At 70.8% G+C, this 111,819-nt stretch carries 101 protein-coding genes and 2 rRNA genes (2 of these 103 only partly in view); 51 read left to right on the plus strand and 52 right to left on the minus strand.

What is annotated here, in order from left to right; translation table 11 throughout:
* From NR792_RS27850 to NR792_RS27860, 3 genes are all read left to right on the plus strand, one after another.
* Window positions 1-2,581 (plus strand): 23S ribosomal RNA (locus NR792_RS27850) (it extends 386 nt beyond the left edge of the window).
* 185 nt (window positions 2,582-2,766) lie between these two features.
* A 5S ribosomal RNA gene (gene rrf / locus NR792_RS27855) occupies window positions 2,767-2,883 on the plus strand.
* Window positions 2,884-3,085: 202 nt separating this feature from the next.
* On the plus strand, window positions 3,086-3,532 hold the full coding sequence (locus NR792_RS27860; protein WP_375755731.1) for a hypothetical protein: 447 nt from the start codon (window positions 3,086-3,088) through the stop codon (window positions 3,530-3,532).
* 10 nt (window positions 3,533-3,542) lie between these two features.
* Here the strand turns inward: NR792_RS27860 and NR792_RS27865 are convergent, their stop codons facing one another.
* Window positions 3,543-3,743 (minus strand): SlyX family protein, encoded by a 201-nt coding sequence (locus NR792_RS27865; protein ID WP_120527568.1) that lies wholly within the window; start codon window positions 3,741-3,743, stop codon window positions 3,543-3,545.
* A gap of 31 nt (window positions 3,744-3,774) precedes the next feature.
* Between NR792_RS27865 and NR792_RS27870 the strand changes: the two genes are divergently transcribed.
* Window positions 3,775-4,074 carry a tetratricopeptide repeat protein gene (locus NR792_RS27870; RefSeq protein ID WP_120527567.1) on the plus strand — a complete coding sequence of 100 codons (300 nt, stop codon included), beginning with the start codon at window positions 3,775-3,777 and terminating at the stop codon, window positions 4,072-4,074.
* A gap of 14 nt (window positions 4,075-4,088) precedes the next feature.
* Here NR792_RS27870 and NR792_RS27875 read toward each other — a convergent pair whose 3' ends face one another.
* From NR792_RS27875 to NR792_RS27885, 3 genes are all read right to left on the minus strand, one after another.
* Window positions 4,089-5,057 (minus strand): tetratricopeptide repeat protein, encoded by a 969-nt coding sequence (locus NR792_RS27875; protein ID WP_375755732.1) that lies wholly within the window; start codon window positions 5,055-5,057, stop codon window positions 4,089-4,091.
* A 9-nt stretch (window positions 5,058-5,066) separates the two neighbouring features.
* Window positions 5,067-5,411, minus strand: a complete 345-nt coding sequence (locus NR792_RS27880; protein ID WP_375755733.1) for a hypothetical protein — start codon at window positions 5,409-5,411, stop codon at window positions 5,067-5,069.
* Between the two features lie 100 nt (window positions 5,412-5,511).
* Window positions 5,512-5,934 carry a hypothetical protein gene (locus NR792_RS27885; protein ID WP_375755734.1) on the minus strand — a complete coding sequence of 141 codons (423 nt, stop codon included), beginning with the start codon at window positions 5,932-5,934 and terminating at the stop codon, window positions 5,512-5,514.
* 216 nt (window positions 5,935-6,150) lie between these two features.
* Here NR792_RS27885 and NR792_RS27890 point away from each other — a divergent pair, with 216 nt between their 5' ends.
* Window positions 6,151-6,342, plus strand: a complete 192-nt coding sequence (locus tag NR792_RS27890; protein WP_375755735.1) for a hypothetical protein — start codon at window positions 6,151-6,153, stop codon at window positions 6,340-6,342.
* A 57-nt stretch (window positions 6,343-6,399) separates the two neighbouring features.
* Here the strand turns inward: NR792_RS27890 and NR792_RS27895 are convergent, their stop codons facing one another.
* From NR792_RS27895 to NR792_RS27910, 4 genes are all read right to left on the minus strand, one after another.
* Window positions 6,400-7,227 (minus strand): hypothetical protein, encoded by an 828-nt coding sequence (locus NR792_RS27895; RefSeq protein ID WP_375755736.1) that lies wholly within the window; start codon window positions 7,225-7,227, stop codon window positions 6,400-6,402.
* The gene (locus NR792_RS27900) at window positions 7,227-7,997 is read right to left on the minus strand and encodes a hypothetical protein (RefSeq protein WP_375755737.1); all 771 of its coding nucleotides are present in this window, start codon (window positions 7,995-7,997) and stop codon (window positions 7,227-7,229) included. The genes NR792_RS27895 and NR792_RS27900 overlap by 1 nt, the downstream gene beginning before the upstream one ends.
* On the minus strand, window positions 7,997-10,222 hold the full coding sequence (locus NR792_RS27905) for a TonB-dependent receptor (RefSeq protein ID WP_375761704.1): 2,226 nt from the start codon (window positions 10,220-10,222) through the stop codon (window positions 7,997-7,999). The genes NR792_RS27900 and NR792_RS27905 overlap by 1 nt, the downstream gene beginning before the upstream one ends.
* Before the next feature lie 194 nt (window positions 10,223-10,416).
* Window positions 10,417-10,833, minus strand: a complete 417-nt coding sequence (locus NR792_RS27910) for a hypothetical protein (RefSeq protein WP_375755738.1) — start codon at window positions 10,831-10,833, stop codon at window positions 10,417-10,419.
* A gap of 208 nt (window positions 10,834-11,041) precedes the next feature.
* Between NR792_RS27910 and glpD the strand changes: the two genes are divergently transcribed.
* From glpD to NR792_RS27930, 4 genes are all read left to right on the plus strand, one after another.
* The gene (gene glpD / locus NR792_RS27915) at window positions 11,042-12,739 is read left to right on the plus strand and encodes a glycerol-3-phosphate dehydrogenase (RefSeq protein ID WP_375755739.1); all 1,698 of its coding nucleotides are present in this window, start codon (window positions 11,042-11,044) and stop codon (window positions 12,737-12,739) included.
* Window positions 12,740-13,025: 286 nt separating this feature from the next.
* Window positions 13,026-14,840 carry a S8 family serine peptidase gene (locus tag NR792_RS27920; RefSeq protein WP_375755740.1) on the plus strand — a complete coding sequence of 605 codons (1,815 nt, stop codon included), beginning with the start codon at window positions 13,026-13,028 and terminating at the stop codon, window positions 14,838-14,840.
* A gap of 181 nt (window positions 14,841-15,021) precedes the next feature.
* A complete protein-coding gene (locus NR792_RS27925) occupies window positions 15,022-15,702 on the plus strand; it encodes a hypothetical protein (protein ID WP_375755741.1) in 681 nt (226 codons plus the stop codon).
* Window positions 15,703-15,762: 60 nt separating this feature from the next.
* Complete coding sequence (locus NR792_RS27930; RefSeq protein WP_375755742.1) at window positions 15,763-15,978, plus strand: hypothetical protein; 216 nt, start codon at window positions 15,763-15,765, stop codon at window positions 15,976-15,978.
* A 10-nt stretch (window positions 15,979-15,988) separates the two neighbouring features.
* Here NR792_RS27930 and NR792_RS27935 read toward each other — a convergent pair whose 3' ends face one another.
* Complete coding sequence (locus tag NR792_RS27935; protein ID WP_375755743.1) at window positions 15,989-16,591, minus strand: CDP-alcohol phosphatidyltransferase family protein; 603 nt, start codon at window positions 16,589-16,591, stop codon at window positions 15,989-15,991.
* Window positions 16,592-16,790: 199 nt separating this feature from the next.
* Between NR792_RS27935 and NR792_RS27940 the strand changes: the two genes are divergently transcribed.
* The 8 genes from NR792_RS27940 to NR792_RS27975 all read left to right on the plus strand — a co-directional run bounded on the left by NR792_RS27940 (window position 16,791) and on the right by NR792_RS27975 (window position 27,103).
* Entirely contained in the window at window positions 16,791-17,681 is an 891-nt protein-coding gene (locus tag NR792_RS27940) for a DUF4846 domain-containing protein (RefSeq protein WP_375761705.1), read from the plus strand.
* Window positions 17,682-17,931: 250 nt separating this feature from the next.
* Window positions 17,932-21,351, plus strand: a complete 3,420-nt coding sequence (locus tag NR792_RS27945) for a PAS domain-containing protein (RefSeq protein ID WP_375755744.1) — start codon at window positions 17,932-17,934, stop codon at window positions 21,349-21,351.
* Window positions 21,348-21,812 (plus strand): response regulator, encoded by a 465-nt coding sequence (locus NR792_RS27950; protein ID WP_375755745.1) that lies wholly within the window; start codon window positions 21,348-21,350, stop codon window positions 21,810-21,812. Before NR792_RS27945 ends, NR792_RS27950 begins: the two co-directional genes overlap by 4 nt.
* Window positions 21,809-23,377: an ATP-binding protein gene (locus NR792_RS27955; RefSeq protein ID WP_375755746.1), complete on the plus strand. Its 1,569-nt coding sequence runs from the start codon at window positions 21,809-21,811 to the stop codon at window positions 23,375-23,377. The genes NR792_RS27950 and NR792_RS27955 overlap by 4 nt, the downstream gene beginning before the upstream one ends.
* A gap of 54 nt (window positions 23,378-23,431) precedes the next feature.
* The gene (locus NR792_RS27960; protein WP_375755747.1) at window positions 23,432-24,082 is read left to right on the plus strand and encodes an EcsC family protein; all 651 of its coding nucleotides are present in this window, start codon (window positions 23,432-23,434) and stop codon (window positions 24,080-24,082) included.
* A 56-nt stretch (window positions 24,083-24,138) separates the two neighbouring features.
* The gene (locus NR792_RS27965; protein ID WP_375755748.1) at window positions 24,139-25,422 is read left to right on the plus strand and encodes an ABC transporter substrate-binding protein; all 1,284 of its coding nucleotides are present in this window, start codon (window positions 24,139-24,141) and stop codon (window positions 25,420-25,422) included.
* Complete coding sequence (locus NR792_RS27970) at window positions 25,419-26,297, plus strand: carbohydrate ABC transporter permease (RefSeq protein ID WP_375755749.1); 879 nt, start codon at window positions 25,419-25,421, stop codon at window positions 26,295-26,297. The genes NR792_RS27965 and NR792_RS27970 overlap by 4 nt, the downstream gene beginning before the upstream one ends.
* A complete protein-coding gene (locus NR792_RS27975; protein ID WP_014392992.1) occupies window positions 26,294-27,103 on the plus strand; it encodes a carbohydrate ABC transporter permease in 810 nt (269 codons plus the stop codon). Before NR792_RS27970 ends, NR792_RS27975 begins: the two co-directional genes overlap by 4 nt.
* Before the next feature lie 7 nt (window positions 27,104-27,110).
* Here NR792_RS27975 and NR792_RS27980 read toward each other — a convergent pair whose 3' ends face one another.
* The 4 genes from NR792_RS27980 to NR792_RS27995 form a co-directional block, all read right to left on the minus strand.
* Window positions 27,111-27,428 (minus strand): type II toxin-antitoxin system RelE/ParE family toxin, encoded by a 318-nt coding sequence (locus NR792_RS27980; RefSeq protein WP_375755750.1) that lies wholly within the window; start codon window positions 27,426-27,428, stop codon window positions 27,111-27,113.
* Between the two features lie 13 nt (window positions 27,429-27,441).
* On the minus strand, window positions 27,442-27,681 hold the full coding sequence (locus NR792_RS27985) for an addiction module protein (RefSeq protein ID WP_375755751.1): 240 nt from the start codon (window positions 27,679-27,681) through the stop codon (window positions 27,442-27,444).
* A gap of 75 nt (window positions 27,682-27,756) precedes the next feature.
* A complete protein-coding gene (locus NR792_RS27990; RefSeq protein WP_375755752.1) occupies window positions 27,757-28,413 on the minus strand; it encodes an NAD(P)H-binding protein in 657 nt (218 codons plus the stop codon).
* Between the two features lie 113 nt (window positions 28,414-28,526).
* Window positions 28,527-29,714: a phosphatidylserine/phosphatidylglycerophosphate/cardiolipin synthase family protein gene (locus NR792_RS27995; protein WP_375755753.1), complete on the minus strand. Its 1,188-nt coding sequence runs from the start codon at window positions 29,712-29,714 to the stop codon at window positions 28,527-28,529.
* A gap of 242 nt (window positions 29,715-29,956) precedes the next feature.
* Between NR792_RS27995 and NR792_RS28000 the strand changes: the two genes are divergently transcribed.
* Entirely contained in the window at window positions 29,957-31,402 is a 1,446-nt protein-coding gene (locus tag NR792_RS28000) for a DUF2380 domain-containing protein (RefSeq protein WP_375755754.1), read from the plus strand.
* Complete coding sequence (locus tag NR792_RS28005; protein WP_375755755.1) at window positions 31,399-31,869, plus strand: NUDIX hydrolase; 471 nt, start codon at window positions 31,399-31,401, stop codon at window positions 31,867-31,869. The genes NR792_RS28000 and NR792_RS28005 overlap by 4 nt, the downstream gene beginning before the upstream one ends.
* Here NR792_RS28005 and gor read toward each other — a convergent pair whose 3' ends face one another.
* Window positions 31,870-33,300 (minus strand): glutathione-disulfide reductase, encoded by a 1,431-nt coding sequence (gene gor, locus NR792_RS28010; RefSeq protein WP_375755756.1) that lies wholly within the window; start codon window positions 33,298-33,300, stop codon window positions 31,870-31,872.
* Between the two features lie 256 nt (window positions 33,301-33,556).
* Here gor and NR792_RS28015 point away from each other — a divergent pair, with 256 nt between their 5' ends.
* The gene (locus tag NR792_RS28015) at window positions 33,557-37,036 is read left to right on the plus strand and encodes an AAA family ATPase (RefSeq protein ID WP_375755757.1); all 3,480 of its coding nucleotides are present in this window, start codon (window positions 33,557-33,559) and stop codon (window positions 37,034-37,036) included.
* A gap of 7 nt (window positions 37,037-37,043) precedes the next feature.
* The gene (locus NR792_RS28020) at window positions 37,044-37,910 is read left to right on the plus strand and encodes a methyltransferase domain-containing protein (RefSeq protein WP_375755758.1); all 867 of its coding nucleotides are present in this window, start codon (window positions 37,044-37,046) and stop codon (window positions 37,908-37,910) included.
* Here NR792_RS28020 and NR792_RS28025 read toward each other — a convergent pair.
* A complete protein-coding gene (locus NR792_RS28025) occupies window positions 37,900-38,760 on the minus strand; it encodes an SDR family NAD(P)-dependent oxidoreductase (RefSeq protein WP_375755759.1) in 861 nt (286 codons plus the stop codon). The two genes, NR792_RS28020 and NR792_RS28025, sit on opposite strands and share 11 nt — an antisense overlap.
* A 73-nt stretch (window positions 38,761-38,833) precedes the next feature.
* Window positions 38,834-39,571: a 3-keto-5-aminohexanoate cleavage protein gene (locus NR792_RS28030; RefSeq protein WP_375755760.1), complete on the minus strand. Its 738-nt coding sequence runs from the start codon at window positions 39,569-39,571 to the stop codon at window positions 38,834-38,836.
* A gap of 167 nt (window positions 39,572-39,738) precedes the next feature.
* On the opposite strand from NR792_RS28030, the gene NR792_RS28035 reads away from it, so the two are divergent.
* Window positions 39,739-40,281: a DUF2378 family protein gene (locus tag NR792_RS28035; protein ID WP_375755761.1), complete on the plus strand. Its 543-nt coding sequence runs from the start codon at window positions 39,739-39,741 to the stop codon at window positions 40,279-40,281.
* Window position 40,282: 1 nt separating this feature from the next.
* Here the strand turns inward: NR792_RS28035 and NR792_RS28040 are convergent, their stop codons facing one another.
* Window positions 40,283-42,556: a hypothetical protein gene (locus tag NR792_RS28040; protein WP_375755762.1), complete on the minus strand. Its 2,274-nt coding sequence runs from the start codon at window positions 42,554-42,556 to the stop codon at window positions 40,283-40,285.
* 219 nt (window positions 42,557-42,775) lie between these two features.
* Between NR792_RS28040 and NR792_RS28045 the strand changes: the two genes are divergently transcribed.
* The 3 genes from NR792_RS28045 (at window position 42,776) to NR792_RS28055 (ending at window position 45,040) form a co-directional block, all read left to right on the plus strand.
* Window positions 42,776-43,318, plus strand: a complete 543-nt coding sequence (locus NR792_RS28045) for a DUF2378 family protein (RefSeq protein WP_375755763.1) — start codon at window positions 42,776-42,778, stop codon at window positions 43,316-43,318.
* A 79-nt stretch (window positions 43,319-43,397) separates the two neighbouring features.
* Window positions 43,398-44,528, plus strand: a complete 1,131-nt coding sequence (locus tag NR792_RS28050) for a helix-turn-helix domain-containing protein (RefSeq protein ID WP_375755764.1) — start codon at window positions 43,398-43,400, stop codon at window positions 44,526-44,528.
* The gene (locus tag NR792_RS28055) at window positions 44,525-45,040 is read left to right on the plus strand and encodes a hypothetical protein (protein ID WP_375755765.1); all 516 of its coding nucleotides are present in this window, start codon (window positions 44,525-44,527) and stop codon (window positions 45,038-45,040) included. Before NR792_RS28050 ends, NR792_RS28055 begins: the two co-directional genes overlap by 4 nt.
* 3 nt (window positions 45,041-45,043) lie before the next feature.
* Here the strand turns inward: NR792_RS28055 and NR792_RS28060 are convergent, their stop codons facing one another.
* The 6 genes from NR792_RS28060 to NR792_RS28085 form a co-directional block, all read right to left on the minus strand.
* Window positions 45,044-45,787 (minus strand): lysophospholipid acyltransferase family protein, encoded by a 744-nt coding sequence (locus NR792_RS28060; RefSeq protein WP_375755766.1) that lies wholly within the window; start codon window positions 45,785-45,787, stop codon window positions 45,044-45,046.
* The gene (locus NR792_RS28065) at window positions 45,784-46,752 is read right to left on the minus strand and encodes a 3-oxoacyl-ACP synthase III family protein (protein ID WP_375755767.1); all 969 of its coding nucleotides are present in this window, start codon (window positions 46,750-46,752) and stop codon (window positions 45,784-45,786) included. The genes NR792_RS28060 and NR792_RS28065 overlap by 4 nt, the downstream gene beginning before the upstream one ends.
* Window positions 46,749-48,593, minus strand: a complete 1,845-nt coding sequence (locus tag NR792_RS28070; RefSeq protein ID WP_375755768.1) for a cyclic nucleotide-binding and patatin-like phospholipase domain-containing protein — start codon at window positions 48,591-48,593, stop codon at window positions 46,749-46,751. The genes NR792_RS28065 and NR792_RS28070 overlap by 4 nt, the downstream gene beginning before the upstream one ends.
* Before the next feature lie 76 nt (window positions 48,594-48,669).
* Window positions 48,670-51,870, minus strand: coding sequence for an efflux RND transporter permease subunit (locus NR792_RS28075; protein WP_375755769.1), 3,201 nt, complete (start codon window positions 51,868-51,870; stop codon window positions 48,670-48,672).
* 9 nt (window positions 51,871-51,879) lie between these two features.
* On the minus strand, window positions 51,880-53,085 hold the full coding sequence (locus tag NR792_RS28080; RefSeq protein ID WP_375755770.1) for an efflux RND transporter periplasmic adaptor subunit: 1,206 nt from the start codon (window positions 53,083-53,085) through the stop codon (window positions 51,880-51,882).
* Complete coding sequence (locus tag NR792_RS28085) at window positions 53,073-54,665, minus strand: TolC family protein (protein ID WP_375755771.1); 1,593 nt, start codon at window positions 54,663-54,665, stop codon at window positions 53,073-53,075. Before NR792_RS28085 ends, NR792_RS28080 begins: the two co-directional genes overlap by 13 nt.
* A gap of 810 nt (window positions 54,666-55,475) precedes the next feature.
* On the opposite strand from NR792_RS28085, the gene NR792_RS28090 reads away from it, so the two are divergent.
* Window positions 55,476-55,859, plus strand: coding sequence for a hypothetical protein (locus NR792_RS28090; protein WP_375755772.1), 384 nt, complete (start codon window positions 55,476-55,478; stop codon window positions 55,857-55,859).
* Between the two features lie 56 nt (window positions 55,860-55,915).
* Here NR792_RS28090 and NR792_RS28095 read toward each other — a convergent pair whose 3' ends face one another.
* The 4 genes from NR792_RS28095 to NR792_RS28110 are packed head-to-tail and all read right to left on the minus strand — an operon-like array spanning window position 55,916 to window position 59,597.
* A complete protein-coding gene (locus tag NR792_RS28095) occupies window positions 55,916-56,200 on the minus strand; it encodes a hypothetical protein (RefSeq protein WP_375755773.1) in 285 nt (94 codons plus the stop codon).
* Entirely contained in the window at window positions 56,190-56,762 is a 573-nt protein-coding gene (locus NR792_RS28100; RefSeq protein WP_375755774.1) for a hypothetical protein, read from the minus strand. Before NR792_RS28100 ends, NR792_RS28095 begins: the two co-directional genes overlap by 11 nt.
* A 32-nt stretch (window positions 56,763-56,794) precedes the next feature.
* Window positions 56,795-57,511: a hypothetical protein gene (locus NR792_RS28105; RefSeq protein WP_375755775.1), complete on the minus strand. Its 717-nt coding sequence runs from the start codon at window positions 57,509-57,511 to the stop codon at window positions 56,795-56,797.
* A gap of 13 nt (window positions 57,512-57,524) precedes the next feature.
* Window positions 57,525-59,597: a HEAT repeat domain-containing protein gene (locus NR792_RS28110; RefSeq protein ID WP_375755776.1), complete on the minus strand. Its 2,073-nt coding sequence runs from the start codon at window positions 59,595-59,597 to the stop codon at window positions 57,525-57,527.
* Between the two features lie 141 nt (window positions 59,598-59,738).
* Between NR792_RS28110 and NR792_RS28115 the strand changes: the two genes are divergently transcribed.
* From NR792_RS28115 to NR792_RS28125, 3 genes are all read left to right on the plus strand, one after another.
* Window positions 59,739-60,566, plus strand: a complete 828-nt coding sequence (locus NR792_RS28115; protein ID WP_375755777.1) for an alpha/beta fold hydrolase — start codon at window positions 59,739-59,741, stop codon at window positions 60,564-60,566.
* Between the two features lie 34 nt (window positions 60,567-60,600).
* Entirely contained in the window at window positions 60,601-60,885 is a 285-nt protein-coding gene (locus NR792_RS28120; RefSeq protein ID WP_375755778.1) for a DUF427 domain-containing protein, read from the plus strand.
* A gap of 114 nt (window positions 60,886-60,999) precedes the next feature.
* The gene (locus NR792_RS28125) at window positions 61,000-62,013 is read left to right on the plus strand and encodes an ABC transporter ATP-binding protein (protein ID WP_375755779.1); all 1,014 of its coding nucleotides are present in this window, start codon (window positions 61,000-61,002) and stop codon (window positions 62,011-62,013) included.
* A gap of 1 nt (window position 62,014) precedes the next feature.
* On the opposite strand, the gene NR792_RS28130 is transcribed toward NR792_RS28125, so the two are convergent.
* The 5 genes from NR792_RS28130 to NR792_RS28150 form a co-directional block, all read right to left on the minus strand.
* Entirely contained in the window at window positions 62,015-62,701 is a 687-nt protein-coding gene (locus tag NR792_RS28130) for a hypothetical protein (RefSeq protein WP_375755780.1), read from the minus strand.
* Window positions 62,698-63,426 carry a WG repeat-containing protein gene (locus NR792_RS28135; protein ID WP_375755781.1) on the minus strand — a complete coding sequence of 243 codons (729 nt, stop codon included), beginning with the start codon at window positions 63,424-63,426 and terminating at the stop codon, window positions 62,698-62,700. The genes NR792_RS28130 and NR792_RS28135 overlap by 4 nt, the downstream gene beginning before the upstream one ends.
* Window positions 63,423-65,774 carry a glycosyltransferase gene (locus NR792_RS28140; protein WP_375755782.1) on the minus strand — a complete coding sequence of 784 codons (2,352 nt, stop codon included), beginning with the start codon at window positions 65,772-65,774 and terminating at the stop codon, window positions 63,423-63,425. Before NR792_RS28140 ends, NR792_RS28135 begins: the two co-directional genes overlap by 4 nt.
* Before the next feature lie 120 nt (window positions 65,775-65,894).
* On the minus strand, window positions 65,895-66,077 hold the full coding sequence (locus NR792_RS28145; protein ID WP_375755783.1) for a hypothetical protein: 183 nt from the start codon (window positions 66,075-66,077) through the stop codon (window positions 65,895-65,897).
* Window positions 66,078-66,291: 214 nt separating this feature from the next.
* Window positions 66,292-66,489 (minus strand): hypothetical protein, encoded by a 198-nt coding sequence (locus NR792_RS28150; RefSeq protein WP_120529387.1) that lies wholly within the window; start codon window positions 66,487-66,489, stop codon window positions 66,292-66,294.
* A 150-nt stretch (window positions 66,490-66,639) separates the two neighbouring features.
* Here NR792_RS28150 and NR792_RS28155 point away from each other — a divergent pair, with 150 nt between their 5' ends.
* The 3 genes from NR792_RS28155 (at window position 66,640) to NR792_RS28165 (ending at window position 69,806) form a co-directional block, all read left to right on the plus strand.
* The gene (locus NR792_RS28155) at window positions 66,640-66,975 is read left to right on the plus strand and encodes a PRC-barrel domain-containing protein (protein WP_375755784.1); all 336 of its coding nucleotides are present in this window, start codon (window positions 66,640-66,642) and stop codon (window positions 66,973-66,975) included.
* A 113-nt stretch (window positions 66,976-67,088) separates the two neighbouring features.
* A complete protein-coding gene (locus NR792_RS28160; protein ID WP_375755785.1) occupies window positions 67,089-68,258 on the plus strand; it encodes a Kelch repeat-containing protein in 1,170 nt (389 codons plus the stop codon).
* 105 nt (window positions 68,259-68,363) lie between these two features.
* A complete protein-coding gene (locus NR792_RS28165; protein WP_375755786.1) occupies window positions 68,364-69,806 on the plus strand; it encodes a M24 family metallopeptidase in 1,443 nt (480 codons plus the stop codon).
* A 3-nt stretch (window positions 69,807-69,809) separates the two neighbouring features.
* On the opposite strand, the gene NR792_RS28170 is transcribed toward NR792_RS28165, so the two are convergent.
* From NR792_RS28170 to NR792_RS28180, 3 genes are all read right to left on the minus strand, one after another.
* Window positions 69,810-70,973: a cytochrome-c peroxidase gene (locus tag NR792_RS28170; RefSeq protein WP_375755787.1), complete on the minus strand. Its 1,164-nt coding sequence runs from the start codon at window positions 70,971-70,973 to the stop codon at window positions 69,810-69,812.
* Window positions 70,974-71,127: 154 nt separating this feature from the next.
* Window positions 71,128-71,535 carry a hypothetical protein gene (locus NR792_RS28175; RefSeq protein WP_375755788.1) on the minus strand — a complete coding sequence of 136 codons (408 nt, stop codon included), beginning with the start codon at window positions 71,533-71,535 and terminating at the stop codon, window positions 71,128-71,130.
* A gap of 209 nt (window positions 71,536-71,744) precedes the next feature.
* Window positions 71,745-73,511, minus strand: coding sequence for a S8 family serine peptidase (locus tag NR792_RS28180; protein ID WP_375755789.1), 1,767 nt, complete (start codon window positions 73,509-73,511; stop codon window positions 71,745-71,747).
* 348 nt (window positions 73,512-73,859) lie between these two features.
* On the opposite strand from NR792_RS28180, the gene NR792_RS28185 reads away from it, so the two are divergent.
* The gene (locus NR792_RS28185) at window positions 73,860-76,247 is read left to right on the plus strand and encodes a serine/threonine protein kinase (protein ID WP_375755790.1); all 2,388 of its coding nucleotides are present in this window, start codon (window positions 73,860-73,862) and stop codon (window positions 76,245-76,247) included.
* A gap of 47 nt (window positions 76,248-76,294) precedes the next feature.
* On the opposite strand, the gene NR792_RS28190 is transcribed toward NR792_RS28185, so the two are convergent.
* A complete protein-coding gene (locus tag NR792_RS28190; RefSeq protein ID WP_375755791.1) occupies window positions 76,295-76,972 on the minus strand; it encodes an RDD family protein in 678 nt (225 codons plus the stop codon).
* Between the two features lie 110 nt (window positions 76,973-77,082).
* The gene (locus NR792_RS28195) at window positions 77,083-78,054 is read right to left on the minus strand and encodes a PDR/VanB family oxidoreductase (RefSeq protein ID WP_375755792.1); all 972 of its coding nucleotides are present in this window, start codon (window positions 78,052-78,054) and stop codon (window positions 77,083-77,085) included.
* 306 nt (window positions 78,055-78,360) lie between these two features.
* Between NR792_RS28195 and NR792_RS28200 the strand changes: the two genes are divergently transcribed.
* Complete coding sequence (locus tag NR792_RS28200; RefSeq protein ID WP_375755793.1) at window positions 78,361-79,005, plus strand: hemerythrin domain-containing protein; 645 nt, start codon at window positions 78,361-78,363, stop codon at window positions 79,003-79,005.
* Between the two features lie 126 nt (window positions 79,006-79,131).
* The gene (locus tag NR792_RS28205; RefSeq protein WP_375755794.1) at window positions 79,132-79,884 is read left to right on the plus strand and encodes an SIMPL domain-containing protein; all 753 of its coding nucleotides are present in this window, start codon (window positions 79,132-79,134) and stop codon (window positions 79,882-79,884) included.
* Window positions 79,885-79,893: 9 nt separating this feature from the next.
* Here NR792_RS28205 and NR792_RS28210 read toward each other — a convergent pair whose 3' ends face one another.
* Window positions 79,894-80,178, minus strand: coding sequence for a hypothetical protein (locus NR792_RS28210; protein WP_375755795.1), 285 nt, complete (start codon window positions 80,176-80,178; stop codon window positions 79,894-79,896).
* Window positions 80,179-80,266: 88 nt separating this feature from the next.
* Between NR792_RS28210 and NR792_RS28215 the strand changes: the two genes are divergently transcribed.
* From NR792_RS28215 to NR792_RS28225, 3 genes are read left to right on the plus strand one after another with little or no spacing between them, the layout of a single operon-like run.
* Entirely contained in the window at window positions 80,267-81,607 is a 1,341-nt protein-coding gene (locus NR792_RS28215; protein ID WP_375755796.1) for a hypothetical protein, read from the plus strand.
* Window positions 81,597-83,117 carry a DUF2380 domain-containing protein gene (locus NR792_RS28220; RefSeq protein WP_375755797.1) on the plus strand — a complete coding sequence of 507 codons (1,521 nt, stop codon included), beginning with the start codon at window positions 81,597-81,599 and terminating at the stop codon, window positions 83,115-83,117. Before NR792_RS28215 ends, NR792_RS28220 begins: the two co-directional genes overlap by 11 nt.
* Window positions 83,114-83,584: an NUDIX hydrolase gene (locus NR792_RS28225; RefSeq protein ID WP_375755798.1), complete on the plus strand. Its 471-nt coding sequence runs from the start codon at window positions 83,114-83,116 to the stop codon at window positions 83,582-83,584. Before NR792_RS28220 ends, NR792_RS28225 begins: the two co-directional genes overlap by 4 nt.
* A 155-nt stretch (window positions 83,585-83,739) precedes the next feature.
* On the opposite strand, the gene NR792_RS28230 is transcribed toward NR792_RS28225, so the two are convergent.
* From NR792_RS28230 to NR792_RS28240, 3 genes are read right to left on the minus strand one after another with little or no spacing between them, the layout of a single operon-like run.
* Window positions 83,740-85,020 (minus strand): hypothetical protein, encoded by a 1,281-nt coding sequence (locus tag NR792_RS28230; protein WP_375755799.1) that lies wholly within the window; start codon window positions 85,018-85,020, stop codon window positions 83,740-83,742.
* Between the two features lie 58 nt (window positions 85,021-85,078).
* On the minus strand, window positions 85,079-85,726 hold the full coding sequence (locus NR792_RS28235) for an SCO family protein (RefSeq protein WP_375755800.1): 648 nt from the start codon (window positions 85,724-85,726) through the stop codon (window positions 85,079-85,081).
* Window positions 85,727-85,731: 5 nt separating this feature from the next.
* The gene (locus NR792_RS28240; protein WP_375755801.1) at window positions 85,732-86,265 is read right to left on the minus strand and encodes a hypothetical protein; all 534 of its coding nucleotides are present in this window, start codon (window positions 86,263-86,265) and stop codon (window positions 85,732-85,734) included.
* 89 nt (window positions 86,266-86,354) lie between these two features.
* Here NR792_RS28240 and NR792_RS28245 point away from each other — a divergent pair, with 89 nt between their 5' ends.
* Complete coding sequence (locus NR792_RS28245) at window positions 86,355-86,786, plus strand: FixH family protein (protein WP_375755802.1); 432 nt, start codon at window positions 86,355-86,357, stop codon at window positions 86,784-86,786.
* A gap of 16 nt (window positions 86,787-86,802) precedes the next feature.
* Here NR792_RS28245 and NR792_RS28250 read toward each other — a convergent pair whose 3' ends face one another.
* Window positions 86,803-87,255 carry a hypothetical protein gene (locus NR792_RS28250; RefSeq protein ID WP_375755803.1) on the minus strand — a complete coding sequence of 151 codons (453 nt, stop codon included), beginning with the start codon at window positions 87,253-87,255 and terminating at the stop codon, window positions 86,803-86,805.
* A 147-nt stretch (window positions 87,256-87,402) separates the two neighbouring features.
* On the opposite strand from NR792_RS28250, the gene NR792_RS28255 reads away from it, so the two are divergent.
* A complete protein-coding gene (locus NR792_RS28255) occupies window positions 87,403-88,221 on the plus strand; it encodes a DODA-type extradiol aromatic ring-opening family dioxygenase (protein WP_375755804.1) in 819 nt (272 codons plus the stop codon).
* 24 nt (window positions 88,222-88,245) lie between these two features.
* Here the strand turns inward: NR792_RS28255 and NR792_RS28260 are convergent, their stop codons facing one another.
* Window positions 88,246-88,962 (minus strand): type 1 glutamine amidotransferase domain-containing protein, encoded by a 717-nt coding sequence (locus NR792_RS28260; protein ID WP_375755805.1) that lies wholly within the window; start codon window positions 88,960-88,962, stop codon window positions 88,246-88,248.
* Between the two features lie 102 nt (window positions 88,963-89,064).
* On the opposite strand from NR792_RS28260, the gene NR792_RS28265 reads away from it, so the two are divergent.
* Together NR792_RS28265 and NR792_RS28270 are read left to right on the plus strand one after the other, a co-directional pair.
* Window positions 89,065-89,982, plus strand: a complete 918-nt coding sequence (locus tag NR792_RS28265) for a LysR family transcriptional regulator (protein ID WP_375755806.1) — start codon at window positions 89,065-89,067, stop codon at window positions 89,980-89,982.
* Window positions 89,983-90,195: 213 nt separating this feature from the next.
* Entirely contained in the window at window positions 90,196-90,735 is a 540-nt protein-coding gene (locus NR792_RS28270; RefSeq protein ID WP_375755807.1) for a hypothetical protein, read from the plus strand.
* A gap of 213 nt (window positions 90,736-90,948) precedes the next feature.
* On the opposite strand, the gene NR792_RS28275 is transcribed toward NR792_RS28270, so the two are convergent.
* The 3 genes from NR792_RS28275 to NR792_RS28285 all read right to left on the minus strand — a co-directional run bounded on the left by NR792_RS28275 (window position 90,949) and on the right by NR792_RS28285 (window position 96,072).
* Complete coding sequence (locus NR792_RS28275; protein WP_375755808.1) at window positions 90,949-92,913, minus strand: hypothetical protein; 1,965 nt, start codon at window positions 92,911-92,913, stop codon at window positions 90,949-90,951.
* Between the two features lie 139 nt (window positions 92,914-93,052).
* A complete protein-coding gene (locus NR792_RS28280) occupies window positions 93,053-94,474 on the minus strand; it encodes an IgA Peptidase M64 (RefSeq protein ID WP_375755809.1) in 1,422 nt (473 codons plus the stop codon).
* Window positions 94,475-94,533: 59 nt separating this feature from the next.
* Complete coding sequence (locus NR792_RS28285; protein WP_375755810.1) at window positions 94,534-96,072, minus strand: PEGA domain-containing protein; 1,539 nt, start codon at window positions 96,070-96,072, stop codon at window positions 94,534-94,536.
* Window positions 96,073-96,381: 309 nt separating this feature from the next.
* On the opposite strand from NR792_RS28285, the gene NR792_RS28290 reads away from it, so the two are divergent.
* A complete protein-coding gene (locus NR792_RS28290) occupies window positions 96,382-97,386 on the plus strand; it encodes an SDR family NAD(P)-dependent oxidoreductase (protein WP_375755811.1) in 1,005 nt (334 codons plus the stop codon).
* 86 nt (window positions 97,387-97,472) lie between these two features.
* A complete protein-coding gene (locus NR792_RS28295) occupies window positions 97,473-98,474 on the plus strand; it encodes a diacylglycerol/lipid kinase family protein (RefSeq protein ID WP_375755812.1) in 1,002 nt (333 codons plus the stop codon).
* Here the strand turns inward: NR792_RS28295 and NR792_RS28300 are convergent.
* Window positions 98,471-99,613 carry a FadR/GntR family transcriptional regulator gene (locus NR792_RS28300; protein WP_375755813.1) on the minus strand — a complete coding sequence of 381 codons (1,143 nt, stop codon included), beginning with the start codon at window positions 99,611-99,613 and terminating at the stop codon, window positions 98,471-98,473. The genes NR792_RS28295 and NR792_RS28300 overlap by 4 nt on opposite strands.
* A gap of 383 nt (window positions 99,614-99,996) precedes the next feature.
* On the opposite strand from NR792_RS28300, the gene NR792_RS28305 reads away from it, so the two are divergent.
* The 5 genes from NR792_RS28305 (at window position 99,997) to NR792_RS28325 (ending at window position 105,463) form a co-directional block, all read left to right on the plus strand.
* Window positions 99,997-100,686 carry an NUDIX domain-containing protein gene (locus NR792_RS28305; RefSeq protein WP_375755814.1) on the plus strand — a complete coding sequence of 230 codons (690 nt, stop codon included), beginning with the start codon at window positions 99,997-99,999 and terminating at the stop codon, window positions 100,684-100,686.
* Window positions 100,687-100,864: 178 nt separating this feature from the next.
* The gene (locus tag NR792_RS28310) at window positions 100,865-101,668 is read left to right on the plus strand and encodes a protein phosphatase 2C domain-containing protein (RefSeq protein WP_375755815.1); all 804 of its coding nucleotides are present in this window, start codon (window positions 100,865-100,867) and stop codon (window positions 101,666-101,668) included.
* A gap of 4 nt (window positions 101,669-101,672) precedes the next feature.
* A complete protein-coding gene (locus NR792_RS28315; protein ID WP_375755816.1) occupies window positions 101,673-103,541 on the plus strand; it encodes a hypothetical protein in 1,869 nt (622 codons plus the stop codon).
* 21 nt (window positions 103,542-103,562) lie between these two features.
* Window positions 103,563-104,630 carry a nicotinamidase gene (locus tag NR792_RS28320; RefSeq protein ID WP_375755817.1) on the plus strand — a complete coding sequence of 356 codons (1,068 nt, stop codon included), beginning with the start codon at window positions 103,563-103,565 and terminating at the stop codon, window positions 104,628-104,630.
* Window positions 104,631-104,668: 38 nt separating this feature from the next.
* On the plus strand, window positions 104,669-105,463 hold the full coding sequence (locus tag NR792_RS28325; RefSeq protein WP_207055370.1) for a hypothetical protein: 795 nt from the start codon (window positions 104,669-104,671) through the stop codon (window positions 105,461-105,463).
* Here the strand turns inward: NR792_RS28325 and NR792_RS28330 are convergent.
* Complete coding sequence (locus NR792_RS28330) at window positions 105,460-106,347, minus strand: LysR family transcriptional regulator (RefSeq protein WP_375755818.1); 888 nt, start codon at window positions 106,345-106,347, stop codon at window positions 105,460-105,462. The genes NR792_RS28325 and NR792_RS28330 overlap by 4 nt on opposite strands.
* A 23-nt stretch (window positions 106,348-106,370) precedes the next feature.
* Complete coding sequence (locus tag NR792_RS28335) at window positions 106,371-106,808, minus strand: tetratricopeptide repeat protein (RefSeq protein WP_375755819.1); 438 nt, start codon at window positions 106,806-106,808, stop codon at window positions 106,371-106,373.
* 77 nt (window positions 106,809-106,885) lie between these two features.
* On the opposite strand from NR792_RS28335, the gene NR792_RS28340 reads away from it, so the two are divergent.
* Together NR792_RS28340 and NR792_RS28345 are read left to right on the plus strand one after the other, a co-directional pair.
* On the plus strand, window positions 106,886-108,256 hold the full coding sequence (locus NR792_RS28340) for a Tox-REase-5 domain-containing protein (protein WP_375755820.1): 1,371 nt from the start codon (window positions 106,886-106,888) through the stop codon (window positions 108,254-108,256).
* Between the two features lie 14 nt (window positions 108,257-108,270).
* Complete coding sequence (locus NR792_RS28345; protein WP_375755821.1) at window positions 108,271-108,975, plus strand: immunity 52 family protein; 705 nt, start codon at window positions 108,271-108,273, stop codon at window positions 108,973-108,975.
* On the opposite strand, the gene NR792_RS28350 is transcribed toward NR792_RS28345, so the two are convergent.
* The 3 genes in view from NR792_RS28350 to NR792_RS28360 are tightly spaced (each overlapping or abutting the next) and all read right to left on the minus strand, a layout consistent with a single transcriptional unit that may run on beyond the window.
* Complete coding sequence (locus NR792_RS28350) at window positions 108,976-109,725, minus strand: PIG-L deacetylase family protein (RefSeq protein ID WP_375755822.1); 750 nt, start codon at window positions 109,723-109,725, stop codon at window positions 108,976-108,978. It abuts the gene before it with no gap.
* A complete protein-coding gene (locus tag NR792_RS28355; protein ID WP_375755823.1) occupies window positions 109,722-111,008 on the minus strand; it encodes a glycosyltransferase family 4 protein in 1,287 nt (428 codons plus the stop codon). The genes NR792_RS28350 and NR792_RS28355 overlap by 4 nt, the downstream gene beginning before the upstream one ends.
* Window positions 111,005-111,819, minus strand: partial view of a sugar phosphate isomerase/epimerase family protein gene (locus NR792_RS28360; RefSeq protein WP_375755824.1) — the 3' portion only. The gene runs 37 nt beyond the window's last position; only the last 815 of its 852 coding nucleotides appear in the window; its start codon lies beyond the right edge, outside the window — the gene reads right to left on this strand; it ends in the stop codon at window positions 111,005-111,007. Before NR792_RS28360 ends, NR792_RS28355 begins: the two co-directional genes overlap by 4 nt.

Here is a 111,819-nt window from a genome sequence, read left to right on the forward strand (position 1 = left end):
AAGCCAGTTGGAGCTGAGCGGGTTACCCAAGTAAGACGGGACACGTGCAATCCTGTCTGAATCTGCCGGGACCATCCGGTAAGCCTAAATACTCCTTGGCGACCGATAGTGAACAAGTACCGCGAGGGAAAGGTGAAAAGAACCCCGGTGAGGGGAGTCAAAAGAACCTGAAACCGCATGTCTACAAGCAGTTCGAGCACTACGGCGCAAGCCAGTGCGAGAGCGTACCTTTTGCATCATGATTCGGCGACTTAATATACGTAGCGAGGCTAAGCCGATAGGTGGAGCCGGAGCGAAAGCGAGTCCGAATAGGGCGCTAAGTTGCGTGTATTATAACCCGAAGCGGGGTGATCTACACATGGCCAGGTTGAAGTGCGGGTAACACCGCATGGAGGACCGAACTCATGAAAGTTGAAAATTTCTGGGATGAGCTGTGTGTAGGGGTGAAAGGCCAATCAAACTCCGTGATAGCTGGTTCTCCCCGAAAGATATTTAGGTATCGGCTCGGGTAATTCAATGCCGGAGGTAGAGCACTGAAACGGCTAGGGGTCTCACCAGATTACCAAACCGTATCAAACTCCGAATGCCGGCAATTGTTATCCCGGGACGCAGTCAGTGGGTGATAACGTCCATTGGCAAGAGGGGAATAACCCAGACCGACAGCTAAGGCCCCCAAATCTAGTCTAAGTGAACACTAGAAAGGATGTGGCAGGTCATTGACAACCAGGAGGTTGGCTTAGAAGCAGCCATCCTTTAAAGAAAGCGTAATAGCTCACTGGTCAAGACAGGCCGCGCCGAAAATGTAACGGGGCTCAAGACTAGTGCCGAAGCTTCGGGTCATGCGCGTCAGGCGCGTATGGCGGTAGGGGAGCGTCCCAGTTGCAGCGAAGGTAGACCGAAAGGGCTGCTGGAGCGACTGGGAGTGCTGATGCCGAAATGAGTAGCGATAAAGGGGGTGAGAAACCCCCTCGCCGTAAACCCAAGGTTTCCTGGGTCAAGTTAATCTTCCCAGGGTTAGCCGGGTCCTAAGCCGAGGCCGAAAGGCGTAGGTGATGGCAAGCAGGTTAATATTCCTGCGCCATCTTGCAGACGTTGAACTGAGGGAGGACGGAGAAAGCTAGGCGAGCTGACCGGTGGTTGTGTCAGTCTAAAGGCGTAGGGGTGTCGCGTACGAATAAAGGCGCGGCAGCTATCCCCGAGACCCCATGGCGCCCCGCAAGGGGTAAGTCGCTGATGCTCGGCTTCCAAGAAAAGTCCCGCAGGGAGTCTGCAGGGTGTCCGTACCGCAAACCGACACAGGTGGGTGAGGAGAAAATCCTAAGGCGCTTGAGAGAACTCTCCTCCAAGGAACTAGGCAAATTTCCACCGTAACTTCGGAAGAAGGTGGGCCTCTGGTAGGTGTAGGCGTACAGCCGAAGCCGAGAGAGGTTGCAGAGAAATGGCGGTAGCGACTGTTTACCAAAAACACAGGACTCTGCGAAGGCGACAAGCCGACGTATAGGGTCTGACTCCTGCCCGGTGCTGGAAGGTTAAGGGGATTCGTCAGCCGCAAGGCGAAGCGATGATCCGAAGCCCCAGTAAACGGCGGCCGTAACTATAACGGTCCTAAGGTAGCGAAATTCCTTGTCGGGTAAGTTCCGACCTGCACGAATGGAGTAACGACTTCCGCACTGTCTCGGAGAGGGACTCAGCGAAATTGAAATAGCTGTGCCGATGCAGTTTACCCGCAGCAAGACGGAAAGACCCCGTGAACCTTTACTACAACTTGACAGTGACACTAGGGATTGACTGTGTAGGATAGGTGGGAGCCTTTGAAGCCGGGCCGCTAGGTTCGGTGGAGGCAACGGTGAAATACCACCCTGTTGATTTCTGGTGTCTAACCATGTCTCGTCAGCCGGGACTGGGACACTGTCTGGTGGGTAGTTTGACTGGGGCGGTCGCCTCCCAAAAAGTAACGGAGGCGCGCGATGGTTCCCTCAGCCCGATTGGAAACCGGGCGTCGAGTGCAATGGCATAAGGGAGCTTGACTGCGAGACCGACAGGTCGAGCAGGTGCGAAAGCAGGTCATAGTGATCCGGTGGTCCTGAATGGAAGGGCCATCGCTCAACGGATAAAAGGTACTCCGGGGATAACAGGCTTATCTCCCCCAAGAGTTCACATCGACGGGGAGGTTTGGCACCTCGATGTCGGCTCATCGCATCCTGGGGCTGGAGCAGGTCCCAAGGGTTTGGCTGTTCGCCAATTAAAGCGGTACGCGAGCTGGGTTCAAAACGTCGTGAGACAGTTTGGTCCCTATCTGCTGTGGGCGTAGGATACTTGAGAGGCTCTGACCTTAGTACGAGAGGACCGGGTTGGAGGCACCGCTGGTGTACCAGTTGTCTCGCCAGAGGCATCGCTGGGTAGCCATGTGCCGATTGGATAACCGCTGAAAGCATCTAAGCGGGAAACCGACCTCAAGACCAGGTATCCCGGGCGCAAGCCCCTGAAGACTCGTGGAAGACTACCACGTTGATAGGCTGGGTGTGTAAGCGCGGTAACGCGTTAAGCTAACCAGTACTAATAAGTCGAGCGGCTTACTTCCCCCCTTCTCTTGCATGCCCCCACGCGGGGAGTAAGGGACTCGGGGCCAAGGCCGAGGCCAGGACGCCGTATGCGCGTCCGCCCGGAAGACATCAGCTATTCTCAATTGCTTCTTCGACTTCTCGAAGAGGCTTCATTCACGCAGAAACCTGCAACTTACCCTTCGTATGCACCGTCATTCGCTTTTCCGGTGGCAATGTCGGAGGGGTCACACCCGTTCCCATCCCGAACACGGAAGTTAAGCCCTCCAGAGCCGATGGTACTCCGCGGGAAACCGCGTGGGAGAGTAGGTCGCTGCCGGATTCTTTTTGAAAGCCCCTGACGCCGCAAGGCGCCAGGGGCTTTGTCTTTGCGGGCTTGTGACACCCGTCACCGCCGTGCGCGTCTTCGTGGATTGATCCGACGGCGCGCGAACGTACGGGGGACTGGCTTTGAGGCTGGCCTGACCCTGCCTGCTTTTGCTTGAGTGGCGCTCCTTCCCCCTCTCTGGACAGGAGCCTCTCGCATGCATCTGCTTCGAATCTACGCCGCTGGGCTGTTCGCGCTGGGGCTCCTGTTGGTGCCCGCTGAATCCAAGGCGCAGCAGTCTGGAGTTCGCCTGGGAGTGGGCGCGGACTACTGGGTGGACACGAGCGCGGCCTTCAACTTCACGCTGGGCGTGGAAGGGCATGTCGCGGGCCCACTCTTCGTGGGGGCCCGGTTCGGCGCGGTGCTCGTCACTGACGGGAACGTCATTGGCGTTCCGCTGGACATCTCGCTTCGCGCGACGGTGGGCCGCACCGTCTACATCGAAGGCCTCGCGGGCCCGTGGATCTTCTTCAAGGGAGACACCTTCAAGGCCCACGCGGCGTTTGGCTTTGGCCTCCAGGGCAAGGCCGCGAGCATTGGCGTCGAGGTGGGCTACCTCGATCCGAATCCCATCATCGGCCTGCGGCTGGGCTACAAGTTCTAGAGGCCGTGGCTCAGTAGTGCGGGGGACGCTCCTGCTGCCGGGCGTCCACCAGGCCCGGCTCGGCGTCCAGCTTGCGCTTGAGCCGCTCCAGCTCCGCCTGGAGCGCGTCGATGACGCGCCCCTGCTGGTAGAGCACGTCGCTCAGCTCCTGCAGCAGCTCCTGCTGCTGCGTGTAGCGGATTTCCAGCTCGACCAGGCGCTTGTCTTCCATTGCCGTCTTCTCCGCTTGGGGACCGTGCCCCATGAATACCCTCGAATACCTGCAGCGCGCCCGCGAGCTGCTTGGACGCGGACAGCCCGAGCTGGCGGAGTCCGCGCTGAGTGATGCCATCGATGCGGCCGTGGCGGCGGAGGACCTGGTCCTCCTCACCCACGCCCGGTTCGCGCTGGGGGAGCTGCTCTTCCAGCAGGGCCGGGATGAAGAGGCAATCCCCTTCCTCCAGGCCGTGGTGCGCACCGAACGGGCCGACGGTTCCGTGGACGCGCCGGTCATCGCCTCCGCCCGGATGCTCCGGCAAATCCGCGGGCAGGAGCCGCGCTGAGCCTCCCCTGAGCTTCAGGGCAGCCGGCACTGCTCCCGGATGATGTCCATCCGCTGGGGGAAACGCCGCTCCAGGTCCGTGCGCGTCTGGCGCGCTCCCTCGAGCCTTCCCGCCTTCACCTGGAGGGTGCAGAGGGTGGCCAGCGCCCGCGTGTCGGAGACGTCCAGGCGGTCCGCCTGGCGCAGCGCCTCTTCCGCGGCGGCCTCGTTGCCCAGCTGGAACCAGGCGATGCCCAGCTGGAAGTGGCCCTCCGCGAGCTTCGGGTCCTTCTGCACCGCCTGCTGCAGCAGCCTTACGGCTTCGCGGCTCCGGCCCTCCTTGGTGAGCACCAGCCCCTGTTCCACCAGGAGCCGGGCCTCGGGCACCTTGCCCTCCAGGGAGGTGAAGACCTTCAGCGCGTCCTCGGGCCGTCCCATCCGGCTGAGCAGCCGGCCGTAGCGCACGCCGACGAGGGGATCGCCGGGAGTGCGGCTGTAGGCCCGGGACAGGGCCTTCGTGGCGCCCTCGACGTCGCCCTTCTCCTCGCTCAGGTCCGCCCGGAGCAGCTGCGCCCTTGGGTCCGCCGGCGCGAGCTTCTCGGCCTTGCCGAGGGACTGCTCCACGCAGCGGGTCATCCGCTCCCGGTCGCAGATGCGCGCGAGCAGGAGCTGGGTCTCCAAGGCGTTCGGGTCCCTTCGCTCGGCTTCCAGGGCCAGGTCGTGCGCTTCTGCCGGGGCTCCTTCACGCAGGAGCTCGGCCGCCATGCGCAGGTCCGCCGCCGTGGCCTTGTCGTTGTGCTTCAAGGGCACCAGGAACCGCAGGCGGCCTTCCACGTTCTCCGTGGCCCGGGCGATGGCCAGCTCCTGCTCGGGCATGTTGCGGGGCAGGAACAGCGGGATGACGTGGATGGCGAGCGCCGCCCCGCAGACCCAGAGGACGCCCCGGAGGCCCTGGTTCCAGCGCCGGCCGGTCCGTTGCCCCGGTTCGTTCGTTGGCTCGCTCATGAAGGGTTTCTAAACCGCGCGCAGGTGGGGGCGCAGGCCCGACGGCAGCTCCAGCTCGCAACTCCAGCACAGCTCGAAGTTCGCCGGGTTCTCCTCGCCGCAGCGGGGGCACGTCACCGAACGGTTGGCGGCTTCCTGGTTCGCCTCGAGCTCCGCGAGGACCTGGCGCCCGGCCTCCAGTTCCTGGGGCCACAGCCACAGCTCCACCCAGGCCTCGGTGCTGGGAATCTCGCCGCTCAGCGGGACCAGCGACTCGCCGCGGATGTCGACCGAGAGCCCGGCCGATTCCAGGGCTCCCGCCAGCATCCGTGCCTCTCCAACCGTGCGGTGCACGGAGAACTGCACGCGCTTCATGCTGCTTGTCTGTCAGAACCGGGCCGTCCGGGCAACCCGACCCGGTTGCTCCCTCGCTGTGCCCTGGCCGACGTGGCCCTCACGGGCCGTGCGGCCCCCGTCATTCGTCGTGACGGAGCTGGTGCGGCAGAACCGCGTGGGCGTGGCGGGGCGCCCGGGCGTGGAGCTCCGCCGTCAACAGGGCGTCCAGCTCCGCGAGCAGGCGATCATACCCGGCACCGGCCCCCTTCGCGGGCAGCCGCTCCGTGCCGAGCCGCAGCCGGGGTGTCTCCTCGTCCTCGAAGGCCAGGGTCACCGCCAGCCCGTCCGGACCTCCGGCCTGGGGCACGAGGGTGGCCGGTTCGGGTTCCCGCTGGAGGGTCTCCAGCAGGGGCACCAGCCGACGGATCTCCTCCTGCGTCAGGTCCCGCTCCACCACCGGTTCGCCCTGCTCCAGGACGCGCAGGTGCTTCAGGCCTTCCACTCGCAGCGCCTGCGCTCCGGTGTTCGTCCGGCCACTGCGCTCGTAGGTCACCGTCTTCACGCGCCGTACCTCCCTGGGTTCAGGAGTAGGCATCCGCCTCCTCCTTCGCATCCGGAGGAAACCGCGCCCGGCGCTCCCGGTCCCGGAACGACAGCCCGAGCGACCGATGCCGGACACTGTGCAGCGCCCCCTGGGCCCCTGCGTTTCCCGGGAGCGTCTCCCTACCGTGCCTTCCGTCCGGGCGCCCTTGTCCGGACACAGGGAGGACGCCGAACGATGAGCAAGCACAAGAACCCGAGTCCGAATGATCAGCGCTCCAACACGAAGAACCCCGAGCGCCCGGAGCACAAGTCCGCCCAGGACAACCGCGCCAACCAGATGAACCCGAACCGTCCCCCGAACCCGCCGTCCCACATGCCCTCGCAGGGCGGCGGCAGGACGGGCGGGGACGACTCCTCGAAGCGCTGAGCGGAACCGGAGAGGCCGGCCGCGTGGTCGGGCCGGCCCCTCTGGCGGTGCGGGTGGCTAACGGACGCGCGGCGAGCACTCGCCTTCGCCACGGTAGTGGCCCACGGTGCGCACGAGCGCCGTCACGAAGTCGCGCAGCGTCCGCACGCTGCCCGCGCCTCCCGTGCCGTACTGGTTCGACGGCAGCGACGTCAGGTCCACCAGGCCCAGCTCATCAAGCGTGATTTCACCGTCCGGGCCGACGATGCCCGTGCTGTCCGCCCCGGCGATGGCGTCGAAGCGCATCTTCGCGTCGGACGACTGGAGGTCGTCGAAGAAGAGGTGGTCGCCGTGGATGGTGAGCTGCACCGTCTCCGTGCCGCCCTTGGGCACCGTCACGCCGTTGCCGATGTCCTCGTTCTCGCAGTGCTCGTAGAGGGTGTTCGTGGCGAAGCCCCAGTGGAAGCGCTTCGTCTCCGTGCCCTTGGTGGCCGTGCCCTCCACGTAGACGGACCAGCCTTCGGTGTTCATCCGCGTCACGTCCTCCGCGTCCGCGTTGCCGGCGGTGGCGTCCGCGACGGGGGCGATGGCGTAGCTCACCGCGTCCCATTCCTCGGCGGCCAGGTCGTTGAACGACGCGACGTCCACCGGTCCCGGACGGTGCACGTCGTAGACCTTCGCGGCGGTCTGTTCCGCGGCGGTCTCTCCCTCGTGGTTGGCGACCTTCACCTCGCCCAGCTTCACGAGGAACTTGGTGTACTTCACCGTCCAGCCGTCCTCGAAGGCGCTGGCGGGGATCTGCTTCTCGATGAAGTCCTCCCCGTACGTGGTGAACGTCACGTTGCCCTGACCCGACGAGCAGGCGACCAGACCCAGACACGACACACCCATCAGCCAATTCTTCATCACTGCGCTGCTCCTTCCACCCACGTCACGACGTAGGCGCTGGTGTCTTCCACGCCGCGCACCAGCCCGTTCTGGGCCTGGCTGCCGGCGGGGAAGGTGGAAACGCCGGCCGCGTCCGGAAGCGACGCGGTGGCGAAGTCGATGCGGTCCATCCATTTCCCCAGGTCCACCGCGATGCGCACGAAGCCGGCCTCCTTCTGGAGGTCCCGCTCGAAGCGCACGCCTTCAATGGCCTTGGGCAGGTCCACCGTCGCGTCGAAGCGCACCGTGGCTCCGGACGTGTGCGTCGCCGTGCCGCGCACGTGCGCATGGTGGCCCCCGAGCGCGTTCTGCGCGTCCGTGGCCGCCGTGGGCGTCACGAGCGTCAGCTCCAGCGAGCCGTACGAGCCCGTGACCGCGTTGGCGTCGCCCAGCGTGCCGCCCGCGAGCAGGTCCACCGTCTGGGCGTTCAGCACCTCTCCCAGCGCATCGCCGGGGACGTAGTGGCCGGGGTGCGCGTTCGCGGTGCCTCCGATGAGCGAGTACCAATCGAAGCGCGGGACGCGGCTCGACAGCAGCACGCGGCCCTCGAAGAAGCGCACGGAGCCCACCGAGAGCTGCGCGGCTTCGGGCGTCACCGTCCAGCCGTACTCGTTGGGGGCCGTGGGCGCCGTCGCCGTCATCGTCACCGCGAAGGTGCGGCGCTCCGCTTCCGTCTTGCCGCCGCAGCCCAGGCTCAAGAGGGCCGCGGACAGCGCCAGCGCTCGGAGCGGGGCGGGGAATGGGTTCATCACAGGTGGACCTCCAGGGTGAGCGAGGCCATGCGTGGCGACCCCGCGGTGAAATGTCTGGCTGGAACGAGGCTGGGCTGGGCGCTGGGGTCGAAGCGCGAGCTGTAGACGAACTCGCCGTCGCGCCAGCGCGTGTTGAGCAGGTTCTTCACGTCGAGCCGCAACGCGAGCGCCCCCCGTCGCAGCGCGGCCTGCACGTCCGCGAGGAACACGGTGTGGCTGTATTCGTCGTAGGGCAGGGGCCTGGGCCCGATGAGCGTGAGGCCCGTGCCCAGGGACAGCACGGAGTCGATGCCGGACAGCGGCTTCTCCCAGCCCACGTCCGCTCGCGCGACCAGGGGGGCGAAGTAGGGGAGCTTCGCGTCCGTCTTCGTCACCGTCGCGTTCGCCACCGTGGCGCTCAGCGCGGCGGTGACGCCTTCGAGTGGACGGGTCTGAAGCGCCGCGGAGATGCCCGTGCGCAGCGTCTTCCCCGTGAAGACGGTGGTGCCCACCGTGTGGTCGAAGAAGAAGTCGTCCGCTACCTGAGAGCCGAAGACGCTCGCCTGGAAGGACAGACGTTCTGCGTCCTTCCGGGTGCCCAGCTCCGCGCCGTGCACGTTGACGAACGGGGCCTGTTCGCCTTCCGCGAGGCTCCGCGCCTGCGGCGAACGGAAGCCGTCCCCGTAGCTGGCGAAGAGGGCCCAGGTGTCCGTGAGCGCGTACTCGACGCCGGCCTTCGCGCCCCAGTGCACCCCGAAGGCGCTGCGCGAGTAGCCCTGCCCGTCGTAGTAGCGCGGGTCGCGGAAAGCGAGCGCGTCGAAGACCTCCACGCCCAGCGCGTCGGCCCGGCCTCCCAGCCGGAAGGCCCAGCGGCCCACGGGGAGCCGGGCTTCGGCGTAACCCCAGACATCCGTCTGCGTGAGGTCCGCGTCCACTTCGTCCGCGAAGAAGGTGCCGTCCGTCTCCCGGTAACGGCGTTGCGTCTGGTGGATGCCGTCGCGCCGTCCTCCCAGGCCCAGCTCCAGCGCGACGGGACGGCCGAAGAGGGTGACCTGGCGGCGGTGTTCCGCGCGCAGGCCCAGGATGGAGCTGTCGTTCGTCTGCTCCAGGCCGTCGCCCCGGTCGTCCACCCGGTAGCCGGTGAAGTTGTTGCGCAGGCGCAGGTCCGAGAGGATTCCGAAGGCCTCCAGCCTCGTGCGCGCGGTGCCCTCGCGTGGCAGGTCCACTCCGATGAGGAGCTGATGCCGGGAGACCGTGCCTCCCTGACGCGGGAAGGAGCCGGAGTAGAACGTGCGGCGCCCGGCTTCGAGGTCGTCCTCGCGCACCACGCCCGGGGAGTCGAAGCGCGTGACGTAGCTGCCTCCCAGGATGCGCGCGCTCAGGCCGTGGCCCAGGTCCAGGTTCGCCTGGGCGAGCAGGGCGGCCCGGCCGTAGCCTCGCTGGGGCCCGAAGCCGTCACTCTCCGCGAGCTCCGCCGCCGCGAAGGTGCCGGGGTCCTCGCCCGGGCGCACCGTCACGACGAGCCGGCGCTGGTTGAACTGGCCGAGGGTGCCCGCGAACTCCACGCCCTTCTCCCGGGCGCCCAGGTCCATGCGCACCGTTCCCGCGACCGCGAAGTCCCCCTGGAACGCCCGGTAGGAACCCTCCGTCACCTCCAGGGACTGGACGAGCTCCGGGATGATGAAGTTCGTGTCCGCGTAGCCGAGCGCGTGGATGTGGCTCACCTCGTTCACCGGCAGGCCTCCGACGTTCAGCTCCACGTCCTGGCCGTGGAGCGCGTCGAAGCCCCGGAGGAAGAGCTGCTGCGCCTTGCCCTCGCCGCTGTGCTGCGAGGCCACGAGGCCCGGGACGATGCGCAGCACGTCCGTCGCGTTCGTGCGCGGTGCCGTGTCGAGGATGTCCCGGCCCAGCGTGACCTCGGAGGCGCTCCGCGCCGGACGCGTGCCTCGCACCACCGTGGAGCGCTGCTTCCCGGAAGCCTCCGGCGGAGGCGTGGTGGCGGGGGCTTCCGCTGGCTGCTGCCCGGTGGGAGAGGCGACCGCGTCGCGGGTGCTGGGGGCTTCCGGCGAGGGCTGCTCGGCGAGAGGTGGCTCCTGCTGAGGCTGCTGCGGTGCCGGTTGCTGCTGTTCCTTCGTGGCTTCTGTCACCACGTGGCCGGTGGCCTCCAGACGCGGCCCTTCCTGCGCGGCAGGCGGAGCTGCGTGAAGACACGTCGAGAGCGTGGCGAGCGCGATGAGCAACATGGTCACGGGAGAGACGGCACGAGGAAACGGCGACACGTCCCCGGCGCGCGTCGGGACGCGCTCCAGGGCGTGCGGGATGAAAGAAGAGACAGCCGGCTTCAGGACACACGCTCACGCAGGCCCTGCCTGGCCCAGGCCAGACGGTCCGCATGCTCGCGAGTCATCCTTACGGAAGTCCGAAGTGCGCAGCGCGGCTATGGGCCCTGCGGCATCGCCGCGGACCGCAACCGCTGGCCCGGCGACCACTCCGGGCCTCGTGCGGGCTCGACCCGCCAGGAGACCCAGCGCAGCTTCGGCGGCACGAACACCATCCAGCTCGCCGCCACCGCCAGCAGGTGCTCCACCGAGCCCGTCAGGTGCTGGTGGCCATGGCCCCGCTTCGCTCCGTCCGGCGTGCCCTGCTCGGACTCCGACGGACACGCGGCCTTCGCCGCATCACACGTCCCGGTGGTGCGGTGGACGTGGCTGGAGGCTCCGTGCTCGTGGGCGTGGCGCCCCAGGCCTCCACCGTGTCCCACCACCGCGTGCAGCACCGGCGCCACCGCGAGCCCGTACACGAGGACCCACAGTCCCAGGAACGCCAGGTCTCGTCGGTCTCGGGAGTCCCACACGGCGGTTCGGAGTCAGGCGGCAGAGCGTCCAGGACGGGGAAGGTGAGGCGCCCGCCTGCCTATCCGTCCTCCCCAGGACACGCAAGGTCACCCCCGCAGCCCGCTCCAGGACAGTTCCCCGCCATCCAGTGCCATGACCCCGTGGACCTCTTGACGCATTGCATTGGAATCCGCTGCGGCCGAAGACTTCCCGTCATAGACTCCAGGCGTGCGTTCTGAATCCGCCGTGCTCCGTTCGCTGCCTGCCTCCACGGAGGTTCCCGCCCCGCCTTCGCGGGCCGACCGCCTGCGCTCGCTGGGGAGCGAGTCCTTCGACCTGCTCGTCATTGGCGGCGGGGTGACGGGCGCGGGGGCCGCTCGGGACGCGGCGCTGCGGGGCCTGAAGGTGGCCCTGGTGGAGCGCGAGGACTTCGCCAGCGGGACGTCCAGCCGCTCGTCGCGCCTCATCCACGGGGGCCTGCGCTACCTGGAGCACGGCCACCTGGGGCTCGTCTTCGAGTCGAGCATCGAGCGGCGCCGCCTGCTCACCCTGGCGCCGCACCTGGTGCGCCCGCTGGCCTTCATCTGGCCCGTCTACGCGGGGGCTCGCGTGCCGCGCTGGAAGCTCAACGCGGGCCTGATGCTGTACGACGCCCTGTCGCTGTTCCGGAACGTGAAGGCGTATCAGCGCCTGTCGCTCAAGCAGGTGGTGGAGGCCGAGCCCGGCATCCGCGCCGAGGGGCTCAAGGGCGGCGCCCGCTACTACGACGCGGCCACCGACGACGCGCGCCTCACGCTGGCGAACGCGCTGGGCGCGAGCGAGGCCGGCGCGGTGGTGCTCAACCACGCCTCCGTGAAGCGGCTGGTGCTGGAGGACGGCAAGTCGAAGGGCGCGGTGGTGGTGGATCACCTCACGGGCCTGGAGCACACCGTGCGCGCGCGCGCCGTCGTCAACGCGACCGGACCGTGGAGCGATGAGATCCGCCAGCTGGATTCGGACAAGGCCCGCACGGGCCCCTCGGTGCGCGGCAGCAAGGGCGTGCACATCGCCGTGCCCCGCTCGCGGCTGAACATCGGGGACGCGCTCACGCTGCTGTCCCCCGTGGACGGCCGCGTGATGTTCATCCTGCCCGCGGACGCGTTCACGCTCATTGGCACGACGGAGACGGCCACCCGCGCCCACCCGGCCGAGGTGCGCGCGAGCGAGGCGGACGTGGCCTACCTGCTGGCCTCCGCCAACGCCTTCTTCCCCGAGGCCCACCTCACCCGCGAGGACATGGTCAGCGCCTGGGCCGGCATCCGCCCGCTCGCCGCGAGCGGCTACCACGGCAACAGCGACGCGGGCAGCGCCAGCCGCGAGCACTCCATCGACGTGAGCCCGTCCGGTGTGCTGGCCATCAGCGGCGGCAAGCTCACCACCTTCCGGGTCATGGCCCGCGACGTGGTCAACGCCGTGGAGCGCCACCTGGCCCTCCCGCACAAGAAGCCCGTCACCCACGAGCAGCCCCTGCCGGGCGGCGACATCCTCAAGCTGGACGCGGAGCTCGCGGCGGCGCGGCAGGAGGTGGGGGACGCGGCCACGGGTGAGCACCTGGTGCGCGCGTACGGCAGCCGCTGGCACGCGGTGTGGGCGCTCACGCGCGAGACGCCGGCGCTGGCCGAGCCGCTCGCGGAGGGCCTGCCGTACCGCCGCGCCGAGGCCGCGTGGGGCGTGACCCATGAGATGGTCCAGACGCTGGCCGACCTGCTCATCCGCCGCCTCAAGGTCGCGTTCGAGACGCGCGACCAGGGCCGCGCCGCCGCCGTCCGCGCCGCGGAGGTGATGGCGCCGCTGCTGGGCTGGGACGCGGCGGAGACGGAGCGTCAGCTGGCGGCCTATGCCGTGGATGCCCAGCGCATCTTCGGCGTGGATCCCTCCGACGCCTGACCCCCGTGCCGGGCGCAGGGGCCGGTGCGTCATGCGGGGAGGCGCGGCCCGGATGCCGCGCCGCCAACGGGTGGCTCCGCGCGAGCGTTGAGCGCCGCACGTTGGCCCGGCACCGGATGGCCGTCGGGCGCACGACAGCCGCCCGAGCAGTCGGCCTGCGTCCATGCTTAAATCGTCGTGGGAACGGGAAGCAGGGCTGGCCCGTTCTCCCCGGCCCCCTTCTTCTGGGGGCAGCGGGTCACGGCGCGGTACCCCACGTTGGCCGGGCACGAAGGAGATGCACCCCATGAAGCGTTGGTTTTGGCTTGGGCTCGGGCTGTCCGGACTGGTGGCGAGTGGCTGCGGCTCCGACCCCGACCCCATCGTCGTCATCCAGCCCCAGGCGTGTCCTGGCACCTCGGAGGCGGCGCTGCCGGACCCGGCGGTCTCCGCGCTGAGCACGGACACGGCGCCGGACGGGGTCATCATCACCTACAAGCCGAAGGTGTCCGCCAGCGCGCTGGCCGCCTCGGCGGACATCGTGAAGGCCGTGGAGCGCGAGGGCGGCACGGTGAAGCGCCGCATCCCGACCCTGAACATGGTGTCCGCCCGGCTGTCGCCGGAGGCCATCGCGGCGCTGAAGCTCCGCCCGGACGTGCTCTCCGTGACGCCCAACCGCCGCGTGCACGCGATGGGGCTGCCCACGCCGCCGCCGGTGGTGTCGTGGCAGGGCGCGTTCAGCACGCAGGGGTCGGTGGGCGAGTACACCGAGGGGCTGAAGATGATCCAGGCCCCGCTGGTGTGGGACGCGAACAACGACGGCATCATCGATACCGGCGCGCCCACGGGCGAGGGCGTGAAGGTGTGCGTCATCGACAGCGGCTGGGACAGCAAGCACCCGGAGCTGAAGGCGGCGTTCCTCAAGGGCAGGGACTTCGTCGACAATGACGACGACCCGAGCGACCAGAGCGTGTCCCAGGGCGTGTTGACGGTGGGCGGCGGCCACGGCACGCACGTGTCCGCGACCATCCTGGCGCAGTTCGGTCCGGGCTCCGGCGCGCGCGTGGCGCCGGGCGAGGAGCCGAACGGCGTGGTGGGCGTGGCGCCGGGCGCGTCGCTGCTCGTCGCGCGCGTGCTGGACACGGAGGGCGGCGGCAGCACGGATGACGTCATCGCGGCGGTGGAGTGGTGCCACTCGGAAGGGGCGCGCATCGCCTCGCTGTCGCTGGGCGCGGCGCAGCCGTCCGAGGACGAGCAGACCGTGTTCGAGAAGGTCTGGAACGGCGGCAACGGCATGCTGTCCGTCGCGGCCAGCGGCAACGACGGCAAGCGCGGCATCGCCTATCCGGCCGCGTACCTGCCGACGGTGATGGCGGTGGGCGCGGTGGACTCCAAGGGCGAATACGCGCCCTTCTCCCAGTACGGCCAGGAGCTGTCCGTGGTGGGCCCGGGCGTGAACGTGCTGAGCGCCACGGTGCTGAGCGCGGCGTCGCTGTCCCAGCTGACCGCGGCGTCGGTGTCCATCACCTCGTCGCCGCTCACGTACACCGCGCAGGGCACGTACACGGGCCGGCTGGTCAACTGCGGCCTGGGCGCGGACCGCGCGTCGTGCGGCGAGTCGGCCACCTGCGACGGCTTCGTCGCGTACGTGGACCGCGGCGACCTGTTCTTCGAGGAGAAGGCGCGCAACGTCATCCAGGCGGGCGCTCGCGCGGTCATCATCGGCAACAACGTGGCGGAGGATGGCGACGGCACCTTCACGCTGGGCTCCGCGAATCCGCACTGGGTGCCCACGGTGTCGGTGTCGATGGCGTCCGGCGAGGCCCTCAAGGGGCTGGTGGGACAGGAGGTGACGGTGACCATCACCGGCCTGGACTACCAGCGCGAGTCGGGTACCTCCATGGCCACCCCGCACGTGTCGGGCGTCGCGGCGCTGGTGTTCAGCGCCCGGCCGGACCTGAGCGCCGCGCACGTGCGCGCGGTGCTGGAGAAGACGGCGCAGGACGACAAGACGGCGCCGGGCGTGGATGAGAAGTACGGCCATGGCCTGGTGCAGGCGGCCAAGGCCGTGGCGCTGGCGCGCACGCTGCCCCAGGGCGGCGGTCCGCTCCCGCTGCCGTAGCGGCAGGCCCGCCGGGCCCCTCGCCCCCGCGTCCCTTGAATGGGGCCGGGGGCGTCTCATTTTCCGGGCAGGCGCCGTGTCGTGGGTTGGCATCGCGGGCGGACGGGCGGCCGCCCGGCTCCCGGGACGGTGGTTCCCGCCGTGTGCGCACGCACCTTCCCAAGATGGAGGTGCGCCGCGCATGAGGCGAGACAGCTGGCTGGGATTGGGAATCGCGGGCGTGGCCTGCCTGCTGATGTGCGCCGGGGCTCAGCCTGGTGGCTCTGGTACGGGCACGCAGCAGCCGGGGACCGGTGGCTCTGGTACGGGCACGCAGCAGCCAGGGACCGGTGGCTCCGGGACGGGCACGCAGGCCCCCGCTGGGACGGCCCCCTCCACCGCGCCCCAGCAGGGCACCGGCACCGCGGCGGCGGGGGGCTCGGGGGACGCTCCGGATTCGGATCCGAACAGCCCCAGCGCGGATCCGAACCCGGAGGCGGCGGCGGAGGGGCGCACGACGCCTCCCAACCCGGGCGCGGATCCGAACGCGGGCACGGGCGGCACGGGGCGTCCCACCACGGCGGCGCCTCCTGCTTCCTCCGCTTCGCCGGGCGTCGCGGTGGTGGACGCCATCTACCGGGGCACGGTCCGCTCGGTGTCCCCCAACGAGGTCGTCATCGACAACGAGGGCTCGCGCCTGCCGCTGGAGATCGGCACCCAGACGCGCATCGTCCGCGAAGGCGAGGACATTGGCGTGACGGAGCTCAAGGAGGGCGAGCGGGTGCGCGCCACCGTGAACATCGTGGGCCGCAGCCACACCCGGGAGATCGCCGTGCTGACCGGCGCCGAGGCCCGCCGCGACGCCGAAACCCGGCGCCGGTGACCGGGGCCCTTCCGTCAGCCGCATGGCTCCGTCCGCGTCTCCCGGACGGAGGTTTCCACCATGACGGTCTACAACCGATACCGCACCCTGTTGCACAAGTTGGCCCTCGTCCGCGCCCGCGCGCCGGGGGGAGATTCGCCGGAAGCGGACGCGCTGCTCGATGCGATGGACGAGGTCTGGGACGCCCTGTCCGAAGGCGAGCGCGCCGCCCTGGAGCGCGAACGCGCCCGGCTGGCCGTGGCTTCGGACGCGGACGCACGCGCCGTGCCCGCGTGAGGCCCTGGCGTCACTCCCGCACGGACCCCATGGGCGCACCCGTTGGCCCATGGGGAATGCGCGAGGACGGCCGGGACGGCGGCAGTTCCTGGCGCTGACGCTGACGCCACACCGCCCGCGTGTAGTCCACCACCGACGCCAGCGACAGCAGCGCGACGAGCGCGACGAGCGGACGCACCAGCGGTGGGTAGAGCAGCACGCACAGCAGCACCGCGAGCTGCAGCGCCGTGACGAGCTTGCCCAGCATCCGTGCCTTGAGCTCGATGGCCCGCATGTCCGGCCGCAGCCTGGCGACGATGAAGCCGATGGCCGTGCCGATGTCGCGCAGGAGCAGCAGCGTCAGCTCCACCGGACCGATGAGCCCGTCCAGCAGACACACGATGAAGGCCGTCACCATGAAGGCGCGGTCCGCCACCGGGTCGATGAGCGCCCCCAGGCGCGTGGCCAGTCCCCGGTGCCGGGCAATCCAGCCGTCCAGGAAGTCCGTCGCCGCCGCCAGCACCACCAGGAAGGCCCGCAGGCGCAGGTCCGACACCGCGATGAACACCGCGGCGAGCGGCAGTCGCGACAGGGACAGTGTATTGAGCAGCACGAGGCTTGCCCGACGGTGCATGGCCTTCAAAAGGTAGTGCTCGGCACCCGGGACGCACCTGTCCGGCGTGGCGAGCGTCCAGCGAACAACTCCCCCGGTGTCCCATGGAGCCGTGCCGCTCCGCGCCCGGCGGGAACCCGTGGCCCCGCGAGCGGTGTCCCAGGAGAATGCCCGGGATTTCCCCGACCTCACTCCCCCTGGAGTCCGCCCCGTGAACGCGATGGGACCCTTCCGCCCCTTGATGGTCCTGGCCACCCTGTTCACCGTCGCGCTGCCCCTGGCGAGCTGTGAAGCGGCCGGACGGGCGACGGTCGCGCCCCGCGTCCCCACGGCCGAGGAGCGGACGCGCTACCCGTGGCTGCCGGCCAGCGTGAAGGTGCGCGCGCTGGAGGAGACCTTCGCGCCTCCGGAGGGCTACACGCGCGTGCCGCTGGAGGCGGGCTCCTTTGGCGCGTGGCTGCGCGGCCTGCCCCTGCGGCCCGAGGGCACCCCCGTGCGCGACTTCCGGGGAGGCACGGTGCTGGCGGCCTCGGACGCCCGGCTCGCGGCGGTGGGGGAGCTGGACGTGGGCACCGCCAACCTCCAGCAGTGCGCGGACTCCATCCTGCGCCTCCATGCCGAGTGGCGCTGGGCGTCCGGCCACCCGGAGCGCATCGCCTACCGCTTCACCAGCGGCCACCTGGCGTCCTGGCCCCGGTACGCGGCCGGGGAGCGGGCGCGCGTCTCCGGCGCGAAGGTGACGTGGGTGCCGGGCGGGGCGGTGGACCGCTCGCGCGCGGCGTTCCGGAACTACCTGGACCTGCTCTTCACCTACGCGGGCACCCTGTCGCTCCAGGCGGAGGGCGCGCGCCCCACGCGGGAGCAGCTGCGCCCCGGGGACTTCTTCGTCCTGGGCGGCAGCCCCGGCCATACGGTGCTGGTGCTGGACGTGGCCACCAACGCGAAGGGGGAGCGGGTGGCGCTGGTGGGCCAGGGCTTCACCCCCGCGCAGGACTTCCACGTATTGGCGGGGAGGGACGGGCCCTGGTTCTCCCTGGAGGGGGACAGCGTGGCGACGCCCTTCTGGGTGCCCTTCCCGATGACGTCGCTGCGCCGCCTGCCGTCCCCGTGACGGGGATGAGACACGCCCGCGCCACGGCCTGGCGGGCGCCTCCCCGGTGCGCCCCCGGGCAGACGGGGAGGCGGAGAACGTAGGGGTCCACAGGGTTCTGCTGGAATCGACAGGGGCGAGGAGGCAGGTTGCGGCGCGGAGTGTTGTCCTGCCGTCAACGGGGACGTTCCGAAGCCAGGCCCGTCCTCCCCCCGCGTGCCTCCAAGCAGCCTAAAGGGAAGGGGAGCCCGCTCCCCGAGCCTCCACCATCATGCCCTCCGCCGCCGTGCCCCTGCCCATGCCCACCCAAAGGGCCAGCATCCTCATCGTCGACGACACGCCCGGGCACCTGCTGGCGCTGGAGGGCATCCTCACGCCGCTGGGGCAGCGGCTGGTGCGGGCCTCCTCCGGCCGCGAGGCCCTGCGGCGCGTGCTGGACGAGGACTTCGCCGCCGTCCTGATGGACATGAACCTGGGCGACATGACGGGCGTGGAGGTGCTGGGCCTCTTGCGCGAGCGCGATCGCAGCCGTCGCACGCCCGTGCTGCTCATGACCGCGGGCGACGGCGACGAGAAGGAGTGGCTGGCCGCGTACACGCACGGCGCGGTGGACTACCTGCGCAAGCCGCTGCGGCCTGAAATCCTTCAGGCGAAGGTGTCGATGTTCGTGGAGCTGTACCTGGCGCGCGAGGCCGTGCAGCTGCGCGAGGAGTCGCTGCGCGAGCGCGAGCGCCATGCCCTGGAGGCCGTCCACCGCGAGCGGCTGCACGCGTTCTTCATGCAGGCCCCGGTGGGCATCTCCATCACGCGCGGGCCGGACTTCGTCTTCGAGCTGGCGAACCCGTACTACGAGCTGCTGGTGGGCCGGCGGGTGAAGCCGGGCCAGGCGATGCTGGACGTGTTCCCGGAGATGGCCACGCAGCCGGAGGTCCTGGAGGTGCTGCGCGGCGTGGTGCGCACGAAGCAGCCCTTCGTGCGGCCGGAGTTCGAGGTGAAGCTGGAGCGCGACGGCCAGCCGGACTCCGTCTTCTTCAACGTCATCTACCACCCGATGGTGGAGCTGGACGGCACCGCGTCCGGCATCATCACCCTGGCCACCGACGTGACGGAGTTCGTGCGCGCGCGCCGCCACACGGAGGCGCTCACGCAGGACCTGCGCAAGCAGCAGGCCGCGCTGGCGGACAGCGAGCAGCGCCTGCGCCTGGCGCTGACGGCCACCGCGCTGGGCACCTTCGACATGGACATCGTCACCGGCGAGCTCCGGTGGGACGCCCGCTGCAAGGCGCTCTTCGGCCTGCCGCCGGAGGCCGAGTCGTCCTACGACCTGTTCCTCGCGGGCCTGCACCCGGAGGACCGGGACGCCGTGCAGCGCGCGGTGGCGCTCAGCTGGGACCCCACCGGCCGGGGCGACTACGACGTGGCCTACCGCACCGTGGGGCTGAAGGACGGCGTGGAGCGCTGGGTGCGCGCCACGGGCCGGACGTACTTCCAGGACGACAAGCCGGTGCGCTTCGTGGGCACCGTGCAGGACATCACCGCGCGCAAGCGCGCCGACGCGGAGCGGGCCCGGCTGATGGCGGGCGAGCTGCGCCGCACCGAGCAGCTGCGCGGCCTGTCCCGCGCGAGCCTGGCGCTCAACGCGGCCGGCAGCGTGCCGGCCATCCTGGACCTCGTCATCCTCAAGGCGCGCAAGCTGATTGGCGCGAACCAGTCCTCCGTGCAGGTGGTGGATGGCCGCGACGCCCAGCCGCTCTCCGCGCTGTCCGCGCAGGAGCATGATCCGCTGGCGCCGGGCGCTGGCTCGGTGACGGTGGATGAGCGCGGCCTCTTCGCCCGGGTGTGCCAGGAGAACCGGCCGCTGCGCCTCACGCGCGAGGAGCTGCGCAAGCACGCGGCCTACGCCGAAGCGCCCCCCGAGCCACCGCCCGCGCTGCCCCTGAAGGGCTTCCTGGCGGTGCCGCTGGTGGGGCACGACGGCCGCAACCTGGGCCTGTTGCAGGTGTCCGACAAGGTGGAGGGCGACTTCGACGCGGAGGACGAGACGGTCGCCGTGCAGCTGGCGCAGATGGCCAGCGTGGCGCTGGAGAACGCGCGCCTCTACGAGACGGCGCAGGCGGAGCGGCGCAACCTGTTCGCGGTGCTCAAGCAGCTGCCCGCCGCCATCACCGTGCTGCGCGGGCCGGAGCTCATCTTCGAGATGGCCAACGACCTGCGCCTGAAGCTCACCGGCTCCCGGCCGCTCCTGGGGCTGCCCGTGCGCGAGGCCCTGCCGGAGCTCAAGGACCAGGGGCAGATTGAACAGCTGGAGGAGGTCTACCGCACCGGACAGACCTACCAGGGCCGCGAGGTGCCCATGCGCCTGGGCCGCGACCTGGGCCAGGACGCGCCCGAGGGCTTCTTCAACCTCACCTTCCAGCCGCTGCTCAACGCGGAGGGCAAGGTGGACGGCATCGTGTCCGTCACCTGGGAGGTGACGGAGCAGGTGCTGGCGCGCCGGCGCATCGAGGCGCTGGCCGCGGAGCTGAAGGAGCGCGAGCAGCAGTTCCGCACGCTGGCGGACTCCATCCCGCAGCTGGCGTGGATGGCGCATCCGGACGGACGCCTCTTCTGGTTCAACCAGCGCTGGTACGACTACACCGGCACGACGGCCGACCAGGTGGCGGAGAGGGACTGGAACGCCCTCATCGACCCGGAGGACGCCGTGCGGGTGCAGGAGCGCTTCAACGTGTCCCTGCGCGAGGGGACGCTGTGGGAGGACCAGTTCCGCCTGCGCCGCGCGGACGGCAGCTACCGCTGGTTCCTGTCGCGCGCCATGCCCGTGCGGGACGGCGAGGGACGCATCGCCCGCTGGTTCGGCACCAACACGGACATCGACGACGAGCGCCGCACGCTGGAGAGCCTCAAGCACGCGGAGGAGGAGATCCGCCACCTCAACACCGGCCTGGAGAAGCGCGTGCGCGAGCGCACCGCCCAGCTCCAGGAGGCGAACAAGGAGCTGGAGTCCTTCAGCTACTCCGTGTCGCACGACCTGCGCGCGCCCCTGCGCCACATCACCGGCTTCGCGCAGTTGCTGGAGCGCCGGGCGGGAGCGAAGCTGGACGACGTGTCGAAGGGCTACCTCTCCACCATCGCGGGCGCGGCGAAGCAGGGCGGCACGCTGGTGGACGACCTGCTCGCGTTCAGCCGCATGGGCCGGGCGGAGCTGCGCCAGTCACGGGTGGACCTGGGCCAGCTGGTGGAGGAGGCCCGCCGCGACCTGATGCCGGAGACGACCGGGCGGAAGGTGGAGTGGCGGGTGGAGCGCCTGCCCACGGTGGAAGGAGACCCGGCGCTCCTGCGGCAGGTCATCCACAACCTGCTGGCCAATGCGCTGAAGTATACCCGTCCGAAGCCGGAGGCCCTCGTCGAGGTGGGCGCGCGCGAGACGGACGGCGAGGTCGCGGTGTGGGTGCGTGACAACGGCGTGGGCTTCGAGATGCAGTACGTGGACAAGCTGTTTGGCGTCTTCCAGCGCCTGCACACGGCCGAGGAGTTCGAGGGCACCGGCATCGGGCTCGCGAACGTGCGGCGTATCGTGTCGCGCCATGGCGGACGGACCTGGGCGGAGGGCGCCGTGGGGCAGGGCGCGACCTTCACCTTCACCCTGCCCCGCGCTTCTCCCCTGGAGAAGAAAGTCGAGACGCACGCGTGATTGACCTGAAGCGAATCCTCCTGGTGGAAGACAGCGCCAACGACGTGGCGCTCACGCTGGCCGCGCTGGAGGAGGTGCACCTGGCCAATGAAGTGGTGGTGGTGCGCGACGGGCAGCAGGCGCTGGACTACCTCTTCCGCAAGGGCGACTACGCGAACCGGCAGGACGGCCACCCGGCGGTGGTGCTGCTGGACTTGAAGCTGCCGAAGGTGGACGGGCTGGAGGTGCTGGAGAAGGTGAAGGGCGCCCCGGAGCTGAAGGCGGTGCCGGTGGTGATGCTCACCTCGTCGCGCGAGGAGCGGGACCTGGCGCGCAGCTACGGCCTGGGCGTGAACGCCTACGTGGTGAAGCCCGTGGCCTTCCCGGACTTCGTGTCCGCGCTGCGCGAGCTGGGGCTGTTCTGGGCCGTGGTGAACCAGCCGCCGCCGGGCTCGCCCGGCGCGACCGGAGCCCCCAAGTGAGCGCTCGCGGCAACGCCGCGCGGGACCTGACGCCCCTGCCTTCGGCGGAGCGGCCGCTGTCCATCCTGCTGCTGGAGGACAGCCCGCTGGACGCGCAGCTGGTGGCCGCGCAGCTGGAGGAGAGCGGACTGCCCTCGACGCTGGAGTGCGTGCCGGGCCGGGCGGCCTTCGTCGCGGCGCTGGAGAAGGGGAGGTTCGACCTCATCCTGTCGGACTACAACGTGCCGGGCTTCGACGGGATGAGCGCGCTGGAGGCGGCGCAGGCCGTGTGTCCGGACACGCCGTTCCTCTTCGTGTCCGGCGCGCTGGGCGAGGACCGCGCCATCGAGCTGCTCAAGCGCGGCGCCACGGACTACGTGCTCAAGGACCGGCTGGAGCGGCTGGGCCCCAGCGTGCGGCGGGCGCTGCGCGAGGCGGAAGGGGTGCGGCTGCGCAAGCGCACGGAGGAGGCGCTGCGCCGCTCCGAGGAGCGCTACCAGTTGGTGGCGCACGCGAGCTTCGACGCCATCTGGGACCTGGACCTCCAGACGGACGCGATGCACTGGATTGGCGACGCGACGGAGGAGGTCTTCGGCTTCCCCCTGGAAGAGGTGGGCGCGGACGCGGCGTGGTGGCGCCGGCACATCCACGGCGAGGACCGAGAGCGCGTGCTGGCGGGGCTGCAGCGGGCGTTCGACTCGGACGAGGACCGGTGGCAGGACGAGTACCGCGTGCTGCGCAAGGACGGGGCGTACGCGTACGTGGCGGCGCAGGGCTCCATCCTGCGCGGGGCGAGCGGGAAGGCGCGGCGCATCGTGGGCGCCATGCGCGACATCACGGAGCGGCGGCGGGCGGAGGAGGAGCGGCAGAAGCTGGTGCACGAGGCGCAGGCGCGGGTGGAGTTCGAGCAGCAGCTCATTGGCATCGTGAGCCACGACCTGCGCAACCCGCTGGGCGCCATCCTCACCGGCGCGTCGTTGATGTTGCGGCGCGACGACATCCAGCCGTGGAACGCGAAGGCGGCGGCGCGCATCCTGTCCGCGGCGGAGCGGGCCACGCGGATGATCCGCGACCTGTTGGACTTCACGCAGGCGCGCATGGGCGGCGGCATCCCGGTGCAGGCGGCGCCGTGCGACTTCCACGCGCTCACGTTGCAGGTGGTGGAGGAGGCGCGCACGGCGCACCCGGAGCGCACCATCCAGATGGAGCAGGTGGGGGACGGGCAGGGGGCGTGGGACTCCGACCGGATGGCGCAGGTGCTGTCCAACATCCTGGGCAACGCGCTGAAGTACAGCCCGGAGGACGCGCCGGTGCGCGTGGAGAGCCGGGGCGAGCCGGACGCCATCGTGGTGCACGTGCGCAACGGAGGCGACCCCATTCCCCCGGAGATGCTGCCGCGCATCTTCGAGCCGCTCCAGCGCGGGACGACGGTGGGCCGCTCCGAGCGCAGCATCGGGCTGGGGCTCTACATCGTGCGGCAGCTGGTGCTGGCGCACGGCGGGACGGTGGACGCGCAGTCGTCCGCGGCGGAGGGAACGGTGTTCACCGTGCGCCTGCCGCGCGTGCCGGTCCGGGACACGCCGTAACGGTTGTCACCGGGTTGCATCAGGACCCGGGTTCCAAGAGTGGAAGGTGGACGCATGTCGAAGCCGCTGGAAGTCGTGAACGCCGTCCTGGACGCGGGCTTCGAGGGCCTGGGGCCGCTGTGCAGCGCGACGGGGCTGGCGGACGAGTACCTGGCGGACGCGCGCTACGCGAACCACGAGGCGCGCATCGATTCGCTCATCCACTGGGAGACGGGGAAGCTGTTCACCACGGGCTTCCTGTCCGGGCTGGGCGGCCTGCTCACGTTGCCGGTGTCGCTGCCCGCGGGGCTGGGCGTGTCGTGGGCGGTGCAGGCGCGGCTGGTGGGAGCCATTGCCCGCATCCACGGGCACGACGTGGAGGAGGACCGCGTGCGGACCCTCACGTTGCTGGCCATCGTGGGGGACATTGGCAAGGAAGTGGTGAAGCAGGCCGGCATCGAGGTCAGCCAGCAGCTGGGCATGCGCGCGCTGGAGGCCGTGCCGAAGCACGCGCTCAGCAGCATCAACCGCGCGGTGGGCTTCCGGCTGGTGAGCAAGGCGTCGCAGAAGGGCGTCGTGAACCTGTCCAAGGTGGTGCCGCTGGCCGGCGGGCTGGTGGGCGGCGCGGTGGATGCGCTCGCGTGCCGCGCGGTGGGGGCCACGGCGCGGCGGTTGTTCTCGCCGGGGCCGGTCTCCGTGCCGGTGCCGGGCATGTCACCTGGATGACCGGCGGCGGGGCTTGTCGTTGACGGTGGGCCTTCGCGCTGGAGTCATCCGGGCGCATGGGCCGCCTCCTCGTCCTCCTCGTCGCGCTGGGCCTCGTCGTGGGAGCCGGGTGCCGGCGTTCGTCCGAGGAGGCGGGCACCGGAGGCCGCACGCGCATCGTCTTCAAGTTCCAGCCGCTGTGGGGCGACCCGAAGCCGTTCCGTGAGCTGCTGGCGCAATACGAGCGCGCCAACCCGGACGTGGAGCTGGTGACGGAGGCGCTGCCGAATTCGTCGGACCTGGCGCACCAGTTCTTCCTCACGTCGTTGCAGGGCGGGGCCACGGACTTCGACGTGCTGGTGGCGGACGTCGTCTGGGTGCCGGAGTTCGCTCGGGCGGGCTGGGTGGCGGACCTGTCCGAGGACTTCCCTCCCGCGCGCCTGCGCGAGGAGTTCCTGCCCGGCCCGGTGGACGCCGTCGTGATGAACGGCCGCACGTACGCGGTGCCCTGGTACGTGGACGTGGGCGTCCTCTACTACCGCACGGACCTGGTGCCTCGCGCGCCGCGCACCTACGAGGAGCTGCGGCGCTTCACCCGCGACGCGATGGCGAAGGCGCCCGGCATCCAGGGTTATGTGTGGCAGGGCCGGCAATATGAAGGCCTCACCTGCAACGTGTACGAGGCGCTGTGGGGCCATGGCGGGCAGTCGCTGGGCGACGACGGGCGCGTGCTCCTGGAGACGGAAGCCGCGCGCGCGGCGCTGGCGTACCTGCACGGGCTCATCGCGGACGGGCTGTCGCCCCAGACGGTCACGGGCTTCGGCGAGGAGGAGTCCCGGCGCGTGTTCCAGGAGGGCCGGGCGGTGTTCATGCGCAACTGGCCCTATGCGTGGAGCGAGGCGCAGGCGGAGGGCTCTCCCATCCGGGGCAAGGTGGGCATCGCGCCGCTGCCGACGAAGGATGGACAGCCGGGGTGGGGGACGCTGGGCGGATGGCAGCTCGCGGTGAACGCGCATGTGTCCCCCGCGCGGCGCAAGGCGGCGGCCCGGCTCATCGCGCACCTGACGTCGCCAGAGGCGAACCGCGTGCTGGCGCTGCACTACGCGCGCAACCCGCCGAGGTTGGCGCTGTATGACGACCCGCGGCTGCGCGCCGAGGAGCCGTTCATCGCGAGCCTGAAGGAAGCGCTGGTGCGGGCGCGGCCCCGGCCGGTGACGCCGTACTACCTGCTCATCGCGGACGTGCTTCAGAGCGAGTTCTCCGCCGCCGTGGCGGGCCTGCGGACTCCGGAGGTGGCGCTCACTCGCGCGCAGAAGCAGGTGGATCACCTGACGGGTGAGCAGCCTCCGGAGGAGGAATGAGCGGCGCGGGTTCGCAGGCTCGGGAGCGGCGGCAGGCGTACCTGCTGGTGGCGCCGGCCGTGCTGGTGCTGGCGGTGGTGGCGCTGTACCCGGTGCTGGCCGCGGTGTGGCTGAGCCTGCACCGCTTCATCCTGGTGTTCGGCGAGCGGCGCTTCACGGGGCTGGAGAACTACGCCTACCTGATGGGGGACGTGCGCTTCTGGTCCGCGCTGGGGAACACGGCGTACTTCACGGCGGTGGCGGTGACGGTGGAGTTGCTGCTCGCGGTGCCGCTGGCGCTGCTGCTCAACCGCGCGTTCCCGGGGCGGGGGTTGTTGCGCGCGTCGGTGCTGGTGCCCTGGGCGATTCCCACGGTGGTGAGCGCCCGGCTGTGGGCGTGGATGTTCAACCCGGACTACGGGCTCATCAACCGGATGCTGGGGGGCGCGGAGGTGAACTGGCTGGGGGCGCCGGGGTATGCGCTGCACGCGGCCATCCTGGTGGACGTGTGGAAGACGACGCCCTTCGTGGCGCTGCTGGTGCTGGCGGGACTGCAGGGCATCCCGGAGGACCTCTACAAGGCGGCGCGCGTGGACGGCGCGTCGGGGTGGCGGCAGTTCCGGTCCATCACGATTCCCTTGCTGAAGCCCGCGTTGCTGCTGGCGGTGCTGTTCCGGTCGCTGGACGCGTTCCGCGTGTTCGACGCCATCTACGTGCTGACGGAGGGCGGGCCGGCGAACACGACGGAGACGCTGAGCATCTACGCGTACAAGACGCTGATGCGCTCCGGGGACTTCGGGTACGGCAGCGCGCTGTCGGTGGCGACGTTCCTGTGCGTGGTGCTGCTGGCGGTGGTGTGGCTGCGCTGGCTGGGGCGCGAGGAGGGGCGGCGATGAAGCGGCCGGGGCTGGGCACGGCGCTGGCCGTGGTGGCGTTCCTCACATTCTTCCTGGGGCCGTTCCTGTGGCAGGTGCTGACGAGCCTGTGGCCGGACGGCGAGCTGACCCGGCCGTGGCCTTCGCACCTGACGGGGGCGAATTACGAGAGCGTGTTGTTCGGGCGGCCGTTCCTGTGGGCGGTGTTGAACTCGCTGGTGGTGGCGACGCTGACGACGGTGTTCTGCCTCACGGTGGGCGCGTCCGCGGCGTTCGCGCTGGCGAAGCTGGAGTTCCGGGGGCGGGGGCTCTTGCTGTCCGCGGCGCTGGGCGTGTCGATGTTCCCGCCCATCGCGACGGTGAGCCCGCTGTACCTCATCCTCAACGCGGTGGGGCTGCGGGACAGCCTGGTGGGGCTGGCGCTGCCATACACGACGTTCGCGCTGCCCTTGACGTTGTGGGTGCTGACGTCGTTCTTCCGCCAGCTGCCGGACGAGCTGTACCGGGCGGCGCGGGTGGACGGGTGCACGCCGGTGGGCGCGTTCCGCAGGGTGCTGTTGCCCCTGGCGGCGCCGGGCCTGGCGACGACGGCCATCCTGGTCTTCATCTTCGCGTGGAACGAGTTCCTCTACGCGCTGACGTTCCTGTCCACGCCGGAGAAGCGCACGGTGCCGGTGGCCATCAGCCTCTTCGCCAGTGAGTACAAGGAACCGTGGGGGGAGATTGCCGCCGCGTCGGTGGTGGCGACGCTGCCGCTGGTGGTGCTCACGGTGCTGTTCCAGCGGCGCATCGTGTCCGGGCTCACGGCCGGCGCGGTGAAGGAGTAGCTAGGGCCTACGGGCGGCTTCGCGCGCGGGGCAGCCAGTAGTCCGGCCGGCGGCGCAGGTGCGCGACGGCGAGCACCACCACGTCCTCGTCGCGAACGAGGTAGGGCAGGGCGAAGGGGTACTCCGGAAGCAGGAAGCGGCGGATGGGTGGTGTGTGACGGAGGTTTGGCCACAAGGGCCAGCGGTCCGGGTGCTCCTGGATGTGGTTCTTCGCCTGTTCCACGGCCAGGATGAATGCGTCGCCAAGTCCCTCTCGCCGGTTCTCGTACCACCTGTCGATGTCGCGCAACTCCGGCTCAGCGTCGGGATGCAGTCGAATGCGCATGCGCTTGGAGCCCCTATCGCCGCCGCCGCTCCATTCGCTCCTTCATTTCCTTCAGCACGTCGTCGAAATCGAGGAGCTCCACCGTGCCGTCGAGGACTTCCCGGGCGCGGCGGCTGATCTCCTCACCCCAGGCTTGCTCCACGTCCTCCGGAGGGCCTTCCCCCAGGCTGTCGAGCAGCTCATGGGCAAGCCGGGCCCGGTCGTCCGGGGACAGTCGCAGGGCCTGGGCAAGCAGCTCTTCGCGGGTCGCCATCTTCCTCATTGTAGCTCCTCCATGCGGCGCGTGCTCGCGCAGCGGAAGAGCCTTCCTACCTGGAGGGTCTGACAGCTACCGGCCTACCGCTTCGACCTCCGCCCAGAGGCGCTTGCCTTCCAGGGCCGTGTCCAGCGGTGCCCGACGCTCCGCGATGCGCAGCAGCACCGCGGCCAGTTGATCCAGGTGCATGGGCTTGAGGTTGCCCAGGAGGGGCAGCTTGCCCAGGGCGTGCAGGATGCCGGGCGGGGCGTGGTATTCGCCCTCGAGCGCGGGCGGGCGCACCATCGTGTAGGGGATGCCGCTCTCGCGGACGATGCGCTCCGCTTCCGCCTTGGCCTTGAGGTACGCGCCCACCGGACTCCCCGCTCCCACCGACGTGAGCAGCACGAAGTGGTCCACCCCCGCGGCCTTCGCCGCGTCCACCAGCTGCCGCGTGGTGCCGATGTCGCTCGTCTCGTAGGTGTCACCGGCCGCGAAGCGCTTGCGCATCGTGCCGATGAGCTGGAGCACCGTCGTGCTGCCCTTCATCGCCTCCACCAACGCGGGTCCGTCCGCCAGCTCCAGCACCGCCTTCTTCGGCCAGTGGTTCGCGGGCTCCGTGTTCACGCTCTTGGGCCGTACGTGCGGCGTCACGGACACGCCCCGGGCCAGGGCCTGCCGCATCAGCGTGCGGCCCGTCGCGCCCGTGGCGCCCGCGACGAAGAGATGACGAGGAGCTGCGCTGCTCATGGCGATGCCTCCCGGGCCGTGACCTGCCTGGCCCGTGAGGCCCTTCTTGCGCACACGGCCACCCCTTGCCCACTGTTTCCCGGGGCCGCGCGTGAAACCGGACAGCCGATGCTTCAGCGCTGTGCCTGCTCGGCCTGGACCTCGCGCGCGTGCGTCAGGTCCTCCAGGAAGATGGCCTCCAGCTGGCGTGCCGCCTCCACGTCCTCCAGCACCAGGGAGCCCTCTTCCAGCAGGTTGAACGACAGCGCGTCGTAGTTGATGGACCCCACCAGCACGAGCCGGTCATCCACCAGCATCGTCTTCGCGTGCATCATTGACGGCTGGTACTCCCAGAGCCGCACGCCCGCCGCCCGCAGCGTGTCGTAGGTCTGCCGCTGGAGCACCGTGATGGCCCGCTGGTCGTTCTTGTCCCCCGGCGCCAGCACCCGCACGTCCACGCCCGCGCGCGCCTTCTCCACCAGCAGCGACGTCAGCGCGTCGTTGGGCGTGAAGTACGCCTGCGAAATCCACAGCCGCTTCTTCGCCGCCTTCACCATGAGCTGCGTCAGCCGCTCCGCGCGCGTCACCTCCGGGTTCGCCGTGCTGCTGACGAAGGCCGCCCAGCCCTGGCCCGCGGCGTCCAGGCCGGGCTGCTCCACGGACAGCGTGGGGAAGTCCGTCTGGGGCAGCAGCTCGCCCGTCGTCTCCTGCCAGTTCTCCGCGAACGCCTGCTGGAGCTGCGCCACCACCGGGCCCTGGACCCGCACGTTGGTGTCGCGCCACTCCTTCTCGTTGCGCGCGTTGCCCAGCCACTCGTCCTGGATGGCGAGCCCGCCGGTGATGGCCACCCGGCCGTCCACCACGACAATCTTGCGGTGGTTGCGCGCCAGGTTCTCGTCCGCCGGCAGCGGGCGGAACAGGTGCGCCTGGCAGCCGGCCGCCTCCAGCCGGGGCTTCACCTCCTTCTCGAAGGGGCCGCTGCCCAGCGGGTCCACCAGCACGCGGCAGTGCACGCCCGCCTTGGCACGCTCGGCCAGCGCTTCAATCATCCGGTCGGACGCGCGGCCCGGCCGCCAGATGAACATGACCAGGTTGATGGAGGCGCGGGCCCGGCCGATTTCTTCCACCATCACGTCGAAGACGGCGCCGTTGTTCGCCCACCGGATGCGGTTGCGCGGTTCCATCCGCACGCCCGTCGTCTGGTACAGCGCCGCCGCGAAGCCCGCCCCACGCGACCCCACCTGCCCCGTGAGCTGGAATGGGCGGGACGATTCCTTCGTGTTGCACGCGGACGGACATCCCGCGAGCAGCAACGCCCCCATGATTCCCCCCCACCATCGTCCGCCCTTGCCCACGTCCGTTGCCCGCGCCTCCTGACCTTCAGGGGTAGGCACCCCCGGAAGGGGTGTCACCCGCTGGGACAAGACGAGTGTTCGCTGTCCGCACGGAGTGGGTGTGCGCACAGGGCGGCGAAGTGGGTGAAAGGTGCGTGCTACCGTCGCGCTCCGTCGAGGCACCGGGAGCGGACATGGCGTTGAGCACGTCGACTGAGGGGCGGGCTGCCATGGCCACCCGTTACCGGAAACAGTGGGACGACCCGAGGCTGCGCGACCGCACAGTGCTCCTTCGGGTGCTGGTCTTGGTGATGCTGGCCACGGGATGTGCCTCCGCACCGCATCCGAGGCGCTTGGGCTACACGCCCATGGGGACGCCCGTCTTCTCCGGGCCGGAGCAACGGCAGCGCCGACAGGCCGCGCGGGACCGTGATGCCTCGACGCGTGAAGCCGTGCTCGCGGGCATCGCGGACGTGAAGGGCTCTCTCGGCGGCGTTGAAGCCGCGTTTTCCAAGCTGGCGGCCCGCCCTCCGACCCTCGGAGGATGGGGCCTCAATGGCGTGTTCACGCGCTATCTCGACCATGGCTCCAAGCAGGTGACGTGGCTTCATGGTGCGCTCGGGAGTGCCACCGCGCTGACAGGAGCGGCGTCGGAAGTCGGCGACACGGACATGGAGCTGGGGCTCCTGCGCATGACGGGGCCGAAGCTCCAGGCGGCTCAGTTCGGGACGCTCCTGCTGGCCACCTGGGTGGACTTCCTGCACCTCGCGGACGCCGTGCTCCGCCACTGTCCGATGTGCAGCGTCGAGAAGCTCTTCGTCGACCTTCGTCGTGTGCAGGGACTGATGGAGCCCACGCTGACGGAGCTTGCATCCCTTGAGCCTGAGCGGGTGGAGGCGGCGGCGACCGCGATGCCCGCGCTGATGGGAAGGCTGACCCGTGAGTTCGACACACTCCATCAGGAGACCCGGGCAACCATGAAGCTCGGCGGGCAGATCATCGCGGCGATGCGGGCGGTGGAGATGGTGACGATGATTTCCACGCTGAGGATGTCGCTACCGCGGATGCCTCCCTCCGCTCCCGCGACGCTTGGCGCGGGCCTGGTGATGAACTCGGGTGGCGTCGTGGTGGGCTCGCGCATGGTGGTCTCCGCCGAGTGGGTGGAGATGATGCGCAGGCTCGTGCAGGCGGGCGTCATCTCCGTCCCTGCCGCCAGCGCGGCGGTCCTCATTCAGGGCGGGCAGGTCATGATGGCGCAAGGGCCTCGGGACCTCCCCAAGGGCGTACGCGATGCGCTGGGGGACAGTCCGGAGGTTCGGGCCATGCACGTCACCGGCAGGGCAGGGGCGGGCATGTCCGATGCTCCGAAACACCACGTCCTGCCTCAAGAGCACCGCGAGTGGTTCGAGCAGCGCGGCTTCAAGGGGGACCTGGACATCGACCAGTTCTGTGTACGGATGGAGCGGGCCGACCACGAAGCCATTCACGGTGGAGGGAACTGGAAGCTGGGGCGCATGTGGCCCGGCGAGTGGAATCAGCTGATCATGCGCACGCTGGGTAGCGCCGAGGCCAAGGTCGGGCGGATGTTGACGCGGAATGAGATCCTGGACATCGTCGCTGAGGTCATGGACGTGTACAGAGTCCCGATGAGCTTCACCCCGTGGAGGGGACGATGAGCGACGGGCGCTCATGGCAAGGCAACTGGAAGGTTCGTCTCTATGAGCGAGTCCGGGCGCGGGGCTTCGATTCATTGACTGCCTTCGCTGAATCGCGCCCCACCGCATCGCTGGTGTCGCTGGCTGAGGAGTTGGGGCCTGATGACATCGCTGGAGCGCAGGTGTTCAGCGGATTGGTGGCCGAAGCGGAGCGAAGCAAACAACTGACGCGCCTGGTGCGCGGGCAGCTTGTGCGCGAGCTGTGGAAGGGGCTTCCCGACGGCTGGCCGGCCATGCTGGATGACGCCAATCGTTTCAAGGTCGCCAAGGCACTTGGCTTGTGGTCAGGCTTTACCCCTACAACGCATGAGGAGCGCGTCAGGCAGGCGGGGGACTCGCTTCTCGCCAATCCTCCGCCTCCCGGCTGGCTCCCACTGGGCCCCGACGACGAACTGCTCCGCACGCTCCTCCCTGACGAAGAGGCCTGACTACTTGCGCTGATCCCCCGGCGGTGTGGCCACCACCTCGCGGCCCAGCTCCAGCAGCGTGGCGCTCTCCGACGGGTCGGGGCGCTTGTCGCGCAGGGTGACGAACTCCTCCGCCGCCGTGGGGTGGATGCCCACCGTGGCGTCGAGCTGCTTCTTCGTCACGCCGCACTTCAGCGCCACCGCGAGCCCCTGGATGATCTCCGGCGCGTCCGCGCCCACCATGTGGAAGCCCAGCACGCGCTCCGTGCCCCGCTCCACCACCACCTTCATCATCGACCGCTCATCCCGGCCCGTCAGCGTGTGCTTCATGGGCCGGAAGCTGGAGACGTAGACGTCCACCTTGCCGTGGCGCTCCATGGCCTCGCGCTCCGTGAGCCCCACCGTGCCCACCGGCGGCTGGCTGAACACCGCGGACGGGACGTTCTCGTGGTCCATCGTCACCGGGTTGTTCCGGTAGAGCGTCTCCACCATCGCCCTGCCTTCCGCGATGGCCACCGGCGTGAGGTTGAGCCGGTCCGTCACATCCCCCACCGCGTAGATGCTCTCCACCGACGAGCGCGACTGCGCGTCCACCACCACCGCCCCGCGCGCGTCCAGCTTCACGCCCGCCTCCTCCAGGCCCAGGCCCTTCGTGTTGGGCACGCGGCCGGTGGAGTACAGCACCGCGTCCACCTCCAGCGTGTCCCCCGTGCGCGTCATCAGGCTGAGCGTGCCGTCGCCGCGCTTCTCGATGTCCTGGACGAACGTCTCCGGCCGGATGTCCACGCCCTTCTTGCGCATCTCCTGCGTCAGCGCCGCGCGGATGTCGTTGTCGAAGCCGCGCAGCACCGTGTCGCCGCGGATCAGCATCGTCACCTTCACGCCCAGCGCCGCGAAGATGCCCGCGAACTCCACGCCGATGTAGCCGCCTCCCACCACCGCCACCCGGCGCGGCAGCGCGGGCAACTCCAGCGCCTCTTCCGACGTGAGCGCGTGCTCGATGCCCGGCACCTCCGGCAGGTAGGGCCGGCCGCCCGTGGCCACCAGGATGCGCTCCGCCGTGTAGCGCTTGCCCGCGACCTCCACCGTGTGCGCGTCCACCACCCGGCCCCGGCCCTCCACCAGCGTCACGCCCGAGTCGCGCAAGAGCCGCCCGTAGATGCCCGTCAGCCGGTCCAGCTCCTTCGCCTTCACCGCCTGGAGCTTCTTCCAGTCCAGCGCGGGGCCGCTCACCGTCCAGCCGTAGCCCGCCGCGTCCTCCATGTCGTAGCGGTAGTGCGCCGCGTACACGAGCAGCTTCTTGGGCACGCACCCGCGCAGGACGCACGTGCCGCCCACGCGCCCCTCCTCGCAGATGGCCACCTTCGCGCCGGAGGACCCCGCGCGCCGGCTGGCCGCCACGCCGCCCGACCCCGCGCCCACTGTGAACAAGTCGAAGTCGTAGCCCGCCATCGGTGTCCTCCCTGTCTCCAAGAAATGGTGTGTCATTGACCCGGAGGGAAGGAGCCCTGCCGGGCCCCGCTCGCCGGGCTGCTCCCCAGGGTCCGAAGCGCCTCCTGCTTCGCCTGCCCCCGGATGCATTCAATCCCCTCCCGCACGAGAAGGGGGGATATCCTCACGCGCAGGGCGGCTCCCCCTCATGTCTCACCCCCTCTCTTTCCAGCCTTCCTCCCGGATGGATGTTCCGGACGCCGACACGTCTCCGGGCATGGATCCAGAAGTGGTGGGGCGCCGCTACCGCATCCTCGACCTGCTGGGACGCGGGGGCGCGGGCACGGTGTGGCGCGCGCAGGACGGACTTTCCGGCCCCGTGGCCCTCAAGCGGCTGCACAAGACGGTGGCGGACCTGGCGCGGCGCCCGGGCCGAGGCACCCCTTCCGCCTTCGCCACGCAGGGCATGGCGCTGTCGCTGGCCCACGAGTTCCAGACGCTGGTGTCGCTGCGCCACCCGCACGTCATCCGCGTGCTCGACTACGGGTTCGACGCGGAGGGCCGGCCCTACCTGGCCATGGACCTCCTGGAGGACGCGCGCACGCTGGTGGAGGCCGGCACGGACGCGCCCCTGACGACGCAGGTGGGGCTGCTCATCCAGACGCTCCAGGCGCTCGCGTACCTGCACCGGCGCGGCATCATCCACCGCGACCTGAAGCCCGGGAACGTGCTGGTGGTGCGCGGACAGGTGAAGGTGCTGGACTTCGGCCTGGCCGTGGGCCGGGACCAGCAGGGCCGCCGCGCGCAGCCCGCGGGGACGCCGGGCTACCTGGCGCCGGAGCTCTTCGAGGACCAGCCCCCTTCCGAGCTGACGGACCTCTTCGGCTTCGGCGCCATGGCGTGCCAGATGTTCTTCGGCCGGCTGCCGCACGCGGGCCAGGTGTTCGCGACGCCGGGCTTCCCGCCCGAGCTCAAGGCCGTGCTGGAGCAGCTGGTGGCGCCGGAGGCCCACCGCCGGCCGCGCGACGCGGAGGCCGTCATCGCCGCGCTGTGCGCCGCCGTGGGCCAGCCCCGCCCCGCCGAGTCCGCCGCCACGCGCGAGAGCTTCCTCCAGTCCGCGCGCTTCGTGGGCCGCGTGAAGGAGCGCGAGCACCTGACGGATGTGCTCGACGCGGCGCTCGCGGGGCAGGGCGGCGCGTGGCTCATCGGTGGGGAGAGCGGCGTGGGCAAGTCGCGCCTCCTGGAGGAGGTGCGCTCGCTGGCGCTGGTGCGCGGCGCGGTGGTGCTGCGCGGCCAGGCGGTGGACACCGGCGGCGTGCCGTACCAGGAGTGGCGCGCGGTGCTGCGCTGGCTGCCCATGCTCACGGAGCTCTCCGACCGCGAGGCGCGCGTGCTCCGGCCGCTGGTGCCGGACCTGGAGGCGCTCCTGGGCCGCGAGGTGCCGGCCGCCCCGGAGCTGGACGCGGACATGGCGCAGCTGCGCCTGCACCAGACGGTGGAGGACCTCTTCGCCCGCCTGCCGCAGCCCACCGTGGTCATCCTGGAGGACCTGCACCAGGCGCACACCGAGTCCCTCCAGCTCCTCGCGCAGCTCGCGGCGAGGGCGGCGGGGCTGCCGCTGCTGCTGCTGGCGAGCTTCCGCGACGACGAGTCCCCGCAGCTCCCCGAGCGCCTGTCCGGCACCCGCGCGCTGCGGCTGCACCGGCTGAACGCGGAGGAGATCGCCCAGCTGGGGGAGTCCATGCTGGGCCCGGTGGGCCGCCGGCCCGACGTGGTGGAACTCCTGCGCCGCGAGTCGGAGGGCAACCCCTTCCTGCTGGTGGAGGTGGTGCGCGCGCTGGCGGAGGACGCGGGCGGCCTGGACCGGCTGGGCGCCGTCGCGCTGCCAGCGCGCGTGTGGGCGGGCGGCATGCGCGCGCTGGTGCAGCGCCGGCTGGAGAAGGTGCCCCGGGAGGCGCGGGGGCTCCTGGACCTGGCGGCACTGCTCGGCCGGGAGCTGGACCTGGCGGTGCTGGAGCGGGCCGCGCCCGGCGTGGACGTGGAGGCGTGGCTCACCGACTGCGCGGCGGCGGCGGTGCTGGACGTGGGCGACGGCCGCTGGCGCTTCGCGCACGACAAGCTGCGCGAGCGGCTCCTGGAGGACCTGTCCCCCGCGGCCCGGCCCGTGCTCCACCGGTGCGTGGCGGAGGCGCTGGAGGCGGCGCACCCCACGGGCCATGCGTCCGCGCTGTCGTACCACTGGGGACAGGCGCGGGAGCCGGAGCGCGAGGCGCACCACGCGCGGCTCGCGGGCGAGGAGGCGCTGGCGGTGGGCGCGTGCCGGGAGGCGCTGCCGCTGCTCACGCGGGCGCTGACGGTCGCGCCGCGGGCCACGCCGCTGGAGCGGGGCCGCGTGGAGGCGCTGCTGGCGGAGGCCCGCTTCCAGCTGGGCGACCTGGAGGCCTTCCGGGTGCACGCGGAGGCGGCGCTCGCGCACTTCGGCTGGCGCGTGCCCACGTCGCGCGTGGCGTGGGTGCTGGGCACGCTGGGGCAGGTGCTGTCGCGGCTCGCGCAGAGCGCCCGGCCGGACGCGTACGTGGATGACTCCCGGCGGCGGCGCGAGGCGCGGCGGGTGGCGGGCCGGCTGCTCATGCGGCTGACCGACGCGTTCATCTACGCGCAGGAAGCGCTGCCGGTGCTCTGGAGCGGCCTGCGCATGCTCAACCTGTGCGAGCCCGCGGGGCCCACGCCGGAGCTGGCGCGCGGCTACACGGTGATGGCGGTGGTGGCGGGCACGGTGCCGGTGCACCGCGTGTCGGACGCGTGGGTGAAGCGGGCGCAGGAGGTGGCGGAGCGCGTGGGCCGCCCGGCGGACCTGGCCTACGTGCTCAACCGCAACGCGGTGTGCGCGGTGTACCAGGCGCGCTGGCAGGACGTGGAGGCGTGGCTTCAGCGTGCGACGGCCATCGTGGACTCGGTGGGGGACCTGCGGCTGGCGGAGGAGTGCCGCGCGCTGCTCACCGTGTCCGCCATGTACCGGGGCCAGTTCGCGCGGGGCCTGCCGCTGATGGACTGGCTGGAGGCGTCCGCGGTGCGCCGGGGCTCGGAGCAGACGCAGCACTGGGCCCAGCACTATCGCGCGCACATGCTGCTGCGGCTGGGCGAGCACGCGCGGGCCCGCGCGGCGCTGGAGCCGGCGCTCGCGTGGACGGAGGCGCACGGCGGCGCCACGGACCGCATCATCGTGGATGGCACGCTGGCGCTCCTGTGCCTGCGCGAAGGCGACGCGGCGGGCGCGCGCGCGGCGGCGGAGAAGGCGCTGGTGCGGCTGTCGGCGGGCAAGCCGGTGGCGCACTTCGTCTACTTCGGCGCGACGGCGGTGGCGGAGGTGCTGCTCACGCTGTGGGCGCGCGAGACGCCCGGGCCGGGCCTGCAGGCGCTCACGCACAGCGCGCGGACCGCGCTCCGGGCGGTGGAGGGCTTCGCGCGCGTGTTCCCCTTCGGCGAGCCGGCCGCGTGGCTGTGGCGCGGCTGGGAGGCGTGGCTCACGGGCAAGCACGCCAAGGCCTTCCACGCGTGGCGGCGCTGCATCGTGGAGGCCGACAAGCGGGGGATGCCCTACGAGGCCGCGAGGGCGCGGCTGAAGTGGGCGCGGCACCTGCCCCCGGAGGCCCCGGAGCGCGCGGAGCTGCTGCGGCGGGCGGCGGAGGACTTCACCCGGCTGGGGGCGCGCGAGGACCTGGCGCGGACCCTGGCCGAACAGGGGACGGCAGGGTGACGAAGCGATGATGTGGGCGCGGGACGTGGCGTTGCTGGAGTGCCCGGATTGCCGGGGCCAGCTGGTGTGGCACGGGCAGAGCGAGGACGACCGGCTGGACGAGGGACGCCTGCGCTGCGGCGGCTGCGGCGAGACGTGGGAGGTGCGGGACGGGCTCGCCCGGCTGTACCGCGAGGACCGCGTGCAGGGCACGGACCGCCTCATGCGCCACATCTACGACGGGCTGCCCGCGCTGCATGATCCGCTGACGGCCGTGCTGACGCCGCTGTTCCAGTCCGTCTCCGAGTCGCGGATGCGCGACGGGTACATGCGCCGGCTGGAGCTGGGCGCGCTGAAGCCGCGCGACGACGGCCAGCCCGTGCGCGTGCTGGAGGTGGGCGTGGGCGCGGGCGCGAACCTGCCGCGCATCCGGGGCTCGCTGCCGCCGGGCCTGCCCGTGGAGGTGTGGGGCCTGGACCTGAGCACCGGCATGCTGGCGCAGTGCGAGAAGCGGCTGCGCAAGGGCCGGGGCGTGAAGGACACGCGGCTGCTGGTGGCGGACGCGCACGCGCTCCCGTTCCGCGACGCGACGTTCGACCGCGTCTTCCACGTCGGAGGCATTGGCGGCTACCGCCAGCCCGCGGTGGCGCTGCGGGAGATGGCGCGCGTGGCGCGGCCCGGCACGCCGCTGGTGGTGGTGGACGAGCAGCTGGACGCGGCCTTGCGTCCGTCGCTGTTCCAGCGCGCCGCCTTCCGCGCCCTCACGTTCTACACGCGCGAGGCCAAGAGCCCCCGCGACCTGCTGCCGCAGGGGGCCGAAGGCGTCATCGAGGAACAGGTGTCACCGTTCTACTACTGCCTCACGTTCCGCGTTCCGGCGGCCGTCACGGGTTGAGCAGCAGGTCCAGCAGCTTCAGCGTCATGCCGCCCGTGAAGTCGATGGTGGCGCCGTTGAACCAGGCGGCGTCGTCGCCCACGAGCACGGTGACGAAGCGGGCCACCTCGTCCAGCGTGCCCATGCGCCCCGCGGGGTTCATGGCCGCGTGGCGTGCCTCCAGCCGGGCCAGCGCCTCCGGCGAGTAGACGTGGCGCAGCGCGGGCGTCATCACCGTGCCGAACTTGAGCAGGTTCACGCGGTGGCCCTTCGGGCCCAGCTCGATGGCCAGGTGCCGCACGTACATCTCCAGCGCGGCCTTGGCGGCGCTGATGAGGCCGGTGTTGTTCAGGTGCGTCTCATCCAGCGGGTTCTGCAGGCCCAGCAGGCGCGCGTCCGGGGCCAGCAGGTCGCGCTTCACCAGCGCCTGCGCCCAGTACACGAACGAGTGCGCCATGCAGTCGAACGTGCGCTGGATGCGGCGCGGGTGCAGCTGGTCCGGGCCCTCGGAGAGGAAGTGGCCCACGGACGCGCCGGCGATGGCGTGCACGAACAGCTTCACGCTGCGGGGGCCCGCACGCTGGAGCAGCTCGTCCGCGCCGGCCTCGGCGGCTTCGGGCGTGGAGGCATCCGCCTGCCGCAGGTGCACGTCCCGGCCCAAGTCCCGCACGCGGGCCTCCAGCTCCCGCGCGGTGTCCACGTAGCGGCCCCGGTGCACGCCGAAGACGTTCAATCCTGGCTTGCGAGCGACGGCCTCCGCGATGGCCGCGCCCGAGCCGGAGGAGACGCCGAGGATGAGCGCCCACGCCGGGTCTGGAACACCCTCCGAGGCTGTTGGAGGGGACCCACCTGCTCCTGATGGCACGTGCATGGTGCTTCCATCATAGGAATCACGGTGCGATGCGGCTCGGGGGAGATGATCCGCCCATGCGGGCCGTGAAGTCTCACCGTGCGCGACCGGACTGGAGGGCCCTGGCCACCAGCGCGGCGTTGTCCTCCGCGGGCCGGCCGTCCGGAAGCGTGAGCGTGTCCTCCAGGCCGATGCGCGCATCGAAGCCTTGGCGCAGCGCCTGGTCGAGCACGGCCCACGCGCCGCCCTCGGAGCCGTGCACGAGCAGGGGACAGCCCAGGCCCGTGGCGCGCAGCAGGTCCACCAGCGTCCGCGCCTCCTGGCACGCGGCCTCCGGCTGGGAGGACTGCGTCTCCACGAGGATGCGCAGGCACTCCGCCGCGCGCGGCCACGCCAGGAGCCGGGGGACGTCCTCCGGGAACCACACGCCTGCCTCCACGCCGATGCCCGCGTCGAGCAGCGCGTCCGCGATGGACTCCCAGCCCGGCTCGGACAGGTTGACGGAGGCGAAGTCGGGCCGGGTGCTCGCGGGCAGCGCCTTCCAGCTGGCGACCCGCGCGCGGCGGGCCGTCACGTCCGGGAGGATCCACGCGCCGGTGCTGACACCCACCGGCACGCCCGGACAGGCGCGGTGGATGGCGGACACCGCCGCACCGATGTCCGCCGCGTCCAGGGACTCGCCTCCGTGCGCGGCGCGCGGGTGCACGTGGAACGCACCCGCGCCCGCGGCGTGACAGGCCGCGGCGTCGCGCGCGAGCGCTTCGGGGGTGATGGGCAGCCGGGGATGATCGCTGGCCGCGCGGGCTCCGTTGAGGCACACCTTGAGCAACATGCGCGGGATGAAGCCATGGATGACACCCCGTCCACGGGCTTCATGAGGTTGCTCCGTCCGCTGGTGGAAATCCCGCTGCACGAAGGGAGGGGTGGGTTGTTCCCGGGGCCGTCCCCGTTTACCGATGAAGGACGCATCCCCGCGCCGTGGAGAAGGAGTTTCCCGTCGTGCGTCCTCAGCAGAAGGTCGTGTTCGGGCACACCGTGGAAGGCCTGCTGGTGGCCCTGGAAGGGCACCTGGATGGCCCGCTCCGCTCGAGGTTGAGGGCCGTGGGGCTGGACCTGGACCGCGAGCTGGAGCCCGCCTATCCCAAGGACCAGTGGCACCAGATGTTGCTCCTGGCCGCGCAGGCGCTCTTCCCCAACCACACCCCCGCGCAGGCGCACTGGCACCTGGGCCAGCGCTTCATCACGGCCTACTTCTCCATCCGCATGGGGCGCGCGCTGCAGGGCGTGCTGCGGTTCCTGGGGCCCGCGCGCACGCTGGAGCGCACGACGCGCAACCTGGCCTATGGCAGCAACTTCCTGCACGTGGACGTGGAGCGGCTGGCGCCCACGGACTACCGGCTCAAGGTGAACGAAGGCGGGCTCCACCCGGAGTTCATCGGGGCCCTCTGTCACTTCGGGACGCTGACCACGGGGGTGAAGGGGCTCACCACCGTGGTGGAGGCCCGCGAGGGGCCCTCCGCGACGTACCGGATGCGCTGGTAGCCTAGATGGACGACAGGACCAGCTCGTCCTGCTTGCCGACCTTCACACCGCACACGGCCTGGACGTCCGCCCTGAAGCCCCAGAGCTTCGAGAGCTCGATGAACCAGGCGACGGTGGTGGTCAGGCGGAACGCGTTGGAGCCCGCGTCCTCCAGCGCGTCGAACGCATCCGTGATGATGGAGTCCGCGGGGTCCTCCGGCAGGAGCTGCCGGTCGCGGATGGCGGTCTGGAGCGCCTGGAGCTGACGGGTCAGCGTGCTCCACACGACGAAGAGGTTCCCGTAGGGCATGCCACCGAGGTCCCCTCCGTACCGGGAGGCGCTCTCCATCACGCCCATGAAGGTCCTCGGCGCCGGCCCTCCGCCGGAGTGCGTGGACTTCTCCCAGTTCCGCGTCTCGATGGCCGCCGGAGGGTTCTGGTGCTTGAGCCAGTCCTCCACGCTTCCCAGGATGCGCTTCTTGTCCCAGCCCTTCGCGCGGTCCTCCAGGTACTGCTTCCAGAGCGGGGCGTAGATCCGCTCGCGGATGCCGGGCGTCCTGCGCACGTCCAGGTTCTCCTTCGGCAGCGCGCGGGCCAGGACGTTGGCGAAGAGGCGCGACTCCTCGGCGTCCTTCGTGCCGAGGTTCTCCAGCAGGGTCCGGAAGGCGCCGGGAGGGATGCGCAGCTCGAGCCGCACGCTGACCCGGCTGCCCGCGGGCGCCGAGCCGTAGAGCTGGGTGAGCTTGTCGTGGGGCGCTCCCTCCTGCAGGACGCCCCACACGGTGGCGGTATCCACCAGGTCCTCGAGCGAGACGGTCCCCTCGAACTGCGACTGGGCGAAGAAGGAGTACTCGAAGGCGTCCGCGGTGGGCCGGTCCGAGAAGTCCTTCATCTGGGCATTGAAATCAAACCCTTGCAGGACCGGGCCTGACGCGAGCCAGCCCTTGTGCTGGTAGGCCCGGGCCCCCTGGAACGCGTAGCGGCGGGGGCCGTGCGCATGGTCCAGGGAGGCGTGCTGGATGACGAACTTCTTCGTCGTGTTGTGCCTCGCGTTGGCCAGGGGCCCCAGCCACAGCGCCAGGGTGCTCTTCTTCTCCGTGGTGCGCACGTGGAAGTAGCGGCGGATCCACGCGTCCTGCGTGCCACGCTGGATGCGCAGCAGGTCGCCGGAGATGAGCGAATCGTGCACGTCCGCCATCGCCTCCGGGGGCAGCTCCAGCTCCAGGAGCGTCGTGTCCTCCGAGCACCGGCCGTACTCGTACTCGAAGCCCGCCTGCAGCGTCGCGCGCAGGCCGTCCTTCACCGCGGTCCGCAGCTTGCCGTAGATGGACTTGACCGTGGCCAGGGTGCCGTCCAGCTGCGCCTGGAAGCCGAGCCCGCCGAGCAGCTTGGTGGCCAGGGGCAGCCAGGGCTCACCGAGCGTCCCGCTCTCGAGCTTCTCGACGAGCTCCGCGACGCGCTGGCCGTCCTCGCTGTTCGCCCCGGCGCTCAGGATGGCGGTGAGCAGCGGCGCTTCCGCCTCGAACTCCACGCTCACCTTGACGCCCAGGGTGGCGTCCCGCGTGGTCGCCTTGCGGACGGAGACCCGGAAGGGGCCGTCCTTCTGGGGGCGGGAGAAGACGAGGCGCAGGTCGTCTTCAATCCGCAGGGAGGCGCCCACGGACGCATCCATGGACGCCTTGATCCGCAGCGCGGTGTTCCCGCCGACCTCCAGGGCGAGCACCGATGCGACCGTGGAGGTGACCGCGGGCCAGGACAGGGTGACGCCCGCGTTCAGGGCGATGCGCGCCTGGAAGGAGAGGGCATCTCCGGGCGCCAGCTTCTGGACGTCCCCCAGGACGAAGGGGAGCCGCAGGGTCTTCGCGTCCGCGCCCAGCGCATCCTTCAGCCGCTGGGTGGGTTGGTGCTGCCGGTAGTCCGCCACCAGCACGTTGATGGAGCCGCCGCCGCTCAGCTTGACGAAGGGGAAGGAGCCCTCGCCGCTCGCCTGGGCGTTGAACTCGGCTGCGTACTTCAGCCAGCACGCGGTGTCGTCGGGAGCGAAGAGCGGGTCGAGTTCCAGGCTGTTGACGGGAGCGGAGGCCTTGCCGATGACGCCTCCGGCATCCTTGTCCTCCAGGTCGTTGAAGAGCTCGATGGGCACCTTCAGGGCCGCGGCCAGGGAGAGCGACCCGCCGGGGAGGGGAACCTTGCCGTCCCCGCTGCCATCCGCCTGGGCCAGGGCCTGCGTCAGGGTCTTGTCCCCCAGCAGGCGGTCCAACGTCGTCACCGCGGGAATGTTGATGCTCCAGCTCATGCGCTCCCCCCAATGCACGGAATCCACCGGTGCTCCGCACAGAGGGGCAATCATTGCCGCGAATCCACCGGGGGGATGTCTGACGACAGGGTGGGGTGACTGTCTCCCTGTGAAATCGTCATCACCCCGGGGATGTAGGGGTTGTTCACGAGTCGGTATCCGGTCTAACCAGTGGGCACCCAGCCGCGTATCCCCCGAGCCGCGGCGGAGGAGCCCCTCGTGTCGAACCCGTCCGAGATCGTCTTCGGCCATACGGTCGAAGGCCTGCTGTTGGCCTTGAAGGGCCGGCTGGAAGGTCCGCTGCGCGCGAAGCTGAAGGAAGCCGGGCTGGACCTGGACCGGAAGCTGGAGCCCGCGTACCCCAACGCCCTCTGGCAGCGCGTGTTGCAGATCTCCGCGACGGAGCTGTTCCCGAACGTGTCCATGAACGAGGCCCAGTGGATGCTGGGCGAGCGCTTCGTGTCGGGCTACTTCGAGACGAACATGGGCCGGGCGCTGCAGACCGTGCTGAAGCTGCTGGGCCCGGCGCGCGCGCTGGAGCGCACGTCGCGCAACCTGGCCTCCGGCAGCAACTTCCTGCACGTGGAGGTGGAGCGGCTGGCGGAGACGGACTACCGCATCAAGGTGAACGAGGGCGGGACGTACCCGGAGTTCATCGGCTCCATCTGCCACCACGGGACGCTGACCACCGGCGTGAAGGGCCTGACCACCGTGGTCGAGTCCCGCCAGGGCCGCGCCGCCACCTACCGCGTCCGCTGGTAGCCGCGCGCCGCGTCCAATGGGTGGCCTTGCCACTCGAAGGGCCCTGCTTGATGCTGGAGTCATGACGCAAGGGCCGCCCATGGATGACGCCTCGGATGCCCTGCGGGAGTTGGGCCGCCGGCTCTCCAAGCGGAGGAAGGAAGCCGGGCTGGAGGTCGAAGCCCTGGCTGTGCGTGCCCGTGTCTCCGCACACCTCATCCGGACCTTCGAGCAGGGCGAGCAGGCGTTGGGCCTCAGCGCGCTGACCCGGTTGGCCTCGGCGCTGGGGCTTTCGCCTACAGCCTTCTTCCATACGTCCGCGCCCGTGGAGCAAGCCTCCCTGGCGCCCACCGCGCTCCTGAAGGGGAGCGCGATGAGCGCTTCGCTGTCCGATGTGGATCGGGCCTTCCTCGTGGAGGGGCTCCGGCAGGCACGGGCCTTCAGCCTGCTTGGAGCGCTGCGACAGGTGCCCCGGCTGGCGGAGCAATTCCATCCCGAAGCGCCTCCCACGAAGAACGCCCACCAGGCGGGATATGCGTGCGCCCGGAGGGTCCGGGCCCTGCTGCCGGAGCGGCAGGGCCCGCTGCGCAACCTGGGCCGGCTGATGGAGAGTCACTTCGACGTCCTCATCCTCCGCCATGCCTTCACGAATCCCGCTGTGCATGGTGTCAGCTGCCGCTCGGGCGACGCCCGCCTCATCGTCATCCATGCGGAGCTGACGCGTGAGCCGGTGCGCCGCTTCGTGCTGGCCCATGAGTTGGCGCACCAGTTGCTCGACCTGTCGGACAGCGACATCCACACGGACGAGGGGCGCCTGGACTCGTCGCGCTTCTGGATGGAGAACCCCCCCGCCGAGAAGCGGGCCAATGCGTTCGCCGCCATGCTGCTGGCGCCGGAAGAGGCCGTGACGCAGCGCCTGGGAGCCGCGAAGCCGGAAGGCTATGGCCTGAAGGAGGCCCGCGAACTGGTCATCCGGGCCCGCACGCACTTTGGCCTCAGCTTCTCCGCCATGGCGTGGCACCTCCACAACCTCCGGTACATCCGGGAGCGGGAGACGGTGGAGGCCCTGTTGATGGCCCCGGACGAGACCGCCCTGGAAGGTTTCGAGGACGATACGCGCTTCACCGGCATCGAGCGTCGTGCCCTGGATGCACATGCACATGAGCTGATTTCATCGAGCCGGGCTCGAGAGTTGCTCGGGCGCCCTGTCGAGGACCTTCTCGCGACATGAGCCGGTACGTCGTCGACACGGACGTGCTGGCGAACGTCCAGCGCGCGGGGCATGCCGTCACGCTGCGGGAACTGGGAGCCCTGCCCGTCGTCATCACGGACACGGTCTGGGATGAGCTGACCGTGGGCGCTTCGCTTGCCGGCGCCCCTGAGCGTCTGGTCCAGGAAGCGGAAGCGATGCTGAAGGCCATCGCGGGTGCGCCCACCGTGCTGGTGCCGCAGAGCATGGAAGCCCAGACGCTGGTCCAGCTCCAGCTTCCGCCCGTGACGGAGGGGATGGGGGAGCACTCCGTGATTGCCTATGCCTGTCACCACCCCGACACGACGGCGATCCTGCATGATCGACGCGCCCTTCACCGGGGCATCGAGGAGCTTCGCGGACGGGTCCTGTCCCTGCACGGGTTCCTGGACGTGCTGCGCAGGGAGCACGGGCTCGCACTGAATGCCGCACACCAGATTTCAGAGTGGTACTGCGTTCGCAACAAGCCGCAGCGCCGTCCGCTCTGGTGGTGACGCTCAGCGCGGCCGCGCCGCGTCCAGCAGCCCCTGCACCGCGCCCGTCACCTCGCGGTGCACCGTCAGCAGCGCCTCGCGGTTTCCCGCGTCGAACCCCGGGGCCAAGTGGGTCGTCAGCGGCTCTCCTACCCACTGGGTCATCTTCACCGGGAACGGCAGGGACAGCGGCCACAGGCCCGTGGCGCCCACGCCCAGCCACAGCGGCAGCCGCCCCGGCATCCCCACGCGCTTGCCCCACGCGTAGCCGTCGTTCAGGCCCACGTATGCGTCGTCCATGCCGTGGCCCGCGATGGGGACGATGGGCAGCCCGTAGCGCACGGCCAGCCGCAGGTAGCCCAGCCGCTCGCCCCAGTCCACGCGGTAGCGGTGCCGGAAGTCGCGGCAGCCCTCGCGCGTGCCTCCCGGCTGCACCAGCAGGTGCTCGCCCTTCGCCACCGCCTGCGCCAGCAGCGGCCCGTCCCCCGTGACGAAGCCCAGCCCGTCCACCACCTGCCCCATGCCGGGGATGCGGCCGAACGCGCCGTGCGCGATGCCGTGGGGCAGGTAGCCCAGCCGGTCGTGCAGCGTCACCGTCAGCATGCACAGGTCCATCGCCAGGGGGCGCCCGTGGTAGCCCACCAGCAGCTTCGCGCCGGGGCGCAAGAGCGGCTCCAGGTTCACCACCTCGTAGCGGTGGTAGCGCTGGAGCAGGCGGAACGCCGTCAGCCACGCGGCCCTCACCGCCTCCGCCGTCGCCGACCTCACCCGCCCACCCGGTACAGCACCGCGCCGTGCGCCACGCCCGCGCCCACGCCCACCATCAACACCCGGTCCCCCGGCTTCACCGGCCGCGTGCGCCACAGCCGGTCCAGCCCCGTGCCCAGCGACGCGGAGCCCACGCTGCCCACCGTGTCCACCACCGTCACGCTCTTCTCCACGGGCACCTCCAGCGTCTGGAGGATGGCCGCGAACATGCTCCCGTTCGGCTGGTGCGTGAGCACCCACTCCACGTCCGCCACCGTCAGCCCCGCGCCCTGAAGCACCGCCGATGCCGCGCGCTTCAGCGCCCCCACCGCCACGCGGGTCATGTCTCGCGACGGCGTGAGGAAGCGCATGCCTTCGCGCTGGCCCGTCTGGTGCGGGTTCTCCAGGACGACGTCCGGCGGCAGCGTGCCGTCGTTGCCGAACGCCGCCCCCAGCACGCCCTCGCCGGGCCGCGCCTCGCCCAGCACCACCGCCGCCGCCGCGTCACCCAGCACCAGGTAGGGGCGCGGATCCTCCGGCCGCGTGGTGCGCGACAGCAGCTCCACGGACACCACGCCCACCGGCCCCAGCCCCGTCGCCACCGAGCGCGCCGCCAGGTCGAACGCGCTCAGGAACCCCATGCACGCGTTGCCCACGTCCATCGCGTCGCACGTGCCGGACAGCCCCAGCGCCGCCGCCACCCGGCTGCCGTTGGCCGGCGTGGTGACGTCCCCGCCCATGGACGACACGAAGAGGATCCGTTTGAGCGCGGTCGCCGGAAGCCCCGCCGCGTCCAGGGCCTCCCGCAGGGCCCGGGCCCCCAGGTCCGCCGCGCGCGTCCCCGCCGGAGCGAAGTGCCGCGTGCGGATGCCCGTCTTCCTCTCCACCTCCGCCGCGTCGCGGCCCACGCGCGCGCAGACCTCCGCGGTCGTCACCGGCGGGCCGGGCAGCACGCTCGCGGTGCCGAGGATGCGCACGGGAATCACGCCGCCCTCCTGCCGCCGGACGGGGTCCTGCGCACGCGCAGCGACTCCCAGGCCTGCTTGAGCTCCAGCAGCTTCTGCTCCAGGCCCATGTCGCGCGCGGCCTCGTCCAGCACCGCGTCCACGTGCGTGAAGCGCATGGACCCGAGCAGCGGATGGTCCCGCGTGCCCACGTCGTATCTCAGGTCCCCGCGCGAGGACTCCAGGTCGCCGTTGCGGTGCAGCAGCAGCACGCCGCTGGCCAGCAGGTCCCTCGCGCGCGCCACCGGGTTGAGCGCGGAGAGGAACAGCCCCACGGCTCCGGGCAATAGCGGCCTCGCGGCGTGGTGGGGGCCCGCGGGGAAGATGTTGCTGGAGAAGACGAGGTCCGCGCCCGCGTTGAGCAGCACGTCCACCGGCACCATGCTGGTGAAGGCGCCGTCCACGTAGCGCGCGGGCGGCTGGAGCGTGGGCGCCCAGACGCCCGGCGCGGAGCCGCTGGCGCGCACCGCCAGCGCCAGCGGTCCCTTCTCCAGCACCACGCAGCGGCCGGTGGTCAGGTCCGTGGTCACCGGCAGGAAGCCCATGGGCAGCTCCTCCAGCGCCAGGTCCCCCAGGTCGCCGCGCACCAGCCACTCCATGGCCTGCGTCGTCACCACGGAGGACAGCGCCGCGGCGGACAGGTGCCCGCCGCTGGCGCGGTGCTGGAGCCGGCGCAGGCCGTCCAGTCCCTCGCGGCCGTCGCGCGCGGTGCCGCAGTAGTACGCGCCCACCAGCGAGCCCATGCTCGCGCCGCTGAGGAAGTCCACCGGCACCTCCAGCGCGGCCAGCCTCCGCAAGAGGTGCACGTGGTAGAAGCCCCACACGCCGCCGCCGCTGAGCGCCAGCCCCACACGCCGTCCGGTGATGGCGCGCGCCCACCGCGACAGCGCGTCCCGCGTCCCCGCGTCCAGCCCCAGCGCCGCCAGCGGCCGGGCATCCCCGGGCCGCACCACCAGCCGCCCCCAGTCCAGCCGCAGCCGGCACCCGGGCGGTGGCGCGTCCTCGTCCCACCCGTCCTCGTCCGGCAGCGAGCGCCCGCGCAGCGTCGGGCTGGCCTGCGGCCGCCACGGCGACAGCAGCACGGTGGGCAGCACGGGCGTTCCCGGCGTCCCCCCGCCGTCCGCCTCACCGCCGGGCGGCAGCAGCACCACCTCGCGCGGCGTCAGGCCCTCCGGCACCGGCACGCCCTCCACCAGCACGCAGTCGAAGTCCTCGCCCTCCGCGAGCAACGCCGAGCGCGGGCCCACCGTGCGGCGGAACACGCCGTCCGCGCCGCGCACCGTGTCCTCCGCGCGCTTCGTCCCCGCGCGCACGAGCAGCACGCGGTCCCCGAAGTCGTGGACCATCACCTTCGCCACCAGCTCCACCAGCGTGGACAGCACCGCGGGCGGCAGCTCCAGCCCCTGCGTGCGGAACGTCACCACGTCCGCGCGCGGCGCGATGCCAGCACGACGGGGCGCGCCCGCCACCGCCTCCAGCTCCGCGCGCGGAAGGAAGAGGGCGTGCGACGACGCGGACTCCGCCGTCACCGTGACGGGCCACGTGCCGCGCGCGAGCGCCTCCACGCCCAGCGACATGCCGGAGCGCAGGTGCAGCAGCACCGTGCCTCCCGTCATCACCCGCCACTCGCCGGAGCGCAGCAGGTAGACGCCGTCCACCGGTTCGCCTTCACGGCAGATGCACTCGCCCGGCAGGGGCTCCACCGGCCGAGCCCTCTCCAACAGCCGGAGGAGGACGGACGCGCGCGTGTGGCGCAGCGCGGGAGCCTGCTTCAACGTGTACAGCCACCGACGCCGCTCATCGACAGTCAGGGGAGAAGGCATGCGTCGCCCAAGGATAACCAGGACGCTCCAGCGCCGGGTAGCGCGCCGGAGTGCCTGCCCGCTGTGCGGGTCGTCGCTACGCCGGCTGGGGTCGCGGCGGCTCCCCCTCCGGAGGGATGGACGGCGGCGGCGGATTGTGCGGCGCCCCAGGCGGGGGATTGTTGTGTTGCCGGTTTTTCAGGACCTTCGTGCGCGCCCCTTCCACCAGCGCGTAGAGCACGGGGATGAAGATGAGGTTCACGAAGGTGGAGAAGAGCATGCCGCCGAAGACGGCCGTGCCCAGCGACTTGCGCGCCGCGGCACCCGCGCCGCTGGCCAGCATCAGCGGCACCACGCCGAAGAGGAACGCGAAGGACGTCATCAGGATGGGCCGCAGGCGCGTCTCCGCCGCGTTGATGGCGGACTCCACCACCCCCTGGCCCTGCGCGCGCAGCTGCTCGCCGAACTCCACGATGAGGATGGCGTTCTTCGACGCGAGGCCCACCAGCATCACCAGGCCCACCTGGCAGAACACGTCGTTCACCAGCCCGCGCAGGTTCTGCAAGAGCAGCGCGCCCATCATCGCGACGGGCACCGCGAGCATGACGACGAAGGGCAGGGCGAAGCTCTCGTACTGCGCGGCCAGCACCAGGAACACGAACACGATGCCCAGCGCGAAGATGACGAGCACGGTGTTGCCCGCGCTCTTCTGCTCCTGGGACAGGCCCGTCCACTCGTAGGTGAAGCCCGGCGGCAGGGCCTGCTTCGCCACATCCTCCATGGCCTGGAGCGCCTGGCCGGTGGAGACGCCGGGCGCGCCCTGGCCGTTGAGGTTCGCGGAGCGGAAGAGGTTGTAGTGCGTGATGTTGGGCGCCGTCGTCATGGGCGTCACCTTCACCAGTGACTCCAGCGGCACCATGGCCCCGGTGTCCGAGCGCACGTAGAAGCTGCCGATGTCCTTCGGGTTGTCGCGGAAGGGCGTCGCGGCCTGCACGAACACGCGGTAGACGCGGTTGGAGAAGGTGAAGTCGTTCACGTACTGGCTGCCCAGGTACACCTGGAGCGTGGAGAACAGCGAGGACAGGGGCACGCCCAGCGCCTTGGCCTTCTCCCGGTCCACGTCGATGTTGAGCTGCGGCGTGCCCGCGGTGAACGCGGAGAACACGCCGCGCAGGCGCGGCTCCCGGCTGGCCCGGCCCACCAGCGCCTGGGTGGCCTGCGCCAGCTCCTCCAGCGTGCGGCCGCCCTGCTGGTCCTCCAGCACGAACTCGAAGCCACCCACGCTGCCCACGCCGCGGATGGCGGGGGGTTGCAGGGGCAGCACGCGCGCGCCGCCCACCTGGGACAGCGGACCGCGCAGGCGCTCCACCAGGCCCGCCACGCTGGACTCGCGCGTCGTGCGCTCCTCCCAGGGCTTCAGGTTGATGAAGAGCGAGCCGTAGTTGGAGCCCGTGCCCAAGAGCGAGAAGCCGCCCACGGTGAAGATCTGTATCACCTCCTCCTGCTGGCGGATGATGTCCTCCACCTGGATGAGCACGTTGCGCGTGTACTCCAGCGACGTGCCCTCCGGGCCCTGCACCGCGATGATGAGGTAGCCCTGGTCCTCGTCCGGGATGAAGCCCGTGGGCGTGGACCGGTAGAGCAGGCCCGTGCCCACCAGGAACACGGCGAAGACGCCCACGACGAGCCAGCGCGCGCGGCCCAGCATCAGGCGCAGGAGCTTCCCGTAGCCGCGCCGGAGCGCGTCCATGCCCTGGTCGAACTTGCGCGCCAGGAGGAACTTCTGGCCCTCGTTGGGGCGCAAGAGGCGCGCGCACAGCGCGGGGGACAGGGTGAGCGCGACGAGCGCGGAGAGGCTGATGGAGAACGCGATGGTGAGCGCGAACTGGCGGTAGATGGCGCCCGTGGTGCCGGGGAAGAAGGACACCGGGATGAACACCGCGGAGAGCACCAGCGCGGTGGCCACCACCACGCCAGCCACCTGCTGCATGCCCCGGTGGGTGGCCTCCTTCGCGTCCACCTTCTCGTGCTCGATGACGCGCTCCACGTTCTCGATGACGACGATGGCGTCATCCACCACCAGGCCCGTGGCCAGCGTGAGGCCGAAGAGGGTCAGTGTGTTGAGCGAGAAGCCAAACGCGTTGACGAACATGAACGTGCCGATGAGCGACACCGGCAGCGTCGTCACCGCCACCAGCACGCTTCGCCAGCCGTGCAGGAAGATGAAGATGACCAGGATGACCAGGAGGATGGCCTCCCCCAGCGCGTGGAGCACCTCCTCGATGGAGGCGCTCACCGCGGCCGTGGTGTCGAACGCCACCTGGTAGCTGAGGCCCGGCGGGAAGTTGGCGGACAGCCGCTTGAGCTCCGCCTCCACGCCCTCGCGCACGTCCAGCGCGTTGGAGCCGGGCAGTTGCGTGATGCCCAGGCCCACCGCGTCCTGGCCGTTGAAGCGCAGCAGCTGCTGGTAGTTCTCCGCGCCCAGCTTCACCTGACCCACGTCGCGGATGCGCACCAGGGCGCCGTCCTGCCCGCGCTGGATGACGATGTTCCCGAACTCCTCCGCCGACGACAGCTGGCCCTTCACCTGGAGGGACAGCTGGTACGCCTGCTGCGGGGAGGACGGGGCCTGGCCCACCTTGCCGGCGCCCACCTGGACGTTCTGTTCCTGCAGGGCGTTGACCACGTCCTGCGCGGTGAGGCCGCGCCGCGCCAGCTCCGTGGGGTCCAGCCACAGGCGCATGGCGAAGCGGCGCTCGCCGAAGATGCGCACGTCGCCCACGCCCTTCACGCGCAGCAGCGCGTCGCGGATGAAGACGTCCGCGTAGTTGCTGAGGAACTCCGTGTCGTAGCGCTTCTCCTTGTCGAAGATGCCGAAGGAGACGAGCAGCTGCGTCTGCGCCTTGCGCACGGTGACGCCCAGCGCGTTCACCTGCGCGGGCAGCTGCGGCGTGGCGGTGGCCACGCGGTTCTGCACGTCCACCGCCGCCAGGTCCACGTCGCGCGACGGGTCGAACGTGGCGGTGATGGTGGACTGGCCGTCGTTGGTGCTGGTGGAGGACATGTAGCGCATGCCCTCCATGCCGTTGAGCTGGCGCTCCAGCACGGTGGTGACGGCGCTCTCCACCGTCTCCGCGGACGCGCCGGTGTACGTGGCGGTGACCTGCACCTGCGGCAGCGCCAGCTCCGGGTACTGCTCGATGGGGAGGCTGGGAATGGAGATGGCGCCCACGAGCGTGATGAGGATGGACAGCACGCTGGAGAAGACGGGGCGCCGGATGAAGAAGTCCGTGAACATGGCAGCCCCCTACCGACCCGCGTCCGCGCCGCCGCCCGTGCCCTGCGCGGGTGGCAGGGGCATGCCTTCTGGCTGGCCCCGCGCCTGCTGCGCGGGCCTGGGCTGGATGGGCATGCCGTCCCGCAGCTGCTGCACCCCGCTGATGATGACCTGGGTGCCCGCGTCCAGCCCCTTGAGCACCTCGTAGTCGTTGCCCTCCACCAGCCCCAGCGTGACGGGCTGGCGCTGCACCACGGTGCCCGCGTCGCCCTGGCCCACCACCAGGGCGAAGGACTGGCTGCCCTGCCGCGTCACCGCGGTGGTGGGCATCTTCAAGGCGTCGCGCACGTCGTAGACCAGCTGCGCGCGCACCAGCTGTCCCGCGCGCAGGCCCACGGTGTTCACGAAGGCGGCCTTCACCTCCACCAGCTGCGTGTTCGGGTTGGGGGTGGGGGCGACGAAGAAGGCCGGGGCGCGGACGACGGGCTCTCCGTCCTCGTTGAGCACCTCCAGCGGCGTCTCGCCAATCCTCACGCGCGCGGCCTGCTCCACCGGCACCTGCACGGACAGCTCCAGCGCGCGGCTCTGGTCCACGATGGTGAGCGCCGTCTGCGGCGTCACGTAGTCGCCCAGCTTCACCGGGATGTCGCCCACGACGCCGTCGAAGGGGGCGCTCACGCTGGTGAAGCCCAGCTGCACCTGCTGGTTTTCAATCTGCGCTTCCGCCGCGCGGGCCTGGGCCTCGGATTGCGCGGCCTGGGCCACGGCCTGCTCGTAGTCCTGGCGGCTGACGAGTCCTTCCTTGAGGAGCTGGGCGCTGCGCTCGCGCGTCCTGCGCGCGAACTCGCGGCTGGCGACGGCGGAGGCCTTCTGGGCCTGGGTGGCGCGCAGGGTGGCCTGCTCCTGGCGGGGGTCCACCACCAGCAGCACCTGGCCGGCCTTCACCTCCTGGCCGGGGCGCACGGAGATCTTCTGGATATAGCCGGCGGCCTGCGGGACGACGGTGATGCTGCTGCGGGAGATGAGGGTGCCCACGTACTCGCGGGTGTCGCGCACCGGGCCGGGCTTCACCGCCAGCACCTGCACGGGCATGGGCTTGCCGCCGCCCTGGCTCTGCTGTCCTGCCTGGAGCCCTCCTCCGGGCGTGGCCTGGCCGGGGTCCTTGCCGCCACTGCACCCGCCCGCCAGCGCGAGGACCAATCCCCACGCGCCCCAACCGCCCCTCACCAATCGCATGCGGCCTCCGACAGGAATGCATCCACCTGGGCCTGGCGGAACTGGAAGTCTCGGATGACGAGCTCCAGCTCCGCCTGACGCAGGGCTCCGGCTGACTGCACCAGCTCGAGGCTCGTTCCGGTGCCCACCTCGAAGCTGCGGCGGGTGAGCCGGTCGTTCTCCGCGGCGAGCCCGCGCTCGCGTTCCGCCAGGTCGCGCGTCGCCCGGGTGACCTGCACGGCCCGCTTCGCCTGGGTGACCTCCACGGCGACGTTGCGCTCGCGCGTCGTGAGGTCCGCGCGGGCCTGCTCCAGCTGGCCGCGCGCCTGGCGCAGGCGGCCCTCGCGCGCGCCGCCATCCCAGAAGGGCAGCACGAGGCTGGCGCCGATGTTCCAGATGGGGACCTCCGCGAAGCCCGGGTTGACGGTGAGCGCGGTGGTGGTGCTGGTGAGGTCCAGGGTGGGCGCGTACTGGCGCTTCACCTCGCCGATGGCGCGCTCGGCCACCACCTGGCGGGAGCGCGCGGCGGCGATGTCCGGGCGGTTCTCCAGCGACTCCAGCGTGCGGCAGGCCGCGTTGGTGCCCTCGAGGAACGTGTTCAACTCCAGGCCCGGCTTGATGCCCACGGGGGACGGGGTGCCCAGGGCCAGGCCCAGGGACTCGCGCGCCTGGCGCAGGTTCTCATCGCCGGTGACGACGTTGCGGCGGGCGGTCTGGGCGTCCTGTTCCACGCGGACGACGTCCAGGCGGGTGCCCGCGCCCAGCTCGAAGCGGCGCTGCGCGAGGGCCAGCCGCTCCAGCGCGGTGCGCAGGTTGACGCGGTTGACCTCCGCCAGCCGCTCATTGGAGGAGACGGACACGAGCGCCTGCGCGAGGCCGCGGGTGAGCTGCCGGCGCGTCTCCGCGAGCGACAGGTTGGCGGTGCGCCGTGACTCCTTGGCGCTGCCCAGGGCGTAGAGGTTGGCCAGGTCCACGACGGGCACGTTCGCGGTGAGCACGCCGATGCCCAGCAGTTGCGTGGGCGTGAAGCCTCCGGCGCCGCTGACGCCACCGCCCACGCCGCCGCCCACGCCACCGCCGACGGCGGGGATGTCCGGGTTGAGGACGTTGTATTGGACGGACAGGGTGCCGCCGACGGAGGGCAGCAGGTTGGCGAGCGCGATGCGCCACGTGCCCGCGGCGACTTCAATCTGGCCCAGCGCGGCCTGGAGGTCGGTGGAGCGCTGGCGCAGGAGCGTGAGCGCTTCGTTCCACGACTGGAGCTGCTGGGGCGCGGGGGGCGCGGGCGCGAGCAGGGGATCCGACACGTTCGCCTGGAAGGGCGGTGGCACTTCCGGAACGTCGTCCGGGTTCGGGGCCGCGGGCGTGCTGGCGCGGCCGGGCTGCTGCTGGGCGTTCCGCGGGTTGGGAGCCGGAGCGGGAGTGGGCGCGGCCGGTGGCGCCACGGAGGGTGTGGGCGGCGGAGGCGCGGGAGGCGCGCGCTGCGGTGGCGCGGTGTTCTGCGCGAGGACCGGCAGGGCTTGTCCGGAGCCGGGCTGTGCTGTCGCCGCGCCGGGGAGGCCGGCGGGGACCAGCAGGGCTGCGAACACGAGCGCGTTCATAAGGGATGCTCCCCAGGTAGGGGCGAAGCCAGCCCCCCGCCACGGTTCGCGCCCCTGGCGCTCCAGTGGACAACACAGACGGGCGAGGAAGTGCTCAGCAGTCGATGGACAGACCTCCCGCAAGGGATTGGAGGTCTGGGAAAACCCTTACGGACGCAAGGGCAGACAAGGCTTCGGGGCTTGGAGGGACATGGCGCGTCCTGGCGCAGGCGGTGGCAAGGGAAGCGCCAACGTGCGTCGCGAGCGCCGTGCGGGCGTCTGTCTTGAAGGGAGGGCGCGCGTTCAGCAGGCCACGGCGGTCATGACCGCCAGGCCAGGGACAGGGGCGCGGCCCATTGGGTGCGAGGCCCCTGGGAGGCCATCCAACCCTCCGCTGACATTGATGCGGTCATCGATCAGCTCTGCCCCGCCGTCATGGAGCTGCCGCGCGCCCAGGGGCGTGAGTATGGACAGGAATACTGCGGGGTCCTCTACTCCCCAGGCGGACTACCACAGCCACCCCTGGGCCAACTCACGCATGTCCAGGCCGGACCGGGCTGAGGCGCGCCAGAGATACTCCATCCGGCTCCAGTTCGACACGGCATGCCGGGTGATGAAGCTGGTCCCGTACGTTGGTGAATCAAGACCGGGAGAAGTCTATGAACGGCGCGGGAAGAGTTGGGCGCTCATCGGTATCGTCAAGCCAGAGCACAAAGCCACGGGGCTGATGACCGCCGTTACGGAGTAACGCCTACGCCTATGCACCTCCTAAAATCAGCACTCGGCGGACGTAAGGGGCTCCCGAAGTCAGGATGGCTCCTGGCCCTGTGCTTGCTCCCCGCGTGTTCGCTCTTCGAGCGCACTTCGCGTCCTCCCCATGCACCGTTGGAAGAGGCGGCCCGCGTCCAGTTCCCACTGGACCTGCCCGCGGACGCGCAGACGCTCGCGGGCGGCACGGTGACCGCCATGCAACTGGCTCTGGATGATTTCCGGCCACTGGGCCTGAAGCCCCACGAAGGAGCCACGGAGGAGGAGCGTTGTCTCTATCAGCGCGAGTCCTATGACGTCAGCGCGGCACCTGGCCCGGAGGGCGTGACCTTCGTGCAGATCACGCTCAAGCCACGGCTCTGCGAGAAGCAGGGAGCCATCATGGACATGGGGGCGACCTATGCCGTGGACGTGAAGGGACGGCGCATCCTCGCCGTACAGCACTGAGGCAGTCCAGGTACGGTGCCACGGACACCATGACCGTCAGGCCCTGGCGGGCCTCGCTACTCGTAGATCTTGCCCGCGTACAGGATGCCCGCAACCCGATGCCAGGGATTGTCGGCGCGGTCCCGTTCCTGGGTGTCCTCGGCCCAGGCCGCGCCCGCTTCGAGGAACGCCCCGATGGTGACGTTCTCCCAGCCGAGAGGCCCGGGTGAGTACGGAGATGGAGGCCGACGGGCCGCTTCCGCGCGGTCCTCCTCGAAGTCCTTCATCAGCGCCTGGACGAAGCGCAGGAAGGAGGGCTCGTCCGTGACTTCTTTCAACAGTTTGTCCAGGTCATGGGCCATGGCGTACTCCGGGTCCCACATCCAGGTTGGGCGCCTGGATGAACGGCAAGGGCACGGATCCATCGGGTGCATCGAAGGACCGGCCGACTTCCGACGTGGGAACCAGGATGCCGGGTCCCGCATCCGTGGGCACCGGCGACCCATCTGGCTCGCCATCCCGGAGCCGTCGGAGGATCTGGCCATCACTCCCGACCGCGTACTGCGAGCCCGAGTGCAGCGCGGGAACGGTCAGGCCACAGGCCTGGGGATCCTCATCGATCCGGATGAAGATGACGCCGTGCTGCTGGATGACTCGGTACCGGTGTGACTCGCGCCGGTCGACGCACGGGGTGTTGGCATCTTGGGGGCCCAGGAAGTCAGCGGCGGCGACGTCGAGCGCACGCAGGATGGTGCCGCTCAGCTCGACCGTGCCTCCATCCGCGCCCACTTCCACGGCGGGCTGCTCGAAGAACTGGGGGAACTCGATGGACGTGTCATTCGTCCAAGCCTCACGCGTGGGAGTGGGCCGCAAGCAGCCCGCCAGGAGCAGTGCTGCCGGAAGCATGAAGTGCTTTGTCGCCATGAGCCCTCTTCGTGAATGCCCCGACCTCGCGCCTAGTGGCGGTCGATCCGATAGTGCTCTGCGTCGATCCAGTTCACGCTGCCGATGGATTGACGGCGCCACTGATTCCGCTCCTGCGTCCACTTCGACAGGTCACCGGTGGTGGGCGTGTACTGGAAGAAGCCATCGCAGGTGGGATTCGCGGGTTCATTCGATGCCGAGAAGAAGGCAACGAGTGACAGCCGCAGCATCCCCGCCTTCGTCTTCACCTCCCAGCCATGCTCCTGCCCCATGGCGACGATGTAGCGGATGTCCTGCTCCGTGAGCTCCCCTTCGTAGGGATGCGTGTGGAGCAAATACACGTAGCCCAGGCTCTCGGGCGGATAGCGGGCGTCGTCCACCTTGGGGGGCAGGCGGCAGCTCCGTTTGCCACGCGCGTCCTGAATGGTTGTCACGGACATCATGCTCATCTCGAATCGCTCGTCGGGCGTGTAGTAGATCCAGGCGCAGTACTCTTGCGACAGGTCCCACCTGAGCCGGAAGTTCATGTCCGACTTCCGTCCCGCCGTGGCATGTGGCTGCTTCAGCATCATCGAGCAGGCGGAGATGAGCGCGTCCGAGTACGTGTCGAATGGCCCGAAGCCGGGCATCGGACCCGGGATGCGCTCGGGAATATCGCGCGCGTTGATCTGGACGACTCCGGGTGTCGCCGCGGGCTGCGCACAGGCCAGCCCGAGGAGCAGCGACGACACAAACAGAAGCCTTGCCATGCTTCCCATCCCCTCACTGCGCCGGAATCATGCCCAGGCGCTGCTTCGCGGAGCGGTTCTGCGGGTCGAACCGGAGCGCTTCCTCCAGCCGGTCGCGGCCCTTCCGTGCATCGCCCTGGACGACGTACAGGTCCGCCAGCCGCACCAGCACGTCCGCGTTGTAGGGCTGCAGGTCCAAGGCCTGCTCGAACTCACGCGTCGCCGTGGCCACGTCCCGGCGGCGCATGGCCAACTGCCCCAGCATCACGTGCGGCTGCACCAGCCCGCGCGTCTCCGGCTCCGTCGCCAGGGCCTGCAACGCCGGCATCGCCCGCGTGTCCCCGAACGCCGCCAGCGTCAGCGCCGCGCCCTGCCGCACCCAGAGCGACGGGTCCTTGAGCAGCGGCACCAGGTCCTCCGTCGCCTCGCGCGCGTTCGCCGCGCCCAGCCCGTCGATGATGTCCGAGCGCAACGTGCTGTCCGTCGTGCCCTTCAGCGCCGCCCGCAGCGCCGGCACTGCGTCGTGCTTGAACCGGCGCGCCAGGAACTTCGCCGCCGCGCCCCGCAGCGTGCCCGCCTCCGACGTGTCCGCCAGCACCGCCTCCAGCGCCCCACGGCTCCGTGCCGCCGTCTTCTCGTCGAACGCGTCCGCCAGCCGCAGGCGCCGCTGCTGCCGCGCCTCCGCCTTCGGCCACCACTTCACCAGCGAGGCCTGCATCGCGTCCGGCGTCTCCTTCGCGTGACAGGTGTTGCACGCGTTGGGCACGTCGTGGCGCGCCGTGTTCTGCGGCACCGGCACGTCCAGCGCGTGGTCCGCGAAGTGGTCCAGCACGCCCGACACCACCGGCGGCATGTGACACGCCAGGCAGTCCTGCGCCGCCGCTGCCTTGTGGTGCGTGTGCTGCTCGCCCTGCGCCACCACCTCCTGGTGACAGCCCTGGCACGTCGTCGCGTTCACCGTCGTATGCGCCGCCACCGGCTTCTGCTTCTTCACCTCGTTGGGCGCGCTCGCGTCGTGCGGCGCCGTGTGGCACGTCAGGCACGTGGCCCCGCCCTTCAGGTGGCACTGGGACTGGATGAGCGCCTGGTACTCGAAGCTGGAGGTGCTGGGGCGCCCGTCCGGGAAGAAGTCCCCGGAGCGCTCGTTGCCCACCAGCAGCACCATGGGCTGGTAGCTCGCGTCGTAGCGCTGGCCGGGCTGGAAGCGGTGCCGGGCGTCCAGCATGGGGAACAGCGTGCGGCGCGGCCCGTGGCACTGCGCGCACACCGCGAAGCCCTCGTCCTTCGACAGCTTCGCCGGCTGGATGATGTCCGCCGGCAGCTGCGACTCCGCGTGCCGCCCGCCGGGCCCGTGGCAGGACTCACACGCGACGCCCGCGTCCGCGAACTTCGTCTCCCACTGGTGGCTCGCCCGGTCGTAGCGCGCGTCCAGCCCCGTCACGTGGCAGTCCAGGCATGCGTGCTGCGCGCTGCGGCGGAAGTTCGTCCAGAAGAACGGGTGGTCCGGCGACAGCGCCCCCTGCTTCTTCTCCGAGTAGTCCACCCACTCGCCCTTGCCCGTGACGTGGAAGTACACCGGCATCACCTGCCAGCGGCCGTCCGGCAACAGCGTGATGGGGTCCTGCATCCGCTTGCCGCCCACCACCCACTGCACCGGCCACTCGCCCAGGTTCCCGTCCGCGCCCTTGGTGCGCATGAGGTACTTGCCGCCGTCGCGGCGCATCCACGCCTCGCTGGACTCGCCCTTGAAGTGCGTGTTCGCGCTGAACGTGCCCACGACGTACGGCTTCGTCGCGGGCGACAGCGCTCGCGCGTGCCAGTCGTGCTTCCAGCCGGTGTGCTGCTCCTCGTGGCAGTCCGCGCACACCTGCGAGCCCACGAAGTGATTCGGCTTCGCGGGCGGCGCCTCCACCGTCTTCACCGGCACGGGCGGAACCGCGCTCCCCGCGTCCCGTGGCGTCACCGGAGCTGGAGCCCGGGCCACCGGCGCAACGGGCGCGGGCGGCGCCTTGGGGCGCAGGATGAAGAACAGACCCACCGCGAGAACCACCACCGCGAGGGCGACAAGGACAGGGCGAGAGGAGCGCATCCGGAAGGTGCCGCCCATGCTCCTCCCAAGCGCCGGGCGGCACAAGCGGCACTCCGGGCAAGCCCATCTCCTCCAGTGGACAACGACCTCCCAGGGAGGGCTGCGGTCCAGGCGAGCCCTGGATTAGGGTCTCTTCCTGAGCGAAGGGAGGCCGTGCCCATGCCCATGAAGTCCGTGAATGGAACCCGGCTGTACTACGAGGACACCGAGGGCGCCGGAGACGTGGTCGTCTTCAGCCACGGGCTCCTCTGGAGCACCCGGCTGTTCGACCCGCAGGTGGAGGCCCTGCGCGGCCGCTTCCGCTGCATCGCGTACGACCACCGGGGTCAGGGCCAGAGCGACGTGCCGCCCGAGTCCGTCATCGACATGGAGACGGTGTACGCGGACGCGGTGGCGTTCCTGGAGTCCCTGCGCCTGGGGCCCGTCCACTTCGTGGGCCTGTCCATGGGGGGCTTCGTGGGCATGCGGCTCGCGGCGCGCCGGCCGGACCTGCTGCGCTCGCTGGTGCTGCTGGAGACGTCCGCGGACCCCGAGCCCCCCGCCAACGTGCCGCGCTACACCGCGCTCAACCTCATCGCGCGCTACGTGGGCCTGGCTCCCGTCACCGCGCCGGTGATGCGCATCATGTTCGGCACGTCGTTCCTCACCGACCCGGGCCGCGCGGAGGAGCGGGCGCTGTGGCGCGCGCGCCTGAAGGGCAACCGCCGCGACATCTACCGCGCCGTCAACGGCGTCATGAAGCGCAAGGCCATCGCGGACGAATTGCCGCGCATCCTCACGCCCACGCTCGTCATCGTGGGGGAGGAGGACCGCGCCACGGTGCCCGCGAAGTCGGAGCGGATCCACTCGCTCATCCCGGGCTCCAAGCTGGTGCGCCTGTCGCGAGGGGGCCACTCGTCCTCCGTGGAGGAGCCGGCGCTCGTCAACGCGGAGCTCGCCCCCTTCCTCACGCAGCACGCGTCCAATCAGGCCGCGCACGCGGGCTGACGCGCCGTTAGCCCATGCATTAGGAGGCGTTCAAATGCCAGTCGCGAAATGGAATGGAGTCGTGCTCGCGAAGAGCGACACCTACGAGACGGTGGAGGGCAACGTCTACTTCCCGCCGGACAGCCTGTCGCGCGAGCACTTCAAGCCCAGCGCCACGCACACCACCTGCCCCTGGAAGGGCGAGGCGAGCTACTACTCCGTGGAGGTGGACGGGAAGACGAACGCCGACGCCGCCTGGTACTACCCGGAGCCCAAGCAGGCCGCGGCCAACATCAAGGGCTACGTGGCCTTCTGGAAGGGCGTGACGGTGGAGCGCTGAGTCAGCGGCAGATGTCCTGGGGGTGACGGACGCGGGTGAGCGGGCTTCGCGCGAGCAGGGGAGCGGCGATGCTGGGCTTTTCGCGGGGCGTGGCCCGCGTGGAGGAGCGGAGCCTTGGCGACGGTGTCCCTGCACGACGTGCGCAAGGTGTACCGGGGTGGGGTGGCGGCGGTGAAGGGCGTGACGCTGGACATCGCGGACGGCGAGTTCGTGTCGCTGGTGGGTCCGTCCGGCTGCGGCAAGTCCACGACGCTGAACCTCATCGCCGGGCTGGAGGAGCTGTCCGGCGGCGAGCTGCGAATCGACGGGCAGCTGGTGAACGACCTGTCCCCGCGCGAGCGCGACATCGCGATGGTGTTCCAGAGCTACGCGCTCTACCCGCACCTGGACGTGGCGGGGAACCTGGCGTTCCCGCTGAAGGTCGCGGGCATGGACGCGAAGGACGTCGAGGCGCGCGTGCGCGAGGTGTCCGGGGTACTGGGGTTGGAGGCGCTGCTGGCGCGCCGGCCGAAGGAGCTGTCGGGCGGACAGCGGCAGCGCGTGGCGCTGGGGCGCGCGCTGGTGCGCAGGCCCAAGGTGTTCCTCTTCGACGAGCCCCTGTCCAACCTGGACGCGGCGCTGCGCACGCAGATGCGCGGCGAAATCAAGAAGCTGCACGAACAGCTCAAGGCCACGTTCATCTACGTCACGCACGACCAGGCGGAGGCGATGACGCTGTCGGACCGCGTGGTGGTGATGAGCCAGGGCGAGGTGCAGCAGGTGGCCCCGCCGCGCGAGCTGTACGACGCGCCGGCGAACCTCTTCGTGGCGGGCTTCTTCGGCTCGCCGCGCATCAACCTGGTGAAGCCCCAGACGCTGGGCCTGTCGGACGGTGACGCGGTGCTGGGCCTCAGGCCGGAGCACCTCCAGGTGGGGCAGGGCCCATGTCCGCCGGACGCGCGCGAGGGGCGCGTGTACCTGGTGGAGCCCATGGGCGCGGAGGTCTGGGTGACGGTGGAGACCGGCGGCGAGCGCCTGGTGGCGCGGGCGCCCGGGGACTTCCGCGCCGCGAGCGGGGACCCGGTGTGGCTGCGCCACGACGCGCGGTTCCTGCGCCGCTTCGACGCCAGGACGGGCCGCGCGGTGTGAGTCAGGGACGAAGCCGCAGCCGGGCTTCCGCCAGGATGCTCCCGCCCTCGCGCGCGACACGCGCATGGCGTGTCATCAAGGCTTCCTGAGATTCGCGAGGCTGTGCCTCGAACAGGTCCCAGAGGTATTGCTCCTCCTGGACCGGGACGCGGTAGCCCAGCTCCTCCCCATAGCGTCGCAGCCGCTCCAGGGTGGCGAGCAGGTACTTCCAGTTGGCCAGCGGGCGCAGCAGCAGCACTTCGCGGCGTTGGACCGACTCCGCCGCCAGGGGATGCACGTGGCCCCGCCACCGGCCTCCCGCGCACTCCACGCCGATGGCGGAGAGGCCCAGGTCGAATCGGGAGAGGCGCTCTTCCAGGCTTGCTGGCGTGCAGTCGTAGGCCACCTCGAGCCGCCGCCCCAGGAGATGGAAGGTCGTCTGGAAGGGCGGGTTGTCATCCAGCAACCGGGCTCCATGTGCCTCCAGGTGGACGAGGAGCGCCTGTCGGTCGAGGAGGCTCGCCGGCCAGAGGTCCAGGTCATGCGGAGGACGCCCCTGGAGCAAGGTCTTGAACGCTCCCCCGGCCAGGAAGAATCGGCCTGGGAACGCGTGGGAGCGAAGGGGGGCGAGCTGCTCCTGGGCGAATGCGATGACTGAAGCCGGGGAGAGAACCTCTTCTGGCGCGGACGCGAGGGGAGAGGACCTCATGCCGGCTCCGGAAGGCGTGCACGCAACTCGCGCAGGGTGACGCCCTGCTCGTCGATGACCTGGAGCGCGCCGTCCAATGTCTCCACGCGGGCCTGCCCGTTGTAGAAGGGCTCCACGGTGGCGAAGCGCCGGGGATAGAGCGCGTTTCCCCCAGCGTCGACGTGATGCCAGCCGCCTGCGTCCCGGGCACGCGCGAAGCCCTTGTGAAAGACATCCAGGTCGAGGAACCGGCGCGCATTCAAGGGCTGCCCCTGCTTGTCGATGTGCAGGTGAAGGCCCGAGGTCTCCTGCACCACCGCGAAGCCTTCACGGAAGTCTCCCGCATAGGCATACCGTTCCAGATAGGCCGCTTCCCCCTGTCCGTCGATGTGGAAGTAGCGGCCGTCCTTCGCCCTGACCGGGCAGCGCCCGTCCTGGAAGTTGCCGCACCACGCATGGCGCCCTGACGTGAGCTCCTGTCCGTCCACGCGCAGGTGGAACGCCCCGTCTGCATCCACGACCGCCGCCAGCCCTTCATAGAATCCAAAGGTCCGGATGAAGCGGCGGGAAGAGAGTGCCTTGCCTCTCAGGTCGATGTGGAACGCCCCCGAGGCGTCCCTGACGGCCGCGAGCCCCGGCTCGTGAAAGGAGAGGACCTCGGTGAAGCGCGCGGCATAGAGCGGCTTGCCCTCCAGGAGATGATGGGTCCTGTCGGGCGAGACCCGTGGATGGGACCTGGGGTTCAAGGGGCCTCCTTCACCGGCTGACGCATGTTGCAGCCACGGCACAGGGGATGGTCCTGGTAGTCGGTCAGCAGCCGTTGATAGGCCGGGCCCGTCCACACCTCCTGGATGCCCACCTCGTTCAGGTTGCCCAGGTTCCCGAGCGTTCGTCGTTCCTTGTCGGGAGCGCAGCAGGGGTCGAAGCGGCCCACGGCGCTCACCCATGCCTCCTTTCCCAGGAAGGGGCAGTGCGCGCCAGGCGCGAGGTCCGTGACCGCCTCCGCTCCCAGGGGGAGGATGTTCTCCAGGAGCACCTTGCTCCCATCCGGCCGCCGGCACTCCTCCGCGAGGGTGTGCGCCTGCCGGACGGCCTCGTTCCAACGGTGGATCGCCGAGGCGTCGCGCCTCATGGACAGCGGCTGGATGGCGGCGAAGTGGGCCCAGAGGTGATGGCCCTTCACCCGGTCGACGCCCAATCCCGCCGCGAGCCGCACGATGTCCGCCAGCTCACCCACGTTCGACTCCAGGAAGGTGAGCTGAAGCGTGACCCGGCAGCGATGGCCTCCCTCGCTGGCATGCGCATCGCGCTCGGCGATGAACTGGCGGAGGTTCTCCAGGACCTGTTCCCAGCGCGTCCCTGGCATCACCGCTTCGTGGGTCTGCTTCGTGGCGCCATTCCACGACACCTTCACGTCGGAGGTGATGGGGACCAGCCGGCGTGCCCACGCGCGTGCTCCGCGTCTGGGAAATGTGCCGTTGGTGGTGAGGTTCAGCCACACCCCGTGCGCCATGCACAGGTCGATGATGTCGTCGAAGTGGGGATAGAGCAGCGGCTCTCCCATCGTGGACGGAATCACCTCCCGCAGGGGAGTGCCATCGCTGTCCGCCATGACCCGTCGCAAGAGCTCCAGGGGCATGCGGCGCTTTCGCTGGCCGGCCTCCCTGCGCAGGCGCTGGGTGTCGCTGTGGGGCGAATGGTCCTCGCACATGATGCAGTGCAGGTTGCAGTCGTCGGGATTGGTGTCGAAGGTGATGCGCCAGGGGCCGGGCCGGGTGGGGGGAAGGCGGGCGCGACGCTCCCGGATGGCACGTGCGTACAAGGCCTCCACGGCCTCCACGTGGGCCTGCATGCCCTGCACATCGCCCCCTTCACCCCAGAGGTGCCCGTGACTGCCCAGGCGCACCGCCAGCTCCGGGTCATCCACCAACTGCTGCATGGCCTGGGCAAGCGAATCCGGGTCGCGGTGGGTGAAGAGCAGGCCGTTCTCTGCGTTCCGGACGTACTCGCGCATGCCTCCCGCGTCGGCGGTGATGACGGGCACCCGTGCCTGGAGGGCCTCGTGGATGACCAGCGGGGAGTTCTCCACCCAGATGGAGGGCACGACGATGGCATCCACGTGGTTGAAGACGTCCCGCACGATGTCCGCGTTGCGGTACTCGGGAAGCCACTCCACGCGCGTGCTGGCATCTCCCGGGAGAGCGAGCGCCAGGGCCTTGAGGGTCTCCGTGTGTTCGCCGCGCGGCCGTCCCCAGATTCTCAGCCGGGCCTTGCCGCGCACCTTCCCGAAGGCCTGAAGGAGGTGATGGATGCCCTTGGCTGGAATGTGGGTGCCGATATAGCCGAAGACGACGTCGGGCTCGGGCGTCCGCTGCCGGTGACGCAGGCGCTCCACGTCAAAGCCATAGTCCAGGTACACCGCCTTGCTGGCGGGCAGCCCGAGGTCCCGCTCGAATCGCTCCAGCAGGTAGCGCGAGGGCGCGATGAAGAGGTCCACGTGCTCCATCATTTGGCGCACATGCGCCATCCGGTCGTGCACCCACTGGCTCCAGTGCGCGACGTCCTTCTCCCGCGTTTCGGGGCCCCCGGAGAAGTAGCGCGCGTAGCAGCGCTCCGCGCACTTCCGGTCCTCCTGGCCTGAACATGCGGACCACGGCTCACTCCCGGGGATGGGATGCATCTGCAGGAACTGCCCCCGGGGGCACATGAGCCAGTAGTCATGCAGGGTGAAGACGATGGGGATGCCACGGGCCGCGCCCACCTCCAGCAGGGACGTGGACAGGTGGTTCAGATGGCCCACATGGATGACGTGAGGACGGAAGCCGTCCAGCACCTCCGCGAAGCGTTGATCCACCCCTTCGTGGCGGTAACGGTCACGGCTGTTGGGCAGGTTGACCAGGTGCAGCAGGACACGAGGGTCGTCCGGATCGCGTTCCTGCGTCAGCTCGTAGTCCGGGCGGAACGGGTCCTCGCGACGGGTGAAGACCTGGACCTCGTGCCGGCTCGACAGGCCTTGTGAGAGTGCCTGGGTATACACCTCCGAGCCTGCGTTGAAGCGCATGGGGTAGCCATGGATGACCTGAAGGACTCGCATGAGAGGGCCCGAGCGTCATGGCTCCGCGCCATGGCACCTGTTGAAGTGGGAGGGTTTGGAACGCCGCGACACGGCTCCGCTAGCATGCGCGAAGCCGTGTCGCCCTGTGGAGAGGGAGCGCTACTTCAACGCGGGCTGGGAGGGCTCGGGAGCCTGCGGCTTCTGGGTATCCGCTTCCTCTTCGGAGGGACGACCCTCTTCGCCACGAGACTGCCAGTACGCGTCATCCTCGGGATTGAGCTGACGCGAACGGTGGTCGAGATCTGCCTGCGAGGGTTGGTACTGCTTCGAAGACCTGCTCATGGGCATCTCCAGTGATGGATTTGCCGGCGGTGCATCGTGGTCATGCCGGATTCAACGGCCAACCAAGCCTCCGTCCAGACAGACGGCCACGGACCCACGTGGAACTTCTTGGCGAAGTTGGGTTTCTGCGGAGCTACACGAAAACCATACACAGGCGGGTCGTGCGTCGCAACCCGGCCTCTGGACGGATGTGAGGAATTGGGCGGGAAGGCTGTCAGGCGTAGACCTGTTCGCTCTCCACGATGGGCTCCAGGCGGTGCTGGAGCGCGGCCAGCCGGTCGTAGCGCTGGCGCAGTGCTTCCTTGAACTCGCGTTGATCCGCGTGGGCGATTTCATCCAGCAGCGTGTGCAGCGAGGAGTCCACGGCGTCCTTCAGCACGCGCGATTCGTCGTTCGACAGTTCCAGCAACATGGAGGCCTCCTGCGTCAACGTTAGGCACCGCGCAACGGGGCCGCGCGGGGCCGGCCCCCGGCCGTGGAAGAAGGCGGCCCGAGGGCCCACCGGGCTGCCTGCCGTGGCGCGCACGGCGGCGGGAGCGACCCCACTCTTGGTGAGGACCCCATGAGCGCGAGGAGCGACGCGATGATTCACGCGGGAGAGGTTCGCGAGGGCATGTCGGTGCGCACCGCCGACGGACACCGGCTGGGCCGGGTGGCGGGCGTGGGCGACACGCACTTCGAATTGGAGCAGGGGCTGGTGCCCATTCCCCGGCGCGACTACCGGGTCGAGTACAGCGACGTGGAGGCCGTGCGCGGGGATGAGGTCCTGCTCAAGCCGGCCGACCATTCCCAGCTCACGCTGGAGGAGGACGACGACGGCGGCGCCCTGCCGCCGCGCCACAGCGAGGGCCTGGAAGCGGAGCCCACGAACCTCCCCGTGGAGCCCACCCGGCACTGACGCGTCCAACCCACGGGGCTGGGAAAGGCCCTGGAATCACAGGGTCTTGCGCGGGCCGGGATGTCAGACCGGCGCGGTAGACGAACCCCTCGGCCAGGCGTCCCGGTGGGGTCATGCGACGGTTCTCGACATCTTGCGTCACGGTGCTGTGGTTGGGGGTGGTGTTCGCGTGCGGTCCCGCGCCGCGAGCGGATGCGGGCAGCGTGGAGTCTCCGGTGCCGGGCGTGCTGTCCACGCCCCGGCGGCTGTTGCCCTACGTCGCGCTGGAGGACGGGCGGGTGCTGGCGGCGGGAGGGCATGACGGCAGCCGCACGCTGGGCAGCTGCGAGGTCTTCGACCCGGACACGGGGCGGTGGCGGTCCACGGGGGCGCTGCGCACGGCGCGGCGCAACCACACGGCGGTGCGGCTGCTGGATGGGCGCGTGCTGGTGGTGGGCGGCTCCAACGGCGTGACGGTGGGCGCGTTGGCGAGCGCGGAGCTGTACGCGCCGGACCCGGGCATGTGGACGCCAGCAGCGCCCATGGCCGAGGCGCGCAACGACCCGGCGGCGGTGGTGTTGCCGGACGGGCGCGTGCTGGTGGCGGGCGGAACGGACGTGGACCAGCGGCCGGTGCGCTCGGCGGAGCTGTTCGACCCGGCGTCGGGGACGTGGAGCGCGGTGGAGGCGCCGGGCTTCGTGCGAGGCGGCGCGGGGACGGCGGTGGTGCTGCGCACGGGCAAGGTGCTCTTCGCGAGCGGCCTGCAGTCGGAGCTGTACGACCCGGTGACGGGCCACTGGGAGAAGGCGGGAGCGGTGGGAGGCGCGGCGGGGACGCACCGGCTGGGGCACACGGTGACGCTGCTGCCGGATGGGCGCGTGCTGGTGGTGGGCGGCACCACGACGCAGGCGGCGAGGACGGCGGAGGTCTACGTGCCGGAGCGCAACGCGTGGGAAGCGGTGGAGGCCCCGGCGGTGCCGAGAGAGCACCACGCGGCGCTGGTGACGGCGGAGGGCTTGGTGCTGGTGGTGGGCGGCGAGCACTCCACGCGAGGCACGCTGGCCTCCGCGGAGCGCTTCGACCCGGCCCGGGGCACCTGGACGCAGGCGCCCACGCTGCATGAGCCGCGAGGCGAAGCCGGAGCGCTGTGGCTGCGCCGGGGCACGGTGCTGGTGGTGGGCGGAGTGAACGAGCTGGGCACCCTGGCCACGAGCGAGGAGTACGTCCCCGCCCCGGCCGTGGCCCAGGCCACGCCCCTGGAGTCGCCCTGGGGCTTGGGCAAACAGTCCACGGATTCAAAGTGAAGCCAGGACAGCGTGTCTGGCTTTCCCGCGAATGACTGACACCGGCGGTTCCGGAAGGCCATTCCGCCGCGCGGCGTGCCAGGGCGCGTGACAGACTGCGCGCCCATGCGCTCCTGGAAACACCTGCTCGTCGTCCCGCTCGTCTGTTCCTCCGCCTGCGCCACCGCGCCCGCCGCCCCCGCGAAGCCCGAGGCCCCGGTCGCCGCCGCGCCGGCCGCTCCCGCTGCCTCCGCTGCCCCTGTGACTCCCGCCGCGCCGGTGCGCCCCTTCGGCACGCTGCGCGAACAGGCCGTGCGCCAGCAGGCGTGGCTCAAGGAGCGGCTGGAGACCGGCGTGCCCCAGCTCATGCGCAAGTACGGCGTGCGCATGTGGGTCGTCCCCATGCGCGAGTACAACGAGGACCCCGTCTTCAAGGCGCTCGTCTCCCCCACCACCTTCTCCGCCCGCCGCCGCACCATCTACGTCTTCTTCGACCGCGGCGCGGACAAGGGCGTGGAGCGGCTGGCGCTGGGCGGCAGCACCCAGGGCGGCCTCTATGAAGCCCGCCGCGCCCCCATGATGGTGGACCGGGGCGGCTCGCAGCGCGCCGCGGAGCTCCTGGGCCCCGAGCAGTGGCAGCTCCTCAAGCAGGTCGTGGAGGAGCGCAAGCCGGACTCCATCGCCATCGACGTGTCCCCCGCCATCGCCTTCGCGGACGGCCTCACCCACGGCGAATACGAGGGCATGGCCCAGGCCCTGGGCCCCACCTGGGTGAAGCGCCTGAAGCCCGCCGGCGGCCTGCCCCTGGACGTGCTCGGCTGGCGCGGCGCCGACGAGGTCCGCTTCTACGCCGACCTCCAGAAGTACGCCTGGAACCTCATCCAGACCGCCTTCTCCAACGCCGTCATCACCCCCGGCACCACCACCACCCAGGACGTGGAGTGGTGGATGCGCCAGCGGCTGTCCGACGAAGGCCTGGACACCTGGTTCCAGCCCGACGTGGACGTGCAGCGCCAGGGCGCCACCGACGAACAGCTGGGGGACAACCCCGTCATCCAGCGCGGCGACGTGCTCCACTGCGACTTCGGCGTCACCGCGCTGCGCCTCAACACCGACACCCAGCACATGGGCTACGTGCTGCGCGACGGGGAGACGGACGCGCCCGCGGGCCTCAAGGCCGCGCTCCAGGCGTCCATGCGGCTCCAGGACATCGTCAAGGGCGAAATCAAGCCGGGCCGCACCGGCAACGAAGTGCTGCGCGCCTCGCTCGCACGCATGAAGTCCGAGGGCATCAACGGCAGCGTGTACTCACACCCCATTGGCCTGCACGGCCACGGGGCGGGCCCCATGATTGGCATGTGGGACCGCCAGGAGGGCGTGCCCGGCAACGGCGAGCACAAGGTGATGCCGGACTCCTGGTTCTCCATCGAGCTGCAGGCGACGAGCCCCGTGCCGGAATGGAAGGGCCAGCCCGTGCGCTCCGCCCAGGAGGAGGACGTCGTGGTGGACTCGGAAGGCGCCGTGCACTGGGCCTTCCAGCGTCAGACGTCCTTCCACCTGGTGCGCTGAGGCCTACTGCGCCGCGCCCGTCATGGACTTGAGCAGCGTCACCAGCGCCTGCTTCTCCTCGCTGCTCAGGTCCAGCTTGACGATGGTCTCCGTGCGCACGCCGACGAAGGTGCCGTCCGGGTCGCCGCCCTCGTTGTAGAAGTCGACCACGTCCTCCAGCGTCTTCTCCGCGCCGGTGTGCATGTACGGCGCGGAGAGCGCCACGTTGCGCAGGGTGGGCGTGCGGAACGCGCCCTCCACCTCCGTGGGCTTCGTCTGCGCCTGCGCCTTCAGCGTGGACAGCCGCGCCGCGTCCGTGCCGCCGGGCGCGTCGCTGTAGGCGCCCGAGGCGTTGAACGGCCAGGACAGCAGCGCGTCCACCACCTCCGCCTGCCCGCGCTTGCCCGCGCCGGAGTCCTTCAGCCCCAGGTTGTGGAACTTGTCGTCCGACAGCGAGCGGCCCTTGTGGCACACCACGCACTGGCCCTTGCGCACGAACGTCTTCAGGCCCAGGTACGCCGGGTCCTTCTCCTGCGTGCCCGCCTCCACCGCCTGGAGGAAGCGCCGCACGTCCGCGTCGAAGGGCGCGTCGGTGCGGTTGAGCGTGCGCTGGTACGCCGCCAGCACCTTGCCCACGTTCGCCATCAGCCGGTCCGGGTCGGACTCGTCCGCGGGCGCCTTGCCGAACAGCTGCGTGTACGCCGCCGTGTACGTGGGCTCCGCCGACAGCCGCGTGCGCACCACCGCCGCGTCCGAGTTCATCTCGATGGGGTTCGTCAGCGGCAGCACCGCCTGCGACCAGAGCCGGTCCGCCCGCCCGTCCCACATGAACCAGCGGCTGTAGCCGATGTTGAGGAGGCTGGGCGGGTTGCGCTCGGACTGGTGGCCTCCGCAGCCCTCCGCCGTCGCCGTCTCCACGGTGTAGGACTCCCCGGCGTGGCAGCTCTTGCAGGACACCGTCCCGCAGCGCGACAGCCCCGGGTCCTCGAACAGCCGCTGGCCCAGCGCCGCCGCGTCCGCGTTGTCGCCCCACTTGTTGGTGGGGTCCACCTCCGGCTTCGCGCTCTGCGTGTGCAGGGCGCTCAGCTGGTCCAGCTCGTCGTCGGTGGGGAAGGGCACTTCGGATTCGCAGCCGGCCCCCAGCAGGGCCAGGGCGAGCACGGCGGTACGCGGACGGAAACCAGTCATGGGCCGGGGCAGCTTCGCGCCCTTGTGTTCAGCAATCAATGGTCCCTGTCTCCCCGCCGGGCATGCGGCCATCCACGCACGAAGGCCGGGGGCCCCACTTCGGGCACGCCCCGGCCTTCACGCGGTGAAGCAGTTCAGCAGGACTTCGGGAGCGCTACTCGCAGGCCAGCTTGAAGCTCACCACCGGCGCGGAGAACTTGGCGATCTTCATCTTCGTGGGGCCCGGGGTGACCGTGGGCGCCGCGCCGTTGGCGCACTTGAGGCTCGCGTCCACCGCCAGCTCCACGTTCAGCTCCTTGCCGTCCGGCAGCCCGCCCACGTTGTAGCTGCAGCGGTTGTTGCGGCTCTGCTTCACCTCGCCCCAGCCCAGGGCCGCGGAGTTGTTGTCCTCCGTCACCTTCACCCGCACCGCCGAGCACGGGTCACCCTGCAGGCCCGTCGCGGGGTACGCGACGCTGCCCGTGACCGTGGCGTTGCCGGCGTGGGCCGCGGCCGCCGCGCCACTCGAAGAGGCGCAACCGGTGGCGGCAACGACCAGGGCGGCAACAGCAATTCGCAACATGGAGATCCTCAATTCAAGAATGAAAGGGTTTTCGCGCCGGTCTGGCCACCTTCCTGGCAGCCATTGGCGCGCGCCACGTACAATCCCGGCGCGCTTTCATTCCACGCCGAAGTGCATTCTCGATTTCGTCACGCGGCGCGTTTTTACGTTCCCCAACATCCATGCGCCGCGTCCGGGCCGCGCTTCCCGGCTCTTGAGAAACGCGAGCCTCACGGCAGCCGCTGCAAGGCGTCCCGCGCGCGCACCAGGCCGTGGCCGAACAGCGGGTCGCGGCCCTGGGTGCCCAGGTCGCGCGCGGAGGCCTCCAGGGCCTCGCGCACCTGCTGGGGCGTGAGCTCCGGCCGGGCGCTCCACACGAGCGCGGCCACGCCGCTCACGTAGGGCGCGGCCATGGAGGTGCCGGACACGTGGGTGTAGTCCACCGGGAAGAGGGACAGCCGCGCGTCGGCGCCCAGCCGCTGGCGCAGCATGGTGCTGGCGGCCTGGTTGACGCTGACGGCCGGGGCCCAGTGGCCGCTGCGGGGCAGGGAGAGGATGTCCACCGCGCCGCCCGCGGGGGCGTCCTCGGCGGCGAAGACGACGGCGCGCGCGCCCTGCCGCATCACGTTGGCCATGGCCTGGTCCACGGGCACCGCGCCTGGCCGCACGTAGGCGACGAAGCCGTCGCAGGTGGCGTCCAGGCACGCATCCAGCGAATCCCCCAGCCCGCAGTCCACCAGCCGCCCGGAGGTGTCACCCGTGGGCGAGTACAGGAGCGAGCGCGACAGCGGGGACGCGTCCTCCACGGACATCTCCGCGAAGGCGCCCAGCCCCCGGGGGAAGGTGGACAGCACGTCCACGCCGGGCGCCACGAGCGACAGCTCCGGGCCCGCGTTGGAGAAGCCCGCGCGCCGCTCGCGCGAGTCCACCGCGCCCACCGCGAGCACGGACGGGTCGGACGCCGGGTACATCACCGGGCCGTTCTGGTTGCCCGAGGCCGCCACCACCAGCAGGCCGTGGTCCAGGAGCGCCTCGAACGCCTCCACCGTGCTGCGCGTGGCGGTGCCCCCGCCCAGGGACAGCGACACGACGCGCGCGCCCTGGGACTCGCACCACTCCATGGCGGAGAGCACCGCGCTCATCTGCGCGTGCCCCTGCAGGTCCAGCACGCGCGCGATGAGCAGCGACGCGTTGGGCGCCACGCCCACCATGCCGCCGGCGTTGCCCCGGGGGCCGGTGACGCCGCCCTGGCCCATGCGCGCCGCGACGATGCCCGCCACGTGCGTGCCGTGGCCCTGGCCCCACTGGCCCTTGCTGCCGCGGTCGCTCGCGTCGTCGTCGTTGTCCAGGAAGTCGTGGCTGGCCACCACGGCGCCCTGGAGCTCCGGGTGCCCCATGTCCAGCCCGCTGTCGATGATGCACACCTTCACGCCCTGGCCCGCGGGCGCGCCCTCGTCCAGCACGCCGTCCCCGTTCGCGTCCCACACCTCCGGGGCCTGCACCAGGCGCAGCCCTTCGGTGTACTCGTCGGAGGCCAGGAGGCTGGCGCCCGTCACCTGGCGCGGCAGCGGCGCGAACACCGCGGGCGTCAGGCCCTGGGCGCTCCAGAGCTGGTCCACTTCGATGCTCTCCACCAATTCGCTGCGCTCCAGGAGGAAGCGCTCCGCGGGGGACACGCGCGCGGCCACGGCGGGGATGTTGCGGTAGACGGCGCTCACCTTCGCGCCGGTGCTCGCGGTGAAGCTGGCGCCGGAGGCGGTGACGCCCGCGGCGTGGGTGGAGCTGCCCCGGCGGAAGCGGATGATGACCGGCTCGCGCCCGTCGTCCTGTGTCCGCGAGGGCTGCATTCCGTCCAGTCCCTGCCGGGCCGTCGTCTCTCCCGCGCCGCCTCCGGCGAGGACACCCGGGCACACCTGTCCCTGCGCGGAAGCGCGCGTGGACGACTCCGGCGCACACGCGACCAGCGCCAGCAACCCGACGAAACCCCAACGCCTCATGATGCGACTCCTTCCAAGCAGGACGCCCCTCCCGAGGGCGGCCCCCCGCATGGCGGAGGACCGGGAGGTGCCCGCCCCCCTCGACCGGGAAGGAAGCGGCGTGCTGCTACGAGGGAACGCATCCCCGGGCGGACTCGCATCGTCCCCGGGCCCATGGGACGCCCCGGACGTACGGGGGTGCACAACAGACCTGTTGTCGGGCCGAACACGGGCTCGGGAATTCCGTTGGGTCCGGGACTTTCTCTTTTTTGCGCCCGCGGGGTCTGGAGGCAGGGAAGGAAGGGGAGGCGCGTGGTGCGCGGCTTGATTCCATGGGGGAGTCCGTGCTGCGCTCCGGAGCGCCAAGCCATGAGCACCGCACCCACAGAGTCCCCCCGTTTCCTCGGGCGCTACGAGCTCGTCCACCTCCTGGGCCAGGGCGGCATGGGGGAGGTGTACCTGGCGAAGCTGTCCGGGGCGGCGGGCTTCGAGAAGCCCTGCATCGTGAAGACCATCCTGCCGGGGCTGGTGAAGGACCGGCAGTTCCTGGACCGGTTCCACCACGAGGCCAAGGTGCTGGTGCACCTGGTCCACTCCTCCATCGCCCAGGTGTACGACATGGGCGAGGCGGACGGCACCTACTACATGGCCCTGGAGTACGTGGCGGGCGTGGACCTGGGCTACCTCCTGGAGCAGGCCCGGGTGCAGGGGCGGGCGGTGCCCACGCCGGTGGCGCTCTACGTCGGCCAGCGCATGGCGGAGGGCCTGGGGTACGCGCACCGCAAGACGGGCACGGACGGGGAGCCCCTGGGCATCGTCCACCGCGACGTGTCCCCGCACAACGTGATGGTGTCGTACGAGGGCGAGGTGAAGGTCATCGACTTCGGCCTCGCGAAGTCCACCGCGCGCAGCAAGTACACGCTGCCGTCCACGGTGATGGGCAAGCTGGGCTACATGTCGCCGGAGCAGGTCCGCGCGGAGCCCCTGGATCACCGCAGCGACATCTACTCCTGCGCGGTGGTGGTGTGGGAGATGCTGGCGGGCCGTGGGCTCGTTCCCCACGGCACCGTGGGTGAGATGATGGCGGCCATGTCGCACCCGGTGGTGCCGCCGCTGACGGACTTCCGTCCGGACGTGGAGCCGTCGCTGGAGGCGGTGCTGCGCCGCGCGCTCGCGCCGTCGCCGGCGGACCGGTACGCGCGGGCGGACGAGTTCGCGCGGGCGCTCAACGCGGAGCTCTTGCGCTCGGGCACTCCGATGGGAGCGGAGGAGGTGGGCGAGTTCGTCCGCGCGCTCTGCCCGGAGGCCTTCGCCGAGCAGCGCAAGCTGACGTCCGGCGTGCACGGCGAGCGGCGCACGCCGTCCCCGGCGCCCCGGAGCGGTTCGGGCACGGGGCTGTATGGAGGTTCTGGCTCCGGGAGCAACGCGGCCCAGGACGAAGCGGCCTTCGGGGCCACGGCGCTGCGGACCCCGGAGGAGCCGTCGTCGAACAGGCCCCACACCGGGCGCATCGACGTGGACGGGCCGGCGATGGGGCCGGGGGGCACGTTCGTGTCCCATCCGTCTCCAGGGCCGGCGGCAGGGCCGGGCTCTGGAGGCGTGGCGCGGAGCACGCCGGGCTCTGGAGGCGTGGCGCGGAGCACGCCGGGCTCTGGAGGCGTGGCGCGGAGCACCGATGACGTGGACGCGGCCGCGCTGGGCGCGACGGCGGTGCACCTGCCGGCCGCACCGGCCCAGGGCGCTGTCGCCCCGAGCACGTCCGGCCAGGTGCCGGTGCAGCCCGAGCGCAGGCCGGTGGCGCGGATCGCCGTGGCGGCGCTGCTGCTGGTGGGCGCCTCCGTGGGCATCACCACCTTCGTGCTCCGCTCGCACACGGCCGAGCAGCCCGTGGTGCCCCAGGCGCTTCCCCCGTCCGAGCCGGTGGTGGCCGCCGCGCCCCCGAAGGTGGAGGAGCCGCCCCCGGCGGTGACGCCGCCCGTGGAGCCCCCTCCCGAGGCCGCCGTGGACGCGGGCGTGGTGGCGAGCGCGCCGGAGCCCGAGGTGAAGCCCGAGCCGGTGAAGCCCCCGCCGGAGGTGAAGACCGCCTCCGGGACGAAGCGGCCCGTGTCGCATCCGGTGGAGCTGGTGTCCGGGCACCAGCCCGTGGCGAGAATCGAAGAGACGAGCGGCGGCCAGCGCGTGGTGAACGCGCCGGTCCCCAAGGGCACCAACGCGGGCACGGTGTTCAGGGTGGTGGGGATGCCGCAGAAGGGCACCCGCAGGCGTCCGGTGCTGGGGACCGCGACCGTGGAGTCCATCAACCCGAACCGCCAACGCATGACCCTGCGGCTGGACGCGGAGGCGGACGCGGCGAAGGAGCCGCGCTTCGCGCTGCTGACCGTGCGCCCGGGGCCGACGCCGCCCGCGCCCGAGCCCACCCCGCCGGTCGCGACGGCGCCCGAGCCGAAGCCCGAGCCGAAGCCCGTGGAGCGCTCACGCCTCCTGGGCCAGGCGGAGATGGATGGCCTCCTGGGGAGCAGCTTCGGCCGCACGCTCTATGTGATCAACAGCGACCAGCGGACCTGGCACAACTGCGCCATCGTCCTGACCGGACGGAAGGAAGCGCGGATGGCGAAGCTGGATCCCTACCAGACGCACAAGGTCCCGGTGGAGGAGCGCTACTTCAAGGTGAACTACAAGGCGCCCCCCGTGCCGGAGAAGGCCGTGTGGGTGAGCTGCGACGAGGGCGAGGACACCTTCGCGCTGATCAAGCGCTGACACACGAGCCGGAAGCCCCCATGGCTCCCGGCCCACTCGCCCGTGCCTCAGGGCCTCAGCCGCGCGGCGGCCACGGGGCACTCATTGCGCACGAACTCCGCCACCTCCGGGTCGCCGCCGCTCGCGTTGCGCACCGCGCGGGACAGGGACGTGCGGCACTGCCACGTCACCTCGCGCGTGCCGTGGCAGCAGTGCCACCCGGTCAGCGTGCGGTCCAGGTACTGGAGCATCTCCTGACGCGTGGGCGTGACGATGCTCCACACCGCGCCCGCGAGCAGCAAAAGCCCCACGAGCGGCAGCGGCAGGCTGCGCGCCCAGCCGCGCACGCCACCCGGAATCACGCTCGCGTGCACGCCCAGCTGTTCATCCAGCGGCCGGCGCTGCAGCACCACCTGGAGCACCAGCTCCACCGGCGCGGTGAGCGCGCGCAACAGCCCCGCGCCCAGGCCCGGCACCTTGCCTTCCGCGCGCTCCAGCTTCAGTCCCAGGGCATGCCGGCCCGGGGTGAGCCCCGTCAGCCCGCCCACGCAGGACAAGAGGAGCCAGGCGACTCCCATGGCGAACGCCAACAGACCGGCCGTGGACACCCACTCCGCCGCGCGCACCGCACCCCAACCCACGAGCGCCGCGCCCGTGAGGTCCAGCAGGTCCGCCACCCAGAGCCGGTTCTGGAACCGGGCCTCGGTGGGCGGTGTGTCCATGGAGAACAACGTCCCGTCGCTCATCAGCCTCTCTCGTGTGCGAGCGGGGCGCGAGCATAGGCGGCCCGCCGCGCACAGGCGCGCTCCAAAACGCCGGGCCCGGTATCAGGCTCCCCGAGGCTCGGGGATACTGGCTACAGGTCCAGCACCAGCCGCTTGGACCGGGCGCGCGACACGCAGACCAGCATCCTCGCGTCCCCGGCGGCTTCCTGCTGGAAGAACGTGTCACGGTGGTCTGGCGTTCCCTCGCACACGCGGGTGACGCAGGTGCCGCAGGAACCCGCCTCGCAGTCGCTCTCCACCTTGACGCCGTGGGTGCGTAGCACGTTGAGCACCGTCTTGCCGGCCGGGATGCGCAGCACCTGGCCGGTGCTCTTGAGCGCCACCTCGAAGTCCTCCTCCGCCGTCGCGTGGGTGGCGGAGGTGCCCTCCGCGGTGAAGGCCTCGAAGTGCACCTTCTCCCAGGGCCACTTGTGCAGCGCGGCCGCCTCGCGCACGGCCTTCATCAGGCCCGCGGGGCCGCAGCAGTACAGCCGGGTGCCCGGGCCGCGCGTGGCCAGCAGCGCCCGCACGTCCAGCCCCTTCGTGGGGTCACCCCCGTCGTGATGAAGGTGCACGCGGCCCGCGAAGGACGGCGTGGACAGCAGCTCCCGGAAGGCGGTGCGGTCCGCGTCGCGGGCGCAGTAGTGCAGCACCCACTCCGCGCCGGTGCGCTCCAGCACGCGCGCCATGGCCAGCAGCGGCGTGATGCCGATGCCGCCCGCGATGAGCACGTAGCTGCGCCCGTACAGGAGCGGGAAGTCGTTGACGGGCTCGCTCACGGTGAGCACGTCGCCCTCGTGGACGTGGTCGTGCATCGCCTTGGAGCCGCCGCGGCCGTTGGCGTCGCGCTGCACGGCGATGACGTAGCGGTGCGTCTCGCCCGGGTCGTTGCAGAGCGAGTACTGGCGCATGCCGCCCAGGCCCGGCACCTGCACGTCCAGGTGGGCGCCGGCCTCGAACTCGGGCAGGGCGCCGCCGTCCTGGGAGACCAGCTCGTAGGACTGGATGCCTTCCGCCTCACGGGTGATGCGCGCCACCCGCAGACGCAGCGTGTTCGTCGTCACGGTATTGCCCCTGTTCCCTTGCCCGCCGCCCGCGCGAGACCGATCTGGCCGCGCACGGTGTGCACGCCCGGACCGTCCGGGGAGTGGGGGCCGGTGCGGTTTTTCGCCGGGTTCCGGACACTCGGGCCCTGCTGCCCGTCTGCCCTCCGGCCGGGCGCGGAGGCCCGGGCGGCGGGGGCGGGCACGGCCGGGAATCCATCCCCACCCTTCACTCCATGCCGCGCTGCGCCAGGGCCTTCGAGGGTCCGAGCGTCTGGGTGATGGGGGAGGCGCGGCCCCCCCGATTCGACGGAAGGGAGACGGCCGATGGATGCCATCACGTTGCTGAAGGCGGACCACAAGACGGTGGAGCAGCTGTTCCGCAAGTTCGAGAAGGCGGGCGCCCACGCGCTGGCGCACAAGCGCAAGCTGGTGGACGAGATGGTGCGCGAGCTGTCCATCCACGCCGCCATCGAGGAGCAGGTCTTCTACCCGGCCGTGCGCGCGCGCTCCGAGGAGCTGTCCCCGGACGTGCTGCGCGCGCTGGAGGAGCACCACGTGGTGAAGTGGGTGCTGTCGGAGCTGGACACGCTGCCGCCGGAGTCCGAGCGCTTCGACGCGAAGGTGCACGTGCTGATGGAGAACGTGCGCGCCCACGTGACGGAGGAGGAGCAGTACCTCTTCCCGGAGGTGAAGAAGGCCTTCAAGCCGCAGGAGCTGCGGCAGGTGGGCGAGGCGCTGGAGCTGGCGAAGAAGGCCGCGCCCACGCACCCGCACCCGGCCCAGCCGGACACGCCGCCGGGCAACCTGCTGACGGGCGCGGTGGCGGCGGTGATGGACATGGGGCGGGACGCGCTGCGCGTCGCGCGCCGCAAGGCGGTGACGCAGGTGCGCAAGGCCGCGCCGCGTCCGCTGAGGAAGCCGCTGGAGTCGGTGATGTCGCTCGACTCCTCGGGCGACTCGCTGCACTGAGCGAGCGTCTGGCGCCGGACGCCCCGGGCCCGGTGAATGTCCGCAGGGGTGGGGGCGTCCTTGGGGTGTGAGGGGCTTTCGCGCTAGACGCGCGAGGGTTCTCTCGGGCCTTGGGAAGGAGGCGCCATGTCCGCTGTTCGCAGGATGTTGACGACGCTGGTGATGCTGGCGGGTTTCACGGCCGCCGCGCAGGCGCAGGTTCCGCCGTCCGGTTCACCGCAGCCGCGTCCGCCGGTGGATCCGCAGGTGCGCACGCTGCGCGTGGAGGGCATGGGCGAGGTGAAGGCCCAGCCGGACGAGGCCTTCATCGACGTGGCGGTGGAGACGTCCGCCGCGAACGCGAAGGCCGCGGGCGAGGAGAACGCGAAGCGGATGGAGAAGGTGCTCGCGGCGCTCACCGGAGCGGGCATCGCGAAGCGCGACCTGCAGACGCGCAACTACAACGTCTATCCGGAGTACACGCCGTCGCCGCCGCAGGGCGGTGAGCCGAAGCTCAAGGGCTACCGCGTGAGCAACCTGGTGAGCGTCCACGTGACGGACCTCTCCAAGGTGGGCGGCCTGTTGGACAAGGCGCTGGCGGCGGGAGCGAACCGGGTGGACTCCGTGCGCTTCGGCCTGAGCCGCCAGGACGCGGTGCAGGGCGAGGCGCTGCGGCAGGCGGTGGCGCGAGCGCGCAAGTCGGCGGAGGTGCTGGCCGCGTCGCTGAACGTGAAGCTGGGCGCGGTGCTGGACGCGAGCACGGTGACGGAGGCCCCGCGCCTGTACCCGGCCACCTTCGCCATGGACATGGCGGAGTCGCGAGCCGCGCCCACCACGCCCATCCAGCCGGAGGAGCAGACGGTGCAGGCGAAGGTGACGCTCATCTTCGCCATTCAGTAGCGGCCGGCATCACGGGGCCCGGTCGCGGCGGGCCCGGGTCTTGATCAGGAGCTCATCCATCACGGATGAGAACTTCTGGGGAGGCGAAGTTCCTATCCGGCGAATGCGCCTGCTCTCCACCTCGGAGAACCGCTCGACGCGTTCCCGGAGCGGGTGCTTCATGTCGTGGCGGTACGCCGCGTAGGTCTTCTTGCGACTGACCTGGAGCCCTCCGGACCAGAGGGCCCGCGGTGTTCCCAGGGCCCTGGGGGTCATCAGGTCCTGGGCGCTGGCGTTGAGCAGCCGGTCCAGCACGATGAACTCGGGGACCGGCAGGTGCCGGGCTGAATGTCAGACGTGTGTCCTTTGCTCTCCTCGGAGGAGTCACTTCCTGAGGGCGTGGATGCGAATGACGCGAAGTGGGGCTGTCTGGCTGTGGCTGCTGTTGCCGGTCGCCGCATGGGCCGAGGACGTCCCGGAGGTGCCACCGGTGGAGGAGGAACGGCGCCCACGGGACGAGGCCTGGCGCAACCTGCTGCGCGTGGAGGCGACGACGCTGGCCTTCCTGCCGCACGCGGGCGTCGGCGCGGACGAGGGCTTCCTCCAGGTGGAGCCGACCCTCATTCTCGACGGAGGCGCGGAGCTCGGCCTCAACGTGGGCACACCCGTGCGGTTGCGCCTCTGGGGTGGTGGTGGGGCCGCGGGCTTCGTGCGACGCGAGGACTGGGACAGCCTCTCGGACTTCGGGCAGGTGGTGCGCGGCCTCAAACTGGGCTCGAACGACGCGCCCGTGGGCGTCTGGTTCGGCGCGCTGGAGTCCTACAGCCTGCTGTCGGCGCACCTCGTGCGGCGCTACTCCAACCGAAGCAATCCCGACTACCACCCAGCGGGCGGCTTCCTCACGGGCACGCTGGGGCCCCTCTATACGCAGGCGTTCGCCTCGGACGTACTGGACGCGCGACTCATGGGGGCGGAAGTCGCGCTGGACCTGGAGCACGTCCTCTTCGGCCAGCCCCGCGCGCAGGGCCGCTACACGCTGGCACTGTCGGCGGTGCATGACTGGGGGGAGGCCGGAGGTCACGCGCCTCCGGTGACGCTGGCGCACCTGGACGGAATCGCCGTGGTGGTGGTGCGGCCGGGCTTCGAAGCCCACCTGCTTGCCGGTTGGGGAGGACGGCCCGGTGCGGGCGGCGCATGGGGGGCGGTGGTGGGCGCGGGCGCGGATGCGGTGACACCCACGCTGGACCTGCGGCTGCGGTTGGAACTGCGCAGACAGCATGGCGGCTTCCGGCAGGGATACTTCGGCCCGGACTACGAGCTGGCGCGCTTCAGAGCGGCGGGGCCGGAGGAAGTATCACTGGCGGAGGCCCACTTCCCGGACGGGACTTCCGCCTATGGCGAGGCGGAGGTGGGCTGGGACGCGGTCCGCTACGGCGGCCTCTCCAAGCACCTGAAGCTGTCGCTGGGGGTGGAAGCCTTCAACTGGGGTCGCTTCGACGTGGACGGGCGCGTGGCGGTGCAGCTCTTCGCGCGCAGCCTCGAAGTGGCTTTGAAGGGGCTCGGAGTGGGCATGGGGCGGCCCGGGGCGCGCTACCTGGGGGCCGCCAAAGCCCGCTGGCGATTGCTGGGCGAGAAGCTCTACGCGATGGGGACGGGCGGCACGCTGCTCTTCCCCACGCCGGAGGGGACGCCGCGGCCAGGGGCGTTCGCCTCGGTGGGCCTGGGGGTGGACAATGCGCGCTGACGTCCTCTTGCTGTCCCTGGTGCTGCTGGCCACGGGATGCGCCTCTGTGCCGCAAGCGCATGGGCGAGGCCGAAGCTTGAGCTACGCACCGCGAGAAGCCTCCCCGCTCTCCTGGGTGGAAACCCCGAGCGATGAGTCCCCGCGCGCCCGGAACTTCCTCCCGCACGCTTTTGCTGGGCCCGAGCAACGCCTCCTGCGCCGCCAGCAGCCGCGTGACGACGTGACCGCCGTGGGAGACGGCGCTGTCGGGGGCGGGGCCCGGAGCGCCGCATCGACGCGGCAGGCAGTCCTTGACGCGACGAAAGACGTGAAGGGCTCCCTGACCCACGTCGAGGCCGCGTTCACCAATCTGGCGGCCCGCCCTCCAGACCTCTGGGGCTTTAGCCTCACCGGTGTCTTCACGCGCTACCTCGACCAGGGCTCCAAGCAGGTGACGTGGCTTCATGGCGCGCTTGGGAGCGCCACCGCGTTGACGGAGGCGGCCTCGGAAGTCGGCGACACGGACATGGAGCTGGGCCTGCTTCGCATGACGGGGCCGAAACTCCAGGCGGCCCAGTTCGGGACGCTCCTCTTGGCCACCTGGGTGGACTTCCTCCAGCTCGCTGACGCCATTCTCCGAAACTGCCCCATGTGCAGCGGCGAGAAGCTCTTCGCGGATCTCCATCGCGTGCAAGGGCTGATGGAGCCCTCGCTCACGGACCTCGCCTCACTGGACCCGGAGCGAGTGGAGGCGGCGACGACCGCGATGCCCCATCTGATGGGGAAGCTGACGCGTGAGTTCGACACGCTCCATCAAGAAACCCGCGCGACCATGAAACTCGGCGGGCAGGTCATCGCGGCGATGCAGGCGGTGGAGATGGTCACGATGATCTCCACGATGAAGATGGCCCTGCCACGCGCGCCGCCCTCGGCCCCTGTGACACTGGGCGTGGGACTGGCAATGAGTTCAGGCGGCGTCATGATGGGCTCGCGACTGGTGGTCTCCGCCGAGTGGGTGGAGATGATGCGAAGGCTCGTGCAGGCGGGCGTCATCTCCGTGCCTGCCGTCGGCGCGGCCGTCCTCATTCAGGGCGGACAGGTCACGATGGCCCAGGCGCACCAGGACTTGCCCAGGGGCGTGCGCGAAGCGCTGGGGGACAGCCCCGAAGTGCGCGGCATGCAGGTGACGGGCAGAGCGGGGGCGGGCATGTCGGACGCTCCGAGGCACCACGTGATGCCGCAGGAACACCGCGAGTGGTTCGAGCAACGCGGCTTCAAGGGCGACATGGACATCGATCAGTTTTGCGTCCGGATGGAGCAGGCCCACCACGAGGCCATTCACGGCGGCGGTGACTGGCGCCTGGGTCGCACATGGCCCGGTGAATGGAACCAGTTTCTTATGCGCGAGTTACTCAAAGCCGAGACACGAGCCGGCCGTATGTTGACGCGCGATGCCATCCTGAAGCTCGTCGCCAAGCACCTGAAGGACTATAAGATCCCAATGAACTTCGTCTCCTGGAGGGGCCCATGACCGCCCGGCATCCATGGGAGGGCGACGTGAGAGCCCGCCTGTATGAGCGGGTCCGCGAGCGTGGTTACGACACGCTCACCGCATTTGCTGAGGCGCGCCCTGCCGTCCCGTTGCATGGACTGGCCGACGAGCTTGGTGAAGACGATGTCGCTGCGGTGCAGGTGTTCAGCGGGTTGCTCGCTGAGGCAGAGCAGAGTCTGCGGGTCACACGTCTTGTGCGCGATGTGCTCGTGCGTGAGCTGTCCGACGACTTCCCCGACGGATGGCCGGCCGTGATGGACGACGACGCCCGTATGGATGTTGCCATAGCGCTCGGTCGCTGGAGTGGTTACACGCCGGAAACCCATCAGAAGCGCGTTGACCGGGCCAGCGATGTGCTCCTCTCCAATCCGCCGTTCCCTGGCTGGCGTCCGCTCGGACCTGACGACGAACTGCTCCGGACGCTCCTTCCCGATGACGAAGCCTGAACGGAGCTGGTAGCTCCCAAGTCAGGATTGGATTTGCCATGTGCCCCCAGTGTGCCCCTCCAGCGTGGATTGAGGGGGCGCACCCGGGAGTTCCCCGGAACAGCACGGGATGGCGTCCCGATCGAGGACGGCCCGGGGCGATGACACCGCGCCCCTTAGAACCTGAAGTTCCAGCCAGCGAGGCGCTGCAGCTCGCTCGCGCCTCCCTTGGAGAGGTGTTCCGGCATGGGCTGGCCGTGCGGGGGGACGGGCACGTCCATCGCGATGCGTTTGACCCCGGGGGTCTTGTCGAGACCGCCGCACCAGGTCTGCCAGCGCTCGCCATTCAGACGATCCCGGAAGCCGATGCCCGCCACCTGCTCCGCCGTGGGCGGAGTGGGGGAGAGCAGGTCGAGGAACTCCACCCGGCCTCGTAGGATGCCCCCGCCGTCGGTGCGCACCTCGTGGCAATAGGCGGCGCCCCACAGGTCCTCGCGGAAGCGGATGGCGTACACGCTGCCCGGCGCCGGCGGGCCCGGGATGGACTTGGGCCGGGGACCGGCCGGGCTGGCCGTCTTGCGGCGCGCGGTGGCGGTTGCACTGGGCGCGGGGGGCTCCGCCTTCGGTCGTTGGAGATGGCCGAACAGGGTGGCCACCAGCGTCTCCTGGAGGCCCTCCTTCGCGGACCACCAGGCCAGCGGCGCCGGCACCTCGACGCGTGTCGAGGGGCGGCGGTCGCGCTCGATGGCTGGCGTGAAGCGGGTCATCAGGCCCGGATGCTCGGGTGTCTGAAGAATGCCGATGAACGCGAGCGCCTCCAGCACGGTCCCGCAGCGCGAGGGCCGGTTGACGCTCAGAAGCCCGGCCTTGTGGAGCGCGGTGCGCGCCTGGCTGTAGCGCGCCGTGGAGGGAAGGCCGCGCAGCAGCTCGAGCACCTGGAGGAACACCCAGACATCCCGTGGCGTGGGCTTGGGCCAGGAGGAAGGCGGGCTGTCGATGGCGGCGGCCAGGGCGAGAGCGCCATTGGCCGGTTGGTCGACACCCCAGTCCCCACCCCCCAGGTGACGCAGGTACGCGGCCTGGGTGACGTCGATGGCGGCTGCGTTGAAGAAGCAGACACGGCAACTGCCTCCTCCCATGGGCTCTTCGGCGTGGGCCGGCATGGCCCGCCCCAGGATGGCGGCGGGCAGCACGCTCAACCAGGCGAGATCAGCTGACACCATCGAGGCCACGAACGCATCGGCCGCGGGGCGCAGGTCGACCGTCGCGGCGGATTGGCGCAGCTTGTCGATGGCCTCGTCATGTCCCCACTGGATGAAGACATTGGGCACCAGACCGGCCGCCTTCAGTTGCTGATGATCCGCTTCCGTGAAGGTGGAGGGGATCCGGTGGCTGTGGCGGCCTTCGTCATCGAAGCCGCTGTTGCGCGAGTTGTAGACGCGGTCCAGCAGGGCCATGACGGCAGGATCGGGATGGGTCATCTCAAGGGCACGGTACGGGAGGCGGCCCGCGTCGTCACTCCCGCGCCTGTGCCAGCAGCGCGGCGTCCCGGAGCAGGGCCTCCAATCCTCCCTCGCCCTCGGTGACGCGGTAGTAGCCGCGAAGCTGTCCCCGGGCGTCCACGAGGACGAAGTGCTCCCCGTGGAAGACGCTGAAGAAGTCGTCCTCGCCCGCGTCCGCGTCGCGGCCCATCATCACCCGGAAGCCCTCCAGGACGGTGGTCTCCACCTCGTCCAGCGGGCCCGTCAGCAGCGTCCAGTTGGACGTGTCGATGCGGTGGTCGCGCGCATAGGCGGTCAGCCGCTCCGGCGTGTCATGGCGGGGGTCGACGCTGAACGAGGCGAAGCGCAGGTCCAATCCCTGCTCCCGCGCCTGTCGCTGCACTCGCAGCATCTTCTCCGTGAGCAGCGGGCAGACGGTGGGGCAGCGGGTGAAGAAGAAGTCCGCCACGTAGAGGTGGCCCCGCATGTCGGCGTCGGAGAAGGGCCGCCCCGTCTGCGCGGTCAGCTCGAAGCGTGGGAGCGGGCCGTACAGGGGCAGGTTCTCCGCGGCGATGCGCGCACGCTCGCGTTGAACGGAAGGCCACGCGATGCACAGCAGCGCGAAGAGCAGCAGGGCGCCCGCGAGCGCGAGCCACGGCAGGGATTTGCGGGGATGGGGCATGGGCTTCATGGGAGGCGGCAGGAGCGCAGGCAGCGCGCGTCCGTGATGACGCGTTCGGAGGTGGGGAGGCTTTGGCTGGAGTCGTAGACGCCGCGGACCTGGAGGCGTTGATCCACCAGCAACAGGAGGCGTCCGCTGTCCTGGAGCCGCTGCCAATCCGGGTGGAGCACCGTGGAGTCGAGCGGCGTCGCGATGACGACCCGGACCGGAACGCCGTCGGCCTCCAGCCGTTCCTGGACCTGTCGCAGGACGGGGAGGGAAGGTGCCTCTGGCTCCCACGTGAATGGGAGCAGGGTGAGCTGTCCCTGGAGTTGTCCGCGCTCCAGCGGCTGGCCTCGTTCATCGCGAAGCGTGAGCGCGGGCAGCGGGCCATACACAGGAGGCGGTACCTCCAGCTCCCATGAGGCGTGAACAGGGGGCGCCTCCGACCAGGCGAAGTCCAGCACCACCACGAGCGCGGCGCATGCGAGCGCGGACACGGTCAGCCCCGCGGCTCCCAGCACCACGAACACCCGCGAAGAGGACGGAGGGGCGGACATGGCGGCGCACCCTCTCGCATCCAGACCGCGGGCGCGATGCGACACCTTGTCGCAGAACCCAGGCGGGCCCCTTCCGCTACATGGCAGGAATGATGAAAGCACTGCTGATGGGGATGCTGTTGTGGGGCGCGACGCCCTCCGGCGGTCCAGACGCCGGGAGCGACGCGGGGCAGGTGAGCGCGGCCGTCACCGTGGGGACGGTGGCCAGCGCATCGGGCCGGCTCCGCGTGGAGGTCCTTTCGCGGACGACGCCCCTTCGAAGGGGCGTTCAGGCCTTCCAGGTGCGCGTCACCGACGCCGTGTCGGGCAAGCCGGTGCCCGGTGTCGTGCTGACCGTCCAGCCCTGGATGCCGGCCATGGGCCACGGCATCTCCGAGGTCCCGCGCGTCACCGCGCGCGAGCCAGGGGCCTTCGAGGTGTCCGACGCGGACCTCTTCATGCCCGGCGTCTGGGAGCTGCGCTTCACGCTGAAGGGGACGGTGGAGGACTCCGCCACCGTCACCCTCAAGCTGGGGCGCTAGCGCCGCGGCGCGACGCTCAGGACTTGAGGGCCGCGCGGGCGGGTTCGCGCGGCATCAGGCCGCTGAACTCGTAGATGAACGCGCCGTTCTCCGTGACGTCCACGGTGCAGGCTCCGGCGCGCGCCAGCTCCTCGAGCACTTCCTTGGCTTCGGTGAACGACAGCTGAGTGGCCGCCGCCACCTCCGCGATGGTGACGCGGCCCCCGTGCTCCTTCGCGCAGGTGAGCACGACCCGCTCGACGTCGCGTGCATCCAGGGCGGACCGCATCACCGGCGCATCCCTCAACTCGGGCGGCAGCTTCGCGCGCCGCGCGGAGCGGATGAGCGCCATGCCTCCGAGGACGAAGACGGCGCCGAGGATGGTCCCCGCGAACGTGTGTTCCGCGGTGCCCTTGATCAGCTTGTCGATTTCGCTGCCAATGCCAAAGACGCCGAACGCGGCGAGCGCCCAGCCGATGATGCTCTTCATGACACCCCCATCGCGACGGGACCACACCTCCGTCCCCCACGCCGGTTCATAGCAGAAGACACCGCGTCTCAAGCGCATGCCGTGCTCCACTCGGAGTGCGGTGGTGCTCCGGTCCGCCCGTGGAGTTGAATGGCGCCGGGAGCCCCCATGCCGACCGACCCTTCCAGCCCTTCGCGCCTGCCCGTCGTCTTCATCCCGCACGGTGGCGGCCCGTGGCCGTTCGTGGAGATGGGCCTTCCGAAAGCGGAGGTCCAGTCGCTCGCGACGTACCTGCGTCAGGTGGGCCAGCGCCTCGCGACGCCGCCGAAGGCGCTGCTCGTCATCTCCGCCCACTGGGAGGAGCCCGTGGCCACGGTGATGACGTCCGAAGCGCCGCCCATCCTGTATGACTATTCCGGCTTCCCGCCGGAGTCGTACCGCATCACCTGGCCGGCGCCGGGCAACCCACGGCTCGCCGCGCGCGTGCGCGAGCTGCTCTCCTCGGCGGGCTTCGCCACGGCGGAAGACAGCGCGCGCGGCTACGACCACGGCACCTTCATCCCGCTGAAGCTCACGTACCCGGAGGCGGACCTCCCCTGCGTCCAGCTGTCGCTGAAGCAGGGGTTGGATCCCTCGGAGCACCTGGCCATGGGCCGGGCGCTCGCGCCGCTTCGCGACGAGGGCATCTTCATCATCGGCAGCGGGCTGACGTTCCACAACCTGCGCGCCTTCGGGGACCCGCGCGCGCACGAGGTCTCCGCGAAGTTCGACGCCTGGGTCCAGGACGCCGCCACGGCCCCCGCGTCCATCCGTGACGAGATGCTCACGCAGTGGACGCAGGCGCCCTTCGCGCGGCTCGCCCACCCGCGCGAGGAGCACCTGCTCCCCCTGATGGTCGTCGCCGGCGCCGCCGGTGCGGACCGGGGCACCACCGCCTGGACCGGCGCCATGATGGGGACGCGCATCTCCGGCTTCCAGTTCGGCTGACCGCGGCTCCTGTGCGACGGGCCTTCAGCCCTTGGAGGCCGGGGCCTGCTTCTTCTCGGCCAGGGCTTTGAGGACCTCCTGCGCGGTGGCGGCGGAGGACGCCGGGTTCTGCCCGGTGACGAGCCGCCCGTCGCGCACCGTGAAGCTCTTCCACAGCGGGCCGGACTCGTAGCGGGCGCCCAGCTCGCGCAGCCGGGTCTCCAGGGGGAAGGGGACGATGGCGTCGAACTTCGCCGCCTGCTCCTCCGCGTTGCTGAAGCCCGCCACGCGCTTGCCCGCCACCAGCGGCTTGCCGTCCGGGCCCTTCACGCCCACCAGCGCCGCCGGGCCGTGGCACACGGCCGCCACCACCGCGCCCCGCGCGTAGCCTGCGGACAGCAGCTGGTGCGTGGGCGCGTGCTGAGACAGGTCCCACATCACGCCGTGCCCGCCCACCACGAAGTAGGCGTCGTAGGTGTCCTTCACCTGGGCGAGCACCTTCGTGTTCGCCAGCTTCTTCGTCGCCTGGGCATCCGCGAGGAAGGCACGCGTGTCCTCCGTGGACTCCTTCTCGCTGCGCGGATCCACCGGCGCCTTGCCACCCAGCGGCGAGGCGATGTCCACCTGGGCTCCGGCCTGGGTGAACCGCGCGTACGGCGCGGCGAGCTCCTCCAGCCAGAAGCCCGTCTTCTCCCCGGTGCTCCCGAACTGCGAGTGGCTGGTGACGATGAGCAGGACCTTCACGGCGGTCAGCGCTTCCATGGGGCGTCTCCTTCAAGCCCCTGTCCGGATGGGGCGATGGGGGAGGAATACGTCCGGACCGTCCCCAAGAAAACCGCGAGTCCCTTCACATAAACTGAAGCCATGCTTGGCAATCACGAAGCGCTCTGGACGCTGTGGGAGGTGAGCCGGGCGGGCACGCAGGCGGCCGCCGCCGCGCGCCTGGGCATCACCGCCTCCGCCGTGGGCCAGCAGCTCAAGGCGCTGGAGCGGCACGCCGGCGTGGCGTTGTTCGAACGGGTGGGGCGCAGGGCCCGGCTCACCCCGGCCGGTGCCGCCCTCGTCGCGCGGCTGGGGGAACACCTGCCCGCGCTGGACGCGGCGCTGGAGGCGGCCTCGGAAGCCCAGCGCGCGGTGCGCGGCGAGGTGTCCCTGGGCGGGCCCTGGCCCTTCTTCCGGTACTGGCTCCGGCCCCGCCTGCCGGGCCTGCTGGCGCGCCACCCGGAGCTGCGGCTGGACGTGCGCTTCGACGTGCCCAGCCGCGTGTCCCGGGCGTTGCTGGAGGGGGCGCTGGACCTGGGCATCCTCGGGCTGCTGCCGGACGCGCCCGGCCTGGAGGTCCGGCCGGTGGCCCAGGAGGAGTTCGTCGCCGTGGCCGCGCCCTCGTACCTGAAGCGGTGGGGAACGCCGCGCACGGCCCGGGACTACGGCGCGCATCGCTTCATCGCCTTCGACGCGGACCTGGCGATGCTGGCGCCCTGGTGGCGCTCCGCCTTCGGGCCGAAGGAGCCGCTGCCGGCGCAGGTGGCGTGCCGCATCGCCAACCTGGACGAGATGCTGGCCCTGGTGGAGGCGGGCGCGGGGCTGGCGGTGCTGCCCGACTACCTGGTGGCGCCCGCCGTGAAGGAGAAGCGGGTGGTGACGCTCACGCCGGAGCCGGGCCGGCGCTCCGCGAGGCGCCCCCGAGGCACGCTCTGGGTCGCCTGGCGCAAGGCCGCGGCACCCACGGCGCGCTTCGTCGCGGTCCGTGACTGGCTCCTGGGCGGACAGGCGCCGCGCTAGCGCAGTGCACCAGGGCCCAGGGGGGCTCGCGCTCGCCTGCCTTCCAGCCAGGAGGGAGGTCGTTCCCGGTGGCCGCATCCAGGTCCGGACGTTCGTGGTTCCCGGCGGCGCGGGGTGTCCGCATCTTGACCGTGAGGAGACCGGGCCCGTGCCGCCGTGGAGGAGTCCATGGAGGACGCGGGCCCCTTCGCACGACGCGGGAGGACGTGGCCAATGCGAGGAATGCGCGGGACGGCGGGCCTGCTGGTGCTGGGCCTCTTGGGACTCGGGGGACTGTCCGCGTGCGGCGACGGAGAGCCGAAGCCGGAGGGGCCTCCCGCGAAGATCCGCGAGGGCCGCTCGGAGGTGCTGCGCGGGCTGATGGCCTCCAAGGAGACCGTGGATCCGAAGGCCCTGAAGAACGCGGGCGCGGAGGTGAAGGGGGCGCCGGCCCCCGCTCCGGCCCCCGAGGGAACGGGCGGCTCCGGTCAGCAGCCGCGGCCCATGGGCTGGGCCGCGGGCCGGGTGTCCTGGGTGGGCGACGACGAGCTGCTCTTCGTGGACGGCCACGGCCAGGAGCAGGAGGTCCGCGTGGACGAGGCCACGCGGCTCAAGCGCGACGACGAGAACGCGCAGCTGCGCGACCTGTCCGAGGGCGATGAGATCCGCGTCACCTACGAGGACCAGGGCCAGGAGTGGATTGCCCGGGACGTGGAGGCGGTGCCCGTGCGCAAGACGCCCGGACCCAACCCCGAGTCCCCGCCGCTGCGCTGACTGGAACACGCCGCCGTCCGCGCGCCGGCCCGGCGAGGACCGCAGCCCGGGCGTCAGCGGGGTGTGCGGCACGAAGCCCGCGTCCGGCGCCAGGTCCGGGGAGCGGTTGATGGACACCGCGTCCACGGTGCTGGAGTACTCCAAGAAGAAGGGCCGCGCTCACCCGAGGGGTGAACGCGGCCCTGTGTCACGACGAGGTGTCAGGCCCTGCGACTACTGGGGGCAGGCGTTGACCGCACCGGGCGACGGCGCCGCGACGCGGCTGAACACGCGGCCATCCTTGCGCGCCGCATCGCAGCGCTGGATGGAGTTGGCGTCGGGGGTGGAGGCGCCCGTCTCGTCAATCTGCACGCGCTCCGGACCCGCGCCGAGCAGCACGTCGAGCAGGCCCGTGTCATCCGCATCCGCCGTGTCGTAGACGATGGCGTCGATGAGGTTGGTGGCCGTGACTGCGGTGTTGTTGGGGAACGCGCTCGTCGGGGCCTGGTAGATGGCCGCCGCGTCCGCGCCGTTCTGGATCGTGTTGTTGGCAATGGTGATGGCCGGCGCCGGGGTCACGCCCGTGTTGCCGATCACCAGCAGGCCGTTGGCGTCCGTCCTCCCGTTGATGTCGACGGCGAGGTACGACTGGTCATTGGAGCCGCCGTTGAACAGCACCAGCGAGAAGCCGGACAGCGACAGGTTCGGCACGCCCGTGGCGATCTCCACGAACTCCAACAGGTCGTTGCCCGTCGTGTCGGCGTCCAGCTCGTTGATGACCAGATGCGCGACGGGCACGTTGCCCGCGCTCACGGCGCCGCCCGGGGTGGTGATCTCCACCGGCTGGGACGCGCCCACCGGGGTGGTGTCCGGCACGTTGGTGACGGTGATCTGCGTGTCGGAGTCGACCGTGAAGGTCTGCGCCGTGCCGCCAATCGTCACCGCCGTCGCGCCGGTGAAGCCCGTCCCGGTGAGCACCAGGCGGCCGCCGTGGACAGCCAGCAGCGAGAAGCCCTGGAACTGGGTGGAGTTCGGCGTGACGATGGCCTTGCCCAGCGTGTCCGTCACCCCGGAGACCGCCACCGTGTACTGCGTGCCGGAGCTCTGCTCGGTCGTGGTCACGACCACTTCCTTGCCGTTCACGGTCGCGCTCTGCGCCTGCAGGCCGTTGTCGAACGTGAACTGCGTGGCGGCGTCGGTGACGCTCGCCGGCGCGATGCGGCGGTCGAACGTCATCCGCACCTGGGTGCTGGACGGCGCCGTCGCGCTGAGCGCGGAGGGGGCCGGGCAGCTGTTGACGGTGACCTGCTCGGGCAGGAACACGGACACCTGCGTCTGGGCGTTGAAGCGCCAGACGATGCCGGTGGGCACGGTCACGTCGCAGCCCGACACCAGGTCCAGCTCCGTGCGGACGGGCGCCGGCACGCGCAGGCGCAGGTTGCTGGTGGCGGTCGTCGGCTCACCCGTGGTGGCCACCGGGAAGCCGGCGAAGCCCGTGCCGCTGACGCCCTCCGCGGCCAGCGTGCCGGACAGGGTCACCAGGCGGCTCTCGTAGGTCGCCGCGGTGCCCGCGTCCTCGAAGCTGCTCTCGCCGGAGATGTCCACCTTGAGGCCCGGGGGCGTCTCGGTGGCCAGGTTCGACACGTTGTTGTTCTGGCTCACCACGGTCAGGTCGGTGACGGTCTTCGCCACGTTGAGCCCGGCGGTGACTTCCTTCTCCGTGACGTTCAGCGTCACGAGGTCACCCACGGCGACCGTCGTGGTGGAGGCGGAGCCCAGCACGAACATCGCCGGTCCGTTCGCCTCGGCCTGCAGGAAGAAGCCGGGGGCCTCCGTGCTGCCCGTCACCGCGGGCTTGAGGTAGGTCACGAGCGCGTTGATGGGCAGCGGCGTCGCCTGCGCGCCCGCCGGGGCCGCGATGAACGCGGCGATGTTCGTGCGGGTGCCCGCGTCCGTACCGGCGTCCGTGGTGCCGGCGTCCGTGCCCGCGTCCGTGCCCGCGTCCGCTTCCGGCGTGTTCACCGTGCGCAGCTCGCACTTGTTCTCCACGCAGGCATAGACCTGCCCCGAGGGGGCCGCGCCCTTGTCACGACAGTCGAACTGATCGACACACTCGTCGCCGCAACCCGTGCCCACCGTGACGAACACGGTGGTGACGAGCGCCGGCAGCCAGCTTCGCTTCAGGCTCCGCTTCAGCATGTGAATGCCTCCCATGGGGGTCCAGACCGCAGATGCGGTCCCCCTTACACCCGAAAACCGAGGGGCGTCCATTTGCCCAACCACCTGCTACGTCCCTGTCACCTGAAAGGACGCCCAGGGGCCTGGGAATCAAAGGAAGTCAGGGACTCTTCCGCGCCGGAGCGGAGGGTGGACCCGCGTACAGGTCGATGACCTCGCTGATGCCGCGCTGGCACACCGCGCAGAAGGGCACCCGGTCCCGGGTGAACATCATGCAGTCCATCTGGGGTCGGAAGTACCCCTTGGCCTCGTAGTGCGCCCCCTCGAAGGCGCCCACCTTCCCGGAGAACTTCTGCGTGCCCAGGAATTTCTCCTCCCAGTCCCGCTGCGACACGAACAGGGCGTCCATCTCCGCCTCGGGCTTGCGCTCCGAGCGGATCTTCTGCCGCCGCTGCTGCACCTGCAGGGCATGCGCGTCATAGGCGGGCTGATTCCAGGGCGTGGGCAGCGGGGTGCCGGGGGCCACCAGGTCCTTCCACTTGAGCCGGGCGGGGTCGTGGAGGGCGGTGACGTTCTTCTCCCAGGGCTCCACCCGCTCCGCGGGCGCGGCGCCGTAGATGGGGGCGGAGGTGTAGTACTCGTCCGCCAGCCCCGCGAAGTGGTGGCCGAACTCGTGGACGAAGACGTAGGGGGCCCAGAAGCTGTCGGCGGCCACGGTGCTGAAGAGGTTGAAGATGCCGCCGCCGCCGTAGGTGTTGCCGTTGGACAGGATTTCGACGAACTCGTAGGGCGCGAAGGCGGCGGTGTCGCGCAGCGCCTCGTTGTCGAAGGTGAGGATGTAGCGCTCGGCGCCGAAGGCGTCGTAGGTGGAGCCCAGGGGCGGGCGGCGGTGGACGCCGGTGGAGGGCCGCGAGATGCCGGACTCGGCCGCCTTGGGCATCAGCCCCCAGACGTTGAAGTCCGCCTTGCGCTCCTTGAAGGGCGAGTAGCTGAAGAGGGTGTCCACCAGCTTGCGCGCGTCCTTCTCGAACTTGGCGCGCTCGGCTTCCGTGTAGCCGTCCCCCAGGATGAGGAAGTCCACCTTGTCCTGCGGCGGTCCGTTCTCCAGCAGCTTGAGCAGCGGGCCCGGCGCGGGCGGCGAGGACGGGTCCACGAAGGGGTCCCTCGGGTCCACCGCCAGCGACCAGACTTCCCGGAAGGCGTTCTGGGCGTCGCGCTTCTTCAGGATGACCTGGACGGGGCGGTCCGGCGTGGGGAAGCGCAGCGACTCACTGAAGGTGCGGTGGGCCTGCTTCGCCTCGTCCGTCAGCTCCCACTCGCCGAAGATGGAGGCGAAGCCGCGCGAGTACAGGAGCCGGTTCGTCTGCCGGTCCCGCACCTCGAAGAGGTACTTGCCCAGGTTCGTCTCGTCGATGGCCCGCGCCGGGTGGCCCGGCCAGGGCAGCGGCTCCACCACGAGCCGCTCCAGGCTGAAGCGCTCCTCGGTGGCGTTGCCGGTGTGGAAGTAGTCGACGCGGAACGTCCGGGGCGCGGCGAGGGCGGTGCTCGCCGTGAACAGCAACAGCAGGAGGGAAGCGCGCATGGGGCGACTCTACGCGCCCGGTGCTTCCCGGCCAGGAACCTCCGGCCGGGAACGTCCCCTCAGAACGATCCGGACACGCTCGCCGCCGCGCCCGTGCCGTCCGCCGCCACCCCCAGCGTCACGGGCGCTGGCTTCGCGGGCGAGGACACGAGGAAGAGCACCGCCCCGGTGACGACCGCCGCGCCGCCGCCCACGAGCAGCCCCGTCATCAGGTGGCTCTTGCCCACCAGCGAGTCGCGCAGCGCCACGGCCCGGGCATCCGTACTGACGAGCTGGCCGCCGTTGGCCGCGCGGCGGTCCTCCAGGCCGTTCAGGTCCTTCTGGGCCAACAGCCGCACCACGCCCGCGCCGCCCAGCGCCGCCACGCCCGCGCCCACCGCCACGTACGACGCCGTGCGCAGGCCCGTCCGGGGGGCCGCCTCGCCGCTGGCCCCGTCCTCCGACAGCAGGTGGGGGGCGGTGAGGTCCGCGCCCGTGCCGGAGGCCGCCGTGCCGCGATGGCTCCCTGCGTCCCAGGGCGCCTTGCCGTTGGCGTTGTTCATCACCACGAGGTTGGAGGGCGAGCGTCCGGTGGTGACGAAGTCCACCAGCGCGGAGAGCGCCTCGCCGGGCGCGTCCAGGCCCTGCGTCTTGAAGCCGCCCTCGCGCAGCTTCTGCCCGCCCTCGACGTTGAGCACCGTGGCGGCGAACCACTTGGGCCCGCTGCTGGGGCGCTCCAGCCGCACGACGATGACCTCCTCCACGCCCAGCGTGCCGCCCAGGCGCACCGCGTGGCTCCAGGTGCGCTCCTCGCTGCCGTCCGCGGCGGACAGGCACGGGAAGGGCGCGGCCGTCACCGACCCCTCATAGGCCAGGTCCACCAGGAGCGGCGTGTCCGCCCCCTGCGCCTGCACCTGGCGGGGGAAGCTCACCGCGTCCCCCTTCACCATGGACAGCTCGTACGCCCCGGCGGGCAGCTCCAGCGTGAGCGGCGTCTGCCCGACGCTCAAGCCCTCCAGGTACACGTCCGACGCGGGCAGCGTGGACTTCAAGGACAGCTTCACCTTGGGCGTCCGGGCCTGTTCGCGGCGCAGCTTCTCGAAGGCTTGCCGGATGGAGGGGGCGTACTGGTCCGGGTCCAGCTGGTACTTCGGCTGCAGGCGCAGCACCTGGAGGAAGGCGGCGTCGCTGTCCTTCGTCCGCCCCAGCGCCCGGTGGTTGAGCCCGTGCAGGAGCTGCGCGTGGGCGAAGAGCTTCCAGCGCGGCTCGCCCGGCGGCAGGCGGCGGATGTCGCGCAGGGCGTCGTCCAGGAGCTGGGCCGCGCGGGCGTTGCGGCCCTCGTAGAACTGGTCCTGCGCGGCGTCCAGCTGGCGCTGGAGGTCCTCGAAGGAGCGCGAGGACGCGGGGAAGAGGCGCTCGGCGAACTCGGGGACGCCCAGCACGCGCTGTTCGGGGCGGGAGCGCAGGGCGTCGTAGAACGCCTTGGACTGGCCGCTCAGCTCCGCGTCCCGGCAGTCTCCACTGGAGACCACCAGCCGGTGGGGCGAGGCCCACGTGGCGGTGGCGCACAGCAGGCACAGCAGCAGCGCGAACGCGGACGGCTTCGGTCGGAAGGGCATGGTCACGTGGGTGTGGAAGGAATGGCCGGACCGGCGATGCAGGCCGCGTTCCGTCCTCTACCGGACTGTCCACCCTCCAGGCCAGCGACCCCCGGCCCCCGCTCCCCGGTCCCGCGCGTGGACCTCCGTCCGGATTCCGGGCCCCCTGCCTCGCTGGCTGCCCTCCAGGTGAGTCGCCGGTGGCCCGGGTAGGACGTCGGGGCCATCCCCACCTTCTCCGACGTGCGGCGTCATGGACGAGGCGCCCACCGACCCTCTTGAACGCTCGGGCCCCGGGGGCCGTCGAGCCAGCCACAAGGACCCCACTCCATGGATCGCATCTGGAAGAAGAAGGTCATCGTCATCACGGGCGCCTCCAGCGGCATCGGCCGGGCCACGGCGTTGCTGCTGGCGAAGAAGGGCGCCCACGTGGTCCTCGCCGCGCGCCGGGAGGACTCCCTGGAGGAGCTGGCGGCCGAGTGCGAGTCCCACGGCGTCCAGGCCCTGGTGGTGCCCACGGACGTGGCGGATGCCGCGGCGGTGCGGAAGCTGGCGGAAGCGGCGGTGGGCGCCTTCGGCCACTTCGACGGCTGGGTGAACAACGCGGGCGTCTACATGCTGGGCAGCCTGGAGGAGACGCCGGACGAGGCGTTCCGCCAGCTCATGGAGACCAACTTCTTCGGCACGGTGAGCGGCGCGAGGGCGGCGCTGGCGCAGTTCCGGCGCCAGGGCTACGGGACGCTCGTCAACGTGTCCTCCACCTTTGGCGCCGTGCCCGCGCCGTACCTGAGCGCCTACGTGTCCTCCAAGTTCGCGGTGCGCGGCTTCTCCGCGTCGCTGCGCCAGGAGCTGCTGGAGACGGGCATCGACGTGTGCACGGTGATGCCCGCCGCCATCGACACGCCCTTGTGGCGCCACACCGCCAACTACACCGGCTGGCGCATCCGCCCGGTGGAGCCCGTCTACACGCCGGAGCGCGTGGCCCGCACCATCCTCCGCGTGCTGCGCCACCCGCAGGACGAGGTCATGGTGGGGGGCTCCGGGAGGAGCTTCTCGGCGATGCACGGCCTGTTCCCCCGCACGTTCGAGCGCACCATGAAGTCCGGCACGGACGTGCTGCACTTCAAGAACCAGCGGCAGGGCCCCACTTCCGGCAACGTCTTCCAGCCCATGGCGGAAGGGGACTCGGCGTCGGGGGGTTACCACGGCACCGGAAAAACATGGCTGCGGCGGCTGCTGGTGGCCGGCGGACTGGCCGCCGCGGCGGTGACGCTGCGTCGGCGTGCGGCCGAGCGTCACCTGGAGGCGCGGCTCGCCCACGCGCTGGGCGCGTGATGACCATGTTCCCAAGGGGCGTCCCCATGCCGGGGCGCTTTTCGTGACGGGGCCATGACATGAACTGGGGAAGAGTCGCGCCCGCCATGAACATCGCCGTCCTCGTCAATCTGCGTGCGCGTAAAGGGACCGAGGGGATGGGCGGGCTCGTCAGAGACCTGCTCCCCCGGGCCCGGGTGGCCTTGACCCGTTCCCTGGAAGAGGCGCGGGAGTGGGTGGACCAGCTCCGCCATGACCCGCCCAGCCTGCTGCTCGCGGGCGGGGGCGACGGCACCATCACCGGCCTGCTCAACGAGCTGCGCTCCCAGGGCGTCGCCCTGCCGGCCATTGGCGTGCTGCCCCTGGGGACGGGCAATGCCTGGGCCCGCGTCACCGGCGCGCCGCGTCCCCAGGTGGCGCTGAAGCAGATCGCCGCGTACGGCGAGCGCCTGCCGCCCCTGCGTCCCTTCTCGCTGGTGCGGGTGGAGGGCCGGGTGGCGCCCTTCGCGGGCACGGGCTGGGACGCGGAGATGATCCAGGACTTCAAGAACCAGCTCGCCTCCGCCGGGCCGCTGAAGAAGGCGCAGTCCGGCCTGCGCGGCTACCTGGGCGCCATGTTCACGCGCACGGTGCCGCGCCACCTGTTCGGCGAGGGCAACCCGAACGTCTCCGTCTACAACCTGGGTGCGTCCGCGCTGACCATCGACGCGACGGGCGCGGTGCGGCCGGTGCCCAACGGCGGGGCGGGGCAGCTCTTGTACCAGGGCCCCGCGGGCGTGGCGGGCGCGGCGACGACGCCGGAGTGGGGCTTCGGCTTCAAGGCGTTCCCGTTCGCGCAGGCGGTGCCGCACCGGCTGTCGGTGCGCGTGTACGGCGCGGGCGTGATGGAGGCCACGCGCAACATGTTCCGCCTGTGGCGCGGCGAGCACCCCATGCCGCGCATGCACGACTTCTTCGTGGAGCGCCTGCGGATGGACTTCGACCGCGAGGTGCCCTTCCAGATGGGCGGCGACGTGCTGGGCATGCGCCGCTCGCTGGAGTTCGACCTGGCGGAGGAGAACGTCCAGCTGGTCGACTGGCGCCGCCTGGGCCGGCTCGTCGCCGTCTAGCCGAGGTGGCCAGAAGTCCGTATCCGGCGCGGAAGCACGGCTCCTGCGGAGGCGTCCGAGGTCAATCCTGCTGGCGACAGCGGCTCCGCCCTGTCCGGCTCCAAGGGGCGGGCCTGTCCAGTGGCATGCGGTGCAACCCCAGGCGCCGCGTCGACTGGCGTGAGGCCGCCAGGGCCGTGCTCCTCAACGTGAGGGGATGTCTCCATCGCGTCGTGCTGCCCGAGGGCTGACACGAAGTCGCCGGAGCCCTGCTCCTCAACGCATGAGCAGGCCTCAAGCGCATCGTCCTGCTTGATGGCGGATACGCTGTCGGCGGGGCCACGCGTTTCAACGCAGGGGTGTGCCTCGGAGGCATCAGTCCGCGCTGTGCCTGCCGAAGGGGCTTCGAGGCTGCACTCCTGCGCGTGAGGGGCCTCGGGAGATTCATGCTCCCGAGGACGTGGGGCGAACTGGTCGAGCACCTGCTCATCACACGCCTTCAGCAGCGCCGGCAGCTGGTGCTGGAGCGCCCGCACGTCACGCTCGGCCAAGGCACCCTTCGCGCAGATGACCCACTGGCGCAGCGATTCGCCGCCCATGAAGGGCAGCAACCGGGCCGCAATGCCCCGGAAGGCGCGCTGCAGTGACTGGATGAGGAGCAGGTGTCCGGGACGCCCGGCCGTGTGGGCCGCCAGCCGCAGCAACTCGAACTCGAGCTGCGCGCAGCGCTCCCCGGGGTACCAGCGCGCCGCGTCCCAGAGCTGGAAGAGGGTGTCCTCCAGCGGCGCCAGACCCATGAGGGAGGCATTCGCGCAGCAGTCGGAAAGCAGCTCCACCAGCACCTGCCGCTTGAGGCTGAAGAAGCCCTCCAGCAGTCGCCGGCACTCCTCGGAGCGCTCGGCATGCAGCGCCAGTCCCAGGTTCTCCAGCGTCAGGGACTCGTCCAGCGCCACCGCTCTCGCCTGGCGTCCGGGGTGCTGCACCACCAGGCCCCGTGCCGCCAGCCGCCGCAAGGCCTCACGCACCGTGCCACGGCTCACGCCATACCAGCGAGCCATCACCCGCTCCGAGGCCAGCCGCCCGTTCCTCGGCAGCCGCCTCAGCGCGATGTCCTGCTCGATCTGCTCCTCCACATACGCCACGAGTCCCACCCTCACCATCTCCGCCGCCCCTCTCGCCCATGCTTCGCCCATCCAACCAGACGGGTCTGACATGCACGCGAAGGGCCCACCGTCCTCGGCACTCGTCGTGACAGCGCGCCCTCGGGGGGCGGACGCCGCGAACTGGTCCGACTGTTGGACCAGTTCGTGGACACCGCTCCCGACAGGGGGACCCTGTCCATGGACCTTCCTGGCTTCCGCTCCATCACCCCATCGCGGCCCACCGCTGCCGCTGCGTGGGGCGCGTGGTCTCGCGGAGGATTTCGGAGCGCGGGGGCTCACGAGCTGATGGAGACCTGTCCAGCCGCCCTGCGCCTCCCAGTCGCGAAGGCGCTTGCCGGCACCGTGTCCTCTGGACACGATGCTGGCCGGAGGGTTTCCACGTGAGCCACACCTATGAGTACCCGCGCCCGGCGGTGACGGTGGACTGCGTCGTCTTCGGGTTGGACGAGGAGGACCTCAAGGTGCTGCTCATCCAGCGCGGGGTGGAGCCGTACCAGGGCCGGTGGGCGCTGCCCGGCGGCTTCGTGCGCATGGAGGAGTCGCTGGAGGACGCCGCGCGCCGCGAACTGGAGGAAGAGGCGGGCCTGCGCACCAGCCACCTGGAGCAGCTGTACACGTTCGGCTCGCCGGACCGCGACCCCCGGGGCCGCGTCATCACCGTGGCGTACTTCGCGCTGGTGAAGCTGTCCCAGCACCACCTCCAGGCGTCCACCGACGCGCGCGAGGCGGCGTGGTTCTCCGTCTGGGACACGCCGAAGCTCGCGTTCGACCACGCGGACGTGCTGGCCACCGCGCTGCAACGGCTCAAGGGCAAGGTGCGCTACCAGCCCATCGGGTTCGAGCTGCTGCCGCCCAAGTTCACGCTGTCGCAGCTCCAGCGGCTGTACGAGACGGTGCTGGAGCGCGAGCTCGACAAGCGCAACTTCCGCAAGAAGATCCTCGCCATGGACCTGCTGGAGGAACTGGACGAGGTGGAGCAGGACGTCTCCCACCGCGCCGCACGCCTCTACCGGTTCGACCACAAGAAGTACAAACAGCTCGAGAAGGCCGGCTTCAACTTCGAGCTGTAGCCCCCGGACCTCCCGCCATCTCCCCTGCCCTCCGCTGACAGGTTGTCCCACGTCGCCTTGACTTCGTGTCATTCAGACACTATGTTTGTGTCGTAGATACACGAAGTCGGACGGCGTGGGGCCGTCCTCTCGCCAGCAGGTTCCGTCGTGCGTGCCCTTCGAGGGCCACGGGAGAGCCATGTCCACGCTGCCCTTCGACGTCGCGGTGGGTTCGGTGCAGGGCCGGGAGCACGCGCGCTCGGGACGCAACAACCAGGACGCCGCCTGCGTCCGGGAGAGCGAGCACGGGCTGGTGGTGGTGGTGGCGGACGGGTGTGGCAGCCAGCCGTGCAGCGAATTGGGGGCGCAGCTGGGCGTGCGGCGGCTGGCGCAGGCGGCGCAGGCGCGGCTGGCTCGGGGCGAGACGGTGGACGGGCCGGACTTCCTTCCGGGGCTGCGCGGGGACGTGCTGGAGCTGATGGAGGGCCTTGTGTCCGCGCTGGGGCGAGACGTGCTGGGGGACCTGCTCTTCACGCTCGTGGGGGCGGTGATGACGCCGGCGCACACGCTGGTCTTCTCGTCGGGGGACGGGGTGTGGATGCTCAACGGCGAGGTGCACGCGCTGGGACCGTTCCCGGGCAACGCGCCGCCGTATCTGGCGTACGCGCTGCTGCGCGGCGAGGACGTGCCGCTGGTTCCCCGGGCGCTGCTGCCCACGGACGACGTGCACGCGCTGCTGGTGGGCACGGATGGGGTGGGGGACCTGCTGGGGCTCGCGCAGGCGCGGTTGCCGGAGCGCGACGAGCCGGTGGGGCCGCTGTCGCGGTTCTGGACGGACGACCGCTACTTCACGAACCCGGACGCGGTGCGACGGCGGCTGGCGCAGCTCAACCGCGAGTCGGTGCGCGCGGACTTCGCGGAGCGGCGGCTGCTGCGCGCGCCGGGGCTGCTGACGGACGACACCACGCTGGTGGTGCTGCGCCGCCGGATGGGGAGGGCGTGAGGCCATGGACGTCTGGCTCGAGGGCAGGAAGGTCCGGTTGGATCCGCAGAGGGCGCTGGGCAAGGGCGGCGAGGCGGATGTGTATGACCTGGGCGATGGCCGCGCGCTCAAGGTCTTCAAGCGGCCCGAGCACCCGGACTACCTGGGCCTCGTGCCCGAGCAGGCCGCGGCGAAGGCCCGGCTCGCGGAGCACCAGCGCAAGCTGCGCGCGTTCCCCACGGGCCTGCCGGCGCGCGTGGTGACGCCGAATGCCCTGGCCACGGACAAGAAGGGCGTGGAGGTGCTGGGCTATGCGATGCGCAAGCTGGACGGCGTGGAGCCGCTGCGCCGGTGGAGCGAGCCGGCGTTCCGGCGCGCGGGAGGCAAGGCGGCGGACGCGGTGACGGTGCTGGCGGGGCTGCACCGCGTGCTGGCGGCGGTGCATGCGGGCGGCGTGGTGGTGGGGGACTTCAACGACCTGAACGTGCTGACGGTGGGCACGGACGCGTACTTCATCGACGCGGACAGCTTCCAGTTCGGTCCCTTCCTCTGCCCGGTGTTCACGGAGAAGTTCCTGGACCCGCTGCGGTTGGACCCGGGTGCGCAGGCGCTGACGCCCGCTCGGCCGGCGACGGTGGAGAGTGATTGGTATGCCTTCGCCGTCACCGTGATGCAGTCACTCCTGTGCGTGGGGCCACAGGGCGGCATCCACAAGCCGAAGGCGCAGGAGGCCCGGCTGAACGCGGTGGGACGGATGCTCCAGCGCGTCACCGTGTTCCACCCGGACGTGCAGTACCCCAAGCCCGCGCTGCCCCGGGCCACGCTGCCGGATGACCTGCTGCACCTGTTCCACCAGGTGTTCGTGGAGGACCGGCGCGGTGCGTTCCCGCTGCCGGTGCTGGAGGGGCTTCGCTTCACGGTGTGCGCGTCGTGCGGCCTGGAGCACGCGCGGACCGCGTGCCCCTCGTGCCAGCCGAACGCGACGGTGGCGGCCACGCCGGTGTCGGCGGTGCGCGGGCAGGTGACGGCGAAGCGGAAGTTCACCACCCGTGGCGTGGTGGTGCACGCGAGCGCGGAGGACGGGGTGGTGCGCTTCGTCTACCACGCGGACGGCGCGTACCGCCGCGAGGACGGGCGCACGGTGATGCTCGGCGCGCTGGACCCGTCGCTGCGCTGGGCGGTGCAGGGGGACGTCACGCTGCTGGGGCAGGGCGGACGCGTGGCGGTGTTCACGCCGGGCCGGGGGCCGGAGTTCCTGGGCGTGGACGTCTGTGAAAACCGCCCGGTCTTCGCGGCCAATGCCAGCCACCGGTTCTGGGCGGTGGGCGGCGGGCTGTGGCGGGACGGCACGTATGGCCCCGAGCGGTGGGGCGACGTGCTGCAAGGACAGACGCGGCTGTTCGTGGGGCCCCGGTTCGGCCTGGGGTTCCACCGCGCGGCGGGGCTGAGGGGGGCCTTCCTGTTCGACGTGGAGCGCAAGGGCCTGCGGGACGGGCTCGCGCTGCCGTGGCCGTCCGGACAGTTGCTGGACGCGGAGGCCGTGTTCGACGGGACCGCCGTGTGGCTGCTGCTCGCGGAGGAGACCGGGGGCCGCACGGTGCACCACGCGGTGCTGCTGGGGCCGGACGGGGCGGTGCGCGCGAGCGCCCGGGCCGACGCGGGGGACGGCTCGTGGCTGGGGACGCTGCGAGGGAAGTGCGCGGTGGCGGGCGCGCTCTTCTGCCCCACGGACGCGGGGCTGACGCGCGTGGAGCACCGGCAGGGGCGGCTGGAGGCGGTGCGCGAGTTCCCGGACGCGGAGCCGTTCGTGGACGCGGGCCGGGGGCTGCTGCTGTCGCGCGAGGGCTTGATGGTGGTGGGGGCCCAGGACCTCACCGTGTTGCGGATGAACTGAAACACAGACAGGGGGATGGACATGACGAAGGCGAATGCGAAGGAACTGCCGCTGCCCGGGTTCTACAATGCCAACCATGCGGCGGAGTACGGCTACGGCCCGAATGCCGGGAAGCTCCAGCGGGAGGCCGGAGCGTGGAAGGCGGCGCAGGGGGTGACGGCGGCGGCTACCGACCGCTTCAACCTGCACCTGCTGCTCATCGACGTGCAGAAGGACTTCTGCTTCCCGGACGGCTCGCTGTACGTGGCGGGGCGCAGCGGCCGGGGCGCCATCGACGACAACCGCCGCATCGCGGAGTTCATCTACCGGAACCTGGGGACGCTGACGAACGTCACCGCGACGCTGGACACGCACTTCGCCTATCAAATCTTCTTCCCGTCGTTCTGGGTGGACCAGGACGACCAGCCGCTCCAGCCGTACCGCGAGGTGACGCGCGAGCAGATTGAACGCGGCCAGGCGCGGCCGAACCCGGCCATGGCGAAGTGGCTGTGCGGGGGCAACTACCCGTGGCTGCTCAAGCAGGTGAAGTTCTACTGCGAAGAGCTGGAGCGCGCGGGGAAGTACACGCTCTACCTGTGGCCGCCGCACTGCCTGCTGGGCAGCGACGGGCACGCGCTGTCGGGTGTGGTGCAGGAGGCGCGGCTGTTCCACTCGTTCGCTCGCGGCGTGCAGTCGTGGGCGGAGGTGAAGGGCGGCAACCCGCTGACGGAGAACTACTCGGTGCTGCGGCCGGAGGTGCTGATGCGGCATGACGGCCAGCCGCTCGCGCAGCGCAACACGCAGTTCCTGAAGACGCTGCTCACGTCGGACGCGGTGGTGATTGGCGGGCAGGCCGCCAGCCACTGCGTGAAGAGCAGCATCGACGACCTGTTGGGGGAGATCGTCGCGCAGGACGCGGCGCTGGCTCGCAAGGTGTACCTGCTGACGGACTGCATGTCGTCGGTGACCGTGCCAGACGGCAAGGGCGGCTTCGCGGCGGACTTCACGCCGCAGGCGGACGCGGCGCTCAAGCGCTTCGCGGACGCGGGCATGCACCTGGTGAAGTCGACGGATCCGCTGGCGAGCTGGCCGGACCTGCACCTGGCGTGACGGCTGGCATTGGCACTGACACGAAGGGAGACACGGACATGAGCAAGGCGAACGGGACGGGTGTCACGAAGCTCTTCGAGGACGCGCACGCGGAGGGCATCCTGAGCCCCGCGGGGTTGCAGACGCTCACGGTGGTGGACCTGGGGGCGCAGATTCAAGCGGGCCTGGGCATCCACGTGGACGACGTGCAGGCCAGCGAGGTGGTGCTGGTGACGGTGATGCCGGATGACTCCGGGAGCATCTCGCACGCGGGGCACACGAAGACGGTGTGCGACGGGCACAACCTGGTGCTGGATGCGCTCCTGGCGAGCCAGCAGAAGGACGGCGTGTTGTTCCACACGCGCTACCTGAACGGGCACGTGCTCAATCCCTTCCGGCCGCTGGAGGACGTGGTGCGGATGCACTCGGGGAACTACTCGGCGGATATGGGGACGCCGCTGTACGACCAGGCGGTGGTGCTGCTGGGCACGGTGCTGGCGAAGGCGCAGGAGTTCAGCGGCAACGGGGTGCCGGTGCGCACGGTGACGCTGCTGATTACGGACGGCGCGGACGCGGGCTCACAGAAGGCTCGGGCAAAGGACGTGGCGGCGCTGGTGAAGGACCTGCACCGGGTGGAGAACCACATCGTCGCGGCGATGGGCATTGACGACGGCGTGACGGACTTCCGGCGCGTGTTCCAGGAGATGGGCATCGCGGACCGCTGGATCCTGACGCCGGGGCAGAGCGCCCAGGAGATCCGCGCCGCGTTCCAGGTGTTCAGCCAGTCCGCCGTGCGCGTCAGCCAGGGCGCGGCCAGCTTCAGCCGCACGGCGCTGGGAGGCTTCGGGGCCTAGCGGGTGCGCACCTGGTCGATGAACGCGCGGAACGCGGGGGACGCCTGCTTGCGGCTGGGGAAGTAGAGGAAGAAGCCCGGCACCCAGGCGGCGTACTCCTCCAGCACGATGCGCAGCGTGCCTTGCTCCAGCTGGGAGGCGACGTCCGGCTCGGGGACGTAGGCGAGCCCCGCGCCGGCCTCGGCGATGGCCACGCGGGCGCGGCGGTCGTTGGTCGTCAGCACGGGCGTGACGGGGATGCGCCAGGAGCGCTTCCCGCGCTCCAGGTCCCAGCGGTAGGGCTCGCCCGTGGAGTCCATGCGCATGCCCAGACAGCGGTGCTGGAGCAGGTCCTCCGGCCTCCGGGGCTCCCCGTGGCGCGCGAGGTAGGACGGGGCGCCCACGACCAGGAAGCGCATGCGCTCCGACAGGCGCACGCGCACCATGTCCCTGGGAATGCCTTCCATCCGCACGCCGCCGTCGTAGCCCTCCTTCACGATGTCCACGCGGCGGCTGTCGACGTGGATCTCCAGCGACACCTTCGGGTACGCCGCGAGGTAGCGCGGCACCACGGCGTTGAGGGCCTGCTCCATCACCAGCTCCGGCACGGTCAGGCGGACGGTGCCGGTGATTTCATCTCCTGTGTCCGTGACGGTGCGCAGTCCGTCCAGCGCCTGCTCCAGCGCGGGCCCGCTGCGCTCCAGCAGCCGGCGTCCGGCTTCCGTCGGGGCGACGCTGCGCGTGGTGCGGCTCAAGAGCGTCACGCCGAGCCGGGCCTCGAATTGACGGACCGCCTGGCTCACGGCGGAGGTGGAGACCCCCAGCTCCCGGGCCGCCGCGGAGAAGTTGCGATGCCGGGCCACCGTCACGAAGGCGTGCAGGCCCGTCAGGGGCGTGAAGGACATGGTCAGGTCCTACCGCGCCGGAGTCAGGCGTCCTGGGGCGGCAGCAGGCGGGACTGGATGAACTCCAGGTACTTCGCGTCGTCGCCTTCGAAGAGCTCCTCGCCTCCGCCCATGTAGGCGCGGGCCAGCTCGTCGGCCGCGCGGGCTTCGTCTCCCAGCTCCAGGGCGCACTGGCCGAGCCGCAGGTGGATGAAGGGATTGCCGAGCCCTCCCGGCGAGTGGACGGCTTCGCGGAAGTGCTCGCGGCAGTCCTCGAAGCGCTCCAGCTGGAAGTACATGTCCCCGATGGCGGCGCGCACCCAGGTGTTCTGCTGATGCTCGCGCGTGGGCTCCGGAATCAAGGCGAGGGCGGCCTTGAAGTGCTTCAGGGCCTGCTCGAAGTCGCCATCACCCGCAGCCGTGTCTCCCTGGGCGCAGAGGTCGGTGATGCGCTGGTGGGTCTCATCCGATATCGACGTCATCTCTGCTCCGAGGACCAGGGAGACAGTCGCGGTCCTCGGGGCAGTGTAGATGACACGTGGTGGGTTGGAGACGCCGCTTGGGCACGAAATCGTGGGGACGGGCTGGCTGCTGGCTGATGCTGTGGGTGTTCTGGGTGGGCTGCGCCAGCGGACCCACGGTGCGGCTGCGCACGGAGCGGGAGACCCGGACGTACACCCCGGTGACGTGGGACAGGCGGGTGCCGGTCAGCGCGCGGGAGTTCGAGGACGCGCTGACACGGTTGGTGTTGGACGTGCCGCTGACGGTGCGGCCGTCGAGGGTCGTGCGCGCGGTGGCGAGGAAGGGGGCGGAGCTGGACCGGGGACTCGGGTTCATGCTGCGGGACCGGTACGGGCGGTGGTGCCGTGCGCATGAGGCTCCGGGGGATTGCCTGTCCCTGCTGGAGGACGGCGCGGGCTTTGGCGAGCTGGACCGGCTGACGCTCGCGGTGGGCATGTCGCTGGACCCACTGCGCGCGAGTATTGGTGAGGCACTGGAGGACACGCTGAACCCGGCGTTCTTCGTGTCCGTGGTGTCGGGAGCGATTGCGTCCTGGGTGGCGCTGGCGGCGGTGCCGGAGCCCGTGTTCACCAAGGCCGCGGCGGTGATTGCCGCCGTGTTCCTGGCGTACGTGGGCGTGCAGTCGTTCCTCACGGTGGTGCGGGCTTGCGCTGCGCTGAAGGCCGCAACGGACAGGGCGACGACGTTCCAGGAGCTGGAGGAGGCGGCGGAAGTCTTCGCTCAGGCATTGGGGCCGGAGGTGGCGCGCATCTTCGTGCTCGCCGTCACGGTGCTGGTGAGTCACGGCGTGACGGTGGGGCTGTCGTCGGCGCTCACGTTGCTGCCGGGCTTCCCGGATGCGGTGCGGCTGGGCACGGCGCAGGTGGGCTTCAACCCGGCGGCCGTACTGGACGTGAGCGCGGTGGCGGTGGTGGGCGGCGTGGTGGAGGTGACGCTCGCTTCTACGGCGGTGGCCATGGCCACGGTGGGCCCACCTCCTCCGAGCGGCAGCAGCGGAGGGATGCCGCGGGCAGGAGGCCCAGGCAAGTGGGTACAGGTGAAGGAGTCGATGTCCGACCGTGCCCGCGACTATCAGGCCCAGGTGACAGGCGCTCCGAAGGGCTCCGCGTACCGGGTGCGGAGGGGGAACGAGGAGGCCGACTACGACGGCTATGATCTGGATGAGAACGTTCTTCTGGAAGCCAAGGGGCTTGGGTACTCACAGTTCTTCGGAAAGGATCTCAACCCGAAGAAGTTTTTCGAGGGTGTCATGCCCCTGTTAGAGCAGGCTCAGCGGCAGCTCAGGGTTGCTGGCCGTACACGCGTTCGATGGGTCGTTGCCGAGGAGCGGTTCGCGGACGCATTGCGTGCGTTGTTCAAGGAACAAAAAATCAATGTGGAAGTGCGTTTCCTCCCTCCCACTCAATGAGCACTGCGGATCAAATGTCGGACACGTACTACGTCGGGGCTTACTGGATGGCGCGGCACGAGTCCGACGCGTCTTGTGCCCACAGAGCGGAGAGATTGTTTGAGAGCCTGGGCCACCTTGAACCGACGTGGCGTCAGTGGCACGAGACCGGACGGACCTTCAAGAAAGCCCAGGCACGCCAGTTTCAGACCCACCAAGCGTCCTTCTTGGAGCTGTTCGCCCGAAAGAAGAACCGTATTGGCGATGCCTTTAGCTACTGGTTATGGACGGGACCGACCCGGGACGAAGCAACCGCGGTCAATGGCTTCTGCGGCTCTGCGGACGCTGTGCCGACTTCGGTGTGTGTCGTCGATCCTCCTCACCAGGGAGAAGTGGCTGAACGCGTCCTGACCACGCCCGTCTTACGCGAAGTGCTCCTGGCCGTGGTGCGCTGTTGGGAGCCGACGTGGGGCGTCGTTGCCTCACGGCAGTATCGGGACCAGCTGTCGCCTTCCTCAGGATACGCGGGCACCTTCGTGGGCTGGATGACCTACTTCTCCCGGAAATGGGGGGACGTTCCGCCGCTTCCCGCCCCTGTACGCGTCGAGCCCGTGGAGGACCTGGGAACCCTGGTCATCCTCACCGAAGAACGGTTCACGGTGACGAATCCGGAGCACGTCCGGCTGGCTACGGAGGTGCACCAGGTACTCAATGCCGCGGGCCTGCTGCGGGACCTGTGATTACTCCGCGAGGAACACCTCCGCGGCCCCCGGTTGTCCCCGTGCCTGCGCTTCCATCCGGTGGAAGGCCGTGAGCGTCCGTGCCAGGCCGTCCACTCCGCCGAACTGGAACGCCAGCTGCGTGCCGTAGCGGACGCAGCCCTCCACCTTCTTCGCCAGGTGCTCCGTGATGTCCACCGCCAGCGGGCGCAGGCCCTGGGGCACGGCGGCATCCGGGTGCGCCTTCGGTTCGCGCACGGCGTAGGGCGTGTCCCGGTAGTAGAGGACGCGGTCCGCGGGGAGGCCCAGCCCCTTCACGGCTCGCACCACCTGCACGTGGTCCACGTGGCTTCCCAGGGCCTGGGGCACGAACACCCGGTCCGGCTTCAGCTCCCACAACACCGGCTTCAGACAGGCCGCCACCTTCGCTTCGATGACGTCATCGGACCGAGGTGGCTGGAACAGCTCCTCCGGGCTCCCGTAGCCCCGGTGCGGCGCTTCCTCCAGGTTCCCCCATGTCACGTGGTCCACGCCCATGCAGGCCGCGAAGGCCCGGTCCTCCTTGCGCCTCAGGGCCATGTAGTCCACCTCCGGCCCCAGCCCCTTCGAGGTCTGGCATTGCAGCGCGAAGCCCTTCGGCTCCGGCACCGACCGCGTGAAGACGGTGACGAGCGCCACCGTCCACCCCTTCGCCTTCAATGCCGCCAGCGTGCCGCCGCAGGAGAAGGCCACGTCGTCCAGGTGCGGCGACACGAACAGGGCCGTGCTCATAGCAGGTGCGGCGCCGCCCGGAACCGGCACGTCGGATCCGCGCGCTCCTGCGTCGTCGCCGGGTCGTACAGGTGCGTCCAGCGCGTGTCCGGCCGCGTACCCGTCAGCTCCGTGTACACGCCCTGGATCCTCCGCCCCACCGCCTGCCACGAGTACAGCTCCCGCACCTCGCGCAGCGCCGTGGCCGCCAGCCGCTTGCGCAGCGGCGCGTCGTCCATCAGCCGGCCCATCGCCTCCGCCAGCGCGGCGCTGTCCTTCGGCGGCACCAGCAGCCCGTCCCTCCCGTCCTCCAGGCAGTCCACCACGCCCACCGCCCGCGTGGACACGATGGGCAGCCCGGACGCCATCGCCTCCAGCAGCGTGTTGGAGAACCCTTCCGAATACGTGGGCGACACGAACAGGTCCCCGCTCCGGTACAGGTCCGGCGCCTCCGCGTAGGTGGACACCCCTGTCAGCTCCACCACGTCCTGGAGCCCTTCCGCCTCCACCCTCGCGCGCACCGCTTCGACATCCGGTCCAATCCCAGACACGCGCAGCCGGAACCTCCGCCCGTCCGCCACCAGCCGCCGCACGGCGTCCAGCAGCTCCATCACGCCTTTCCGCGCGTCCACCCGGCCGTGGTACAGCCACACCGGCACGTCCCGCGTCTCCCCCAGCATGGACTCATGCCTCGGGTGGAAGCGCTGCGTGTCCGTGGCGCCGGGGACGATGGTGAACCGCTCCAGCGGCGTCCCGTGGTGTCCCCGCACCTCCTCCGCGAAGGACCTGCTGCCAATCAGCAGCGCTCCCGCATGGCCCAGCACCGCGAGCATCGCCTGCTTGTGCGTCCCGCAGCAGGTCCCCACCCAGTGCCCGTCCCCTCCCTGGATGGAGACGACGTTGGGCAAGCCCAGCCGCCTGGCCGCCTCCAGCGCCGCCAGGCCGCACGGGTAGCCGTACTGCGCATGGATGAGGTCGAAGGGCTTGCGCCGGTGCTCGCGGACCACCGTGTCCACCAGCGCCTCCAGGTCCTGCTCGAAGCTCGCCGGCTGGCCCTGGTTGATGCGCTGCTCACCGCGCGACTCGCAGCCCAGCACGTGCGCGCCCGGGATGCCCGGCGGCGGCCCGCCCCCGTACACCGCCATGCCGGCCGGGTCGTTGCGGTACTGGCTCACCATCGTCACGTCATGCCCGCACGCCACCAGCTCCCGCACCAGGTTCAGCGCATAGACGCTCATCCCGGAGATGGCCGGGAAGAAGCGCCGGGAGATGAAGCAGATCCGCAGCCCGCTCACGCTGTTCACGCCGCCACCTCCGCGCCCGTCGGCAGGCGCTCCCTCAGCCACTCCAGCGCCCGGGGCACCAGCTCGTGCGCCCGGTGCGCGTCCCGGGACAGCTCCACGCACACCAGCTTGTCGTAGCCCGCCCGCGTCAGCTCGCGCAGGACGGACGGCACGTCCACGTCCCCTTCACCAAACGGAAGATGCTCATGCACGCCGCGCTTCATGTCCTCCAGCGCCACCGTGCCCAGCACCGGGGCGAACTCGCGCACCGCCTCCGCGGGCGTCCGCTCCTGCGTCACCAGCAGGTGCCCCACGTCCAACGCCAGACGCACCCCGGGCACCCGGGCCTGCAACCGGCGCCAGCCGTCCACCGTCTCCACCAGCATCCCCGGCTCCGGCTCCACCGCCAGCGCCACGCCGTGCGCCGCCGCGTACTCGGAGAGCCGCGCCACCCCGTCCACCAGCCAGGGCCACGCGGCCTCCTCCGTCACGCCCGGGCGGGGCACGCCCGCCCAGAAGGACACCGCCTCCCCCCGGCACGTCGCGCACACGTCCACCGCGCGCTTGAGGAACTCCAGCCGCCGCTCACGCCCTGGCGCGTCCGGGGTGATGAGCGTGGGCTCGTGCTTCTGGCGAGGGTCCAGGAGGAAGCGCGCCCCCGTCTCCACCACCAGCCCCAGGCCCAGCCGCTCCAGTCGCGCGGCCAGCTGCTCCGTGCGCCGCTCGAAGTCCGGCGCGAACGGGTCGAAGTGGTGGTGGTCCAGCGTCAGGGCCACGCCGTCGTAGCCGCTGTCCGCGATGAGGCCGAGCGCGTCCTCGAAGCGGTGGTTGG

It is taken from the genome of Corallococcus exercitus, from assembly GCF_042231735.1.
Classification (GTDB): Bacteria; Myxococcota; Myxococcia; order Myxococcales; family Myxococcaceae; genus Corallococcus; species Corallococcus exercitus_B.

Coding starts and splice junctions, on each gene's coding strand:
- NR792_RS28350 (WP_375755822.1), bottom strand. CDS start 109,725: ATGAGCACGGCCCTGTTCGTGTCGCCGCACCTGGACGACGTGGCCTTC.
- NR792_RS28335 (WP_375755819.1), bottom strand. CDS start 106,808: ATGACGTCGATATCGGATGAGACCCACCAGCGCATCACCGACCTCTGC.
- NR792_RS28265 (WP_375755806.1), top strand. CDS start 89,065: ATGCTTGGCAATCACGAAGCGCTCTGGACGCTGTGGGAGGTGAGCCGG.
- NR792_RS28165 (WP_375755786.1), top strand. CDS start 68,364: ATGCGCTCCTGGAAACACCTGCTCGTCGTCCCGCTCGTCTGTTCCTCC.
- NR792_RS28290 (WP_375755811.1), top strand. CDS start 96,382: ATGGATCGCATCTGGAAGAAGAAGGTCATCGTCATCACGGGCGCCTCC.
- NR792_RS28280 (WP_375755809.1), bottom strand. CDS start 94,474: ATGCGCGCTTCCCTCCTGCTGTTGCTGTTCACGGCGAGCACCGCCCTC.
- NR792_RS28145 (WP_375755783.1), bottom strand. CDS start 66,077: ATGAGCAGGTCTTCGAAGCAGTACCAACCCTCGCAGGCAGATCTCGAC.
- NR792_RS28225 (WP_375755798.1), top strand. CDS start 83,114: ATGACCGCCCGGCATCCATGGGAGGGCGACGTGAGAGCCCGCCTGTAT.
- NR792_RS28075 (WP_375755769.1), bottom strand. CDS start 51,870: ATGTTCACGGACTTCTTCATCCGGCGCCCCGTCTTCTCCAGCGTGCTG.
- NR792_RS28175 (WP_375755788.1), bottom strand. CDS start 71,535: ATGTTGCGAATTGCTGTTGCCGCCCTGGTCGTTGCCGCCACCGGTTGC.
- NR792_RS28105 (WP_375755775.1), bottom strand. CDS start 57,511: ATGGCAAGGCTTCTGTTTGTGTCGTCGCTGCTCCTCGGGCTGGCCTGT.
- NR792_RS28000 (WP_375755754.1), top strand. CDS start 29,957: ATGGCCACCCGTTACCGGAAACAGTGGGACGACCCGAGGCTGCGCGAC.
- NR792_RS28185 (WP_375755790.1), top strand. CDS start 73,860: ATGAGCACCGCACCCACAGAGTCCCCCCGTTTCCTCGGGCGCTACGAG.
- NR792_RS28030 (WP_375755760.1), bottom strand. CDS start 39,571: ATGTTGCTCAAGGTGTGCCTCAACGGAGCCCGCGCGGCCAGCGATCAT.
- NR792_RS28150 (WP_120529387.1), bottom strand. CDS start 66,489: ATGTTGCTGGAACTGTCGAACGACGAATCGCGCGTGCTGAAGGACGCC.
- NR792_RS28160 (WP_375755785.1), top strand. CDS start 67,089: ATGCGACGGTTCTCGACATCTTGCGTCACGGTGCTGTGGTTGGGGGTG.
- NR792_RS28260 (WP_375755805.1), bottom strand. CDS start 88,962: ATGGAAGCGCTGACCGCCGTGAAGGTCCTGCTCATCGTCACCAGCCAC.
- NR792_RS28100 (WP_375755774.1), bottom strand. CDS start 56,762: ATGGCGACAAAGCACTTCATGCTTCCGGCAGCACTGCTCCTGGCGGGC.
- NR792_RS27935 (WP_375755743.1), bottom strand. CDS start 16,591: ATGCACCGTCGGGCAAGCCTCGTGCTGCTCAATACACTGTCCCTGTCG.
- NR792_RS27870 (WP_120527567.1), top strand. CDS start 3,775: ATGAATACCCTCGAATACCTGCAGCGCGCCCGCGAGCTGCTTGGACGC.
- NR792_RS28115 (WP_375755777.1), top strand. CDS start 59,739: ATGCCCATGAAGTCCGTGAATGGAACCCGGCTGTACTACGAGGACACC.
- NR792_RS28070 (WP_375755768.1), bottom strand. CDS start 48,593: ATGCCTTCTCCCCTGACTGTCGATGAGCGGCGTCGGTGGCTGTACACG.
- NR792_RS28140 (WP_375755782.1), bottom strand. CDS start 65,774: ATGCGAGTCCTTCAGGTCATCCATGGCTACCCCATGCGCTTCAACGCA.
- NR792_RS28230 (WP_375755799.1), bottom strand. CDS start 85,020: ATGGCCCTGCTGGACCGCGTCTACAACTCGCGCAACAGCGGCTTCGAT.
- NR792_RS27970 (WP_375755749.1), top strand. CDS start 25,419: ATGAGCGGCGCGGGTTCGCAGGCTCGGGAGCGGCGGCAGGCGTACCTG.
- NR792_RS28180 (WP_375755789.1), bottom strand. CDS start 73,511: ATGAGGCGTTGGGGTTTCGTCGGGTTGCTGGCGCTGGTCGCGTGTGCG.
- NR792_RS27880 (WP_375755733.1), bottom strand. CDS start 5,411: ATGAAGCGCGTGCAGTTCTCCGTGCACCGCACGGTTGGAGAGGCACGG.
- NR792_RS28110 (WP_375755776.1), bottom strand. CDS start 59,597: ATGGGCGGCACCTTCCGGATGCGCTCCTCTCGCCCTGTCCTTGTCGCC.
- NR792_RS28270 (WP_375755807.1), top strand. CDS start 90,196: ATGCGAGGAATGCGCGGGACGGCGGGCCTGCTGGTGCTGGGCCTCTTG.
- NR792_RS28275 (WP_375755808.1), bottom strand. CDS start 92,913: ATGCTGAAGCGGAGCCTGAAGCGAAGCTGGCTGCCGGCGCTCGTCACC.
- NR792_RS28235 (WP_375755800.1), bottom strand. CDS start 85,726: ATGCCCCATCCCCGCAAATCCCTGCCGTGGCTCGCGCTCGCGGGCGCC.
- NR792_RS28015 (WP_375755757.1), top strand. CDS start 33,557: ATGGATCCAGAAGTGGTGGGGCGCCGCTACCGCATCCTCGACCTGCTG.
- NR792_RS28020 (WP_375755758.1), top strand. CDS start 37,044: ATGATGTGGGCGCGGGACGTGGCGTTGCTGGAGTGCCCGGATTGCCGG.
- NR792_RS27895 (WP_375755736.1), bottom strand. CDS start 7,227: ATGAAGAATTGGCTGATGGGTGTGTCGTGTCTGGGTCTGGTCGCCTGC.
- NR792_RS28005 (WP_375755755.1), top strand. CDS start 31,399: ATGAGCGACGGGCGCTCATGGCAAGGCAACTGGAAGGTTCGTCTCTAT.
- NR792_RS28245 (WP_375755802.1), top strand. CDS start 86,355: ATGATGAAAGCACTGCTGATGGGGATGCTGTTGTGGGGCGCGACGCCC.
- NR792_RS28295 (WP_375755812.1), top strand. CDS start 97,473: ATGAACATCGCCGTCCTCGTCAATCTGCGTGCGCGTAAAGGGACCGAG.
- NR792_RS27980 (WP_375755750.1), bottom strand. CDS start 27,428: ATGCGCATTCGACTGCATCCCGACGCTGAGCCGGAGTTGCGCGACATC.
- NR792_RS27865 (WP_120527568.1), bottom strand. CDS start 3,743: ATGGAAGACAAGCGCCTGGTCGAGCTGGAAATCCGCTACACGCAGCAG.
- NR792_RS27925 (WP_375755741.1), top strand. CDS start 15,022: ATGAGGCGAGACAGCTGGCTGGGATTGGGAATCGCGGGCGTGGCCTGC.
- NR792_RS27990 (WP_375755752.1), bottom strand. CDS start 28,413: ATGAGCAGCGCAGCTCCTCGTCATCTCTTCGTCGCGGGCGCCACGGGC.
- NR792_RS28315 (WP_375755816.1), top strand. CDS start 101,673: ATGGACGTCTGGCTCGAGGGCAGGAAGGTCCGGTTGGATCCGCAGAGG.
- NR792_RS28130 (WP_375755780.1), bottom strand. CDS start 62,701: ATGAGGTCCTCTCCCCTCGCGTCCGCGCCAGAAGAGGTTCTCTCCCCG.
- NR792_RS28170 (WP_375755787.1), bottom strand. CDS start 70,973: ATGACTGGTTTCCGTCCGCGTACCGCCGTGCTCGCCCTGGCCCTGCTG.
- NR792_RS27890 (WP_375755735.1), top strand. CDS start 6,151: ATGAGCAAGCACAAGAACCCGAGTCCGAATGATCAGCGCTCCAACACG.
- NR792_RS28025 (WP_375755759.1), bottom strand. CDS start 38,760: ATGCACGTGCCATCAGGAGCAGGTGGGTCCCCTCCAACAGCCTCGGAG.
- NR792_RS28310 (WP_375755815.1), top strand. CDS start 100,865: ATGTCCACGCTGCCCTTCGACGTCGCGGTGGGTTCGGTGCAGGGCCGG.
- NR792_RS28085 (WP_375755771.1), bottom strand. CDS start 54,665: ATGAACGCGCTCGTGTTCGCAGCCCTGCTGGTCCCCGCCGGCCTCCCC.
- NR792_RS28095 (WP_375755773.1), bottom strand. CDS start 56,200: ATGGCCCATGACCTGGACAAACTGTTGAAAGAAGTCACGGACGAGCCC.
- NR792_RS28330 (WP_375755818.1), bottom strand. CDS start 106,347: ATGTCCTTCACGCCCCTGACGGGCCTGCACGCCTTCGTGACGGTGGCC.
- NR792_RS28080 (WP_375755770.1), bottom strand. CDS start 53,085: ATGCGATTGGTGAGGGGCGGTTGGGGCGCGTGGGGATTGGTCCTCGCG.
- NR792_RS28325 (WP_207055370.1), top strand. CDS start 104,669: ATGAGCAAGGCGAACGGGACGGGTGTCACGAAGCTCTTCGAGGACGCG.
- NR792_RS28345 (WP_375755821.1), top strand. CDS start 108,271: ATGTCGGACACGTACTACGTCGGGGCTTACTGGATGGCGCGGCACGAG.
- gor (WP_375755756.1), bottom strand. CDS start 33,300: ATGGCGGGCTACGACTTCGACTTGTTCACAGTGGGCGCGGGGTCGGGC.
- NR792_RS28220 (WP_375755797.1), top strand. CDS start 81,597: ATGCGCGCTGACGTCCTCTTGCTGTCCCTGGTGCTGCTGGCCACGGGA.
- NR792_RS28190 (WP_375755791.1), bottom strand. CDS start 76,972: ATGAGCGACGGGACGTTGTTCTCCATGGACACACCGCCCACCGAGGCC.
- NR792_RS28300 (WP_375755813.1), bottom strand. CDS start 99,613: ATGGTGAGGGTGGGACTCGTGGCGTATGTGGAGGAGCAGATCGAGCAG.
- NR792_RS28240 (WP_375755801.1), bottom strand. CDS start 86,265: ATGTCCGCCCCTCCGTCCTCTTCGCGGGTGTTCGTGGTGCTGGGAGCC.
- NR792_RS27930 (WP_375755742.1), top strand. CDS start 15,763: ATGACGGTCTACAACCGATACCGCACCCTGTTGCACAAGTTGGCCCTC.
- NR792_RS27975 (WP_014392992.1), top strand. CDS start 26,294: ATGAAGCGGCCGGGGCTGGGCACGGCGCTGGCCGTGGTGGCGTTCCTC.
- NR792_RS28255 (WP_375755804.1), top strand. CDS start 87,403: ATGCCGACCGACCCTTCCAGCCCTTCGCGCCTGCCCGTCGTCTTCATC.
- NR792_RS28120 (WP_375755778.1), top strand. CDS start 60,601: ATGCCAGTCGCGAAATGGAATGGAGTCGTGCTCGCGAAGAGCGACACC.
- NR792_RS28285 (WP_375755810.1), bottom strand. CDS start 96,072: ATGCCCTTCCGACCGAAGCCGTCCGCGTTCGCGCTGCTGCTGTGCCTG.
- NR792_RS27920 (WP_375755740.1), top strand. CDS start 13,026: ATGAAGCGTTGGTTTTGGCTTGGGCTCGGGCTGTCCGGACTGGTGGCG.
- NR792_RS28155 (WP_375755784.1), top strand. CDS start 66,640: ATGAGCGCGAGGAGCGACGCGATGATTCACGCGGGAGAGGTTCGCGAG.
- NR792_RS27960 (WP_375755747.1), top strand. CDS start 23,432: ATGTCGAAGCCGCTGGAAGTCGTGAACGCCGTCCTGGACGCGGGCTTC.
- NR792_RS27965 (WP_375755748.1), top strand. CDS start 24,139: ATGGGCCGCCTCCTCGTCCTCCTCGTCGCGCTGGGCCTCGTCGTGGGA.
- NR792_RS28040 (WP_375755762.1), bottom strand. CDS start 42,556: ATGAGCTGGAGCATCAACATTCCCGCGGTGACGACGTTGGACCGCCTG.
- NR792_RS28320 (WP_375755817.1), top strand. CDS start 103,563: ATGACGAAGGCGAATGCGAAGGAACTGCCGCTGCCCGGGTTCTACAAT.
- NR792_RS27940 (WP_375761705.1), top strand. CDS start 16,791: ATGGGACCCTTCCGCCCCTTGATGGTCCTGGCCACCCTGTTCACCGTC.
- NR792_RS28200 (WP_375755793.1), top strand. CDS start 78,361: ATGGATGCCATCACGTTGCTGAAGGCGGACCACAAGACGGTGGAGCAG.
- NR792_RS28250 (WP_375755803.1), bottom strand. CDS start 87,255: ATGAAGAGCATCATCGGCTGGGCGCTCGCCGCGTTCGGCGTCTTTGGC.
- NR792_RS28215 (WP_375755796.1), top strand. CDS start 80,267: ATGCGAATGACGCGAAGTGGGGCTGTCTGGCTGTGGCTGCTGTTGCCG.
- NR792_RS28055 (WP_375755765.1), top strand. CDS start 44,525: ATGAGCCGGTACGTCGTCGACACGGACGTGCTGGCGAACGTCCAGCGC.
- NR792_RS27985 (WP_375755751.1), bottom strand. CDS start 27,681: ATGGCGACCCGCGAAGAGCTGCTTGCCCAGGCCCTGCGACTGTCCCCG.
- NR792_RS27875 (WP_375755732.1), bottom strand. CDS start 5,057: ATGAGCGAGCCAACGAACGAACCGGGGCAACGGACCGGCCGGCGCTGG.
- NR792_RS27995 (WP_375755753.1), bottom strand. CDS start 29,714: ATGGGGGCGTTGCTGCTCGCGGGATGTCCGTCCGCGTGCAACACGAAG.
- NR792_RS28205 (WP_375755794.1), top strand. CDS start 79,132: ATGTCCGCTGTTCGCAGGATGTTGACGACGCTGGTGATGCTGGCGGGT.
- NR792_RS27900 (WP_375755737.1), bottom strand. CDS start 7,997: ATGAACCCATTCCCCGCCCCGCTCCGAGCGCTGGCGCTGTCCGCGGCC.
- NR792_RS27945 (WP_375755744.1), top strand. CDS start 17,932: ATGCCCTCCGCCGCCGTGCCCCTGCCCATGCCCACCCAAAGGGCCAGC.
- NR792_RS28050 (WP_375755764.1), top strand. CDS start 43,398: ATGGATGACGCCTCGGATGCCCTGCGGGAGTTGGGCCGCCGGCTCTCC.
- NR792_RS27860 (WP_375755731.1), top strand. CDS start 3,086: ATGCATCTGCTTCGAATCTACGCCGCTGGGCTGTTCGCGCTGGGGCTC.
- NR792_RS27905 (WP_375761704.1), bottom strand. CDS start 10,222: ATGTTGCTCATCGCGCTCGCCACGCTCTCGACGTGTCTTCACGCAGCT.